This is a genomic window from Alkalihalobacterium alkalinitrilicum (genome assembly GCF_002019605.1).
GTDB classification, from domain to species: Bacteria; Bacillota; Bacilli; order Bacillales; family Bacillaceae_F; genus Alkalihalobacterium; species Alkalihalobacterium alkalinitrilicum.
On sequence record NZ_KV917368.1, the window covers coordinates 1,909,843 to 2,025,185 of the forward strand.

Genomic DNA, 115,343 nt, shown 5'->3' on the forward strand with positions numbered 1-115,343 from the left:
TATACGAGCTTCTTTGTGTACTTATCAAGTTGATACTTTTCAACTTGTTCATCAACAAGTTTTATATTTATGGGCGCAACCCATTTACCAAATGAAGATAATCGTGTATTCTTGTCCATAGCTGATATCCTTTACTTTTGGATTTGGACAGGAACCACCTGTACTTCCATTGTAAAGGATTTTTTTGTATCCAAATCAATCAATAATTGAAGATTTATAGTATTTTAAATATTTCGTTCCTTTTAATGCAACACTAGTGTACAAAAGAGAATAAATTAAAAGTAATCGACCACGTATGGTCCCGTACACGAAATGACCCACAGCCTATGAGACTATTTCAACAATTAAAACATTTAGGTCTTCTTAAGGTGTTTTCAAGACAAGTAAAAAAAATTGATACTAAAACTTATAAAAAGTGGAAAACAACTATTCAATCCTTATAGTAGTATTGAATACTTTATCAATAACAACTTAATTGTTATGGTGAACGAATCTTCTCACCTTTTATTTCTATTTATTATAGATTTAACTAGGGTTTATATTAGCTTCTCAAGTATAAAAAGTGAAAAACAGTTAAAGAAGAAAGAAGATTGAACTGTATGTAAATCCAAATTCAAGACCAAAATATATTTATCTAAGAGACGTTACCATTTAATATTAACATCTTTTTTGTCTTGGAGGATTACCATGTGGAAAGAATTAAAAATTGAAAGCTGGCATGAGTTTAATGATGTGATTTCTCATCTGCATTACAATGAATGGATATTTAGGGGCCAAAGAAATTCCGTTTGGGACTTGCAATCCTCTCTTTATCGTGAAGTTCAAAAAGTTATCGATCAGCCAACAAATACAGATTGCGTTATGATTGAAAATAAGATGGTTAACGAATTTTATTCATCATCACACCTTTATTCATCTTTAGAATTTCAAGTGCCCAGTAAAGAAAATGAAAAAGATTGGATTAATTTTCGTTTAGAGCCCTTGTCTGTTATGCAAGATTACGGAACACCCACTCGATTATTAGATTGGACTCGCTCCCCATACATTGCTGCATTTTTCGCTTTGGATGGTGCAGAAGATGATTTTAGTATTTACGCATTAAACGTAAAGGAACTAGAACAATTTGATAATAATAGGTATGGAGATCACTTTTTTAACTATAAACGAGCGATTTTTTCACCTGAAACAATAACTGAAATATTCATTTTTCGTTATGATCCTTATCAAAAAAATGAACGTCTTCGTATTCAACAAGGCGTATTTCTCGTCCCCAGCTTAATCAATAAGACAATGGATGACATTCTAAAGGTTTACAACATTAAGAATAGTAAGCTACACGGCAAGGAAGTAACATATAAGCTTGTTTTCAACAAAGAAAACCTCCAAGATTATTGGTACAAACTTATGCAAATGAATATAACACACGAGACAATTTATCCTGGCCTTGAAGGTTTTTGCCGATCCCTAAAACTTCATATTCTTCTTTAAAATGGTGCCGCCGCGCCTTTAACACTGCATTTTATTAAGGTGCTTGGCACCGCTCACAAAGCGGTTTCCTTTTACGAAGAATCGCCACGGATAATGCTTAGCTTCACCACTATTATCTATTCCGACCCGTGGTCCAACAACAATTTCCTCAGGAGCTACTACTTTCCCTTCAGCAATAAATAATGGACGTTCAAAAAACGGTCGACCGTAATCTTCTTTAACGATCCCGAGCGCTTTCGTTAGTTTCCCAGGTCCACTTGTTAAGTCGCGATCTTTTTTTGCTTTTTCACGTCTTTCGTACATCAACTCAATCCCTGTATACGGTTCAAGCGCCCGAATTAACACCGCTTCAGGGTGATTTTCTGCACCACTCACAACATTGACGAGACAATGGGTATGCATTACATACGTATATACATATCCAGGTGGACCAAACATCACTTCCGTTCGTTTCGTCCGGCGATTATTGAAACTATGCGCTGCTTGATCAACTGGTCCAATGTACGCTTCCGTTTCAACAATCCATCCTGAAGCTGTACCCTTATCAGTTTCTTTCACTAATAATTTTCCAATCAAAAACTTTGCCAACTCTAAAGTAGATCTTTCATAAAAAGATGCTTGTACAGGTTCAAACGTCATAACTTCTGCACCTCCTATTTTAGAATAAACATAGTCTATCGCCAAAAGTCGTAAAAATCGTTTTCTTATACTTTTACACCTGAAAAAGTTGAATATACAGTGCAATAATACTTTATGATTTTTGGTATCCACATGACTACACCTACTCCAAAAATCGACCAATCTTTATTTTTCCCCCTATACGTCCTCACTATAATTTGACCCCGTACTCCCTATTTCTCTAAATACATCCGTCACATTTTTTCATTATTTTGATCGTTTCATTCTATTAGAAGACAAAGCTGCAAAATTAGACGATAACAGACAATCCTAGTCAAAGGGAAAATAGAACAATTGTTGAAATCTAAATAAGACAGGAGAAATGAAAGAAAGGAAGTAGAGAATATGAGAACAAAACGTCGCGACGAGTGGAAAACACATTGGAAAAAGTACAAGCATCTCTATAAAGGAAATCGAATGGAAAGGAGAAATAAATGGAGGACCAAATGGGAAAACAAATATAAAGAAGTTAGTTGATTTTAGAATAAATAAAACGATTTGACTTATCTTGTCTTGTACATAGGGATAGATCAGCCATAATTTATTTTGAAAAACTGAGAAAGATAAGATGTAATTGGTCCCCTCGAAACTATGAATAGGTCGCCTAGTACATCTTATTTTTTATTGGATAGAGAAAATAAAATCATAGGATTATCATGTATTATAATAGAAAAACCTTACATCCTTGCCGACCAAGGAGTAAGGATCTAGGAACCAATTATTAACTAATTAAAGATATAACGATAATCAAAAACATTCTTCTCTTTAATAATTTTTTCGTTTTTAATAAATTCATTCCACGCAGTTAAAATGACAACATAATCTACTCTTAATAGGAGTTCTTCTAAACTTGGCGAATATTCAATAGGAAGCTCATATGCCTTTTTAAATTCTTCCATGGCCATAGGGTCAAAAGCTATAAGATTTTTGTATCCTTTCTGTAGTAAACCTTCAATAATTCCTTTTGTTGGTGTATCCCTAACGTCATTTGAATTGGGCTTGAATGCTAAACCTAAAATCCCTATATTCTGTTTTTCTTCTACTTTTTTCACTATATCATTAACAACAAAATTTTTAACCACTTCATTAACTTTTAAAGTACTATTTAATAGTTCAGGAGAGTAGGAATTTTTTAGTGCTAGGCTTACTAATGCCATTGTATCTTTTGGAAGACAATATCCACCAAATCCACATCCTGGGAATACATAGGAAGTCATCGGAGCTGGTGTACCAAACCATCTTTTATCGAGATGTAAAACTCGGAAAGCTTTTTTTATGTCAATTTCTCCGATGGATCTTGCAATCAAAGATTGTTCATTAGCAAAACTAATGAGGGTTGCCAGTAGAGTATTTGATAAATACTTAATAAATTCAGCCGTATTTAATGTCACTCGAAAAATCGGTACATTAAATGATTGATAGATTCTCTCCAAGATCTCTCCGCTTTTATCATCTTCCTGACCAATGACTATTCGATCTGGTTTTATAAAATCATCCCAAGCATATCCCTCTCGTAAAAATTCAGGATTATTCGTTAAGCCTATATCTACACCAACATCAAATCCTTGCTTTTTAATATGTGGTTTTATATGTTCACTTGTTGTCGAAGGAGGAATAGTTGACTTTATTACTAAAACTTTATAATTTGGTTTTTTTATACAGTTTAATATACTATTAATCCCTTCTAAAATATAATCTATATTGGCGCTACCATCGCTATTACTCGGGGTACCTACACATATAAATATAGCTTTACTTTGGTTTACTGCTTGTTGTAAATCATCAACAAGCGTAAAATTTTTATTCATGTGCTTTTTTAACTTCTCCTCAAGAAAAGCTTCATAAAAAGGAATTTTTCCTTGTCTAAAAAGCTGCTTCTTCTTGTGATCAATTTCATATCCATAAACTTTAAATTCTTTCTCACAAAACCCTAAAGCGGTTGTCAATCCAACAAATCCAAGACCCATTACTGTAATCAATGAATGTCTCCTCCTTCATTTAAAAAAGATAGAAACCGAGAGACACCCTCTACAACAGAAATACTCGGGGCATAATTAAGCACCTTTTGAGCCTTAGATATATTAGGGCATCTTCTTAATGGATTGTCAGTTAAATAGCTTTTTTCTTCAGAAGTCATAAATTGTATTGCCTGGCTATAATTAAAAATATCCTTACCTGCTTTTTTATAAATTTTAGCCATTTCTTTAATTGTAATTTCTGGTTTATCAATTCCAATATTAAAGTAATCAAAAGGTTCGTGCAATAATGCTTTTAGATACCCTGTGATTGCATCTGTAACATAACAAAATGTTCGAGTTGGCTTTCCGTCAGAATACAAGATAAGAGGGTTATTTTCAACTATTGCTTTAGCAAAGTCAGCTGGTACCCTCTTGTCATTTAGCCTCATTCCAGGGCCATAATTGTTAAATGGTCTAACGATAGAAATTGGCATATCATATTTCTCAGCATATACGTAACATAAAGTTTCTCCAAATCTTTTTGCTTCATCATAACAAGCCCGTGGACCGATCATAGAGACATTTCCTCTGTATTCTTCAGACGTTGGGATATGAGTAGGAAGGGGATCACCGTAAACCTCGCTGCTGGAAAAAAACAAAAATCCTTTTATATCTTTATCTTGATAAAAATCTAATAGTGCTCTTAACCCTAATACATTTGCATCGATAGTTTCAAGAGGATACTTCCTGTAATATGTTGGAGAAGCAATAGAAGCCATGTGAATAATATAGTTAACGTCTTTTATTTTTTCAATATCAAATGATGAGAAATAAGTAATATCCAAATTGTATAGTTCAATCTTAGGGTTATGTTTACTTAAGTTAGATATCCATATCGGTTTCCCGAGTTTAAAGTTGTCTATACCGATTATCCTTCGAATATTTAGATGCTCAGAATATTCAGATAAAAAAGACATGATATAAAAGCCTAAAAATCCAGCACATCCTGTTATTAAGATGGAGGAATTGTTAAATTTCGCCTTTTCTATCTGCTCAAGTTGACTGTGTATATACTGAAGGTCTTCATTATAAATTGAATTTTTTTTATTTTTTTTCATTTAAAATCCACCTTTTTAAAGGGTTCATACAATAAATCTGTTTTTCTCAGCTTGTAAAACTAATTCGATCCCTTGTTCTAGGTTTATTTTACTTTTCCAACCTAACTTTTTAAGTTCTTCAATGTTAGCTTTTGATTCCATAATTTCATTTTGTCGCAGTGGAATGGCACCAAATTTTAATAATGTTTTAGATTGGGATTTTTCGTGAATAAGTTCTATAAATTCACGAATAGTTTTACATTCTCCCAACCCTAATTCATATTCTTGAAACCCTGGAAGACCCTTCATATTTTTATTTAAAATTATTGAATAGGCTGTAAGGACATCATTGACATGGATAAAATCTCTCTTTTGAAAACCTTCTGTTAGATGTAATTCTGGAATATTTTTTAAACAGCTCTTAATAATATATGTCGTAAATTTATCTTCGTTATCAAATGGTCCGTATATGTGTTCTAACTTTATATTTATAAAACAAATTTTTCCTGCTAGGCTAAATTCCCTTCCCCATTCCAAAAACTGTTTTTTAGTTAATGCATAACTTACTAAATACTGGTACCCCTCATTTTTTTTATTTATAAAAGAGTCCGTATTAATAAACAATTTAGTATGGTATGAAATGGATTTTTCTAATAGTTGTAATGGAAAAGAGACATTTGAATGAAGAAGTTGTGATGAACTTTCTCCGTTTCTGTCATACTTAGTTGCTGTATGAATTACGACATCAATAGGTCCATGTTCTTCAAAGGGTTTCTCCAGTGAACATTGATCCATATTATAAACAACCACTTTTGATAAAATGTCTACGATTCTCCAAGTATTTGAAAAGCTTCTCTTTATAATAATGACTTCATGACCTTCCTTTACCAAGGCTCTCGTTAAATGACTCCCTAAAAAGCCTGTAGATCCAGTCATTAATATCTTCATAGTCCCCGCCCCAATCTAGGAAACTTTGGCACTAATTAATCTAATATTTTCCACGGTGCATTACCTGTATTCCAAATCTCTTCTAAATATTTCTTATCACGTAAAGTATCCATCGGATGCCAAAATCCAGAATGCTTATAAGCCATTAACTGGCCATCTTTTGTTAAATTCTCTAATGGGTCTTTTTCAAAAACCGTTTGATCTCCTTTTTCTAGATAGTTAAATACTTCTGGTTGTAATACAAAAAAACCAGCATTAATCCAGCCGCCATCGCCTTGTATTTTCTCCTGAAATTTTTCTACTTTTTGATCAGGTGATATGGACAATACTCCAAATCTGCCTTGAGGTTGTGTTGTGGTTACTGTAGCAAGCTTGCCATGTGAACGGTGAAACTTAACTAATTGATTAATATTAATATCGCTCACACCATCACCATAAGTTAACATAAAAGACTCATTCCCGACGTACTTTTCAATTCTTTTTAAGCGGCCTCCCGTCATTGTACCTATACCAGTATCAACTAAAGTAACTTTCCATGGCTTCGTAACCTTCTGATGTATGGTACAATGATTCCCTTTTTGAAAATCAAAGGTTACGTCAGAGTTGTATAGAAGATAGTTTGAAAAATACTCTTTGATTATATGACTCTTATACCCCAAGCAGATAATAAATTCGTTATAACCATAACTTGAGTACAGTTGCATAATATGCCATAATATTGGCTTTTCACCAATCTCTACCATTGGTTTTGGCTTTAAATGTGTTTCTTCACTTATTCTTGTGCCAAACCCCCCTGCTAAAATAACAACCTTCATTAATGAACCCCCTTAATGCTGTATATCTCCTTTACTAAATATATTCTAGTTTTCTAAAACTGTTTGGACTCAATTTTCTTTCATTAAATTTCAATTGGCAGTTTCACTCTTTAACAAAAAGCGAAGTGCTCGAAACAAAAGTAGCCATTTTGATAAATATATTTTATAACTCATGCTAAAACATGAACCAAGCATATACCTGGTTCATCATAAAATTACATAAAACACTAACTTTTAGGATATGAGTGTTTTATGTAGTCCTTTAGTTCTGTTATCTGGGCTTTAATTTTTGTGAAAGAAGATATTAAAATAATGGGAGACAGAGATATTGAAGTTTTTGACAGTTGAAGGACAGATAGGTACAACCTTTTAATAATCCAACTTTCTAACGCTTCTTTTTAGGAAGTGTACGATTAATTTTAAAATTGAATGGTTCCTTGACCCCATACTCTTTACAAATACAATGAAGTTCTATTTTACTATCACTTAAAGTATAATGAATGTCATCATATAATGTACCTTTTCTAAGAGGTCTTGTATGTTTTACAGAAACTTCGTCGATAATTGCAATTTTATTTCTTGGATTACCAAGTAGTTTAGGCCATACCGAGTCTAAACCCCATCCTGACTTACTCTTTTTAAATGTATCCCAACAAAGTTGAAGAGCTTCTCTTGAAAATAGAGGAACCATTACTTCAACGAAATTGGTATACCTCAAAATACTTCTAGGCACTTGCCTCGTTATGTCATGGGAATAATAGGAATCCTTAGATAATGAGGGTTGCGCTAAACTTAATTTATACTTTGTGAAAAGATCAAATAATTGATGAATAGTTGAACAATCCGTACTAATATCATCATCAGGCATCCAGACTGCATCATATTTAAAGATATGGTCTCCAAAATCTTCTATAATCTTATGAAACCTAGGCCATTTTGAATTTTTTGCTTCCGAATAAAAATCACAATCTTCTTTATAGTTATTACTTCCGTCACCGAAATACTCTAGGAATAAATCAAATTTCCGATCTGGATGTAACCACTCTTTATGAAGAGAAGTATCTCCTACTCTTGCCATTACTAAAAATCGTTTTTTTCCTGAGTAGTTAAAGGGTTTTATTATTCGTCCCTCATTATTTTCTAGCATACTATTTGACTCGCTAGCATTTTTTTTCATTTAAAATACACCTCAAAACAATATTTTACAACAATTCATTTCACTCTAACCATCTCCATATTAAGTTATGTAGAGGGCATTAAAGTGACACTAAAAATCTTTAATCAAGGTTGGATAGGCTACACTTAGTTGGACAATAAAAATAAGGGCTAGTAGAATAACATATAACGAGTGAGGAGCGAATCTACTATGTCCAAAAAAAGAAGAACGTTTACCACAGAATTCAAGAAGCAAGTGGTTGCTTTATATGAAGGTGGAAAAAGTCGTCAAGATATTGTCCGTGAATATGAATTAACTCCGTCTGCTTTAGACAGGTGGATTACTCAGTTTCAACAGTCTGGTTCCTTCAAAGAGAAAGACAATCGAAGTCCAGAGGAACAAGAATTGATTGAGTTAAGAAAAAGAAATAAACAGCTAGAAATGGAAGTCGATATTTTAAAGCAAGCCGCGCTGATCATGGGGCGAAAATAGAAGTCATTGAGAAAAATCGGCACCTCTATTCGGTATCAGCAATGTGCAAAGTCCTACAAATAGCTCGAAGCACCTTTTATTATGAAACAGAAGTAGCTGCTCAAAAAGAAAAGGAAAAGGCTACAGAAGAACAAGACTTAAAAGAAAAAATACTAAAAATCTTTAATGAAAACCGTACAGTATATGGAACTCGTAAAATAAAACGAGAGCTTTTAAAAGCGGGTCACAAGGTTTCCAGACGTCGCATAGGAAGGTTGATGAAAGAGCTCGGAATCCAATCGAAGTATGCACAACCTTCCTACAAACCAATGAGCTCTCAGCCAAATGAAGAATCCGTTCGAAACGTATTAGATCAGGAATTCCAAGTGAATGAAGAAATGTCCGTACTGGTTAGTGATTTAACGTACGTCAAAGTAGGACATTATTGGAGCTACGTCTGTTTTTTAATTGATTTATATAATAGAGAAATAGTTGGTTATAGCGTTGGAAAACGCAAAGACGCAGCTTTGGTTCAACGCGCCTTCGCAACGGTTAATCGGCCATTAGAGAATGTAAAACTCTTTCATACAGATCGCGGATCTGAGTTTAAAAACGTAGCTATTGATGAATTATTAAGTGAAAATGAGATTGAACGTTCATTGAGCGATAAAGGAAACCCTTATGATAATGCAGTGGCAGAAGCGACACTTAAGATTTTAAAAACAGAACTAATTCATGGGGAGCAGTTCCATTCCCTTAACCACCTAGAACTTGAACTGTTTGATTATATCAATTGGTACAATAACATCCGTTCGCACAGTGCCCTGGGGTATCAAAGTCCAGCAAGTTATCGAAACTTAGCCCCTAAAAAAATTGTTTGATTTAGTGTTGACATACCAAGGTACCTTAAGTTAAATTTTAAATAAATAATCATAAACACGGATAAGTTGACTCGTCTATATATAAACTTATTGGAATCTGTTTTTATAAGAAGTTCATTTACTGATATTGATTTAACCAAACCTCTTTATTCAACTTTTAGCCAGTACCTCTTCTAAATTCACCTTTCATACTCTGTTTCCCCACCCGTTGCCATACATAGACTAAAACTACACCACAAACACCAATAAGACCACCAAAATAAAAACCAGCCACAAGATCATAGATTGAATTTAAAATTCCAGCTACAAAAGGTCCTACAAACATCCCTACCGCGTAAACAGCTTGGTAGAATCCCATAGCCGTTGCTCGTTTCTGATCATCGACAGATTCAATAGACATACCTAATAGCAACGGAATAACAAGCCCTAATGCAAAACCGTTTATTGCTTGAGTAATCAATAATATACTAAAGGAGTTTATCAATGGAATTGTACCTGTAAATATAGCACTTACTAAAAATCCAATAAGCAATGTTGGCCAATTACCGATTCGTGGTGCAAGCCATTTTCCTACAATAATAGCTGCAAAAGCATGAGGAACGATAAAAAGAATAACTAAGTAACTTATACCTACCGTCGAAGCTCCAAGTTCAAGTGCATAATTTGGTGTGAAGCCAAAAATTGTAATAAAAATGATAGCATAAGCTAAGATCGAGAGTATCGTTACTTTAATTAAAAGTGATTCCTTAATAATTCCTAATAGTTCCTTAATCTTTATAGGTTCACGAACTGGTTCCTCTTTCTCCTCTTTTAGCCAAAAACATAAAATCAACCCGAGAACTCCAGCAATTCCCCCGATCCAGAAAGGAACCATCCAGCCATACCATTCAACGATTACCCCACTAAATATCATACTCAATAATTGACCGAGAACCATTGTGACACTAATCCACCCCATGGCCTTAGTAATATCATCTTTTGAAAAGTAACTGGCATACAAAACGGTAAAAGCGACCCATGTTGCAGCACTCACACCAGCTAAAGCTCTAAAAAATAAGATCCAGCCTAATTGATCGGTCAAGATAAACCCAAAACTACTCATACTCCCAATGGCTATTCCCAAAATAATGAATGGACGACGACGCTTAACCACATCCGAATAAATCCCCAATGGTAGACGAATAAGCATTTGCAAAAGACCATAACTTCCTACGACAACACCTATGAACATATATGTAGCCCCTAAAAAGTCTAAGTATGCTGTTAATATAGGAACATAACTATAAATCGTAAACCAGTACATTACTGTAACCAATACAAAAATAACATGATCCATTTTTGTCACAGTTGAACGATTTTTACCACTCACTTAATTCCCCCCGTTCTAACTTATTTAAAGAAATAGAATAGTAGATTTAATAAAAGTGAGATTTATTTGGTAAAAAAACTTAGAATATTTGTAAAATAATAAATTGAAAGTATAACTTCTACTACCCAGTTTATTTTTTCTGATTTTTGGTAAAAATGGTTTCTATCCTATAACCTTATGCTACCTAATTAAGAAGTATTTATAAACACCCTCCTGTCTAAAAATTTTTAATTTCTAAATAAGACCCCTTTTAACTATCTACAACTAGTAAAAGAGGTTCATATAATAAAAGTATCATCTGCTTTTCATTTACAGCTTAAATTTATAACCAACACCCCATACAGTTTGCAACACATCACACCCGAGTTTCTTTAACTTTAGTCGAATCTTTTTGATATGGGCGTCAACCGTTCGAATATCACCAATAAAGTCATATCCCCATACCTGTTCAAGTAGTACCTCTCGAGTGTGAACGTTACCAGGATTTTTAGCAAGATGAACTAACAAATCAAACTCTTTAGGTCTAAGTGTAATATTATTTCCCTTAATTATTACTTCCCTGCGGTCAACATCAATCTGCACGTCACCGTAGTCATATGTAAAATATTTTTCCTTTTCTGTAGAAACACTAATCTTTTCAACCCTTCTAAAGATAGCTTTGATTCTAGCAATAAGTTCTCTAGGACTAAATGGTTTTACCATATAATCATCAGCTCCTAATTCTAAGCCGAGAACTCGGTCGAACTCTTCACCTTTTGCTGTTAATATAATGATAGGAACATCAGAAAACTTTCGAATTTCACGGCAAACATCATAGCCATCCTTTTCAGGCATCATAAGATCTAAAATCACTAAATCTGGTTTCTTTTCAAACGTAAGTTGAATAGCTAATTGTCCATCTTCCGCTTCAAGTGGATTAATATTTTGTTTTCTCAGATAATGGAGAATTATTTTTCGAATATTATCATCATCATCTGCTACCAAAACTTTTTGCATAAATAACCACTCCTCGAATCCCTAATATTTTTTGTCGGAATTTAATACAGAAGCTTACTTATAAAAAATTACATTACTAATAAAGAGCTCACAAGGGACATAAGTTTTGAACATTATAAAAAACTATGGATATCATTTGCAGACTTAGTCCGACTTACACGAAAAATTTCAATTATTTACCAATGGTAGAGTAGAAAACCATACTTGAGGCTTTCCCTCATACCGCTTTCCGACGTTCTTCTTTCTTTTACTTTACAGTGATCAACTAGCTAATTTCACCAAAATATGTTCAATTTCTTTTCTTACGTCCTTTAAGTTTCCATGTTTCTTACGATTATTATGCTTCTTGTTCTAAAACAAGGTGAGACGTTCGAGTACAAACGAATCATTCGATTTGGCTATTTCTTTCCTTGTGGAGTCAGTAGGTAATAGTTCTTAAAACCTTGTAATTTCCTTTTGAGTTCTCCATGTTGTTCAAATCTCTTCTGCCATAGCTTATCCATTGTATTTGGTAGATATTTGCTAGGAGCGGAGATATGACACCTCCCCGAGGAGTTCCGTATTAGGGTACCTTACGTTTCCTTCTTCCATAATTCCCGACTCAAGTCATTTACGAATAAGCTTTAAGACTCTTCTGTCACTAATACTTTGCTCCAATAAATTTCATCAACTACGCTGGTCACTTGATGTTAGTTACAACCTGTTAGTTTGCTCACACCCTACAAGTAAGTTAATTTGTCACTGGACTTCAACCTTAGAATTTTTTCACCAGTTGCCTGTCAGCTACTGAGCTACTTGATACTTACTCAGGTTAGACTTTCACTAACTAGCAATTAACGGCTTGCTAGTCACACCAAAAACAAAAAGAGAAATCCAACTAGCGGACTCCTCTTTTTGTCTACATTTATTTTAAGAAAGAGATAAAGTTTACATAGGCTGACCTTACTTTTTCATAATAACCAACAATTTTATCAAACGTTCCTTCATGTTTTACAGTAGGATCTGTGTACGTTTCAGATGTATGTTCTTTATCGGTATCTACCGTTTCGTTTTCACTTGTGTTTTCCGTTTCAACGCTTGTATTCGCTTCTGTTTCAATATCAACTTCTACACCTGCTTCAATTTCTGTAGCTTCTTGACTTTGATTTTCTAGGAGGTTGTCTTCTTGAGAAAGTGAAATAGAAACACGGTCTTCATAAATTTCTTGAGGTTGCTCACTTAGATGTTCCACTTTAAAATCAACCTCTTCTTCTTCTCCTTTCGCTATATATTCTGTATCCCTAACTTGATTTTCTGGTTTAATCTGTGTTTCATCATCAAATAGGTCTTCTTCTATAGTCACTAGCTCATCGACTGCATCTAACTCTTCTGTTGCTTTTTCATTAGTAGTTAACTCCTCTTCTTCAATTGGGTCTTGTTCCTCTGTTACTTCATTAGAAAAATCAAGATTTTCAAAGTAATTTTGAATGAATAAATCTTTATACTCTATTAACTGCTCATATTTATTGAAAATAGATTGATAGCGCTGATTAATCTCATCAAGTACATCAACGCCATTATCAAGATCTTGTGCTTCATCTTGATCTAATTGATATCCACCTCTATCCATATCACCATCGTTGCCTTCTTCTATTGTTACATCTTCATTTACTGCTTCTTCTTCGTTGCCTTCCTCGTCTGTTGCTTCTTCATTAACTTCTTCGTCTGTTGTCGATTCCTCTTTTACTGTATCTTCAACATCTTCACCCTTTAGCAATTCTTCTAAAATTTCGTAATTCCCTTCGGCAACTTCTCGCATAATTTTTCCTTTTTCAGGTGACCCAGAAATGTTCTTTGCTACCTCTGATACGATTTGACCATGATTCTTATCCTTTACTTCTTCTTCTGTTACTTCCTCGTCATTGACTGCTTCTTCTTCGCTTCCTTCTTCTGTCACTTCCTCGTCATTGACTGCTTCTTCTTCTCTGCCTTCTTCTGTCGCTTCCTCGTCATTGACTGCTTCTTCTTCGCTTCCTTCTTCTTCTGTCGCTTCCTCGTCATTGACTGCTTCTTCTTCGCTTCCTTCTTCTTCTGTCGCTTCCTCGTCATTGACTGTTTCTTCTTCTCTGCCTTCTTCTGTCGCTTCCTCGTCATTGACTGCTTCTTCTTCGCTTCCTTCTTCTGTCGCTTCCTCGTCATTGACTGCTTCTTCTTCGCTTCCTTCTTCTGTCGCTTCCTCGTCATTGACTGCTTCTTCTTCGCTTCCTTCTTCTGTCGCTTCCTCTTCGTTTTCTACTTGTTCATCTTCTTCATTTGATAGCTCATCTAAAAATTCATAATTCCCTTGAGCTACTTCGCGCATGATTTTTTCTTTTTCAGATGATCCTGGATGGTCTTTAGCTACCGCTGATACAATGTGACCATGATTATTATTTTTTGCTTGCGCTTCTAATTCTGCTGCTGAAGTTGGTGCACCTGCTGCGACAAAAGTGCTTGCTAACATTGTTGTAGATACTACTGCAGGTATTATTTTTTTTAAAGTATTTCCATTTTGAGTAGATTTATTTTTTCTTTCAAACATATTAATAACCTCCTAAACATTCTATAAAGTTAACAAATTCGACAATCTAGTATGAATGAGTTACAAATTTTAATTCAATAACTAGTTAGATGAATCTCTTAAAGAAAATAGTAATCTTCACTCCTTTGTATTATTTTTTGCAGTTCTCTTAACTGCTTGTCCTACACTCTACAGAAGAAATTTAACGAAACTATGATCAAAAATAGAACAGTTTTAGGTCTTTTTTAGACATAATTAAAATTAGTGTCTGAATGTTCATTTTAGATATCTCTCTATTTGCCAACGAACATCGTTGATTTTAAACAAACGGTCTTTAAAATAGAAGCAATACCGTATTCAGTCTAGCTTCATGCAATATTACTATGGAACGTTATCTGGAATGATGACGATTGAAAAACGAAAGGTGATTGCAACAAGTACACACTGGGGAAGGTGGTTGGAAGAAGCATAAATAAAAGGTAGCTGTCATAAGCATTGATTTGCATACAATTTTTAACACTGCCTATTCAACAACTGTTGATTTTTACAAATAATTTTAAATTTATTAATAAACCCCTTATATAATACGACAAATTCATTTCTTATGTAACAATTATATTACATTCTAGCAAAATTCGTTGTTATTAGACATGAAACATATTAAAATTTGATAGACTATTAAAAAGTAGATTCTTCCATTAGATAAAGGTAATGGTACATATAAAAGGAGAGTAATATAATGAAAAGGAAGTTAACGAAAGTAGTTATTGCTACGGCTCTAGCTGCTACCCTTCTTCATGCGGTTCCGACAACATCCTACGCTAATCCTACAGTGAATTTTTCCGCGCAAATTGAAGAATTTGAAACGAATATACTTACATATGACAACAAGATTATCGAATCAATTGCCAAAATTGAAGAGTTAACAAAAGAGATTGAACGCGGCCAAAAGCAAATCGAAAATAACCAAGAGGAAATCGATGAAGCACAAGAAAGATTTGATAGTTTAAAAGAGATCTATTTCGAACGTTTACGGGCCATGCAACAAAATGGTCAAAGTCCAATGTTAACGTATATTGATGTGATCTTATCCTCTAAAGGGTTTTCAGATCTCATTGAACGAGTAACACTCATCTCTCAAGTCATCGACCAAGATCAGAAATTACTAGATAACCTTCAGACCGCTGAAATTGAACTCACTAAACTACAAGAAAATCTTGTAAAAGAAGTAGCTCAATTAGAAATTAATAAACAAACGGTAGAAGACGAACGAGCTTCAATGGAAAGAAACAAATCTACCGTAATGCAAGAATTAGAACGAGTAAAAGAATTACAACGCCAAGAAGAAGTTCGCTTAGCTGAAGAAGCACGTATAGCCGAGGAAGCAGCAAGAGCTGAAGAAGAACGACAAGCTGCGACACTCGCGCAACAAACACAACAAAATGTTCAAAATAATAACCAGACAACACAAAGTCAACCGACTGTAACCAACACGACTTCAGAACCAACCACAACACCTACAAATACTTCAGTAAACACGAACACTAATCAAAACACTGTTACAAAAACGGTTAATTCTGGAAACTCAGATAAAGTATCTCAGTTAATTAATTACAGTAAACAATTCTTAGGAACACCTTATGTATGGGGCGGCACAACTCCAAGTGGGTTTGATTGCTCAGGATTTACATCGTACGTCTTCCGCTCAGTTGGTGTAAACTTACCAAGAACATCTAGACAACAAGCTACAGTTGGAGTAGCTGTTCCTACTAACCAAGTACAACCAGGTGACTTGATCTTTAGAGGAAGCCCTATTCACCACGTTGGTATATACATAGGAAATGGTCAATACATCCACTCTCCACAAACTGGTGATGTTGTGAAGATCTCTAGTTACAATCCTTCTAAACATACACAAGCACGTCGTGTATTAAATTAATAGTTTAAGTAGTTGAATAGCTAACAAAGAAGGTGGACCTATCATTAGGTACCACCTTCTTTAATTATCCTTTTTTAATTTTGTTGTTCGAAATCGTTTAACTATAACTGTTAATGATGTAAAGTTAACTAACTTTTACTAGAGTTTTCTTCTAAATACTAGGTAATAATTAAACAAAAAAAGACCAACAATTGTTGATCTAATCTTATTGTTAATTATTAGTTATTAGTTATGTATTGGTGCGGGTGAAGGGACTCGAACCCCCACGTCAAAGACACTAGATCCTAAGTCTAGCGCGTCTGCCAATTCCGCCACACCCGCAAAAATAAAAATGGTGAGCCATGAAGGACTCGAACCTTCGACCCTCTGATTAAAAGTCAGATGCTCTACCAACTGAGCTAATGGCTCCCGAATTAATGTATATTATTCACTTTGAATGTTTAATCCTCTACTAGCTACTCAATGAAACATATACATTGAAACAACTCGTAGGTTTTCCTAACAACAAATGCTCGTAGCTCTACCTCATTAGAGATTCGCAATAAATCGTAATGGTGCCGGCGAGAGGACTTGAACCCCCAACCTACTGATTACAAGTCAGTTGCTCTACCAATTGAGCTACACCGGCATAATGGTGGAGGATGACGGGCTCGAACCGCCGACCCCCTGCTTGTAAGGCAGGTGCTCTCCCAGCTGAGCTAATCCTCCATTAAGATTTTGATAAGCTGCGAATTTCTTCGTCAGTTTCGGCCTTCCGGTACTCACGTATTTAGATACGATCTGTTCCTCAGGACTTCACTTCCTCGAACTTCTTGCTTCTAAAAATCTTTTAGAAATTGGTGACCCGTACGGGATTCGAACCCGTGTTACCGCCGTGAAAGGGCGGTGTCTTAACCGCTTGACCAACGGGCCAGTAAGTGGCTCCACAGGCAGGACTCGAACCTGCGACCGATCGGTTAACAGCCGATTGCTCTACCAACTGAGCTACTGTGGAATAAGTTATGGTGGGCCTAAGTGGACTCGAACCACCGACCTCACGCTTATCAGGCGTGCGCTCTAACCAGCTGAGCTATAGGCCCATAAAAAATGGAGCGGGTGATGAGAATCGAACTCACGACATCAGCTTGGAAGGCTGAGGTTTTACCATTAAACTACACCCGCAACTTATTCACTTAATATTCATTCCAAAATATAAATAAATTGGCGCGCCCTGAGAGATTCGAACTCCCGACCTTTTGATTCGTAGTCAAACACTCTATCCAGCTGAGCTAAGGGCGCATATGGTGCCGAGGGCCGGACTTGAACCGGCACGGTAGTCACCTACCGCAGGATTTTAAGTCCTGTGTGTCTGCCAATTCCACCACCCCGGCAAAGCAGACATTAGTTATACATCAGTTTCTCTTGGAGGCGGCACCCGGATTCGAACCGGGGGATAAGGGTTTTGCAGACCCGTGCCTTACCACTTGGCTATGCCGCCAAATACCTTAGATATCACTAACTGTCCGTTTAAATTGACAGTAATAATAAAACTTGTATCTGATGGCGGAGGAAGAGGGATTCGAACCCCCGCGCGGTTTAACCCGCCTGTCGGTTTTCAAGACCGATCCCTTCAGCCGGACTTGGGTATTCCTCCATACCTATGTTTCTGGTGGACCCTGTAGGACTCGAACCTACGACCAATCGGTTATGAGCCGACCGCTCTGACCAACTGAGCTAAGGGTCCTTATAATGGTAGCGGCGGAGGGAGTCGAACCCACGACCTCACGGGTATGAACCGTACGCTCTAGCCAGCTGAGCTACACCGCCATTATTAAGATAGATTAAATTGTATAAATGGTGGAGCCTAGCGGGATCGAACCGCTGACCTCCTGCGTGCAAGGCAGGCGCTCTCCCAGCTGAGCTAAGGCCCCATCTATATGAATACAAGAGAGAGTCATTCTCTCAAAACTGGATAATGTGCTAGAAGAATATCAACGCTTTATGTTTTGGATAAGCCCTCGACCGATTAGTATCTCTCAGCTCCACGTGTCGCCACGCTTCCACCCGAGACCTATCAACCTCATCATCTCTAAGGGGTCTTACTTACTTAACGTAATGGGAAATCTCATCTTGAGGGGGGCTTCACGCTTAGATGCTTTCAGCGCTTATCCCGTCCACACGTAGCTACCCAGCTATGCTCCTGGCGGAACAACTGGTACACCAGCGGTGTGTCCATCCCGGTCCTCTCGTACTAAGGACAGCTCCTCTCAAATTTCCTACGCCCACGACGGATAGGGACCGAACTGTCTCACGACGTTCTGAACCCAGCTCGCGTACCGCTTTAATGGGCGAACAGCCCAACCCTTGGGACCTACTTCAGCCCCAGGATGCGATGAGCCGACATCGAGGTGCCAAACCTCCCCGTCGATGTGGACTCTTGGGGGAGATAAGCCTGTTATCCCCAGGGTAGCTTTTATCCGTTGAGCGATGGCCCTTCCATGCGGAACCACCGGATCACTAAGCCCGACTTTCGTCCCTGCTCGACTTGTAGGTCTCGCAGTCAAGCTCCCTTATGCCTTTGCACTCTACGAATGATTTCCAACCATTCTGAGGGAACCTTTGGGCGCCTCCGTTACTGTTTAGGAGGCGACCGCCCCAGTCAAACTGCCCACCTGACACTGTCCCTGAACCGGATCACGGTTCGAGGTTAGAACTTCAATACAGCCAGGGTAGTATCCCACCGACGCCTCCACGTAAGCTGGCGCTCACGCTTCCAAGGCTCCTACCTATCCTGTACAAGCTGTACCAAAATCCAATATCAAGCTACAGTAAAGCTCCATGGGGTCTTTCCGTCCTGTCGCGGGTAACCTGCATCTTCACAGGTAATATAATTTCACCGGGTCTCTCGTTGAGACAGTGTCCAAGTCGTTACACCATTCGTGCGGGTCGGAACTTACCCGACAAGGAATTTCGCTACCTTAGGACCGTTATAGTTACGGCCGCCGTTTACTGGGGCTTCGGTTCACAGCTTCGGCTTGCGCCTAACCACTCCCCTTAACCTTCCAGCACCGGGCAGGTGTCAGCCCCTATACTTCGCCTTGCGGCTTCGCAGAGACCTGTGTTTTTGCTAAACAGTCGCTTGGACCTATTCACTGCGGCTCTCTCGGGCATACACCCTAACAGAGCACCCCTTCTCCCGAAGTTACGGGGTCATTTTGCCGAGTTCCTTAACGAGAGTTCTCCCGAGCGTCTTAGAATTCTCTTCCCGCCTACCTGTGTCGGTTTGCGGTACGGGCACCTCTCACCTCGCTAGAGGCTTTTCTTGGCAGTGTAGGATCAGGAACTTCGGTACTTAATTTCCCTCGCTATCACAGCTCAGCCTTTATGGTAAGCGGATTTGCCTACTTACCAGCCTAACTGCTTAGACGCGCATCCATCAGCGCGCTTACCCTACCTTACTGCGTCCCCCCATTGCTCAAACGGTGAGGAGGTGGTACAGGAATTTCAACCTGTTGTCCATCGCCTACGCCTTTCGGCCTCGGCTTAGGTCCCGACTTACCCTGAGCGGACGAGCCTTCCTCAGGAAACCTTAGGCTTTCGACGGAGGGGATTCTCACCCCTCTTTTCGCTACTCATACCGGCATTCTCACTTCTAAGCGCTCCACCAGTCCTTCCGGTCTGACTTCGCTGCACTTAGAACGCTCCCCTACCCCTGTCCGTAAGGACAAGCCGTAGCTTCGGTGATACGTTTAGCCCCGGTACATTTTCGGCGCAGAGTCACTCGACCAGTGAGCTATTACGCACTCTTTAAATGGTGGCTGCTTCTAAGCCAACATCCTGGTTGTCTGGGCAACTCCACATCCTTTACCACTTAACGTATACTTGGGGACCTTAGCTGACGGTCTGGGCTGTTTCCCTCTTGACTACGGATCTTAGCACTCGCAGTCTGACTCCCGAGGATAAGTATTTGGCATTCGGAGTTTGACTGAGTTCGGTAATCCTGTGGGGACCCCTAGCCCAATCAGTGCTCTACCTCCAATACTCTTCCCTCGAGGCTAGCCCTAAAGCTATTTCGGGGAGAACCAGCTATTTCCGAGTTCGATTGGCATTTCACCCCTACCCACACCTCATCCCCGCATTTTTCAACATGCGTGGGTTCGGGCCTCCATTCAGTGTTACCTGAACTTCACCCTGGACATGGGTAGATCACACGGTTTCGGGTCTACGACCACGTACTTATTCGCCCTATTCAGACTCGCTTTCGCTGCGGCTCCGCCTTATCAGCTTAACCTTGCACGGGATCGTAACTCGCCGGTTCATTCTACAAAAGGCACGCCATCACCCGTAAATGGGCTCTGACTACTTGTAGGCACACGGTTTCAGGATCTCTTTCACTCCCCTTCCGGGGTGCTTTTCACCTTTCCCTCACGGTACTGGTTCACTATCGGTCACTAGGGAGTATTTAGCCTTGGGAGATGGTCCTCCCTGCTTCCGACGGGGTTTCACGTGTCCCGCCGTACTCAGGATCCGTCTCGGAGAGACGATCATTTTGGCTACAGGGTTGTTACCTTCTCTGACGGGTCTTTCCAGACCGCTTCGCCTATGATCGTCTTTTCTTACTCCATGTGAGACGTCCTACAACCCCAAGAGGCAAGCCTCTTGGTTTGGGCTAATTCCGTTTCGCTCGCCGCTACTCAGGAAATCGCATTTGCTTTCTCTTCCTCTGGGTACTTAGATGTTTCAGTTCCCCAGGTCTGCCTCCTCATACCCTATGTATTCAGGTATGGGTACCATCCCATTACGGATGGTGGGTTCCCCCATTCGGATATCCCCGGATCAAAGCTTACTTACAGCTCCCCGAGGCATTTCGCTGTTCGTCGCGTCCTTCTTCGGCTCCTAGTGCCAAGGCATTCACCGTGCGCCCTTTCTAACTTAACCATTCGACAAATGATAAGCGGCGGATTACTTCGTTGACTGCGCTCTCTGCGTTGCTCATGTACACTTTAAACGTACATTCTGCTACTTGAGAACTTGCCACCTCGTACTCCTTGCTTCTAATTTGTCTCTTAAATCTATAAAGGTTGTTGAATTCTTGACGACTCAAGTTACTCTTGGTTACACAATGTGCAACCCAGTGAAATCTTGATGTCATTTCTAGTCATTATCCAGTTTTCAAAGAACCACTGACGAATGATAAGCGGCGGATTACTTCGTTGGCTGCGCTCTCTGCGTTGCTCATGTACACTTTAAACGTACATTCCGCTACTCGTGAGCTTGCCGCCTCGTACTCCTTGCTTCTAATTCGTCACTTAATTTAGAAATATATCAATTGAAAGAAGTAAATTCTTTCAAAACTGAACAAGGCAACTGACTTCAATTACAACTTGAACAGTCATCTAAGTTATACTTCTTGCAGCCTTGCATCGAGGAAGCTTACTTCGAAGCGTTGCTCGTAGACACAGATGCAAAAAGTAAATCAGAGAGTTTTGAGTTCTCTCAAAACTGAACAAAAAAGACCAAAGCGTACATACTCGAAGTATGCATCGACTAGAGTAAATACTCCATAGAAAGGAGGTGATCCAGCCGCACCTTCCGATACGGCTACCTTGTTACGACTTCACCCCAATCATCTGTCCCACCTTAGGCGGCTGGCTCCAAAAGGTTACCCCACCGACTTCGGGTGTTACAAACTCTCGTGGTGTGACGGGCGGTGTGTACAAGGCCCGGGAACGTATTCACCGCGGCATGCTGATCCGCGATTACTAGCGATTCCGGCTTCATGTAGGCGAGTTGCAGCCTACAATCCGAACTGAGAATGGTTTTATGGGATTGGCTCGACCTCGCGGTTTCGCTGCCCTTTGTACCATCCATTGTAGCACGTGTGTAGCCCAGGTCATAAGGGGCATGATGATTTGACGTCATCCCCACCTTCCTCCGGTTTGTCACCGGCAGTCACCTTAGAGTGCCCAACTAAATGCTGGCAACTAAGATCAAGGGTTGCGCTCGTTGCGGGACTTAACCCAACATCTCACGACACGAGCTGACGACAACCATGCACCACCTGTCACCTTGTCCCCCGAAGGGGAACGCTCTGTCTCCAGAGGTGTCAAGGGATGTCAAGACCTGGTAAGGTTCTTCGCGTTGCTTCGAATTAAACCACATGCTCCACCGCTTGTGCGGGCCCCCGTCAATTCCTTTGAGTTTCAGCCTTGCGGCCGTACTCCCCAGGCGGAGTGCTTAATGTGTTAACTTCGGCACTAAGGGCATCGAAACCCCTAACACCTAGCACTCATCGTTTACGGCGTGGACTACCAGGGTATCTAATCCTGTTTGCTCCCCACGCTTTCGCGCCTCAGCGTCAGTTACAGACCAGAGAGTCGCCTTCGCCACTGGTGTTCCTCCACATCTCTACGCATTTCACCGCTACACGTGGAATTCCACTCTCCTCTTCTGTACTCAAGTCTTCCAGTTTCCAATGACCCTCCACGGTTGAGCCGTGGGCTTTCACATCAGACTTAAAAGACCGCCTGCGCGCGCTTTACGCCCAATAATTCCGGACAACGCTTGCCACCTACGTATTACCGCGGCTGCTGGCACGTAGTTAGCCGTGGCTTTCTGGTTAGGTACCGTCAAGGTACCGCCCTATTCGAACGGTACTTGTTCTTCCCTAACAACAGAGCTTTACGACCCGAAGGCCTTCATCACTCACGCGGCGTTGCTCCGTCAGACTTTCGTCCATTGCGGAAGATTCCCTACTGCTGCCTCCCGTAGGAGTCTGGGCCGTGTCTCAGTCCCAGTGTGGCCGATCACCCTCTCAGGTCGGCTACGCATCGTCGCCTTGGTGAGCCGTTACCTCACCAACTAGCTAATGCGCCGCGGGCCCATCCCGTAGTGTTAGAATTCCCAACTTTTACAATCACGCCATGTGGTGTGATTGATTATCCGGTATTAGCTCCGGTTTCCCGAAGTTGTCCCAGTCTACAGGGCAGGTTGCCCACGTGTTACTCACCCGTCCGCCGCTAACCTTTCAAAAGCAAGCTCTTGAAAGGTCCGCTCGACTTGCATGTATTAGGCACGCCGCCAGCGTTCGTCCTGAGCCAGGATCAAACTCTCCAATAAAGTGTTTGATTAAGCTCATTGTCACAAACATGACGTTTTTAAAACATTGACGAGATATCATGTATCTCTTTATTTCGCTTGGCTTTTTGTTCAGTTTTCAAAGAACTTTTTTGTTGTTGTTAGCGACAGGAATTATATCTTACCATGCCAACAACTTCATTTCAACATCTTTTTTTGTAAATTAATTAGTCACTGTTATCAAAATCTTCAAATCAAGGCGACAATTAATAATTTAACATATAATATTTTTTCTTACAACACTTTTTTTAAAGAAATAAAAAAGTGAAATCATATGTTGTTTCAGTCGCGGTAATCAGAAGCGACAAGAAATAATATATCAAAACAAATAATAATAAGCAATAGTTTTTTAACTTTTTTCTTTATATTTTATATCAGTAAAACTACCTGTATGTATGACAGGTAGCTTTTACCCTCATTATCCTTTTACTAATTCCTCCTATAGTTATAACTTTCGTTCATACTATTCGAAATGAATTATCCTTACCCAAAAATACAATACTGATTTTTCCCCTTCGATGTTAAAGTCATACAAAGCTGTATCCGCCCGTCTCCTTTATTACTCCCCCACTCCAGTTCTTCTTTTTAGTGCATTTTAACTAAAACTTTTGGCTCGCACCATCTTTTGTTTACATTTTTCATCAATCCTTCACTATTTTTCTGAACCATTGACAACACTCATTAAGCCTCTTAGTCTTTTAAAACAAAAAAAAAACGATTCTTCTTATTAGAATCGTTTGGCCTAGAAATATAATACCCTTGTTTTAGAAGAGTAAGATCTCTACTCTTACCTTAGCCTAAAAAAACTTAACAAAATCAATCTATGGTTCGTTACTCTTGAAATCCTTCAAAACATCTAGCAATCTCATTCGTCACCTTTACACTTTTTCTCGTCACTGTATCAAACATCACGGATGTGACCGTAGCCTCTGAAACGTGTTCATCTCTTTGATTGAAGATGTTTTGTTTCATAACATAGCTTTTATTCCCTAATCGAATCGGGATTGTGATTACTTTAAGAGAGTCTCCCAACCTCACTTCTTTCAAATACAAAATATCGAGCCTGATTATAACTGTACCTATCGTCTGATTTTCATTAAATGTAAAACCAGCTTTTTCATACCAATCAGTACGACCTTTTTCTAAATAAGAGACATAAACACTATTATTCACATGACCTAATACATCTATATCACTTGGTTTTACTTCAATATTGGTTATTGTCTCCATGAAAGTTCACCTGCCTTAGTCCTCCAAAGATTTAGCTAGTTTTGACATTATCTTTTTGTAACTCTCCTCATTTGATGTCACCACATCAATGACTGTTGTTTTTCCTGATTCGAAAGCTTTTTCAATTGCTGGAGCCAAGTCTTCAGCTTTATCAATCTTTACACCATTACACCCAAAAGACCTAGCAATTTCACTAAAATTGTAATCAGGATAAGTCGAAGCGATTACACGATCTTCTTGAGCATTTTTCACCCAGCCTAGAGCTGAATTATTCAGTATTACAACGACGATAGGAAGGTCGTATTCAAGTGATGTCATCAAACCATTCATCGTCATTGGAAACCCACCATCACCGCAAATTGATAATACTTTCCGCGCAGGATAAACTAACTTTGTTGCTAGTGCAGCTGGAATTGAGTAACCCATACCTCCTGCAGATGCAGGTGAGATTAAACTTCCAGGGGCTTTTGTTTTTAAATAATGGATATTATAAACTCTATTTTCACCAGCATCTAACGTCACGATGGTATTCTCATCGATTACCGATTCAATTTCTTTTACAACTCTCTGTGGTAAGATTGGGGTTGCATTTGAGTACTGTTCTTCACATTCCATATACCCAATCTCTTTTTTTGAAATTTCAATTTTAGCAATTCTTTCTTGTACAACCTGTTGTTTTTCTAAGAAGTTACTTTTCACATAAGTGATCATTTGACTTAAAATATTTTTTGCATCACCGATTAATGGTTGGTCAACAGGAAATGTCCAACTCGCATTTTTAGGCTCAATATCGATTTGAATTATCGTTTGCCTACTTGGGTTAATCAGTTCAGGTGTAGCATTACAAGTATCAGTAGGAGCGAGTTTTGAACCAACTACTAAAAGAACATCAGCCTTAGATAAATGTTCATTTGCTACATCTTGTCCCCAGTTCCCCATTACACCAACAGCATTCGGATGCGTTTCGGCAATCGTACTTTTTCCTTGTGCTGTCGTCGTTACAGGAGCCCCTGTTAACTCTGCTAGTAATTGAAGTTCATAATACGCTTTGGCGTTATGGACTCCATTTCCAGCTATAATTATCGGTTTTTCAGCGTTCATGATTCTCTCACAGGCAATTGCAATATTTTTTTCTGTTTCGAAATGGTTCGGTTTTACTAGATACTTGCTTGTATGATAAATTTTGGGAGAACCTTCAGGTGTTACTTTCCCATTGATTGCATTACTATGGAAAATCAGTGCTGTCGGACCTTGATTTCCTGATAATGATTGTTTCGCAACGAGCTGTAGACTTTGGACAGCCTGTTCAGGTCCATAGGCAACTGTAACGTATTTCGTAATTCCATCCATTACTTTTTTTACGTCATATCCACCGTATTCTCCCGTCCCAACTTGATAAGATCCCTGGTGTGAATATGGATAGTTATCTGTCATATCAGTAAGAATGATCATCGGAGAACATCCTTGTAATGCTTCAAGAGCCCCCATTGCTCCATTTGTAATTGACCAGGCCCCCTGTGCAGTGAAAACCCCTGGTTTCCCTGTTAATCGTCCATAAATTTCTGCCATAATACTTGCGACTTGCTCATGTCGAATTAAAATTGGTTTTACCGACTTGCTATCATACAAGCCATCATATAACGTCCCCATATAACCACCAGGCATTCCAAAAACATAATCAATTTCCATTTCTTCAAGAACTTGTGTAATTGCCTGCATCGTACTATATTCTTTATCTAATGTTGTCATTGTTTTCTCTTCAAGCACCTTGTCCTTTTGTATCATGAGAACACCATCCTTTTTGTATTTTTTAGACGAACAGTTTAATAAATATAGTTACACTATGAGGTCCTTATGTAAAAAGCCACCTATGTCCGAGTGACTTTTTATAAAATTACAAAAAAATCTTTGAGAGAACCTCATCTAATCTGTTTGCGCAATTCTCTTTTTAAGATTTTTCCTGATGGATTTCGCGGGAGTGCCGACACAAATTCCACATCTTTAATACGCTGGAATTTTGCTAGCTTTTCATTACAGAATGAGAGTAAACTTTCAACTTCAATATTTTCTCCTTCTTTTAACACGACATATGCTTTTACTTGCTCCCCCCATTTTTCATGAGGAACCCCGATCACTGCAGCTTCTAACACTACTGGATGTGTGTAAATGACTTCTTCAATGTCTTTCGGGTATACATTCACACCACCACTAATGATCATGTCTTTTTTACGGTCAAGTAAAAAGTAGAAGCCTTCGTTATCCATTTTTCCCATATCACCAATGCGAAACCAACCTCCTGGTAGAAGGTTTTCTTCCATTGCTTCTGAACGTTTGTAGTAACCTTGGAATACGCCAGGACCACGAACAGCAAATTCTCCTTCTTCATCCACATCAACATCATGACCTTGTTCATCAACGAGACGTACATCAATGAAAGGATATTGTTGGCCTACACTCGCTGTTTTTCGAATAACATCTTCAGGAAGTAAACTTGTGCTAATTCCACTTTCTGTTGAACCAAAAAATTCGGTCAAATTACATTTGAACTTTTCAATAATTTCCGTTTTTGTCGTCGCAGATAGAGGTGCAGCTGCAGATACGAGCGTTTTCAAAGAGGAGAAATCGTATGTTTCAAAAGAAGGGGTGTTTAACATTAATCGATATTGTGTTGGTACGAAAAAAGCATGTGTGATTTGATGGTTCTGTATGGTTTTTAATGTCTCGTCTGAGCGAAAGTCTCTCGTAATCACTGCTTTACACCCGGCCATATTCGCCATAAACGTATAAAGATGTCCAACACTGTGGTACATCGGAACCGAAATAAGGATTGTATCATTCCTCGTCAATCCCCAGTCGAGTACACAAGCAAATGCACGATACATTAAATTACCATGTGTCAAAATAATCCCTTTCGGTAACGATGTCGTTCCTGATGAATACAACATCGCATTTATATCATCTGAAACCACTTCAACGAGCGGCGGTTGTGTAGACCCTAAGTTCATCAGTTGATCATATAATAGATAGGTCCGATTTTGATTAGAACCTACTAGAAAAGTTGAACGATGATCTATCATGGAAAGCATTGAGAGTACGTTTTCGTATGCTGGTAATTGCTGTTCTTCTACAAAAATAAATTTTGAATCAGAGGTATTAATTAATTGCGCCAAGTCTTTTCCTTCAACCATATAATTAATTGGAACTGCAACCGCTCCAATTGTAGAAAGCGCATACAAAATCTCCACCATTTCACTTCGATTTCTCATATATAAACTAACGTGATCACCTTTCGAGATTCCGCATTCTATTAACGAGTTTGCTAACGCATTCACCCGTTCGAACACTTCTTTAAACGTATAAGACTGATCGTAATAAACGATTGCAATATCATTCGGCTTATTTTTAGCATGAGTCGCTAAAGCAGTATGTAAACTACCAAAGTTCATATTACCCCTCCTCGTAAATTCCTTTTTCTTAATTAAGAATTCGATTTTGTTTGTAAAAAACCTTTTAATATATTTATTATTCTAAATATTCTATCTTAAAAACATATGAGTTTTTAAGTGTGAACACTTTATTTTAATATGAAAATATTCTACCTACAAACCATGCAAAGCCTTATTACTCTTTGTTAATGATTATAGGGCTGGTCATTCGTTTGCCAAGATACTATTTAGAATTCACTGTTTAGCTTTTTGCATTTCTTTCATCATATAAGCGCGTTTATGCCAACATCGGATGACTATAGAAACTTATGGTCATGAAATAGTATTACTTTTACGAAGCCGCTTAAACCATTTTAATAATTTGGTTGAACAAACAAATAGAACAAGGATGAACCTGTTCTAGTTAATTTTGTTTGAGATAATTTGATTAATTTTGCTAACATCCTGCTACCGATTTATCTTTAGTACTCTAAATCTAAATTCCAGTTATCTACGAAAGTAGCCTATATAAATATCTCTGTATGTGCTTTTTTGGTGATTCGCAATTGGATATTATGAAGGTCTTTAAAATTATCAAGGGGATTATTATTCTTTCAATGCTTTTTTAAAAACTTTCCTTGACCTTGTTTTCGGTAATTCCTCGATAAAAATAAATCTGTTCTGGAACTTTGTAATGCACTAGGTTTCTTTTACAAAAATAAATATACTCGTCTTCATTATAATTAGTATGTGAAACGACATATACAATTACTTTTTCTCCAAACACAGCATCTAGTTTGCCAATAACGGCACATTCAATTGTATCAGGGTGTGTATATAACAGCTCCTCAATTTCTCGAGGATATACATTATACCCACCTTTAATGATCATATCTTTTTTACGGTCTCCGATGTAAAGAGAGCCACCTTCATCCTTATATCCTAAATCACCCGGTAATGTCCAACCATCTATTATGGTATTATTTGTTTCTTCTTCCTTATTAAAATATCTTTTCATGACATTAGATCTCTAATGACTATTTCTCCGACTTCATTTTTCTTCAATTCCATAGTAGCCCCTTGAACGATAAGAGATAAAAGAGCTTGAACTTTTGCGAAAGCATGAAACAACGGAAGCCACACAATACTTTATCCACAAAGAAAATATAATTTATGCTTGCACAAGTTATAGCCATTCACTAAAATTAGCATGAGTAATCATAGCCCCTTTTGGTTGACTGACCCGTAGGCCAGATGTAGATAAAAGCTCATCATTTTACCTCAATTCCTAAATTTCCATAACTAATTGACCTACGACTATCTTTAACAGCTATTCGTTCAGGAAATTGCGTAATGGCTTTATCAAATAACTTTCCAATTGTGTTTTCTAACATAAGTAAACCTCTCAATCGTATAAATGTAATTAACATCAACACTCTATTAGTTAATTAGCACAAACTATAATTGAAGCGCTCTCAAATATAAATTTAGTTTGTAATCATTAATCAATCTCCTCTCTACTCACTCTATTCAAATAAGTAATTTAAAATAGCATTTATCTTTATGTTTATTTACATTGAAAAATAAATGAACCTTTTATTTATTTTTCTTTTGTAACTACTAATTTTTAAGTTAGATAATTATTCAATAATAGTTTCAACTATCGATAGGAATTACAAAGAGGCTAACTCAAACGGTCTTTCTCCTTGCATTTATATAAAACGCAATTTGAGTTCTTAGACACTTGTTTAGAGTTAACCTCTTCCACCATTATTCAATTTTGACTAAATGCTCTGATACCACCGTGCTGCCGCTTCTACTTCTTCTCGAGTTAATTGGTGTCCTCGATTGTCCCAATATAGCTCTACCTTTGCTTTGGCCTTTTCAAGTAAGGATTTTAATTCTTCTGATTCCGCTGGTGCACAGATCGGATCGTTTGTGCCTGCTGCAATAAATACAAGTTTTCCTGTTAAGTCAGGAAGGTCAATCCCTCTTCTCGGTACCATCGGATGATGAAGGATTGCCGCTTTTAATGCATTCTTGTAGTGGAATAACAAACTTGCTGCGATGTTTGCTCCGTTAGAGTACCCGATTGCAATTATATTTTCACGATCAAAATCGTATTTTTCTGCTGCTTCATCTAGAAACTCGTTTAATTCCTTAGTACGAAACACGAGATCCTCTTCATCAAAAATTCCTTCTGCTAAGCGTCGGAAAAATCGAGGCATTCCATTTTCTAGTACATTCCCACGTACACTCAAAATAGAAGCTTGCTCATCTATAATAGTTGCAAGAGGTAATAAGTCCTGTTCATTTCCTCCTGTTCCATGTAGCAATAATAACGTTGGTTTCAAACGATCTTTTCCTTGTTGAAAGATATGTTTCATATTTATAGCCCCTCTCTATTAGTTGTAACTAAAATCTCGAATTCAAGATACATTGCAATAATAATCTCTAACACATTTTTTACCTTATATATGCGAGAAACAGCCTACCAAATCATCTTCAGTTCCCTTTAATGTTACTATTGAGACCGAGAGTGTAACTTTTTTACACTGAAAAAAATATCTCGAATTAAAGACAATATTATCTCAACTTTTCTTTACTGTCAATCCATTACTATAGTTAGACTTCTTTTTATTGGTAATGATAAAATTTCTTTTTACATATATTTTTATAGTAGAAAATGAAATCAGCCTTACTAAACAATGCTATATTTTACAATTTATCAACACATTTAAAGTCAACAATCTTGACGGCATTCGTTCATCCGCTTTATTAAACCGTTTTTGCCGTTTCTTCTCATTTTTACGGGAATTCTGCTTTCCTTTCACGACGCTCCTTCTCTTGACAACGACGTCATGTAACATTAATATTCCCTATAGTATATAAATTCCTACTAGGTTCAAATGAAATGTATTTTTGAAGAAATACTCTTTTATTCTCATTTGGAGTATGATCACTTCAGATTATCTAGTATAGGGGAAGAGGGAAAAAATGCAAGGGGAAGAAAACCTAAACACTCCAAAACAAAGCCTTTCTGAAATTTTGGCTTTAACTGTAAAAACAGGAATTATAAAATCCAATCTCATAACGATGTTTGCAGGTTTGACACTGGCTTTATACACATATCAATATAGTCTACTTGATAAAGTTCCAGAAATCATATTTGCTTTAATTGGCTCGATTTTAATTATGGGAGCTGCAGGAGCCTTTAATAACTTATATGATCGTGATATCGATTCGATTATGGAGAGAACGAAAAACAGACCGACTGTAACAGGAGACATAAAGCCCAAAACTGTGTTATGGCTCGCTATTTTTATGTCAATTGCAGGAATTGTCACACTGGCACTAGCAACACCTCTAGCTGCATTCCTAGGATTTCTAGGACTGTTTTTTTATGTTGTTCCATATACAATGTGGAGTAAACGAAGAACCATATATAATACAGAGATTGGTAGTATTTCAGGAGCAATGCCACCTCTTATTGGATGGGCAGCCATTTATCCAGACATTACACATCCTGCTATTCTTGGACTTTTTGTTATAGCAGTAATATGGCAAATGCCTCATTTTTATGCAATCGCTATCCGTAAACACGCTGATTATAAAGCAGCGAATGTTCCGATGCTTCCTGTGGTTAAAGGGGTTAGAAGAACTTATATCCAAACGAATATTTATTTAGTCCTATTAATTGCCACAAGTTTTCTTTTAGGATCATTAAGCCTCGGACTGATGCTAGTTTCGCTTTTGTTAGGTATTCTATGGCTAGCGCTCAGTGTATATGGATACAAAAAAATGGACTCAGAAAAATGGGCAAAAGCATTATTCATCTTTTCGCTGTTTCATATGACGATCCTCTTTTCAACTGTCATTATCTATTCGCTTATTGGAATTATTTTCAAATTATAATAGCACAGCTGGTAACATCAGGAAAGTTAAACAAATAGCCCCGTTTCTTCGCTTTTGACGTAGAATTGGGGCTATTTAGCTTTCCCACTAATAACTGAATGTAATAAAATAGAAGAAAACTCTAAAGGTAACGAAACTACAAGTCAAGGCATTACCAAGATGGGTGGTGTTGATTTACATGTAATTGGATTGTCTGATCCATGCAGTAATGCAGCTTTTGCAGTTCCGCTACCATCGAAAAATCAAAAATGTTTTCTTAGTGTTCAAAGTTCCTATTAATTTTGTAAGTTCCTATACCATTTAGTAAGGTAGCCAATTGCGATACCGATTAGAGAAACTATTATCGCAAGGATTCCAGCTACTTCAGAAAGTGTACCAAGCTCAGCTATATTTTGAGGGACGAAAGCGACGATAAAACAGAGAAAAATAACTATTGCAGATAAAAAGATGATGTTTGAATTATTAAAGAATTGTTCTTGAATAATCCATATACATAAAAATTGATGTGAAATAACTGTTGTAAATAGTGCCATAACCCAAATCGTTAACATCAAGGAATCTAATCTTTCAAAAAAACCACCTGGGATTTCAATTTCTTTAGCTAATTCCATTGTAGGAAATGTTATTACATCAATTAAATCAAAACTTAAAACAGTATAAGCACTTATCGTTATCATAAAAAAAAATATAGAAGTAAAAATTGGAGCTATAGCTAAAGGTAACACTTTAAGGTTATCTTTTTTCATAAAGGACATAAATACAAAGAATAATGGGACCCCCCCATAAAATGGGAATGCACTAGGTAAGAGCCCATTAAAGATAGGTGAGATTCCTTCAGGTAATATGGGCATAATACTATAAAGATCCATGTTTCCTATATTTAAAAAAACTACCAGTACTAATACAGTTGCTATTATGGGCAAATATAATAAATGTAAGTGGATTATCCCTTCTACACCCTTTGTAACGGCATAGGTAGTCGTTAAAAGCATTACAGCAACTGTCAGCTCCGTAGGTGTATGCGGCAATAAATACATTTTAACTGAAAGGGCCAAAATCCGTAAAACAACTGCTAAAGCTAAAATAAAGTAACAAACTAAAATAATACTAAATATTTTCACTACCCATTTACTTATTCTTCCTTCTTTTAAATACTCTGTTAGAGTTTTTCCTTCAAAATGCCTTTGTAATGGAATATAGAGACTAACTAGAAGAAACAAAAATAAGCCATTCAAAGCTATTGAAAAAATACCGTCTGGTGTTCCAACTTCAATTGCTAAAGTCCTTGGCATAGTAAGAATAGCACTTCCAAAAACATAGGAAATATAAGATACATTTATTTCAATTGAATTCACTTGATATTTTTTATCTGTAAACATTTATATTCCACCACTGATATTTTTGGTTATTATATGTTTCCCACATTCAAAATATCCAAATACCACATAGGCACTGAGGAAAACAGCAAATTATTGTTAAAGTTCCACTTCATTTCCTTATGTTGTTATATTATTCTGCCTACTTATAAGACTCTTCTATTTTCTTCAATAATAGTTTCGGCTATATTTCATTCACCAAACCTGTAAGATTTAATAGCATTTTTATCATTCTTAACGCTTTCAATTGGATAGTTGAAAAAAACGACACCGATTTGTTCTTCTTTTATAAATCCACAATACGTATGAAACCTCATCGTTGTACCTCCATGATGAAAGAATGGAAATTTAGACCATTTCTTTTGGTTCAATGAACCACCCTACCCCACCTGAGAATTTTTTATGACCAAAACGATTTATCCGTTCACCCAAGCTTGCGACCTGTTCCAAAGGTCTCCCTTACACAATATTCTTTTTCACTTTTCCCATTTCGTGCTTTCATACTAGCTCTTACGGTAAATCCACTAATTAATTGAATAGAGATGAACATTTCGTTTAAAAATATAATAAAAATGGAAGGTGATACTAGGTGAAGGACGTTTCTCTACAAGTGGAAAAAATGAGTTGTGGAAATTGTTTATCAACAATTGAAAAAGCTTTAAAAAGCATTGATGGGGTTCACCAAGCTACAGGAAGTCTTGAAAATAAAACCATCAATGTTCAATACGACGAAACAAAAGCAAAAGTTTCTGATCTAACCCATGCCATAGAAAATGCTGGTTATATCGTAATCTAATTACTTCCCTTTCACTAAGACAAAGCAGTATTATGAACTTTTGTACTTTTGGTACTGTTAGAAAAAAACTACTCGATTGTTTTTAAGTAAAAAAAAGAATTTTTATTTAGCAAATAATCGCATTGGCCTTCGTTTCCCGATGCGATTTTAAATGATCGAACAATTGCATTTTGTAGTTTTTCTGCTAAGAAACTGCTTGCCACAAGTCACTCTAGGCATTTACCATAATTTGTATTTATTAAGTATACGAATATGAAATGGAAAAATTTCACTCACGTTTAAACTCCTTTCCACTCAACCTCTACTTCAATGCATCGCTCCCCAAAAAAGAGACAAAAATCTCAGTGATTTTCATCTCTTTTCGCATAAATAATAAATTTATTCTCTTTATTTAAAGTTGTAACATTAACCTAATATTATTAGGGTTTAATTACGCATGAAAGTTTGTGCCGTCTGTTGTTTCTTTAATGACGCCTGCACGAATGACAAAGTCACCGAAGTGCTCGCCTTCCTCGCGTTCTTTTGCATAACGAGGAAGTAATACACCAAGTTCCTTTAATATTTCTTGTTCGCCGATATTTTCACGGTACATTTTACTCAACCTACTACCGTCAAAAGCCGCCCCAAGATACATATTATATTTGCCTGGAGCTTTACCAATGAAGCCAATTTCACCAAGTGCATGTCGTGCACAACCATTCGGACATCCCGTCATCCGGATTGTAATTTCTTCATTTCGCAATCCATTTTCCTCAACAATTGCTTCAATTTTATCAATAAGTACAGGCAAATAGCGTTCAGCTTCAGCCATGGCTAAACCGCACGTTGGTAAACTAACACATGCTAATGAACTACGACGAAGTGCAGAATAGTGTTTACCATCAGTTAAACCGTATTGTTCAATGAGTTCAGTCACTTTTTTCTTTTTCTGACTCGTAACATTGGCAATGACGAGGTTTTGATTGGCTGTTAGACGAAAATCTCCTGAGTGAATTTTAGCAATTTCACGTAAGCCCGTCATTAATTTGTACTCTTCTAAATCTGTAATACGGCCACCTTCAACAAATAATGTAAAGTGCCATCTTCCTTTTACACCTTTCACCCAACCATAACGGTCCCCATTATGGTCGAAATGATAAGGCTTCTCTTCTTCTAAGCTCCAACCGAGACGATTCTCAAGTTCATCCTTAACCGTTCCTAGTCCTAGTCGATCAACCGTGTATTTAAACCTGGCATTTTTACGTTCCGAACGGTTCCCATAGTCACGTTGAATCGTAATGATTTTTTCAGCAACATCATATATTTGCTCTGGTTTACAGAAACCGATCACTTTAGCGAGCTGCGGATACGTTTCTTTATCTCCATGACTCATCCCCATTCCACCGCCGATCGCTACGTTAAAACCGATGAGCTTACCATCTTCAACAATTGCAATGTAGCCAAGATCTTGTGAGAAAACATCAATATCATTCGATGGTGGAACAGCGATACCAATCTTAAACTTTCGTGGTAAATAAAGCGGTCCGTACATCGGTTCAATCTCTTCATCCACATCTGGAGTACTTGCTATTTTTTCTTCATCTAACCAAAGTTCATGATACGCTCGTGTACGTGGTAGTAAATCATCGCTAAGCTGCTTCGACCATTTAAATACTTCTGCATGAATCTCAGATTGATCTGGGTTCGGGTTGCACATAACGTTTCGATTTACATCCCCACAGGCCGCAATGGTATCTAGAAGGGACGCATGAATGTCTTGAATTGTTTTTTTCATATTCCATTTTAAAATTCCGTGCATTTGAAACGCCTGACGTGTTGTCAATTTTAGTGTCCCGTTCCCGTACTTTTGTGCAAGTTCATCCATCACAAGCCATTGTTCTGGTGTAGAAACACCTCCTGGAGTACGTACACGTAACATAAACTGATAGGCAGGCTCAAGCTTTTGCTTCTGACGCTCATTCCGTAGATCACGATCGTCTTGTAAGTAACTGCCGTGGAATTTCATCAGGCGGTTATCATCATCAGAAATTCCCGAAGTGATTCGATCCAACATTGTTTCTCTCAGCGTGCCGCGCAAATAATCACTTTCTTCTTTAATACGCTCGACATCACTAGGCGGGCCTTCTGGTGCTTTTAATAAGGTCTTGTTCACCATGTTATAAAACTCCTTTCAAACGATACTCAATATACATCGCGTTGATAGCGTTTTTGTTGTTGCAAGTCTGCTAAGTAGGCTTCCGATTGTTCGCGGTTCATGCCGCCTTCTTTTTCAACAATTTCAAGAAGGGTATTATGGACATCATGTGCCATATATTTCTCATCTCCACAAATGTAGACGACTGCACCTTCTTGAAGCCAATTGAATAATTCCGTACTATTCTCAAGCATTCGATGCTGCACATACACTTTTTCCGCTGTATCACGTGAAAATGCAACGTCCATCTTCGTAAGAACACCATCTTTTAACCATTTTTGCCATTCTGTTTGATAAAGGAAATCAGTGACGAAATGTTGATCTCCGAAGAACATCCACGACTTTCCTTCTGCACCCAATTCTTCCCGTTCTTGCATAAAAGCACGGAACGGAGCAACGCCAGTACCTGGTCCAACCATAATAATTGGTGTTTCGGGATTTTCAGGCAACTTAAAGTTTTGGTTGTTTTGAACAAAAACAGGTATAGTGTCCCCTGGTTCAAGACGTTCTGCACATAAAATTGAACAAACACCATTTCGTTCGCGGCCGTGCGCTTCATATCGGACCGCACCGATTGTTAAATGGACTTCATCAGGATTTGCTGATAAACTACTTGCAATCGAATAAAGACGAGGTGGCATTTTTCTAAGGACAGAAACAAACTCTTGTGCTGAATTACCCCACTGACCAAAGTCGCGGACTAAATCTAATAAATCACGACCCTTTATATACTCTTTAAGTTTTTCTGTATTACCTGACAAGAAAAGTTCTTGTAGTTCCACGCTCGTTGAAAGTTTCGCCACTTGCTCAAGAACTGGTTTAGTGACCACCGTAATTTCAAAGTGGGATAATAAGGCTTCTTTAAGCGAAAGAACATCACCTTGCTTATTAATCGTTACCTTTTCATTTGGATCGAATTGTATTTCTTCAAGAAGTAAACCGACTAACTCAGGATCATTTTCTGGATATATACCTAAACTATCCCCTGGTTCATATGAAAGACCTGACCCTTCTAGTGAAATCTCAAGATGACGTGTTTCTTTGTTGGAGCCTCGCCCGTTTAAATTTAGATTTTCAAGTACTTCAGCTTTAAACGGATTCGTTCGAGAAAATTCAGAAGGGCTAGTTTGTGGTGTATCAACTGGAGTAGGAGTCGCAGCACCGCCCCCTTGAACTGCACTTAAACCTCCAATGACACCTTCAAGCCATTCTGCTGCTGGCTCATCAAAGTCCAGATCACAGTCCACACGTGGATAAACCCTAGTACCACCTAACGCTTCTAGCTTCTGGTCAAACTCCTTACCTGTTTGACAGAAAAATTCATAGGAGCTATCCCCAAGTGATAATACCGAAAAGCGAAGATCATCGAGCTTAGGTGCGCGTCTTCCGTGAAGAAACTCATGAAATGACAACGCATTATCAGGTGGCTCCCCTTCGCCATGTGTGCTTACCACAATCAGAAGATTTTCTATCTTTTTCAATTGGTTTGGTTTAAATTCACTCATCGACGAAACGGTAATTTGAAATCCTTTTTCCTTTAAGGTCTTGCCAGCATCTTCTGCAAGACTTTGTGCATTTCCAGTCTGTGACCCATAAAGAATGGTCACCTCTTTTGAAATGGCTATTTGAATGGGAGTATTACTAAGTGGCGATACTTCAGTTGGCTGCGTTTCTATTGTAGTAGAAGCAGTTCCAACCGTTTGAGATGCCGCTAAATAACCACATAACCATACTTTTTGCGTTTCAGTTAAAGTTGGTAGTAGACGATTGAGGAGCTCTACTTGCTCCTGATTAAACGGACTGTTCATTACTTGAAATTGCAACAAAATCCACCTCACAAAGAATAAAACTAAATAAATGATTAACTTTATCGTACTATATTATCCCTATAAGTCAAATTGGTTTTTATTATTTTAATCATTTAAAATACTTATGATAGATTTATAATTCGCTTTTTTTAGACAAAATATGTTATTGAATAAGCGAGTTTTACACTAGCAAAATAAGGAGAATTGACGCGATTAGACTACAATTTCATTATTAGTTGATGGCATCCCCCTTTAATTTTTAATTCAAAAAAACTAAAATAAAGAAGTACATTTGAAACATTTTTATTGTCGTCTTTGGTTTACAATGTTACATTCAATTGGAGAATGCAAAGTTAAATAAAGCAGAATGTGAAGGTGAGTTACATGATTGAAGTAAAAAATTCGAATATTAGTGATGGAGAATTCAATAGAGGGGTTTTCGCAACCCAAGATATTAAAAAAGGACAACTTTTCCATGAAGCACCCGTCGTTCCTGTCCCGAATGAACAGCATGAATTTTTGGATAAGACAATACTTGGTGATTACGTGTATGAATATGGGATCAACCACACAGCCATCGTCTTAGGTTACGGAATGTTATTTAACCATTCGTATGAACCGAATGCAACCTATGATATTAATTTTGACAACCATACATTCGACTATTACGCTTATAAAGATATTAAAAAAGGAGAAGAGATTTTTATTAACTACAATGGTGAAGTTGATAACGACGATCCACTTTGGTTTAATAAAGAATAAGGTAAATTCTTTTTAATTCAAAATATGAAACAGGTGCCTTCTCTTCCTTTATAGAAAGGCGCCTGTTTGTTTCTGTTTTACACTACCACTAGTTAAGCATTTAATCCAAATTTTGTATAATACATATATACTACAAAAAAGGGGTGTAGATTCACTATGCGTACTAGTGGAAAGTCCCGCTTGTTAAATCATCTCAAACAAAACGTTGGAAAAGGCGTAACCCGTGATGAATTAAGTGAAATTGCTAGAGTTCATGACTGGCAACGTACGATTCGCACACTTAGAAAAGATGATGGCTGGGATATTGAAACGTTAAAGGATGGGTATCGATTAAATTCTCTCACACCACAAGAAACTGAAACAAAAAGACAACCAATAAATGACAAGTTAAGATATGCTGTCCTCCAACGAGACAATTCGACATGCCAACGATGCGGAAGGGGCGTAAAAGATGGTATAAAGTTGCATATCGATCATAAAACTCCTGTGGATATGGGTGGAAAATCGAGCCTCGAAAATCTTTGGACACTATGTGAACAATGTAACTTAGGGAAGAAAAATTTGTTTTCCGATGAGGATGATGAGAAAATGAAAATTGTCCTTTCTCAACCTAGTGGTTATCAGAAGTTAAAAGTATACATTGAACTTAATCCTAATAAAGTTCTCGAACCTGAAAAATTACAAATCATTAGTAATATTAGAGACTGGCCCCGAACATTACGTGACATTCGAGTGAAACATTCAATGAATATCGAATGGCTTCAACCAAACCGTGACTTTCCGAATGGTGCCTATGTTTATCGTCTAGAAGGGGAGTAGACGATTTATCTACTCTCTACAACTTCATGTGACGGATTAATGGAAAAGTTTATCTTTTTTTCCATCCTCCATTAATTCCTCGAAGTCTCGAAGTGGCGGGATAACTGCCAGGTGTTTCGTATAAGGTGGATAATTCCATCTCGTTCAACAGGTTACCCATCGTTATTGTAGTTTTCCTTATTTTTTCTCACTCTTATTGCTTTTTTTACTTTCTTTACTTGGTGTAAATTCTATTCCAAATTCTGCATCAATTGCATTATTTGTTACTTCAAGATGCGGTTGTTTTCGATTATTCTTACGATTATTCATCCCATTTCCTCCATTTTCACTAGAAATTTTTTATATTACTTTTGTATAAAATCTATTCTCTCCCAGATTAAGACTTCTATGACCTCGGTTTAAATGTTTACCAACATAACCAAATCCAAAACAAAAAGCAGCCACTCGATAAATGGCTACTTTTATAAAAATTTAATCCGACCAGCATTCTATACCCATTGCTTCGGATATTAGCGATTTTTAAAAAGATTATTATATGCGACAGAAATAGCAATTAAAATTATTGCACTAATAAGTATCGTTAACAGGAACCCCCAACCTGCCTCTGTATTTATCGCAACAATCGCACTTGCCGCTGCAGGAGGGTGAAGCATCTTGGAAACTACCATTAAAAATAAAACGACTGCAAGTGTAATTTCAATTTTTAAATGAGTTCTTCCAAAGATATCCCATATCGATAAAGCGACGATTGTTGAAATAAAATGGCCACCTAAAATATGACGCGGTTGAGAAAACGGCCCTGCATGAGCGGCAAAAACAAGCAAGCAACTTGCCCCCATTGGTCCAAGTACCATCGGAAATCCGATTGTAACAGCCATAACACTAATAACCAGCATTGCTATGAGTCCACCCGTTGCGGAAATAAGATTTTCTTTTATTTGTACAGACGGCTCGCTTTTCCTTTCACCTTTCATTTTAGTAAAATATGAACTTAGTAATGTATTGAATTGATGATTATTTTCTTTGTTAAGTTCCTTTTGAATATCCATTACATTTCCCCTTATATTTTTAAATGCAAGAAGGTTGGAAGATATTCTTCCATAAAAAATATTGTAAAGGAAATCAAGTGAAAATTGAAGTATTTTCTGACAATTTAGTTAACAAATTTGACACAACTTTGAAAAATAGCCTCTCCACCCCTCGTATGAATGATGGAAACTATTAGTAGACGTCGTATTCAGTAATAGTATAGTCACTATTCAGTTCTCTTCATGTCAAATTTTTAAGTAATGAATATTCGTTTGGGCGCCTAATTTTTATTAGGATAAGCTCTTTTACAAACTCACCTCAATAAAATAGAAATATCTTGAGGAGGTGAAAAGATGTATACAACTTCATATCAAGGTATATACCCATTTATTTCAGCGGATCAAAGGTCCAATTTTTATTATAACCAAACCTACTACTGGCCGGACTTTTCTGCTTATCCCCCCTCCAACGGATTTTATCAAGGTTTTAATTTTAAACAAGGTAATTTTGGTTCATTCCAACCAAGCCTAAATCATGGACCTTCTAGTTATTACCAACCAGAGTTACAAGGTTGGTATGAGGGATATCAAGGGCAACATATTCAACAACAGAAAGCCAATCATGTGACAAAGAAACACCAAAAAAGCAACTCTCCAATCAAGCACCATGATTATCATTGGAATCATGGATACCCATTTGGACAAGGATCTGGATTGTTCCCTGATTATTATAATTCAACTTACTAAATATACCTTCTCATCCTACTTTAGAATTTTATGTAACCAAAAAGCCAGACAGTATTAATTACTTGTCTGGCCTTTTGATCCTATTTATTTTTTTGTGATAAAGTGAAACTTCATTCAGTGGGTGTTTTCTTTCTTCCCCCACTGAATGTTAGTTGAACCAATCGCGTTGTTACTAGCACTGATCTCCCCCATAGTCTTTCTTGTTCCCTCTGAGTCTTGAAGTGGGAGTCTTAGCGACAATTAAACGGGATAAAATTTCTTACTCAGTAGCAAATGTCTCACTATGTAATATCTGAAGTTCGAGCATTTTGATTATCATGAGAAACACCCATACAAAAAAATTATGGTTGAAAATAAAAAGCTCAAATATAACCCAACGTGCACATTTACTTCCTTACAATATATATTTAAGATATAAACATAGTGATTATTCTTCCTCGTTAAAAAGGTAGTGTCAATAAGTTTGTGTAAAAATCAATAGGGTACTTCCTCAGGTCTTAGGGGAGGGAGTTTCTGGTATGGCCCCCTCGGGGGCCATACCAGAAAAAATTTCCACATCCCTATTCGCGCTCGGTTCCGTATCGCTGTTTGAACATCTCCTGCAAAGTAGAGTAGGCATTACTAAAGCCTCTTAACTTTCTTTCTGCCCAGCGTTGATTATAGTCCATCGATTGAAGATAAACGATTTTTTCAGCCGCTTTTTCAGTGGGGAGACTGTTCATGGTTTTGGTGCGTTTCTTGATCTCCTTGATCGTTCGCTCGATGATATTTGTCGTGTAAATCATCGGTTGAATGGAGGAGGGCTAGGTTAAAAAGGTCAGCAGAACATCAAGGTCTTGTTCCCAGCTTTTAACGACTTTTGGATATTTTTTTTGCCATGTGTCCTTGAAAGCACGGAACTTTCCCTTGGCTTCCTCTTGAGTATTGGCTTTATAAATAGGTTTAAGATCTTCAGCTACAGCGGACTGATCCTTCTTTCTGACGGCATTGAGAGCATTACGAACCTTATGAACAACACAGCGCTGGACATCCGCTTTTGGATAAACGGCTTTCATAGCTTCCTCAAGACCTGGAAGCCCGTCGAATACACCTAGAAGAACTTCTTCAAGGCCACGGTGATAAAGGTCGTTAAGAATCGTCTTCCAACCTAGCGCACTTTCTTGGCCATCAACATAGAAACCCAGAATTTCTCTGAAGCCATCTTCCGTGACGCCGACAACGAGATAGACGACTTCATTAGCAACATCATCACGACGCAGTTTGAGATAAGTACCATCTAAATAAAGGACAGAGTAGCGCTTTTTCAGTGGACGTTGTTGCCAAGACTCAATATCCTCTGCCACGACGTTGGTGATTTGACTAATCGTTGCAGCCGAGTAAGAATGACCTAAAATACGCTCAATAAACTGACCAATTTCACGAGTGCTTACACCTTTTTGATACATTGTGATAATGGTTTCACCAAGCCACTGCTCACGTCGTTGATAAGGAGAAAAGATCTCTGTTTGAAAGGCATTTTCACGATCGCGAGGCACTTGTAGATCTTCTAACCTTCCATACTTGGTATCTAGTTGCCTTTGATAGAAGCCGTTCTTCTGGTTTTTTAACTCTGGATGTTCATGTTCAAAAAAACTATTCATTTCTTCTTTCATCATAGTCTCAAGTTTTTCTTTCACAAACTCACGAACCATAGAATCTAATTGATTTTCAAGTGTGTTTTGTCCTATACTAGTACTCATAGGTAGGGCATCTCCTCTCAGTTGGTTTAGCGGTTAACTAGAGGGTACCCTACCTCTTTTTTTGTTTCAAATCATTTACACAAACTATTGTACGCCATCGTTAAAAATAACTTTATAGGCAATCGGTTGTAAATTCACTTTTTTTAAAAAATCTTCGCCCCTTAGTTTGTAGATTTCACCTGTCCCTGTTTCAACATCAAAATCATAAACTCTAACGATTTCAACTTCTTCTTTATATTCTTCGAAAAATACTTTTTCATTTTCTGTCAAATAAAACGGCGTTTCTTTCGGCCCCGTCGTTGTTTTTACTTCTAAGAATTTCGGTTTCCCCGAACTGTCATACGATAAAATATCATAGCCCGCACCATCGCCTTCTTCTATGGAAACATGGATAATTTTTTCAGCGAGATCTGAGCTAAGCTGTTCTTTTTCTAATTTCAGAACAAACTTTTCTCCTTTATACCCAATCTCCTTATTTCTCATATTTAGCTCATCAAAATTGATTTTTCGTGCTTGATACCTTCGCTTCTTTTCTTTCCGCGTTTGGATTTCTTGCCTTTCTTTTTCATACTGTTCAAATTTAGGTAACGACCTTGATCTTAAAATTCCTTTTTTTTCTTCTCGTCGATACTCACAATATTTTAGCAATTCGTTGTTTTCTCGATGGGAAATCATATTTCTTACTTTTTGCTCAAATTTCGTATCATTACGACTTTTATTGATTTTATCATCGTTGCCATCAGGTTTCATCTCTACTATTAGGGCTTCTTTTAGCTCGGTTGTTGTCATTTCCCCTGCTTCTTCTAAGATTTTGATCGCTACAGCAAGAATTTCACTTTCGGTATAGTTACTCATTCATACTCCTCCCTTTATTTCACACTTTTTTGATGTAAAAAAAGTAGAGACAAAACGGCTCTACTTTTTAATAGTTGGTTATCAATATATGTTCTACTTTTCGATCATTACGGTCCATAAAACTAACACTATATTCTTTATTAAAGCCAATAATATTGATTCCTGGTTGATTGTACAGATTATAAATGAAGTCGGTATTTTTAATGATCAACATGAAGCGACATTGGCATTCATTTAATAAATAATTCGCAAGGCGTTCTTGATCGCTACTTGCAAACGAATGATTCGCATACGTTGAAAAATCACTATCATATGGAGGATCTAAAAAGATAAAATCCTCTTCATGAATCGGTATTTCTTGTAAAAACTCTGCAAAGTCGGCATTATAGAAACTCGTATTTCTTAAAATTTCTTGAAGTTCCTCATTCCATAAATAATCTATTTTATGATTAAAAGCTTTACTGTTATACGACGTTCCACCATAAGGAACATTAAATCCACCGCTTTGATTATATCGAAACATCGAAGAATAACAAAATTCTCGCAAGTAGAAAAATAACGCAATATGCAGTTCTTGATTAAGTTTATACTTTACTCTTTCATTATAAAGATATCGATAATACGTATAGACACTCGCTCTAATACTCGCTTCAAAGTTTTTCCGATAATCTTCTTCAGGTAAATCGCCTTTTTTTAACTCATTATTCTTCGTGTTCCCGAACTTGGATATGATCGATTTCTTTAACTCTTTCATCAATCTTTCAAAGTTGATATTCATACTGTTTTGTAGGCCTAGCGTTATTTCAGTTCGTTTATCTTCAATAAATTTGTCAATGATCTGTTTCAATTCATCTTTGTCGATTTCGTCACTCTTATACTGCTGATAGTAACGACGTAGCGATTCATAATAATCATTGGACAGCATGCCAAAGAAACTCCAAACATTCCATATGTCCTGTAAATATTTTTGAAACTCTTCATTTTTGTCTCTTATGAGCGTGTACAATGAAATCAATTCAGTTGAAAAGTCATTGACGTACGCTTGATTGTACTTTTCTCGATTGATGGAGAGAAAACATGCTCCCCCCCCTAAAAAAGGTTCTATATAATTATTCATTGCCTGAGGCATATATTGATGGATGATTTCCAGTTCGGCTGACTTGCCCCCTGGCCACTTCACAAACGGCTTTACCAAATTAAACTTCCTCCTGCTAGTAATCTAGATTATAGTATATCATTTTTAAAATTAATGAGCCTCGTCGATTACTTCCACCTAATCAAAGCGCTGATAAGGTTATGAACAACATCTGCTTGAACACTGGCTGCAACCCATCCTGCTTAATATGAAAAACAAGTAGCACCATAACTGATGCTACTTGTTAATCAGGAAATAAACTACCATCCTGCTTGACTTCCGAATAGATATATTATCTATATAATTAAGCTCCTAAAATGTTCTGAATAAACATACGGATCACATCGGCCCCGCCAATAAACGTCCCTAATGCACTTCCGAGGTTCGTCAAAACAACAACCAATAGAATACGAGTTACCATATTACTCCAAAACCCTTTAACCGTGAAAACATCTTCGGACAGGTTTTCAAAGTCCTCCACTTTCGGTTTACGAATGTAGGCTTCCACAAAGCCCGCAAACCATCCAGCAGCAAGTAGTGGATTTAAAGAACTTAACGGTGCTACAACAAAAGCCGTCAGTATACTCAGCGGATGTCCAAAAGCAATTGCAGCTCCAAGCGCTGCAAAAGCTCCATTCCAGAGGATCCAGCTCGTCGTTAAATCCATACCAACTGAAGGGTTCATATAAAATGTATATCCGATAATACTTAGAATGAGGATCGGGATTATCCAAGCAATGACTTTGGGTGCTTTTGATTTCGGTGGAAGCTTTGAAATTGCACCTAAGTCCTGCTCTTTATAAAGTTCTTTTTTTATTCCTGGAACGTGCGCTGCACCTAGAACAGCTACCACCTTGTCTCCTGGAGCATCTTTAATTTTTTTGGCTAAAAATTGATCACGCTCATCGATTAACGGGACCTTTAATTTCGGAAATGCAACCGTAAACTCATGAAGCATCGAGTCGAGCATGTCCTGCGATTTCATTTTTTCCAAATCCGCTTCCGAAATGTCTTCTTTATTGAAGATACTACCAAAAATCTCCATAAGAAGCTTCGCTTTTCCCATAAAGCCGATATTATGCCAAATTCGAGCAAATGTGATTTGGATATTCCGATCTGCTAATACCAGGTCCGCATCGACTTCTTTTGCAGACTCAATTCCTTGAATCATTTCTTGTCCAGGCTTAATACCAAACTGCTTGGCCATCCTTTTTTGAAAAGAAGAAATGACCAAATTCATTAAAAGAAGGGTAGCTTTTTTTTCCTTAATGACTTTGAAAATATTCATATCTTTCCATTTATTACTATCCATAATGGACTGATAGCGTTGCTCATCGAGTTCAACACATACAGAATTTGGTCGCTCAGCTTCGATTACTTCTTTCACTTGCTCTGCACTTTGTTTTGAAACATGAGCGGTCCCGATAAGGATGAGTTCCTTTCCATCTAAGTTTATCCTCGTAATGTTTTGCTCCGACATAAAGTACCTACCTTCTAGAGTTCTTTTTCACGAAATAAGCTAAAATCAACTAATTATACAATATCCATTATGGCAAATAAACAAAATAACTACAATAAATACTTCTTATATATGGTAAGAAATCCGTCTTTTTTGGTAAGCAGGACTTGAGCAAAATTTCTTCTTCACGTGCTTTATTCCAATACTATAACATCACTATAGCCAACTACTGGAAATAATGAAATTCCTCCGCTCATTAATGTTCGTTTTCCCTATTTCTGTTATTTTAATGTTCTTTCTCTTTAGATTTCATTTCTTCCTCATACTGGTAATGTAGTGTTCTATCTTTCGCTTTAACGCTCATTTCTTCCTCATACTGGTAATGTAGTGTTCTATCTTTCGCTTTAGCGCTTATTTCTTCCTCATACTGGTAATATAGTGTTCTATCTTTCGCTTTAGCGCTCATTTCTTCCTCATACTGGTAATATAGTGTTCTATCTTTCACTTTAGCGCTCATTTCTCCCTCATACTGGTAATATAGTGTTCTATCTTTCGCTTTAGCGCTCACTTCTTCCTAATTATGGTAATACCTAGCTATATCTTTAACTGTAGCGATCAACTTTCTCGGTCTCTAAACTTCCTACACTTTAACGAAGAAAAAAATCGCACTCACCCTCTTTTATTGAGCTCATGCGATTTTTTTCAAGCCGATTTTGATTTTTTATTTTACAATAACTCGGCGTTTTCTAAAATGCTTTTTAACTCTTGTTTTTTCTGTTCGCTTAACGGTCTTGCAGGTGGTAAGACATACGTTGAGATATCGTGTCCTCTCATTTTCATCGCTTCTTTGATCACATTTACAAAAGGAGAATCAAGCTTGTACATTAATGGTATGTACGCTAATCGCTGGTGAAGTTTCACGGCTAGTTTTATATCGTTGCTTTGAAAAGCATGGTATATCCCAACGGTTAACTCAGGGGCAAAGTTTCCACTCGCTGATATGACACCATCACCACCTAAGGATAGTGTATTGAATAAATGATCGTCAAACCCACATAAAACACTAAAATGCGGATGTTTTCCTTTAACTTTAATGATCAATTCTCGAATATGCCCTGCTGTATCAACTGTATCTTTAATTCCAACGACATGTGGGTAGTGATCAACTAATTTCAGGACAAAATCTGGTGATAAGTCTTGCCCTGTTAATCCAGGGAAATTATATAATAGGATAGGTAGATCCACATTTTCAGCAATTTCCGCATAATGCTGATATAGGTGTTCTTCGGATAAGGGCCAATAATACGGATTAATGACAACAACACCATCTGCTCCAACCTTCTTACTATGAAGGCTCAACTCAATTACTTCTTTTGTGCTCGTACTTCCAGTCCCTATTAGAACTGGAACGCGTCCTTTTACATAATCCACTGCAAATTGTGCAACCTCTTTGCGCTCTACAACTGACATCTGGCTAAATTCTCCACCCGTACCTAGAAAAAACAGTCCATCAACTTGTGATTCAATTAAAAAATCAATGAGCTTCCCCGTACTTTTTTGATCCAGCTTTCCTTCATTTGTAAAAACAGTTGATACTGGCGGAATGACTCCTTTAATACGAACAGCATTATTCATTTTTTCTCTCCCTTCACTTTTAATTATAATTAACTACAAACAATATGAACTGGGTTCATGATACCCAATTTCAACTTTTATATCCATCCATTACTCGCCTTCTTTAACGACAAATAACGCACCTACTTCATGTAGTGTGCGTTTTGTTGAAGTGGATTATTAAACCATTTTCGATCATTTTTGTACAGATCACGACGTAAACATACCGTTACCTTACATTTGCTTTTTTACTCAATTGATCTACTACTTCCATACCAATCCGAATGGATGCAGTTGCCGCTGGAGAAGGAGCGTTACAAACATGCACGCATTTTTTCCCTATAATAATATGAAAGTCATCCACTAAGCTACCATCTGGTTTCAAAGCTTGAGCTCTCACACCAGATGGTGCTACAACAAGATCTCTTTCTTGAATTTCGGGTATTAACTGTTGTAAAGTTTTTACAAATTTTGCTTTATTTAAAGAACGAATGACTTCTTCAAAACCTTCCTTCATATGCTTATTAGCTAATTTCCAAAATCCACGGTACGCTAAGACCTCAATCATATCTTTTACATTTATATCCTTTTTAAAGTAGCCTTCCCGTTTTAAACTTAGAACAGCATTTGGGCCAGCTTCTACAGATCCATCTATCATTCTCGTAAAATGTACACCCAAAAAAGGAAACTTCGGATTTGGTACAGGATAAATCAAATTTTTAACAAGATGTCGCTTTTCAGACTTTAATTGATAATATTCTCCTCTAAACGGGACAATCTTCATATCTGTAATATATCCTGCCAACTTCGCGATCCGATCGCTATGTAAACCAGCACAATTGATTAATAACTTTGAATGAAATGTACCTTTCGTTGTTTCAATCACAACGTCATCATCTGATTCCACAATATTTTCAACGAAAGTATTTAAACGTAACTCCCCACCCGATGCTACCATCAGTTCAGCGAATTTTTCACTGATTTGTTTATAATTTACAATGCCCGCCATCGGAACGTGTATAGCAGCTACCCCATTAACATGTGGTTCAATTTCCTTTAATTGACCAGCACTAATTTTATTGATATTTAATTCATTTTGTAGTCCTCGTTGATACAGTTGTTCTAAAAGTGGTAATTCCTCTTTTTTGGTAGCCACGATGACTTTTCCACATATTTCATGGTCAATTTGATATTCGTTACAAAATTGATTCATTAAATGACTACCTTCACGTGCAAACCTTGCTTTGTAACTACGTGGTTTATAATAAATACCTGAGTGAATAACCCCACTGTTGTGACCTGTTTGATGCTTTGCAAAACAATCTTCCTTTTCTAAAAGTAAAACTTTTGCGTTTGGATACTTCTTGAATAAAGCAACCCCAACAGAAAGTCCGACGATACCACCACCAACTATTGTAAAATCATACATGTCTTCTCCTCCTTTTCAGCCTCTTCCCCTCTAATCTCTTAATTGTCTTTTTTAGATCTTTATTGAGTCCTATATGCACTTTAATTTCTGAAACTAAAAAGTGAAACTTCCATCAGTGAGCGTTTTCCTCTTCCTCCACTGATGGTTAGTTGAGTCCCAAAGCCTATTTCTTATTACGATACAAATATATCGTCAGCGGTGCAAATATAACGACGATGACTAAAGAGGATAGAAGAACAACGCCAATTTGTTCAAATGTCACAGTTCCTTGCATTAATCCTCGCACAGCTGTGACTAATAATGTTATTGGATTTACTTCAACAAAAGCTTGAAGCCATGATGGCATCGTTTCAGGATCAACAAATACGTTACTACCAAATGTTAATGGAAAGAGGACGACCATACTCACACCCATTACAGCGTTTGGCGTCCGCATTACTAACCCTAATGAAGTAAAAATCCATGATAAGCTAAAAGCAAAAACAAGTAGGAGTAAGACTCCTAAAAGAACACCAATCACACCTCCAGATGGACGGAAACCTAAAATTAAACCGAGAACGATAACGATTGATGAGGCAATCGTGTAACGAATCGTATCTGCTAGTAATGCTCCCACGAGGGGTGAGGGACTCCAAATCGGTAAAGAACGAAAACGATCAAAAATACCTTTGGATATATCGGTATTTAAAGCAGTTCCTGTATAAATCGACGTAAATACGACCGTTTGTACTAAGATGCCTGGTAAAAGGAATTGTAAATATTCACTCGGCGAGCCCGCCAGCGCACCACCAAATAAATAAGTAAACATGAGTGTAAACATAATAGGAAACATCGTCACATCAAAAAGTTGCTCAGGTACATACTTGATTTTTAAAATTGCCCGCCAAGCAAAGACAAATGAAGACGTAATTCCATTGGCTTTCGGAGGTCGATCACGTGTTGAAAGTGCCGTTCTTAACGCTTCATCTACCCCGTCTTTTGTTGTGTTGCTCGTTGTATTCAAGTTGATTCCTCCTTCGTATCTTCCTCAGCTGGTCGACCTGTTAACGTGAGAAAGACTTCATCGAGACTCGGCTGGCCAAGTGAAAAATCTGCAATTCCAATTCGAGCTCGAGCGAGTTCTCCTAGTGCATAAGCAATCCGCTCCGTATCGGAAACTCGAGCGGAAAGTGCTGCAGGATCTGATGAAAGGTGAATCGATGTTTCTAATATTTCAGTCAGCAATTGTTCTGCTTGTGATCTCACTTCTGGATCAAGCAGGCGAATATGAAGTGTCCCTGAACCTACCGAAGCTTTCAACTCACCACTCGTTCCTTCTGCAATAACTTTTCCTCGGTCGATTACGGCAATTCGGTCTGCCAATTGGTCCGCCTCATCTAAGTATTGAGTTGTTAATAAGACTGTCGTTCCTGTACTAACTAGCACCCGTACTATATCCCACACTTGATTACGGCTACGTGGATCTAATCCTGTTGTTGGTTCATCAAGAAAAAGCAAATCTGGTGTAACAACAATACTTGCAGCTATATCAATTCGACGTCGCATCCCTCCAGAATATTTTTTTACTTGTTGCTTTGCAGCGTCCTTCAAATCAAAGGCCCATAATAATTCATTGGCCCGCTGTTTTGCTTGCTTCCGTGAATAACCCATGAGTCTGGCAATCATCAACAAATTTTCGAAACCAGATAAATCTTCATCAATCGAAGCGAACTGACCTGTCAAACTAACTCGCTGCCTCACTTCATCTGCCTCCTGAACTAAATCATGACCGAGTATTCGAGCGGTCCCCCCATCTGGTTGCAATAAAGTGGCTAACATCCGAATAGTTGTCGTTTTTCCCGCACCATTTGGTCCTAAAATACCGTAAACGGTTCCAGCAGGTACTTTTAAGTTAACCCCATCCACTGCGCGGTTTTTACCAAATGTTTTTACAAGACCTGTCGCATCTATTGCCAATGGGGTATTTTTTTGTAAATGATTCGTATCGCTCACTCTCCTCACCCTTTCTAAATCTTATTCTATTTCGACCCCTCACTAGATAAAACATATTTTACGCGACTTGGAAAAAAGAACATCAGGCTTGAGACTGAAATTCCCGCTTTATTTAGAGGTAAAATGAGAACAATTTTCTATCAATTCAAATCAAAAACCTCCCTGTGTCCCCAAGAAGGTCTAGTCATTCGTCTTTCCTCAATTTCCCTTTTAATACATTAAACTGTGTGATAATACCAAACTCCATCTAACATTTGCTTTTCAATCTGACCATCTACTTCAAGAGCATCCAAATGCCCAACAACTTCCGACATAACTAAGGAAAACTGGTTTTTATACTGCCGTTGATAGAGATGTTGAGCAAGTTCGCTTCCAGTAGTGATTCCATCGTAAATTAAATCTTTGATTTTTTTAGATTTCTTTTCTATTCTATCTAATCTCATTTCGATAAGCTGACTTGGATTATCAATCCATTCACCATGTCCAGTAAATACGAAGTCTACATCTAAATCCAAACAGTTTGTTAATGATTTTTTATATTCCCATAATGAGTAAATTCGGTTCCCTAATAAATCTGGTTCAACTAATGCATTACTCGATATATGCTTAATAAGATGGTCGCCAGCAAAACACCACTTTCTTCTTTCATCAACAAAAGCAATTTGATCGGGCGCATGTCCAGGTACTTCCTTTACTGTAAAATCAAAAATTTTCATTCCTTCTTGGAGTGGTATGATATCTGAGATTATCTTTTGATGTGCATTTTTTTCAATCGATGCTTTTAAGTGTTGAACTTGCTGTTCTCCAGCTTCACCGCAGTTCATTTCTTGATAGAACTTTTCAAAAAACTCTATTCTCGTTCTTAAAAACTCTTTGTCTCTTTTTACTCTTGGAATCGCTAATGGATGAGCATAAACTGGAATTGGATGTTTCTCAGTAATCCGATTAACTAGGCCAACATGATCTATATGATGGTGCGTTAATAAAATTTCAGTTAAATCATCCAGACGAAATCCATTTTCGTTTAACGTAGCAACTAACCCTTGCCAACACAAATCATTTGTCATTCCTGCATCAATGAGGGTTAGTGATTGGTTGTGCTTTACAATAAAAAAATTATAAGTTGCTAATCCATAGCTTGCAGGTACAACAACGGGATAAACCGTATACCCATCTCTTTCAAACGTTTTAATCTTCAACACACCTTTCACCTATTTTCCTTTTAATAACTCCGATTAACTAATCAGAAATTTTAGATAATTAAAGCGTAACATAAGTTGATTAGATTGGAAATCAATAAGAATTGACACCTTTAGTGTACTAAAGTTACCATATACTAAAAATAACTATATAAAGCCCATATTTCCCCAGTCTTCTTGTCTTTCAATCATTGCTTTTAATAGAATAAAGCCTTGCTCAAAGTCATTTAAATTAGCCACTTCAACTGGAGAATGTGAATATCGGCGAGCGAATGTTATCGCCCCTCCTAGAATTCCTTCCCTTTCTAAATGGACAGCAGCCAAATCTGTTGTTGCACCTGTCATGACCGCTAATTGATAAGGAATTTCGAGTTGTTCAGCAAATTGGATGATACATTTTTTCATTTGCCTCGACATGATATTTCCCCTTACCCCACCACCTGCTAGAGCTGGAATGACGGGTCCTTGTCCAATTCCAATCGGGTAGCCACTACCGAGACTATCTGGTGTATCTGCACATGGAATTGTATCAAGAACAATTGCAAAATCAGGATTGACTTTATACGTCGCCACTTTCGCACCTCTTAATCCTACTTCTTCTTGGACGGCAATCACCCCAACGAGCGTTCCATTAAAATCGCCCTTTGCTAACGCTTTAAAGAGTTCTACTAACAACACACAACAACTTCTGTTATCAATTGCTTTTCCACAAATTAAATCTTGATTTGAGAACCGATCTAAGTCACTAATATAAGTAATTGGATCACCAATTTGAATGCCCATTTCTTTCACTTCTTGCTTTGACTTTGCCCCGATATCTACATACAACTCATAAATAGACGGGACTTTATTTCGTTCTTCTGGTGATTGCAGGTGACCAGCTTTAACACCAATAACACCAAAATGATCGTTCACCTGAACTTTTCGGCCAACCATTAACGCTTCGAGCATTCCTCCTGTTCGCTCGACTCGTATAAACCCACATTCGTCAATATCACGAACAACACAACCAATCTCATCAGAATGAGCAGATACCATAATCGTAGGGCCTGGTTGCTTCCCGTGTTTATAGGCATAAATGTTTCCCATTTGATCAACTTCCACTTCATCACTATGAAGTTTCAACTGCTCTACTAAGTTTTGAACAACACGGTGTTCATTCCCTGGACCTCCTGAAATCGCTGCTAATTCCTTCAATTGCGTAAAAAACGTCTCTTTAAACATATGGATACCTCCAATATATTTTTGTTTATTTTCTCACAAAAACATTTACTTCGCAAAGCGAAATATCTTATTATAATATGAGTTTAAATGAAATTGCATGGTACAATTTAAGAAGAATAATTACTTACTTATGGAGGAACAAATGAAAAAACAAATCCATCTAGAAATTGAAAAAATTCGTGAACAACTTTATAAAATAAGTCAATACATTGGCGAAAACCCTGAGTTAGGTCATGATGAATTTAAAGCTTCTAAAATATTTTCTGATGAACTAAAAAATCACGACTTCCAAGTTAAACTAGGAACTGCAGGTCTTTCCACTGCTTTTGAAGCCATCTATGACAGTAATATGCCAGGTCCTAGTATTGCTTTTATGGCAGAATACGATGCATTGCCTGATTTAGGACACGCTTGCGGTCATAACCTGATTGGAACAATGGCTGTAGCAGCTGGAATTGGTTTAAGTAAAGTCGTCAACCATTATGGTGGAAAAGTATATGTGTATGGAACACCAGCTGAAGAAACTCGCGGTGGTAAAGTAACGATGGCAGAGCAAGGCATTTTTGACCATTTGAATGTTGCTATGATGGTGCACCCATTTCACCGATTTGAAGAAAGTGGTTCCTCACTTGCGATGGATGCAATACAATTTGAGTTTTTCGGAAAAGCTGCACATGCTGCAGCCTCTCCACATGAAGGAATTAATGCGTTAGACGCTGTCATTCAAACGTTTAATTCTATAAACGCTCTAAGACAACATGTGACTTCAGATGTTCGCATTCACGGTATTATTCCAGAAGGTGGAAAAGCAGCAAACATCGTGCCTGATCATGCAATTGCTCAATTTTATGTTCGTGCTGCTAATCGTACTTACCTAAATGAGTTAATCGAAAAAGTCAAAAGATGTGCAGAAGGAGCTGCTTTAGCTACTGGTGCTAAACTTAAGACCTCTTTTTATGAATTTTCGTATGACGATATGATCACAAATGAAACATTATCCAATGTGTTTACAGATAATCTGGTGCAATTAGGAGTCAATCGAACTAAAATTCAAAGCAAAGGGTCTGGCGGCTCATTAGATATGGGAAATGTTAGCCAGGTCGTGCCATCCATCCATCCTTATATTCAAATTTGCAACGAACCGTATGCATGTCATACTCATGAATTTCGTGAAGCCGCTATGAGTGATCAAGGATTTGAAGGTTTGATGTTAGGCGCAACTTGTATGGCGAACACGGCTTTCGATATCCTTACATCGCCAGAATTACTAAATAAAATTAAAGAAGATTTCAAATCCCAATAAAATAGCAACTAGCTTGGTTATAATTATAAATATTCAAAGTCCCTGTCTATAGCTCTATTCGACAGGGACCTTTGGGTCTTTATTTTTAGTCAAGATATAGAAATGGTTAACATCTTTCTTTGACTGTTTGAAATCATTGATTTGAAACCCTTTAGCAAATAAACGCTGGATTACTTCCCTAAATTGATTACGCCACTTTTTAGCTAGATCTGGATTAGAATACTTTATTTTTTGAATATTTTTAGGAATCGGTAATTTAAGTGCTATATCACCTGAAGTTTCTTCGATATTACCTACCTCCCAATATAAATTATCCTCTGTTCCTATGACTTTACCAACTTCATAATACTCCTTAACTCCTCTCCTACTTGATATCAATGATTTTTTTTGTGCAAGAGTATGGTTAACATCCCAATCTACTACTAATCGATCAGTTGGTATTCCCTTATTTAAGTTATCATTAATAAATCCGTAACAATTTTCACTATATTTAAAACCTATAGCCCCTAATTTGTGAAAGTTTAAGTTTGCATTGATTGCTTCTAGTGGATCAAATGTCCATTGAATATTTGAAAAGCCTATTTTACGAGCTTGATCATATTGTTCCCATTTAAGCTCTTCACCAATACCTAAATTTCGGTAGTCTTTTAATATCCCTAATATATGTGAACAAAGATAGATTCTTGGATTGCCTGAGTTCAAATCACTTACTCCTGGGAACCCGTAAGAAAAACCAACCATTTTTTCCTTATTATTAAAAGCACCTAATACAATTCCACCATTTCTCGCTACTGTTATGAGATTGTGAAGCGGAACTTTATTAAAACTTCCCCAAATTTCTCCATATAGTTTTTCTATTTCAGAAAAATGTTCGATACTTTTTATCATTTTTATTTTAACAACTGACATATCTTCCCCCTTATACTTTTATTTTATTGCAGAGTATCCTTTTAAATAAGACAACTATTAAAATAGAGTATAAAATTTAATGACCTAGCTAAAAGGATACTCTACTTTCCCACTACAATTATTGACTGTTCAAGTCATTAACAACCTCATCAGCACTATCAGGTCTTTTCGTAAATTTACTAACGATAACAATTACAAGAGTTGCTATAATGAAACCTGGCACGGCTTCATACGTAATTCCAAAGAGCAGCTTAGATACTAAAGCTTTTACATCAGGAAGGAACGCATATGTCCATTGTGGTTGCTGTTTTACGAGAATAACGGTAATTAACCCTGAAATCATTCCCCAGAAAATCCCTTGTTTTGTTGTTCCTTTCCAGTAAAAACTTAATAATAAAGCTGGACCAAAACATGCGCCTAAACCACCAAATGCAAACAATACCATCCAGAAAACAAATTCAGTCATTGTAAATGCTAAAATTAGTGAAAGACCCATTACAAATAAGATTGATAAGCGGCTAAATAGCATTAATTTAGCTTGAGAAATTTCTTTACCTTTTCCTATCAATTTGTCATAAATATCACGTACAATTGCACTTGATGCTACTAGCAATTGACTATCAGCACTAGACATGATCGCGGCTAATATAGCTACAACTAGAATTCCAAAGAAGAATGGGTTAAATAATTCGTTTCCAAGAGATGTAAAAATGGCCTCATGGTTTTCATTTGGTAATAATGAGATATCAGGGAAATATGCTCGACCAGTTAACCCAATCATAATCGCCCCGTATGCCATCAATAAGTTCCAAATTGAACCGATAAGAGCAGCTTTACGCATTTCTCTTGGATCTTTAAGCGCCATATATCGTACTAAAATATGCGGGTTTCCTGGGCTACCTAGTGCAATCCCGACAAGCCCCATTATAGCTCCAAATGAAAATGAGAACGGATCGATAAAGTTTGTACCTTGGACGTGCATGGCATCAATAACTGGACCAAACCCTCCTAATCCGATGATGGCAACAATTGGGAGAATTGTTAATGAAACAAACATAAACATTGTTTGAAGCAAATCCGTTTTTGCTACAGCGTGAAATCCACCTAGGATTGTATATAATAGAATAATTCCTGCTGTCATCCACATTCCACTTGTTGATGATAGTCCCAAGCTGTTAGAAAATGCGGTACCCCCTGCTACAATTTGACTACCTACGTAAGCGATCATAAAGAAAATGATAATTAATGCACTCGTTACCCTTAAGAGATTTGTTTTATCCTCATACCTTGACTCGAGTATATCTGGGATTGTAATACTTCCAGTCTTTTCACTAAATCTACGAAAGCGTTTTGCAACATAGAAAAACATGAAGATCTCTACGAAGATATAACCAAATGCGACCCATACAGCTTGCAATCCACCTACATAAGCCATACCTGTGACCCCAAGAACTAGCCATGCACTCCGACCAGAACTTACCGCACTAAATGCTACTGTCCATTTCCCTAAGTTACGACCAGCTAAGAAAAAGTCCGTTAAACCTCCAGAGGATTTCTTTGAATTTACATACCCAATAACAACTAATAAAATAAGATAGAGGATAAAAACAGAGATCGTAAGTGGATGTGCATTCATAATTATAGTTCTCCCTTCACATCATCAGAGTTTGACGATACTGATATTTCTTTATGCCGAGCTTGATCTTTCTTTGTTTCACTTAAATAAACTAAAATAGTTACTAACACAACTGAAACTGGAAACAACACAAGACTAAGAAATATTCCAAATGTCATAAAGTACACCCCTCTTTTTTATTTTTTTAAAATATTCTGAAATTTAACCTAGAAGAAAACCCTTCTCTAATGAAAGGCATTCTTCTAATTATTTGACCTTATGTTATTTATTCCAGTTTGCTGGGTATAGAGAAAAGAAGAACGCACCGCTGGATGTTGTTTCATAAACGATTGGGGTATCTTTTTCCACAAAGAAAACATCCCCGCTTTTCCCTATCATTCTTTCAGTCTTCATTTCGTCGTGAATTATAATTTCTCCTTCAAGAACATAGATGATTTCATCATATTTCACTGTCCATGGAAACTTACAATTTTCCATTTTTACGATTCCACCTCCGAGAGAATCAGAGATTTCATCATTAACTACTCTCGTTATAAAAGCCTCACCTGTACCTATTGTGCCTTCCAAAACTTCAAATTTTACATTAGAATGATCTATAAAAAGTACTGTCATACGTTCCCTCCTTTACCAACCACCGTATGCTAACCAACCGCCGTCTACAGTATATGTCGTACCTGTAACATAACTCGCTTCATCTGAAGCTAAAAATAGAATGACATCTGCCACTTCTTTTGTCGTTCCAAAACGTTTCAACGGTGTCCTTCTCATGATGTCTTCGTCACCATATCCACCTGAATCTTGATCTTGATCATCTAAAGGAGTCTTAATAAAGGCAGGAGCTACCCCGTTAACTCTAATACCTTTTTCGGCCCACTCTACAGCTAACACTTTTGTCAGTCCGTTCATCCCGTGCTTTGTTGAACTATACGCTGCTCGCATTGGAACGACAACAGATCCCCAAATAGAAGTAATATTTACTATTGATCCACCACCGTTTTTCTCCATAAACTTAGCAGCTTCTTGTGCCCCAAAAAATACACCCGTTAAATTTGTATCAATAACCGCTCTCCAGTCTTCTTCCGATAATTCCATTGAGGGTGCAATTCGATTAACCCCAGCATTATTAACTAAAACATCAATTTTACCAAACACTTCTACGGTCTTAGTCATTAGCCTTTCTACGTCTTTTTTATTTGCCATATCGCAAGCTATCGCAATGACATCATAGCCTTTCTCTTTGAGTTTTGCCGCTACTATATCTGCCCGCTCTTGACTTCTAGAATTAACGACTACTTTAGCACCTTCTTCTGCAAACCTTTCAGCAACGGTTTCACCAATCCCCATGCTTGAACCAGTAATAATACATACCTTATCTTTTAATCTCAATTATCCCATCTCCTTTTAAAGCTTTTGTTTTTATATCCTTCCTTTTTAGAAAAAAAGAAGTTTTTCACATCTAACTGATATGTGATATATCAGTTAGATGATAAAAAATCACTGCATATTATTAATAATGTCTTTTTGCAGGTGCTTCGCCCTACCAACAGACTCTATTCTTCTTTCAGCATATAAATCAGCTGCCTTATATGTTGGTATAGTCTCTTCTTTTGAAATCTTTATTATGTCAGTCATCGTTTCATAAATTCTCTCAACGTGATTAATCGCCCTTACTTCATTGAACCCACCTGGCTTTAAACGATCTGTATCATAAATCGTACCGCCTGCGTTGGCAATATAATCTGGAGCATACAAAATGCCTAATTCGCTTAAAAAATCACCGTGCTTCTCATCAGCAAGTTGATTATTTGCACTGCCTGCAACTACTTTACATTTAAGCTCTGAAATCGTTTGATCGTTTATGATTTTACCTAGTGCACACGGTGAAAAAACTTCAACATCGAGTGAGTGAATCGTCTCTGTACTTTCAACGCGCACTCCAAATTCTTCGGTTAATTCTTTTGTTCGCTTGGTATCAATATCAGCAATCGTTACATTAGCGCCTGCTTCTGTTAAGTATTTAACGAGATAATAACCGACACTTCCTACTCCCTGAACAGCCACTCTAATATCTTTTAATTGATCTGTTCCATATTTTTCTTTTACACAAGCCTTTATCGATTGGAACACTCCTAAAGCGGTTGACGGTGAAATCGGACCTGCACCACCCAATTCCCTTGGAAGAGTTACTACATAAGGCGTTTCTGATCGGATTGTTTCCATATCTCTTAATGTTGTACCGACATCTTGACCAGTAATATACAAACCATTTAAGCGGTTTAGAAATCTACCAAATGAACGAAATAATGCTTCACTTTTATCTTTCTTAGGATCAGCGATAATAACCGCTTTTCCACCACCAAGGTCTACTCCTGCAGCCGCATATTTATATGTCATCCCTTTTCCTAATCGAAGTGCGTCCTCAATCGCATCCCATTCAGTTGCATATGTCCACATTCTACATCCACCAGTAGCAGGTCCTAACGTTGTATCATGAATACAAATAACACCTTTAATTCCCGTTTGATTGTCATTAAAAAAATAAAGATTTTCATAATCATATTTCTGCATATATTCAAAGATCTTTCCTTCCAATTCGAACACCTCAATTTAACTATTATTTTAGTTTTGATAAAATATTCCTAGATTATTTTAGAACGGAGATACCTTGCTAGATTTTTCTCTTCCCCCTTCTCAAGCTGGTTTGAGGGTATAGTAGAAGGAGAAGACTTTTGCCAAAGTACACCTGCCGGCATTTTTGATTGGCTAAGTATACCTACAAACTCTTCTGGGGTAGTGCTTACTTTATCATAGTATTCTATATTTTCTTTATAGAAGTCGTAGCCATGGGACTTATTGAAAACCACACAAGGGCTGAATACATTAATCAAAGAAAATCCATTATGTTGTATACCTTTAACTACCAAGTCTTCTAAGTGTTTAAAATTACCTGCAAATCCTTGTGCTATAAAAGAAGCGCCTGATGACCAAGCAAGAAGCAATGGGTTGATAGGGGTGTCTTTGTTACCTATTGGTGTAGTCGATGATTGGTAACCAATAGGACTAGTTGGTGAAGTTTGCCCTTTTGTATTACCATAAACACCATTGTCCATAACAACATACGTAATATTTAAATTCCGTCTAGCTGCATGTACTAAATGACCAACACCTATTCCATATCCATCACCATCGCCACCTGCAGCAATTACAGTTAGTTCTGGTCGCGCTGCCTTTATACCTTGAGCAATAGTTAAAGCTCGACCATGGGTAGAGTGAATGGAATAACCACCGAAATAGTGTGCTATTTTCCCACTACAACCAATTCCAGATACTAATGTTGCGTCCTCTGGTTGAACTTGTAAATTGAGTAATGAACGCTGAATTGCTCTAAGGACTGCATAATCTCCACATCCAGGGCACCATGTAGGCGCATTTCCATTTGAATAGTCTTTCGTCGTTAATGTTTGTGTCATGTACTCACCCCCAACCTTTGAACTAACTCTTTTTCAAATTCTTCTTCTGTATAATGTTCACCATCAAAGCGCAGAATGGAATTAACCTCTTTGTGCTGAATCGCTTCTTTAATAAACGTTCGTATTTGGCCAGTAGCATTATATTCAGCTACAATGACTTTCTTTGTTTCCTTAATCGCATCTATAAGCTCCTGTAATGGCACTGGCGATAATTGTCTTAGTAAAATGCCTTGATAAGTTTCTGGATCTTTGTTTACGAGGTGCTCTATTAATTCTCCCATCGCTCCCGTTCCAATAATCGTTATTGGCGCCTTTTCACTACCAACTTTCGAAAACGCTCGATGATATATGATGTCATCTGTTTTATGCAATCTCCTTAGATGTAGCGACTGTCTAACCTCTTTAAAGTCAGGCTCCATATAACCTCTTTCATCATGTTCGTCACCGCTAGCAACATAAGCCCCACCTTTTACACCTGGAATGGTTCTGTTCGGTGGTAATCCATCAAGTGACTCGTATCGTATATACTTACCGTCTTCTACGTTTTCAGTGATCAATCGACCACGATCAATAACTATACCATTGATGGCCTCCTCTATTTCCGTCCAAGGAAGAGAGACACGCCTTAATGCTAAGTCTAGATCTAGTGCTATTATGACTGGGCATTGATAATAGTCTGCTAGGTTTAAAGCTTCCTGAATGACTGTAATACAATCAATGACACTAGTTGGAGTAAGTAATACTCTAGAAAACTCTCCATGACCACCATATTTGAGGTGATTTAGATCACTCTGCTCCGTTTTGGTTGGCATTCCTGTTGAAGGTCCACCCCGTTGATTATCAATGATTACTAACGGTATCTCTGTTGCTGAACAGTAGCCAATGCCTTCAGTCATCAATGATATACCTGGTCCGCTTGTCGCAACTATTGTTCTTTTTCCTGAAAAACTACATCCTATTGCTGCATGGATTGCAGCTATTTCATCTTCTACTTGATAAGTCGCACCGCCGAGTGGTGGTAACCATTCTGATAGATTTTCTAAAATCTCTGAAGCAGGTGTTATCGGATATCCGAAATAATGTCGGACACCGCCAGCTATAGCCCCGAGGGATAACGCGTCATTTCCAGATATACTTGCATATTCTGTATCTCTTTTTAACAGCGGTCGACCAACACATCTCGTCTTTGTCAATTGAAACCCTTCATAGAATAAATCTTGGTTCTTTTGATCTTTAAAACGTTGTTGAATTTGCTGTTGAACTTCTTTAAAAGAAATACCAAGTGCTCCCGTTATTACTCCGACTGCCCAAACATTAAAACCTATTTTAGGAATATCTAAAATATTTTTTTCTTCAACTGTATTAGTTACTTGTTTAGAACCATAGATAGAATATTCGTTCTTTACTCGGTCCTTATAACGTTTTACACCTTCATCATCCCAAACGATTGCCAAATCTACCTTTTCCAAACGAGGTGGTAGTTCGATTTCATCATCTTCTGAGATGTAGATTTCATATGCTGTGTGTCCTCCACGGATAATTGTTGAAAAATCTCTCCATACCCGATGTTTATATCCTAATGTTTTCAACACATTTGATAATATCTCGCCACCTGTTTCTATCCCCTGGCCAGTTAATCCAAGTATTGCAAAACTTTTCATCTTTACTTCCCTCCTTGTATTCATGTATAATCTGATATATTAGATATTATATAATATTCAGAAAAATAAAACAATAAGATTAAGAAAAATTTTTAAAAAACTCAATTACATTTTAAAAATACTCTTATACCACGAAAAAACACCTCAAGGCCTACTTGAAGTATTTTCGAAAGAATATTAAATTATATGTATTCTAATTAAAGAAACAACTAATACCATAGGACGGTGATTACAATATGATCGAAAAAAGAAACTTAAGTGAACAAGTTTATTTTTATTTACGAAAAAAAATTATCAGCAATGAACTTACACCTGGTTCAAGAGTAAATTATGATGACATTATTTCTGAGTTAGGGATTAGTAAGACCCCCGTTCGTGATGCGCTATATTTGTTGCAACAAGATGGACTTGTTGAAATAAAAGAACGGTCAGGTACGTTTGTAAATACACCTAAAGTCCAAGATGTAAAAGAAGTATATGATATTAGAAATGCTTTAGAGCGTCAGGCAGTAAACTTAGCCATGGAAAACATGACAAAAGCGGATATTGAAAAAATGCTTAATAAAGCAATAAAAGTAGAAGAAACTTTAAATGATAGTAGTGTTGAGACTTTCGTGGAATCCGATCGGGAATTTCACAGAACATTAATATTATGGTCAAAAAACCAACGTTTGATTAAATTAATGGAGTCATTAGATGCACAACTTCAGTGGATAAGTGTAATAACTGCTACTAGCTCCGAACGACCTAAAGAAACGAATGCCATGCATAAACGAATTATAGCTGCAATGTTACACTCAAATAAAAAAATTGCACAAGATTTGATGGAAGAACACATTGAAGAAGCAAAACAAATTACATTAAAAGAATTCATCTAAATAGAGGTTGACTCATAAGTGTAAACGCTACCATCATTTAAGATTAAGCGCCGACACTTTCTCTTGAGTCAACCTTTTTAATTAAATCCAGTACAATACATTACCAAGTTCTATTTCACGTTTCTCTTCACTATCTCTTTGACATGAGAATAAAAATATTCGCTCACCATAATGATGTAATACTTCAGAAACCCTACCTTTATTGACAGGTTCACAGAACATTAGGTCTCCACCATTAAGAAATAACTTCTGACATCTCGCATTTAGCGATGATGAATTAAAAGTTTCACTTGCTTCAAGATTAAATACATTTTGCCATCGTTCAACCGTCTTTTCTAAGTCATTAACAGCAAATCCGATAAATGAACAATATAAATCATCCCCTAATTTGTGTGGTGCAATTAAGTTTCGGTTTCTTAATGCGACCCTTCGTTCATTGTCACTTTCTTCCCACTCAATAAAAAAAGGAAGTGGTAGAGTTTGGAAGTCGTTATCAATAAATAGCATCTTCCATTTAATTTGACTACCATCACTTAGAATTCTCTCCCCTATAAACGGTCCTCGAACTTTTAATCCCTTTTTCGTTAATTGTAAAGATAGCTTTTCAATATTGGAGGTTCTCATTGCAAAGGATATTAAATGGTCTCCCTGATTACGTTCTAAATATACTTGCTTAATAATTCCAATATCATCAACCTTTCCTGCTTTACTTATATCATTAATTCCCATCCATTCAATGTACGTCAAATCAAAATAACATAATGTATTATAAGTCCCCCATTTTATATGATTCCCACCATGAACAACATGCAACCCATACTTTTTCATACAATTCATTGCTAATTTTGGATCAGTAAAATGGACAATATGATCTAGAGCTAAGTCCATTAGCTACACCTCCTCCTTTTTTCAAATTATTATAACAATCTATCAATTCATCTCTATATTTATTCGTATAACTTTTAATAATTTCCTTAGTAAACAACTCCTTAGATATTTATAATGTTAATAACACTAGTGTTGCATTAATTTAGTTTGTCAAGGCGATTAAATGGCTTGAATTCAGATATCTTTCAACGACTTTTTTCATGATTTAGTGTCAATTCATGTGAAAACGCACGCTACCAAACTTGTGATGGCCTCAAAAACCATTCATTCAAGTACATTACCACTTAAAATGACGAATTACCTGCGGGCAAAATTCCGCAAAACAAAGGCTGGTGTAACAGTAAATCCGCGCCTTGAATTTATGGAAAAAGGGATTCGGGTATTAACTTTTGACTATAATAAGAAAATAATTTTAATCTAAAAATTCAGTCATAATTTATGAAGATGACGTACAATAGTTTGTGTAAATGATTTGAAACAAAAAAAGAGGTAGGGTACCCTCTAGTTAACCGCTAAACCAACTGAGAGGGATGCCCTACCTATGAGTACTAGTATAGGACAAAACACACTTGAAAATCAATTAGATTCTATGGTTCGTGAGTTTGTGAAAGAAAAACTTGAGACCATGATGAAAGAAGAAACGAATAGTTTTTTTGAACATGAACACCCAGAGTTAAAAAACCAGAAGAACGGCTTCTATCAAAGGCAACTAGATACCAAGTATGGAAGATTGGAAGATCTACAAGTGCCTCGTGATCGTGAAAATGCCTTTCAAACAGAGATCTTTTCTCCTTATCAACGACGTGAGCAGTGGCTTGGTGAAACCATTATCACAATGTATCAAAAAGGTGTAAGCACTCGTGAAATTGGTCAGTTTATTGAGCGTATTTTAGGTCATTCTTACTCGGCTGCAACGATTAGTCAAATCACCGACGTCGTGGCAGAGGATATTGAGTCTTGGCAACAACGACCACTGAAAAAGCGCTACTCTGTCCTTTATTTAGATGGTACTTATCTCAAGCTGCGTCGTGATGATGTTGCTAATGAAGTTGTCTATCTCGTTGTCGGCGTCACGGAAGATGGCTTCAGAGAAATTCTGGGTTTCTATGTTGGTGGCCAAGAAAGTGCGCTAGGTTGGAAGACGATTCTTAACGACCTTTATCACCGTGGCCTTGAAGAAGTTCTTCTAGGTGTATTCGACGGGCTTCCAGGTCTTGAGGAAGCTATGAAAGCCGTTTATCCAAAAGCGGATGTCCAGCGCTGTGTTGTTCATAAGGTTCATAATGCTCTCAATGCCGTCAGAAAGAAGGATCAGTCCGCTGTAGCTGAAGCTTAAACCTATTTATAAAGCCAATACTCAAGAGGAAGCCAAGGGAAAGTTTCGTGCTTTCAAGGACACATGGCAAAAAAAATATCCAAAAGTCGTTAAAAGCTGGGAACAAGACCTTGATGTTCTGCTGACCTTTTTAACCTATCCCTCCTCCATTCAACCGATGATTTACACGACAAATATCATCGAGCGAACGATCAAGGAGATCAAGAAACGAACCAAAACCATGAACAGTCTCCCCACTGAAAAAGCGGCTGAAAAAATCGTTTATCTTCAATCGATGGACTATAATCAACGCTGGGCAGAAAGAAAGTTAAGAGGCTTTAGTAATGCCTACTCTACTTTGCAGGAGATGTTCAAACAGCGATACGGAACCGAACGCGAATAGGGATGTGGAAATTTTTTCTGGTATGGCCCCCGAGGGGGCCATACCAGAAACTCCCTCCCTAAGATCTGAGGAAGTACCCTATTGATGATTTACACAAACTTATTGACACTACCTTTATGAAACACTAGTGAGTTAATACAATAATACAATTGCTAGTTTAAAGAATTTTAAGGTGGCAATAATAAATATACAGTTTCCAATAAAAGGTAAATTCTAGTTACTACTACTTCACGTTAGACAAATAATTTAATTCAGGAGAGGAGAGATGGTTTTGAGTTCAATGGGAGAACGTTTTACTACGAGTTATAAGGCATTCGCTTGTATTAGAGGGCTTAATGCTGTCATTGAAAATGATATTATACAATTTATTAAAAAATATGACCTTTCTTTTCCGAGTTTCCGAACTCTTTGGATATTATATTTTGATACAAAATTAACGATGAGCGATCTTACCTATTTGGTACAAACTAATATTTCAAATGCCTTTCGTCAATTAACAAAATTAAACGAGGCTGGTTTAGTAAAAATTGAGGCTGGAAAAACGACCCGAGCGAAAGAATTGACAATTACGGAAGAAGGACGGGTCATTGTAAAAGAATTTATTGAAGAACATGTTACAAATTCTAATCTACAGATTGTAAAAATATTAGAAAAGATTCCCGAAGAAGACCTTAGTAAATTTATGGAAGTCGTTACTTTATTAACAACCGAATTATTAGGACAAACCTACACAGATTGGTTTGACTATTCAGCCGATTCCATTTTAAAGGACTTTAATTAAACGCCAACATTGATAAATTTAATGTTCGGTGTTTTTTATTTGCTTTCGCAAATAATTCTTTTTCATTCGTGTCATAATAGGACTAAGAAAAAAGATAACGATTCTCACTTAATCTTTATCAAGTGAAACTTCCATCAGTGAGGATTTTCCTCTTTCTCCACTAATGGTTAGTTGAAGCCCACACGATGTAGGTCAAACAGACGTTGCCACAGGACGTGGCGCATTTATCTGCTTTCATTTAGTTGTTACTGAAGTTTATCCCCCAATATCCTTCATTAATTCCTCGATTTCTTAAAGTGGGGGATTACTGCCAGCTGTTGCGGGATAAAGTTGAATCTATACAAGGGAGGAGGGTAACAATTGGCCAAGCACAGATTAGAAAAAAATATTATCATATCTTCTACTGTCATTACAATTTTATTATTACTTGTTTATGTTCCCAGAACGAAAGTGCGTCAAGCATTAGTCTCTCTTCTTTTTCATCAAGTAATCACGTGGTATTTCGGATTACTCGTTGTTGAAAAAGGATTGGTTCAATACCCTTACCGCTATTATTTTAAAAAATCAAACAAATCTAGTTTTATTTTTGAATATCTCATTTTTCCAGCGTTAGCTGTACTATTTAACCTTTATTATCCTGAGCAACAAACTTTTCTTAAGAAATCTTTATATTATTTTAAATATACAGCTGTCGTCACATTTTTTGAAATAATTGCAGTAAAATTTACCGATTTAATTCGTTACAAAAATTGGGCTTGGTATTGGAGCTTTATGACAATTGGTGTATCGTATTATATTTCTCATGCTTTTTACCGATGGTTTATGAAAGAGCCTCTGTTCCGTTCAAATGTTATTGAAAAAAATTAAAAAGTTTCTTTTTTTAACGTCAGTATTTCATCTTTTTGAAAGTTGGCGTATCTAATGACACACTTTACTTCCGTTTCTTGGCCTAAGTAGTGACAACCACCGCAAGATATCGTTTGACTTTGAAATTCATGAGCTCGTTTTAAGTTAAAACAGCCACCGTATGATCCGCCTTTATTACTTATAATCTCATAATACAAGGGAGAAGAATTTAACATTTCTTTATGCTTTCCTTTGTATGTTATCTTAGTGCTGTATTCGATTTCCGTTCCATTCAGATTCATTTCATGTTCCACATACCAATCTTGTGACGCTCCTTTAAATGTTACAGAATTACCTCCAAGTCTTTTGCCTTCATCTGCATGAACAAGTTCAATGCTGAAAAGTAAGATAAAAATTAATAGGAATGGCAAGGCAAAACTAATTCTTCTTTTCATTATATCTCCCTCACTTTTTCTCTTAATATCATCATGAAGACATTAATTTATACACCTCTTTATACCCTGAAAAACCCTACCTAAAAAAGGTAGAGCCTGTCAGCATTGCTTATTTTTTATTTACTTTCCTCCCACCAAGGGTAGAAAGATGGCATATCTTTACTAACTTTCAATGAAAATTCAGGTTTTCTTTTCTCAAAGAAAGAAGCAACCCCTTCTTTTGCATCCGCTTCAGCACTTGACCAATGAATCATTTTGGATTCAATTGCATGAGATGTCCTAGGATGATCGGCTCCTAACATACGCCAGAGTAATTGTCTAGATAGAGCGACAGATGTTGCTGAAGTATTTTCTGCAATGTCCTTAGCGATCGCTCTTGCAGTCGGTAATAACTCTTCAGGTGAAACAACTTGGCTTACTAATCGGCTATCTAAAGCTTCTTGTGCTGGGAAAACTCTCCCAGTTAACACCCATTCTGTCGCTTTACTGATGCCAACTACACGAGGTAAAAACCAACCGCTACACGCTTCGGGCGCAATTCCTCGTCGACAAAATACAAAGCCCATTTTTGCATTGGTAGAGGCGATTCTTATATCCATTGGGAGCGTCATCGTAATTCCGACGCCTACAGCTGGACCATTTATCGCGGCAATGATAGGTTTTTTCAAATCGTAAATTCTCAGACTAAGGATGCCACCTGTATCACGAAATTCCTCCGTTTCTTCCACTTCCCCCGTGAATGATTGACTACCGTTATCCAAATCTGCCCCTGCACAAAAGGCTCTTCCTTCTCCTGTTACAATGATCGCTCGAACATTATCATCGGAATCTGCTTGATCTAATGCTGCTAGCATTTCTTCAAGCATTTGTGTATTAAATGCATTCATACGATCCGAGCGATGGAGCGTAATCGTCATAATATGATCTTGTACCTCGTATTTAATTGCTTTCGTCATCGTTTTCCTCCTCATTCGAAGTATTTATTATTTTTCGTAATTTGCAACTTTCGATCATGTTCTGTTTTTCCTTCAACTTGATAACGCTTACACTATTTCGGGTTAAGTGATGACCACTTTCATAGAACTCCCTTATATACTTTGAACAAAGCAATTAAATATCGGGTTGTTATTGTTGCAAATCTCCCACTTATTCTTTCTTATTTCAACAAATACTTAAAGTGGGAGTCTTAGTACCAATTAGACAAGATAAAAAATTGAAAGGCTCATAAACAAGCCCTATTTCAAAAATTCCTTTTTTTGTGCAAGCGACGCATTCGCAAATAAATTTCGGACTCCGATAATTAGCGATTCAAATCTTTCATCATCTGCCTTACCAATCTTCCAACGGTAATAAATTTGCTGTAGGATAACGGCAATTTTATAAAATGCAAACGTTAAATAATAGTCAAAATTAGAGATGTCTCGTCCACTCTTTTGAGCGTATTCCTCTAAAAGCTCTTTACGGGAATAAAATCCTGGTTGCCCCGTCACTGAAGGAAGACCCGAGAATGATTCCCCAGCTTGTGTCCAATACGCAACTGCAGATCCTAAGTCTGTCAAAGGATCGCCGATCGTACACATTTCCCAATCGAATACACCGACTACTTTTCCTGGGTCATTGCTACAATACATCATATTATTTAATTTAAAATCGTTATGGACAATAGTTGGTTCAGGAGAAGTTGGGATATTTTCGATTAACCATTTTTCAACCTCATCAACATCAGGAATTTCATCCGTTTTCGAGTTTTGGTATCGTTTTATCCACCCATGAACTTGACGTTCTAAATAGCCATCTGGCTTGCCAATCGATTCTAAACCAGCTTCTTTTATATCAATAGAATGCATCTTAACGAGCGTATCGACAAAAGCTTCGGAAACCAACCTTCCTGTTTTGTCCGTTTTTTCATAGACGTCTGGTAAGTCATCATCTAATACGACACCATTCTTCTTTTCCATAATATAAAAATGTCTTTCCATAATGTCAGGATCTTCACTAAAAAGTAATGGTTTTGGAGCTAAAGGAAATACAGGGTACACTTTTTCTAATATTTGATATTCTCGTTCCATATCATGTGCACGCGGTGGAATCGGACCAAATGGAGGTCGCCTTAACACCCCTTGCCAATCTCCAATTTCAATAAAATATGTGAGATTAGAATAGCCATTTGAAAATGCTTTCGTTCGCATCTTTTCTTCGCTTAAGTTTGGTATATTCCTTCGAATATAGTTTTCTACTTTGTCCCAATTGATTTCATTCACTTGTTCAACTGGTGTGTTTTGTTTTTCAGTCATCCTCTTCACCTTCTTTTCTTTAATATAAATCTAGTTTTATTTTAGTGGACATTGCGTTTTTGATTTGTCCAATACTTCTCCCTTACTTGTCTTCGTAGTACTTTCCCTACTGCACTTGTTGGTAATTCCTCTACAAAGTTAATTGTTTTTGGCACTTTGTAAGAAGCTATTTTAGCTTTACAGTATTGTAAAAGTTCACTATCCATGACTGAACTACTCTTTTTCAAGATAACTTCGGCATGGACTGCTTCTCCCCATTCTTCATGAGGAATACCAATGACAACGGATTGCTGTACACCTGGATGTGCGTTTAGAACATGTTCTACTTCACTCGCATATACATTAAAACCACCGCTAATGATCATATCCTTTTTTCGATCGACAATGTAAATGTATCCGTTGTCATCCATATACCCAACGTCACCAGACTTCCAAAAACCGTCTACTGAAAAGTTCAAAGCTGTATTCTCAGGATCATTATAATATCCTTTAATAACTGCATCGCACCTTATCCAAATTTCTCCATTCTCTCCAACGGAAACTTCACGACCTAATTCATCGACAATTTTCACTTCAACACCAGGTAAAGCTCTTCCAGCCGAAGCTATAATGTTACGGTCTTTCCCAGGAGTTAATTGATGATCTTCTAAGCCTAAAAGAACGACAAGAGGATAAGCTTCTGATGAACCGTATAACTGACAGAACACATTACCAAACTTTTCTTGCAGTTGTTCTAGCTTAGAAGGACTCATAGGAGATGCCCCGTAAACGACCATTTTTAAACTACTAAGATCAAATCGGTTTTCCGCCTCTAAGTCAATAAGTCGATATAGTAGTGTCGGTACAGCGAATGTAGCTGTAATGCTTTCCGTTTCAATTACCTTACAAAAATTCTCTAGTTCGGCTGAATTGATGGTGTAATTCGTTCCACCTTTAATAAAAACAGGAAAACAATACACACTTGTTGCATGGGACATTGGAGTAAGATGTAAAAACTTCGTCTCTTGATCTAGTAAAGTTTCAGAATGGGCAAATTGATAGTTTGCAGCTGAAAGAAATGTTCTTACTGTATACATGACACATTTCCCTCGACCAGTTGTACCACCTGTAAATTTCACAGCAGCCAAATGTTCGTCCATATCATATTCTACATTTGTTTCCTTCTCACTAGCTTCAGCGATTAAGTCCCAAAAGTAATGGACGTCTCGGAAATTATGAGGGGGTCTATCCATACAAATGATTTCGATGTTCCGTTTTTTTAATTCCTCATAATAAGAGTCTAGCTTCTCTTTTTCTATAAAAATAAGCTTTGGTTTTACATAGTCAATTTGATATAAGTGTTCATCGAGTGAATCTCGATAATTTAGCCAAGTGCTTGTTGGCAAGCCTTTGGATGTCCAAATATTAAATAGACTCAAGTTATCATTCTCAAGATTTAGAACAAAAAAGTCTCCTTCATCCAGTAGAAAACGATCATGCATCATATTACAAATTTGGTTTGTTAACAGATGAAATTCCATGTAGGTATAAGTCCGATTTCTTTCGATGTTCTTTAAAGCAATTTTGTCTCTATTCTTTTTCGCAATTTGTAGCATCAATCTACCGAAATTCACGTTCATAAACTCCCCCCCTGCCAAAAAGTCTTATAATACCTTGATAAATGAAATAGAATAAATATTATTCTAGAACTCTATCTATACTTGTTGAGTACCCATAACGATCAATTGCAGTTCGATTTTCGGAAAATATTTCCAGCCTCGTTCATCACTTGTTTTACAACTTGTTCGGCACTTATAACATCCTCGATTAAACCCGATACTTGGCCTCCACCCATAAAACCATTTTCAATATCACCTTCAATAGCAGCTCGCTTATTATGTCCACCTTTTAGAAGAGGAAGGATCTCTTCGACAGAAGGAGTCTCTCGTTCAATAGCTTGTGTTCTTAAGGCAAAGTCATTTTTTAATACACGACGAGGGCCACCTATATAACGAGACATGATAATCGTATCATCATCTTTCGCTTGGACTATTAGGTTTTTATAATTTTCATGGGCTTCACATTCGGTAGTCGCAACAAACCGAGTTCCCATTTGTACCCCTTCTGCACCTAAAATCATGACAGCGACCATTGCTTTCCCATTTGAAATTCCTCCTGCAGCAACGACTGGGATAGAAACTGAGGCCGCCACTTGTTGAACGAGCACAAGCGTCGTTAATTCTGCTGCTCCATTGTTTCCTCCTGCCTCATATCCTTCACAAATAACAATATCGGCGCCGATTTGTTCAACTTTTTGGGCTTGTTTTACTGTTGAAGTCATAACTAACGATTTTAACCCCATCGCTTTCAGTTGTGGAATAAGTGGTTGAGGATTTCCTCCCCCAAGGCTTACCCCTTGAATGAGTCGCTTATGTTTATTGACGATTTCTAAGTATTTGTCCGTATCCTCATATCCGCGAATAGGGATATTTACTCCTAGTGGTTTTTTCGTCAGTTGACGAGCGATAAGTATCTCTTCTTCAAACCCTTCAGGAGTACGACCTGCAGAACCAATTTGGCCAAAGCCCCCTCCTTCTGATACAGCTGCCGCTAGTCGCCCGTTACCTACATATGCTAAACCACCTTGAATAATTGGGTGTTCTATTCCAAGAATTTCACATATACGATTATTAACTAATATTGACGATAAATTCATGAAGTTCCCTCCGCAGTACATGTATATTATTGCGCTAACCATCCACCGTCAACAAATAGTGTTTGACCTGTCATATAACTACTTGCATCTGATGCTAGTAAAATAACTGCTCCAGAAAGTTCTTGAGGTTGACCTAATCTCTTCATCGGAGTTTTTCCGACAATTTTACTTAATACTTTCTCGTTTTCTAGTGCTTCGCTATTCATGTCGGTTTTAATATATGCTGGACCGATTGCATTTACTTGAATTCCATATTTCGCCCACTCAAGAGCCAGTGTTCTCGTTAAGTTGATTACGGCTGCTTTACTCGCTGTGTACGGGCTAATTCCAACATCACCAACTGCACCCGCTACAGATGCAAGATTAATAACTTTACCTGATCCTTGTTCTTTCATTACTTTTCCTGCTGCTTGACAACAGAAGAACAGTGACTTTACATTTAAGTCCATTACTTGATCCCATTCTTGCTCAGTTACTTCGAGTGCCATATGAGTATTTGAAACCCCTGCATTATTTACTAAAATATCAACACTTCCAAACTGATCTTTAACTGTTGTTACCATATTATTAATTGCGTCTACATTTCGTAAATCTACTGATAATCCTAGCCCCTTAGAGCCTAGCGCTTCAATTTCTTTAACTACTTGACTATTCAATTGCTCATCTCTTCCTACAATAACGACATTTGCCCCAGCTTCTGCAAGCGCTAACGCCATAGAGCGACCTAAACCTCGATTTCCTCCAGTAACAATTGCAACTTTATTAGACAAATCGAATAATTTCATAAATAGTATCTTCCTTTCTTAATTAAATATGATTTGGTGTTAAAAAAAATATATTTTTCTGAATATATTAATAATAGTATTTTTTGAATAATAAGTCAAAATATAAATTAGTAGTTTCTACGCGATTTCATTTGTAAGAAAGTTTTAGATCGTTAAAGAATATCCACCGTCCATTCTTAACACTTGACCCGTAACCATTCCCATATTTGGTTGACAATAGTTTAAAAGCATATCCGCAACTTCTTCTAGATTGACTGTTTTTTGAGCGGGTGTTTTTTTCGCGATGCCGCGAAGTCTTTCCGCAGCATCAGGAAAGATTGAACGAAAAGCTTCAGTATCCATCGCCCCTGGTGAAATAATATTCGCTGTAATTCCATCACTTGCCCATTCTCCAGCAAAATATCTAATGAGTGCTTCCATCGTCGCCTTTGATACCCCCACACTCGTATAGTCAGGAATTGCACGGCTTGCACCAATACTAGATACAGTAAAAATACGACCAAATTTTTGTTCTCGCATATGGGGATAGACTTTCTGAGCTAAATATAATAAGGCTGAAGCATTGACGGCCATTGTTCTTTCCCAATGTTCTTTTGTAGTTGATTGTATTGAACTTGTCTTCGCGTAAACAGCATTATGTACTAAAACATCAATGCCTGGAAGATCTCTTACCATGCGTTCAATCTCCTCGTATTGACCGACATCCCCTTGAAGAATTGTCGCGTTTCCACCGATTTCTTTTATTTTCTCTGCAGTATATTGTGCTGCGTCTCGATCTTGAAAATAGTTTATAAAAACATTATAGTTTGCTTTAGCAAACTTATAGGCAATTTCACGACCTAAGCCTTTTCCCCCACCCGTAATAAGGACATTTTTGTTAACCATCATGTATCACTCCTTAACGCTATTTTCAATACTTTTCCTGCTGCATTTCTTGGTAATGCGCTTAGGAACTCTACACTCTTAGGTTTTTTATAAGAAGCTAAATAATTCCAACAATACTCAATCACTTCTTGTTCTGTTAACGTTTCATTTGGTTTTGTAACGACTACAGCTTGAACGTTTTCTCCCCAATTTTTATCAGGGACTCCAATAACAGCTGCTTCTAAAATTTTCGGGTGGGAGTATAACACATCTTCAATTTCCGCAGGGTAAATGTTTTCACCACCACTTATAATCATATCTTTCTTACGGTCAACAACGTAAATAAACCCTTCTTCATCCATTCGTACTAAATCGCCACTATGGAACCATCCACCCGAAAAAGATTCTGCTGTTGCTTCAGGATTTTTATAATATTCTTTCATTAATGTGGGGCCCCGATAAACGATTTCACCAATTTCTCCAACTAGCACATCATTCATTTCGTCATCGACGACTCTAACTTCCACATTGATGACAGGTTTACCGACCGATGTTGTTTTTCTTAACGAATCTTCAGGATGAAGACACGTCGTACAAGGACTCATTTCCGTTTGACCAAATACATCGTAAATACTAGCGTGAGGAAAGTGTTTCATCATCTCTTTTTTTAATTCCAAAGGACAGATAGCAGCAGCTGTCATACATTTTTTTAAAGAAGTGAGGTTCATGTCTTCTATTCCAGGAACTTGCAAAAGGAAGTTCCACATCGCAGGGACGAGGAATAAACTATTGATCTTTTCCTTTTCTATTACTTGCAAAATTCGTTCTGGTTCAAACTCACGATGAATAATGGTCGTTCCATTCACTAGACAGTTATGAATTAAAAAAGACATCGAACCAACATGGAACAAAGGAGGAACCATTAAAAATTTAAACGAATGGTCTAACTGAAACTCCCAGATCATATTCATACCATTTTGATATAAGTTTTTATGAGTAAGTACAGCACCTTTTGGACGACCAGTTGTACCTGACGTATAAACAATCATACAACCATCATTTTCATTAATTTCAACAGGGGGGAGCGATTGCGTTGTTCTTGTCAGAAGAGTCTTATACTCAATCAAATCAACTATATCTTCGCCTCCATCAATGACGATAACCCCGTGTAAATTTGTTAAATTCCCTCGAATAGCTTGAACTGCTTCAATATATTCCTTTTCTATGAATAAAAATTTACACTCCGAGTTTTGTAAAATATATTCTATTTCTTTTTCCTTCAATCTGAAATTAACAGGAACTCCGAGGGCACCACTTAATGTTGTAGCAAAGAATATTTCAACAAACGGCAGTCCATTTTTTAAAATAAAGCCAACCTTATCGTCTTTTTCTAGTCCTTCACTTCTTAACCAGTGACTGATCATTAATGATCGTTCGTATAATTTCTCATATGTTATTCTTGTATCATCATATATAAAAGCCTCTTTAGATGGCGTTTGATAAGCTGCACTTTTTAGTAATCCCCCAACTAATTGCTGTCTTGAAGAAAGTAGTTCAACTGAGCTCATACGTTATACACTCCTTTAATCATTTTGATATCTCTAGCAAAGCGGTTTACTTATGTAGAGTTTTTTCTCATTATTAGAAAAATGGAGTGGAGTATAAATACCCCACTCTCTCTCTTATATAGGTCCATATGGATAGCACCGTTTATTTCACTTTGACTACCAATTTCCCCCATGTCTTACGATCAGCGAGTAAGTTCAATGCTTCAGGTACTTCTTCAAACTCGAATTCTCGATAGATGAGTGGGTCAATTTTTCCTTCTTCATATAAGCTCATGATTTTATCATGCTCTTCTTGTACTGCATTTGGCTTTAACTTGGAGAAAAGCCCCCAATGAACTCCGACTACTGAGTAATTTTTCACTAAAATATGGTTAATTGGTGCACTCGGAATATTACCACCCGCAAAACCTATGACTAATATTCTTCCGTCAAAAGCAATACATTTTCTTGACCGTTCAAAAATTTCACCACCGACAGGATCATAAATGACATCTGCACCTTTACCATCTGTTTTTTCTTTGACAACTTGAACAAAGTCTTCCGTTAAGTAATCGACAACGATATCGGCCCCTAAACTTCTACACACTTTCGTTTTTTCCACACCACCTGCTGTTGCAATAACGAAAGCACCTGCCGCTTTCCCTAATTGGATAGCAGCTGAACCAACTCCGCCTGCACCCGCATGCACTAATAATACTTCCCCTGGTTGAATATTCGCGCGCTCGTGTAGAGCGTAATATGACGTATGATACGTAATAAACATTGATGCCGCATCATTAGAAGTCATTGAGTCTGGAATCGGATAAATCGCTTTCTCATCAACTGCAACATATTCTGCCGTTCCACCAGCTGGTAATTTTGGTAATGCAATAACTCGTTGACCTACTTTAAATTTACTTCCTTCATTAACTGCAGCTAATGTTCCAGAAACTTCGGCACCTACTGTAAATGGAAAAGGTGGCTTTTCTTGATACTTACCTTGACATAATAAAATGTCAAAAAAGTTTAATGCTGTAGCCTCTACTTCTACTAGTGCTTGGTTTTTATCAATACTCGGCTTTGCTACTTCTTCAAGTTTTAGTACATCACTTGGTTCACCATGTTCTTTTATTAGCCAACTTCTCAAATTATACACATCCTTCTAAATATTCTGTCTTTTATAGTTTTAACGAATTAGGAGCCAGAAAAACTTGGCTTTCTCTTCTCAAAAAATGATTTTACTCCTTCTTTATGATCATCCGTCGAAAATGCAATGGCCTGTACCATCGCTTCTTCTCGAAGGACTTGCTCTAAAGATAATTCATAACTTCGACTTAAAATGTGCTTCGTTAAGCCCAAAGCTTGAGTAGCACTATTTGCTAATCTTTCTGCTAATTCTCTCGCTTTCACTAACAATTGTTCTTTCGGAAGTACATCGAGGACTAGACCGCACTCTTTTGCTTCTGCGCCTGTAATTGATCGGCCAGTCATTGCTAATTCTTTCGCTCTAGCCATACCTACTAAACGAGGTAAATGGTAAAGGCCTCCTAAATCAGGCACTAACCCGATTTTATTAAAAGACATCGCAAATGTACTATTCTCAGAAGCTAAAACAAAATCAGCAGCGATAGCAATACTAAATCCTGCTCCTACCGCATATCCATCGACAGCTGCGACAACTGGTTTTTCCAATTGGGCTAAATCCGCCATGAAAGGCAACCCAAATTTCATATAATCTCTGGAAATCGCAGCATTATTTCCATCACCAGGAAATTCTTTTATATCTCCACCCGCACAAAAGGCTCTCCCACTTCCAGTTAAAACGACAGCGCGAATTTCTGGGTCCTCTTTTATTCGAGCAAGAGAACTTTTTAAACCTTCGATAATCGCTTTAGAAAGAGCATTCATTTGTTCAGGTTGGTTTAAAGTAATCGTTGCCACACCGTTTTCAACTTCAAAAAGTACTGCAGGTTCACTCATGTTTTTCAGCCCCTCGATATTTTTTTACTATACATGATTAAAAGTTTGCTGGATCCCAACTTTCGCCTAGTTTATACTGTTTTAAAATACGGCGAGCAATGGACGCTGTATGAACTTCGTCTGGACCATCATAAATACGAGCATACCTTGCGTCACGATACATTTTTTCAAGAGGTGTATCGGAAGTAACGCCTAGAGCGCCATGGACTTGGATTGCTCGGTCAATAACATCATGGAGAACTTTTGCACCATACACTTTAATCATAGCAATATCTACACGAGCATCTTCGCCTCGGTCAATCTTTTGTGCCGCTTCAAACGTGAGTAAACGAGCAGACTGAATTTCAGTCGCTGAATCCGCAATAAATTTCTGAATCATCTGTTTATCAGAAAGGACTGAACCATGGGCAAATCGACTTAATGAACGTTCACACATAAGATCGAATGCACGTTGAGCTTGACCAAGCCATCTCATACTATGATATATTCTACCTGGCCCTAAACGCTTTTGAGCAATGACAAAACCATGTCCTCTTTCTCCAAGTAAATTCTCTTTAGGTACTCGTACGTTTGTTAAGCGAATTTCACAATGGTTACCTGAACTATGTCCCATCGTTGGCACTACGCGAACAAGTTCATATCCTGGTGTATCTGTTGGAACGATAATCATTGAAGCTCTTTTGTGACGATCGCCATCAGGTTCTGTTACACAAAACATCGTTGTAAACGCAGCTTTATTCGCTCCAGTTGTAAACCATTTATGAGCATTAATTACCCACTCATCACCATCTAAATACGCCGTTGATTGAATAAGTGTCGGATCTGAACCTGCTACTTCTGGTTCTGTTAAACCAACAGAAGGGTAGATTTCACCTTCGACCATCGGGTATAGCCACTTTTCTTTTTGCTCCTCGGTACCAAACATATTGAGCATCGTCGAATCTTGAGCGGTATGCGTACCAAGTGCAAACATTGCAGCTTCAGAGCGACCAACGATTTCATTAATGTAGACGTAGTCCATAAATTTTAAACCGCCACCACCAATGTCCTTTGGTAAACCTAATGCCCAAATCCCTTCTTGTTTCGCCTGGTCTTGTAATTCTTTTAATACACGCTCTCCTTCTGGGCCACCTTCTTCTACAATCGTCTCTACTGGAATAACCTTTTCATCAATAAACGTTCTTACTTTTTGACGTAACTGGATCACTTCTTCACTCATACCAAAATTTCCATTGCTTTCGAACTGACTCATATACTTTCCCCCCTCACAGAAAATTCACGTTCCTGGAGCTCTCTCCACAATACTTTTCCTGATGCAGATATTGGTAGTTTATTTACAAACTCAACTACTCTAGGATATTTATAATCAGACATCTGAGATTTACTCCAGTCAATAATTTCTTTTTCAGTAGTTTTCTCAAAACCATCATTTAAAACGACTAATGCCTTAACAGTCTCTCCCCTTCTAGCATCTGGTGATGCAATCACGCACACTGAGTGAATTGCTGGATGCTTATACATCATTGTTTCTACTTCAACTGGCCATACTTTAAATCCAGAAGCATTAATCATTCTTTTTTTACGATCGACCAAGAAGAAATATCCTTCTTCATCAAAATAACCAACGTCGCCAGTCAAGAAAAATGTCTTTCCATCGATTTCAATAAAAGAAGCTTTTGTTTCCTCTGGTTTTTTCCAATATCCTACTAATAGTTGTGGGCTATCAACGATGATTTCCCCTTTTTCATTTTCTCCTAACTGTTCGTACGTCTCACTATCTATCACCCTTGCATCGACATCAAAAAATGGAATTCCTAAACATTGTAATTTAGGACGATCGAGTGGGTTAAAGTGCGTTTGAGACATCGTTTCAGTTGAACCATACCCTTCTGCATATAAGATCCCAGTTAGTTCATGTAATTTTTCTCCTATTGCTTTAGGTAAAGGAGCACCACCACCACCTACTACTTGTAAAGAAGAAATCTCATAGTTTGAAAGACTTGGATTTGAAAGGAAATCGATCATCATAGTACTAATATTAACCCAATGAGTACAACCCAATTTATCAATTAATTCTCCTGCCAGATCTCTGTCCCATCTCATCATAAGGACGATTGTTCCTCCAGCTTGTAGCGTCGTATTCATGGAATGCTGCATACCTGTTACATGAAATAATGGAAGCGTTGTTAAGGCAACAGTTTGTGGTGTATAATTCCCCCAAATGGACGTCCCTGAAATGTTTGCTTGTACGTTTTTATGTGTATGGATACAACCTTTAGGATGACCAGTCGTTCCAGATGTGTAAATAATTAGAGCCGTCAATTGATATTCAAATGATCTGTTACTTAACTCTTCACCTGAAACGGCTTCACACCATTCGGTCACAAATGGCTGGTTAATATCTACTGTAGTTACATAGTTTTGAGATGATAAGGAAATATCTTGATTTGCATAATATGAATAATCCGAGATGATAATATGCTTTAACGTAGAGGAATTAATAATTGGTTGAACTCTGTCAAATAATGACTGGTCTAAAAAGGCAACACTAGCTTCACTGTCATTGATAAAATAAGCAAGTTCTTCTGTTTTATTCATTGGGTTAATAGGTACAACAATTGCATTAATACTTAGGATTGCATAATAAGCTATGATAAATTGAGGACAATTTTGCATATAGAGTAATACACGGTCGCCAGTATTAACGTTTAATTTACTTTGTAAAAATTGAGCTTTCCCCTTGACCTCTTCCAATAACTGGCGATACGTCAATTCTTGACCGTAAAAGTAAATTGCTGTCTTGTTAGGAAATCGCTTTGCGGATACTTCAAGATTATCTACTATATTAGTTTCTGGAATTGTTAGTGATTTAGAAATTCTTTTCGGCCAAAACTCGTAATGATTCTTAACCATTCCCATCAGTTGTCACCCCGATACGTGATATTGAAGTTATCTTTCACTTATAAGTACCCCTCTACTCATTATCGACTAACAAGTAGAGGGGGCGGGGAAGTATGGATGTTTCCCCATACTTTAAGTAAAGTTCTTTACATTACGATCATTTCAACTTAGAGATCGTAACTCTTTAATTCTAAACGACCGATATCGCGACGATGAACTTCGTCTGGTCCATCAACTAGGCGAAGGGTACGTGCGTTAGCCCAATGTGCAGCAAGAGGAAAATCATCAGATACCCCGCCACCACCATGTGCTTGAATTGCACGGTCAATTACGTTTAAGCAGGCTTTAGGTGCAGCCACTTTAATCATTGCAATTTCTTTTCTTGCTTCTTTATTTCCGTATTTATCCATTTTATAAGCTGCATTTAACGTTAATAAACGAGCTTGATCAATTTCAATTCGAGACTCAGCAATCCACTCTTTAATTACACCTTGTTCAGCTAATGGTTTGCCAAACGTTACTCTTTCACGAGTTCTACGACATAACAGTTCTAAAGCTCGTTCAGCAGCACCAATTGCTCTCATACAATGGTGAATACGTCCAGGTCCTAGGCGACCTTGAGCAATTGCAAAACCTTTACCTTCCCCTAATAGAATATTTTCAACAGGGACTCGTACATCTTTAAACTCAACTTCGCAGTGACCATGCGGTGCATGATCATAGCCAAATACATTTAATGGGCGAACAACCGTTACCCCTGGTGTGTCCATCGGTACTAGAACCATGGATTGTTGCTCATGTCTCGGTCCATCTGGGTCTGTTTTTCCCATAAAAATAGCAATTTTACAACGAGGATCTCCAGCACCAGAAGTCCACCATTTTCTAGCATTAATTACGTAGTGATCTCCATCTCTTACGATACTACCTTGAATATTCGTTGCGTCTGATGAAGCAACTGCAGGTTCTGTCATCGCAAAGCATGATCTAATTTCACCTGCAAGAAGCGGCTCAAGCCACTGTTTCTTTTGCTCATCTGTGCCGTAACGAATTAATACTTCCATATTTCCAGTATCAGGTGCGTTACAGTTAAAAATTTCAGGTCCAATTAATGAACGGCCCATAATTTCAGCAAGTGGTGCGTATTCTACATTCGTTAGCCCACCTTCAACCTCATGTACTGGTAAAAATAAATTCCATAATCCAGCACTTTTTGCTTTTTGTTTTAACTCTTCAACAATCGGTGGAATTTCCCAACGTGATGCGGCTTGATTTAATTGCTCTTCGTAAAGAGCTTCGTTTGGATACACATACTCTTCCATAAAATTCGTTAATTTCTGTTGTAACGCTAAACTTTCTTGTGAATATTCAAATTGCATCTTAACCCCTCCTAATAATTTTAACCTCAAAGATATTTATCAATGATTTATATAGTAAGTGCAAAAAGGAGGACGAAACTGGCACTTAGTCGTTATTGTTGCTATGCTTCGTCGACTTTTTGAACTACATATCAAATATTTAACTCTTTAATTTCCTCGCTTGAATAGCCTAATTCAGCAAAGACTTCACTATTATGCTCTCCTAATTTTGGAGCTTGGAAGCGAATTTCTCCTGGTGTTTCTGAAAGCTTAATAGGAACTCCAATTTGTTGAATTTTTCCTAGTTTCGGATCATAAATTTCCTGAATGAGTTGACGATGGACCACTTGAGGATTTTCAGCTACTTCATCAAAATTTAATAGAGGTGCTACACAAGCATCGACTCCTTCAAAAATAGCTGTCCATTCTTCTAATGTTTTTTGCTTTAAAATTGATTGAATATCTTTTTTCATTTGATTTTGTTGCTCTAATGGAGCCTCTAACAGTGGAATAAGGTCTTCTCTTTCAATCACTTTACAAAATTCAACCCAAAATTTAGGTTCTAACGCTCCTACTGATAAAAAGCGGTCGTCTTTCGTTTCATAGATCTCATAACAAGCAAGTCCACCATTAAGTACTGATTCACCTCGTTCAGGTAAATTTTTCGTTGCTAGATAGTCTGGTAACAACGTTTGTAACCAGGAAACTGAGCCATCTAACATCGAAATATCAACAAACTGCCCCTTACCTGAATTATGTCTTTCTAGAAGCGCTAACAAGATCCCATTGGTCGCCATTTGTGCGCCACCACCGATATCAGCGATTTGAGTCGATGAAGATACTGGTTTACGATTTTGTTCTCCTTGTTGGCCTAATAAACCAGCGTAACTTAAATAATTGATATCGTGACCTGGGTATTGAGAATACGGTCCTGTTTGTCCAAAACCTGTAATTGCACAATAAATTAATTTAGGATTGATCTCCTTTAACGTTTCATATCCTAATCCTAGTCGGTCCATTACACCTGGTCGAAATGATTCTACTAAAATATCACTTGTTTCAACTAACTGTTTAAATAGCTGCTTGCCTTTTTCAGACTTGAGATCAAGTGTTACACTCCGTTTATTACGGTTTAATGAAAGGAACATATGATTTTGTCCTTCCACTTGAGGTTCATTCCAACGAGCATAGTCTCCGACTTTTGGATCCTCGACTTTAATGACATCAGCCCCAAAGTCTGCTAGAGTTAATGTACAAAAAGGTCCAGGAAGTAAGCGACTCAAGTCTAAAACGCGAATATTTTCTAATGGTAATGTCAAAACCAACACCTCATTTCCTTTATAATATTTTGTCTGAGCGTATCTAGAGGTGTTTTTCTCTTAGTAATACGCGCTGTACGCCAAGAATGGGAATTTTAGTACCCATTCTTCTGCGTTAATAAAAAGATTAGTCTAATCGTTCAATAATCGTTGCATTCGCCATTCCATGGCCTTCACACATCGTTTGTAAACCGTAACGTCCACCTGTACGTTCTAACTCATACATCATTGTTGTCATGAGTCGGGCACCACTTCCACCTAATGGATGGCCTAATGCAATTGCTCCACCGTTAGGGTTAAGCTTATTTGGATCTGCTCCTGTTTCCTTTAACCATACTAGTGGTACCGATGCGAACGCTTCATTTACTTCAAAGATATCGATATCATCAATAGACAATCCAGCTTTCTTTAGTACCTTTTCAGTAGCTGGGATTGGTCCAGTTAACATTAACGTTGGATCCGAACCTATAACAGATCGTGCTACAATACGAAAGCGTGGCTTTAAACCTAACTCTTCGGCTTTTTCTCTAGACATTAATAGAATTGCTGCCGCTCCATCACTAATTTGACTTGCATTTCCTGGTGTCACTGTTCCATTCTCAACAAATGAAGGCTTTAAACTAGCGAGTTTTTCCAAATTTGTTTCTCTTCTAGGACCTTCATCAGCTGTGATTGTCGCCTTTGTTCCATCAGGTAACGTAACTTCTAATGGCATAATTTCACGTTCAAAACGCCCTTCATCTTGAGCAGCAATCGCTTTATGATGACTTTGTAAAGCAAATTCATCTAACTCTTGTTTGCTAATGCCCCACTTTTCAGCAATTCGTTCAGCAGAAAAACCTTGATTAATCATTTCGTATTTAGAAGTTAACCTTTCACTTAATTCGGCTCCTTGCAAGTTAGAGAACATTGGAACTCTAGACATGCTTTCAACACCTGCTGCAATTACGACATCCATATCTCCACTCATTATCGCTTGTGCAGCAAAATGAACCGCTTGTTGGCTCGACCCACATTGACGGTCAATCGTTGTGCCAGGTACTTCAATCGGAAACCCTGCAATTAAAGCTGCCACTCTACCAATGTCAGCCGCTTGTTCCCCAACTTGAGAAACACACCCCATAATGACATCTTCAATAATCTTTGGTGAAATATTAGCCCGTTTAACAACTTCTTTTAACACTTCTGCAGCTAAATCATCTGGGCGGTAATTACTTAACGCTCCATTTCTTCTTCCGACTGGACTTCTAACGACTTCAACAACGACAGCTTCTTTCATTCTTCCACCTTACCTTTCTATTAAAATATAAATTAGAATTTAGTGTTTCTTAAAATTCATAAAAAAATTTAGTGTAAGTGCTTCCATACTATTTTTCTTAATAATATCAATAGTCAGTAATTATTACAAGTGTTTACTTTTTGAATTTATGTTTAATTTTAATTTTTCTTTTCATAACTTATTTTACTAACAATTTATCGTTTAAATGCAGCTGCCCCATCGTCAACGAATGTAACATGAGCATTTACAAACGAAGCATCATCACTTGCTAGAAATGTAACCACTTTAGCTACTTCTTCTGGTTTTCCTGCTTTTCTTCTCATTTGCGCTTTTTCAATCTGACTCCAAATTTCAGGGTTTTCTTTCCATTCTGAAACGATATTCGTATCGATTAGCCCAGGAGCAATCGCTGTTACTCTTATGTTATAACGTGCTAAATCAAACGCCGCTGCTTTTGTCATCATAACAACTGCCCCTTTACTCGCATGGTAAGGAAATTGCTTACGATCAGCGATAAATCCATAAACAGAAGCCGTATTAATTATGACACCACCTGTATCTTTCATTGCATTACCAGCAGCCTTAATGCCATAAAAAACACCATGTTGATTAATAGCGACTGTTCGTTCGTATTCTTCTATCGACATCTCTAGGACATTAAGTGGTTGATTTTCAACGCCCGCATTATTAAACATAATGTCGACTTTCCCAAACTGCTCGATTGTTTTTTGAATAAGAGCTTCGACACTATCATATGAGGCACAATCGACTTGAACAGCAATGGCCACTCCACCCTGTTCTGTAATTTCTGCAACTGTTTTTTGTGCTCCTTCTAGATTAATGTCTGCGACGACAACACTTGCTCCTTCAAGGACAAACTCTTTTGCTGTTGCTCGACCTATTCCTGATGCTCCTCCTGTAATTACCGCTACTTTATCTTTTAATCTCACTAACCATCACTCCATTTCTTAAAATTACTAGCCGAACTATCGTTATTGCGACTGAACATTTTGTTGCTCTTTTAATACTCGTTTTAACACCTTACCTGATGTATTTCTCGGGAGTTCATTAATAAACTCTACGAATCTTGGTTTTTTATAAGATGCTAAATATTTATTACAATGCCTAATAATATCCTCTTTCGTTAACTGCTGACCTGGTTTAAGTACGATGTAAGCCTTTACACTTTCACCCCAATCTATATCAGGAACGCCAACAACAGCTGTTTCTAAAATAGCCTCGTGCTTATAGAGAACAGCCTCTACTTCTGCTGGATAAATATTTTCGCCTCCACTTATGAGCATATCTTTTTTACGATCTACGACATAAATGAAACCTTCTTCATCCATTCGAACTAAGTCGCCACTATGAAACCAACCGCCATAAAACGACTCTTCGGTCGCCTCACGTTTTTTATAATACTCCTTCATTAAAGTTGGTCCTCGATAAATAATTTCACCAATTTCTCCAACTGGTACATCGTTCATATTCTCATCAACAACACGAACCTCTACATTAATAATCGGTTTACCGACCGACGTTGTTTTACGAATTGAGTCTTTCGGATGTAAACAAGTCGTACTAGGACTCATCTCCGTTTGTCCGAAAATATCGTACATGCCAGCATTGGAAAAATAATGCATGATTTTCTTTTTAATTTCGGCTGGACAAATAGCAGCCCCTGTCATACACTTTTTCATCGAGGAAAGATTATACTTTTCAATATTAGGTACGTTTATAACCATATTCCACATTGCTGGAACTAAGAAGATGCAGTTGATTTCTTCTTTTTCTATCGTATCTAAAATGTTTACAGCATCGAAATCACGTCGGATTACCGTAGTTCCATTAACACTACAGCCCATTAACAAACACGCAAGTGCTGCTACGTGAAACAACGGGGAGATAATGATTTGTTTAAACCCAAGATCTAATTCAAATTCCCAAATTAAATTTTGTGCATTTACAACTAGGTTTTTATGAGTAAGTACAGCACCTTTCGGCTTCCCTGTCGTTCCCGATGTATAAACAATCATACAATCATCATTATCCGTAACTTGTCCTGAAATAGACTCGTACGTTGATGGTATGTCATATATATCGTTGTATGCTATATATGATCCATGGTTATCACCAACGACAACTACCTTTTCAACGTTCGGCAGTTTATGCTGGATCGATTGTATGACGTTGACATACTCTTCTTCAATTATTAAAATTTTCGTATCAGAATCGTTAATAATGTAGATAAACTCTTCTGCAACTAGTCTGAAGTTCATCGGCACCCCGACCCCGCCAGAAAGAGCGACACCGAAAAAGACTTCAACAAATGCTATGTGATTTTTAAAAATAAACCCTACCTTATCACCCATTCCAATTCCTGAATCTTGTAACCAACCTGCTAAATGCATAGTTTTTTTCTCTAATTGTTCATAAGTTAATGTCTCATCTTCATAGCTGAATGCAAGTTTTCTAGGTGTTTTATGAGCGGCTCTTCTAATTAATTCACCTACTAATAATTCCCTTGACATTTCTAAACTACTTGTCGTCACTCTTCTACCTCCTATACTAAATAAATGATCTAACCTAGAATTTTCATTTTATAATGAAATACTACTATTATTTAACCATTGCGCACCATCGATCGTAATACATTCTCCATTAATATATTGAGCCTCAGGTGATAATAAATAATACGCAAGATTTGCGATCTCTTCTGTTGTTCCAAGTCGTTGTGCTGGAATACTGTTTAAGACCTTCTCTGCTTGTTCTTCCGTTGGCCATAATTTATCAACAGCTCCCGTATCTGCAATTGGACCAGGTGCAATTGCATTTAACCTAATTCCATATTTCTTTCCCCATTCAACCGCTAAAGTTCGTGTCATCGCTAATACCCCAGCTTTTGCAGCAGCTGAATGAACAGTTCCTGGATTAGCCATCCAAGCATACGTCGTGGAAATGTTTAACATTGACCCTTTGTGTCCCGTTGAGATCCATTCTTTAGCAACCGCTTGTGTACAATACCATGTCCCATTTAAGACAATATCAACAACAGCATGCCAACCATTTAAAGACAAATCTTCGGAAGGACAAATAAAGTTCCCTGCAGCATTATTAACAAGGTGATCAATCCTTCCAAACGCTTGTTTCGTATCCTCAACTATTTTGTTTACATCTTCTGGATTTCTTACATCCATTTGTAAACAAAGCACTTGGTTTTCAAATGTTTCTATTTCTTTTTTAGCTTCCTCTAACTTTTCTAACGTTCGACCCGTAATGACAACGTTTGCCCCTTCTTGTGCAAACTTTTTAGCCATTCCTTTTCCAATCCCACTGCCACCTCCAGTAACGATAACAACGTTTCCTCTCATCAACCATCTTCCTTTCACCTAGTAATTTTTTGATATTCTAATACAACTCACCTTTCTAAAAATCAAGAATTCTCCATAATGCTATCCCAACCAAGTAACTACATATAATCAGCAGCAACCTTTTCTAAGTCCGTTATCTACCATTCCCTTTCGAAATAAGGTACCAACCCCTTTATAAAAACTCCCTCAAAAATCGTCGAAAAATTTCGTGTTCTTTTGAATATACTAGATTTGTCATGAAATTCCTTCAAAATATAGTTAAATATTAAACAAAAGTTTAATATTTTTTAGAAACTGGCCTTTTTTCCATCTTCAGGCGAAAATGTGGGCCATTTTGACATTTATTCTAATAAAGCAAAACTTCCATCATTGTGGGGGGTTCTTCTTCCACCACTTCAAGACTTCTCTGTTTCTGTTTCCTCAAAGTTTTGAAGTGGGGGATTGCTGTTAGGTGATGCGGGATAAAAGAATTGAAATTCATCTGTAAAAATAGGAGACTAGAACACAATATCGAATTTTTGCTAGCTATTGGTTCGGAATGACTTCTTCTTCTACATCCCCGGTAACTGTTAAAGAGGGACCATCACTAAGTAAATTTTTTATGATGAGAAAAATTATCTCGATGATTAACATCGCAAAACCAATTGGTACTAAAAAGATAAATGGATATAGTGGATACATTTTTCCTCCTGCAGGAAATGCCAAACCTTCTTCGATCCCATGTAGTCCATATTGTAGTCCGAAATAGGCAATTAAAGAGAATAATATTAATTCAACGATTAACAATACAATAACAATGAATTTTTGAATTTTTTTACTCAGCTTTGAAACTATCATTGTAATCCGCGGGAAAATTCCCGTTCCATAGGCATAAGCAACACCAGGAAATAAAGCCAATGGCATAAAGTAGTACCTAACAATTTCATAGTTTCCTGGAATGGATCTTGACAAGAAGTTTCGACTAAGAACATCTAACACAATAAACACCATCATTCCGAACAAAAAGATCCCGCTAATTATTAAGCCAATAAATTTAATCCGACTGTAGATATTATAAGATTTCATTAATAAAGCTGGCATGGAAACACCTCCTTAGTTATCCATTAAAACTCTACATCGTACTTGGCAGCCAAGTTGCTAGACCTGGGAAGATAATTAATAAACCGCAAACAACGATAGCTACAATAATCGCAAATATGGTAGTGTACTTAAATACACTCTCGACTGGAATTTTACTTACACTTGAAACTGCATAAACACTCAATCCAACTGGTGGAGTAATTAATCCTAAAGTACAAATAACAGAAACAAAAACCCCAAACCACAAGACATCCACATTCATCATTTGAATAATCGGAAGCAATACTGGAAGTGTCATTAAGATAACGGCTGCACCTTCAATAAACATGAATAGTACGAAAAAGATAACGGTTAATATCACTAATACTAAGGCAGGATATTCAATTAATGGACCCATCATTTCGACTACTTTCCTAGGCAATAATGACAAGGAAACAAATCTACTAAAGATTTTTGCGCCGATTAATATTAGAATTACCATCCCAGTTACTTTAATTGTTTCAGTAAAAGAACTAACAAGAAATGTTTTATTGACTTTACCTAAAACTAAAGCGGCAATAAATGCTGCGAATGCACCTACAGCTCCTGCTTCTGTTGGTGTAACAAAACCAGCATAAATACCACCAAAAATAATCGTAGCAATGAATAAACCAACTAAAGATACGATAATCACTCGAGATGTAGCAATATGTTTATACTTAATTACATCAGTAGCAGCCACATCAAGATCCTTCGTTTTATTTAACCAATAAAACATACAACCGATAAAAACAAACATAATCATAATCCCTGGGATAAGCGCCCCGATAAAAAGATCTCCAATTGGTGTTTCTGTAATGACCCCATATAAGATTAAGATAATACTTGGAGGTATAATTCCAGACAATGAACCACCTGCTGCTGCGACCGCCCCTGCTAAACTATCCTTAAATCCATGTTTCTTTAATTCAGGGACTGCAACTTGCCCAAGAGATGCCGAGGTAGCGGTTCCTGAACCAGAAACAGCACCTAAAAGCCCACCAACGATAATTGTTAGAGCACCTAACATTCCCGTTTTTCCTCGAGAAATGTTATAAACGATCGTAAACATATCTCTAACAATGCCAGCTTGTAATATAAACTGTGCCATTAAGACGAATAAGGGAATTGTGGTCAACGTATAACTAGCGGATTGAATAAATGGATCATTTCGTAAAAACCCAGGTAATATTGCCGTACCTTCTACTAATATTAGTCCAACAATCCCTACAGCTAATAGTACTGAATGAATATATAAACCTGAAAGCAGCAATAAGAAAAATACAGTTCCGACAATAACAATGAGTAGGATATCTGGCATATTCTCACCCCTTACTAATTTAATTAAGTTGAAATCGAAAATAATATCTTTGAAAAAAATTTTGTTCCTCTATGTACCAAAGTATAGAAACGTCTACCGCCTCCATAAAGAAGCGGTAGACTTGATGTATAAAACTCTATGACTTAAATATTCGATTACTCAATATCCATAATGGCAGCAGGAACTTCTCCACCTTCTTCAATGAGTAGGTCTCTCCACAACTTTACGAGCTCTGTTCCGTTAGCGCCTCTTTCATTTACAAGGTCGATATATTGGAACCAAGTGTCTTCAATCCCTTGAACAAAGTGTTCTTGCACTTCTGTATCTAACTCAGAAAAATCAACAAACTTTCCACCATTATCTAGTGAATATGCTTTAATTTCATCCGCTCGTCTAATCCACTCTTCTGCCCCAGGCTCGAATTGATCTTCTGCTGCTTTTAACATAACCTCTTGAATATCACTAGGAATGCTATTCCATTTTTCTTCTGTCATCGCAAACACTGAATTAAAATGTCCGAAGTTAACTCCTTGCACCGTGTATTTAAATAAATCTTGGAAACCGTAACCTGTCCAATCTGCAAGACTATAAAAACTTCCTTCAAACGCACCACGACTCATAGCATCAAACATTTCAATGGCTGCCATTGTTACTGTTCCTACTCCAATACTATCAGCATACATTTCATGAATTCGCGAAGGAGTTCGTAACGTTGTACCTACAACATCACTTACTGCATTAAATTCATGTCCAGTTGTAGAGATGGAATATTCTTGAGTTGTTGGGAGGGCTAATACAAACAAATCTTTATCTGCAAATTCAGCTTCATGGAATGTCTTTCCATCTTGAATAGCAACATCACTTTCTACTAATCTCTTAAATGCTCTTGATGCAATTAATGTATCAGAATGTGTCAATGGTAACATTGTTACTTCTGCCATCGGGAATCGTTGAGGGTCATAGATTGGAAATAACGGTGCAGCAATATCGGCTATACCTTGGCGAATTCCATCTAGTTCATGAGTAGCTTCTACTAATTCACCTGAAGTAAACGATTCAAACTGAACTCTTCCATCTGTTTCTGCTTCTACTTGCTCCATCCAAGGAACGAAGAAGCCTTCCCACCAACCGTGAGTAGTACTTAAACCTGAAGTAACACGTAACGTAATTGTTTCTTCAGTATTATTATTTGCATTATCAGACCCACTATCATTTCCTTGTGTTTCTGAAGATCCTGAACATGCAGCTGTGAACATGACAGCAAGTGTAACGATACCTGCAACTAGCAATGTTTTCATTTTTTTCACTATAATTCCCCCTATGTAATACTTTCATTTTGTAAGCACTTACATCAACTTGTAGCAAATACAAAAACTAAAATTTAGACTGAGCGGTTGTTATACATAACTGTTGATTAAACTGACTAGTAGAGGCCACCTCCTTCATAATAAGATTTGTTCAAAAATTGAATTACAACTACTATTATGAAAAACCTTGTTGTAAGTATGAATATAACTTAATTTAATAATATCAATTTTCAGATTTTTTGACAACTGTTTATTTTTTGAATTTTATTTCAATAAATGGTGCTTTTGTTCACAAATAATTGTATAATTGTATAATGGTAATTAATAGTTATGATAGAATAAATAAGGTTAAAGACGACGAAGTGTTACCCTAAGGAGGTTTATCTATGTCACTAAGAAAGAAAAAAATTGAAAAAAAGAAAGAAGAAATTTTAAGATCTGCAGCAGAGGTCTTAAGTGAAAAGGGCTATCATGGTGCAACGATGGAAGATATCGCCACCAAATTATTAATGACTAAAGGTTCAATGTATTATTATTTTAAAAATAAAGAAGATCTTTATTTTCAATGTCATAGAATGATGATCGATAAAAGTAATGAGAAGATAGAAGAAATTACAAATAGCAATATGACCGCACTAGAAAAATTAAAAACTGCAATTGTTTCCCACATTCAATTGGCAACGTCTGAAAAAGCGATGTTTAGCTTAATGGATAAACCCGAACAAAAATTTTCTGGTGAATATTTAGCCGATATATTAGAACAACGGTCTGAATATGAGAAATATTTTGACAAAATTATTAAACAAGGAATTGAATCTGGCGAGTTTGATCATGTTGATCCTAAACTGTTACGATTACTTATTTTAGGATCATTGAACTGGATATTAGAATGGTACTCACCAGAAGGTGGAAAAACACAAGAAGAAATTTCTGAAGCCTTCTCCGATTACTTATTACGTATTGTAAGTAAATAATATCATTTCTTAGGCTTATTTAATGAACCTGGTTAGTCATTGACAGTTCTTTAACAAGCCTTTTTTTCACTAATTCATATTAAGAGGCTGACTCATAGTAGGTCGTCAGCCTCTTTTTCATTTTTACAACGATTACAGATGGTCCACAGTCAATGTTTCTAATGCATTTTTTAAATTATTAGTAAACTGAGCCGCAGTTACACCGTCAATAAAGCGATGATCATACGTAACGGATAATTTCATAATTGGTGCTATCACAATCTGATCATTTTCATTAACAACTGGCACCTTCGTGATGGCTCCAGCAAAAACGAGTGTTGATTGTGGCATATTAATGATTGGTGTTCCAGTTTCAATTCCTAAGCTTCCTAAATTAGAAACAGTAATAGTACCATAGGAAAAATCATTAATTGAAAGTGTATTGGTTTGTGCTTTTTCACCCAAAGCTTTAATTTCTTTGGAAACTTCCTGAACTGATTTCTTTTCTACATTCTTTACAACAGGAACAACTAACCCTTGCTCACTATTAATCGCTACACAAACATTTACATCTTCATAAACAATTACTTCGTTTCCTTCTAGCTTGCTGTTAACAATCGAATATTCACTTACTGCATTCCCAACGGTTTTCACTAATAGGTCATTAACGGTAACACCATCTAACTCTTTTTTAACCTTTAAAACGTTTTCCATGTTCACACTAACGACTTGTGTAAATTGAGGTATCGTTCTCCAGCTATTGGCCATGTTTTCGGCCATCTTTTTCTTCACATTATTAAGAGAAATCTTTTCTTTTACTTGCAGACCGTCTGATCCATTTACTGTTGTAGACGTTGCATTCTGAATATCTTTTTCAGTAATCAATCCATCTTTACCTGTTCCTACGACGGTTTCAATCGCAATACCAAGCTCTTTTGCCAGCTTTCTAGCTCTTGGAATAATTTTTATTTGGCCATCATTTGATTTAGGAGTCTCCGCCACTTGAGTTGCTGCCGCAACTTCCTTTTCGGCCTCTTTATTATCTTCAGAGTCATTGTTTTGGTTTTCGTACTTCGATAAATCAATTTCTTCATCTCCTTCACCAATAATAGCAATAACTGTATTGATTGAAACTTCTTCGTCTTCTGGAACTAATATCTTCTTCAATACTCCACTTTCTTGAGCTTCAATTTCAATCGTAGATTTTTCAGTTTCTAACTCAAATAAGTACTCACCTTTTTCAACAGATTCCCCTTCTTCTATTAACCAACTAGAAATCGTTCCTGCCTGCATCGTTACACCTAATCGTGGCATGATTACTTCTTTCATATTTCCACTCCTCGTATTCGACTATTTTTTCACTGTATAGTTAGTAATAAAATAAGTATTTATATTCAGAAAATTAAAATCCTAGTATTCCATCAGTTCATTAACCGTAGTGACAATTTGCTCTTCACTAGGACGATAAAATTGTTCTAAATAAATACTTTGGGCAATCGGAACGTCAGGGCTACCAATTCTTTTAATTGGAGCTTGCAAATCAAACATCGCTTCTTCAGAAATTTGTGCTGCAATTTCTGCTCCAGATCCACCTGTTTTTGGTTCTTCGTGAACGATTACAACACGCCCTGTTTTTCTAACAGAGGTTAAAATCGTTTCTTTATCAAGTGGTGCAAGTGACCTTAAATCGACGACTTCTGCTTCAACACCATTTTCAGCTAGTGTTTTCGCTGCTTTTAATGCAGTATGGACTTGTAACGCAGTTGCTAAAATCGTAACATCCGATCCCTCACGTTTTACATCTGCTTTTCCTAATGGAATTAAATATTCTTCTTCTGGTACTTCACCTTTCATGTCATAAAGCACTTTATGTTCGAAAAATAGCACAGCATCATTATTACGAATCGCAGTTTTTAATAACCCTTTAGCATCATAAGGGGTGGACGGAACTACGATATGCAACCCTGGTCCATGCATAAATAACGCTTGTGGACTTTGCGAATGTTCTGGTCCTGATCCCCCAGCAATTCCGATAGGTAATCGTAATGTAACAGGCATATCCATCGTTCCACCGTGCATCCAACGCCATTTTCCTAATTTATTATAAACTTCGTCAAATGCGATCCCGACAAAGTCACCAAATTGAAGTTCAGGTATCGGTCTTAATCCTGTTAACGCCATTCCTACTGCAGCCCCGACAATCGTAGTCTCAGCAATTGGTGTATCGAAAACGCGCTCCCCAAATTTGTCATGCAAGCCTTTTGTTGCACCAAACACGCCTCCAAATTTACCTACATCTTCACCAAACAAAACTGTCTTTGGATCACGTTCCATTTCTTCTGATAACGCTTCAATAATCGCTTGTCTCATATTAATTTTTCTCATCATTTAACCCCCTTATGAAAATAACCCTTCATAGATTCGTTTTGGATCTGGTAACGGTGCCTTTTCTGCTACTTCAATTGCTTCAAGAATTTCAGCTTCCACGGCATGATCAATATCTGCAAATTCACCTTCTGAACAAATACCATTCTCCATTAATTGTTTCTTAAAGTTCTTAACTGGGTCCCTATTTTCTTTCCAGTCTTGTAATACCTCAGCTGGAACATAATCATAAGGGTCACCTTCATAATGACCACGATGACGGAACGTCTGTGCTTCAATAAAGGTAGGCCCTTCCCCTTTTTTCGCTCTTTCCACGGCTTCTTTGACAACTTCATTGACTAGTAAAGTATCGTTACCATCAACGACGTAGTTTGCAATTCCATATCCTCCCGCCCAGTCAGCAATATGCTCTTTTACAGAATGTGTTTCAGTGTGGTGGCAAGAAATGGCATACTCGTTATTTTCACATATATAAATAACTGGAAGCTTGTATACACCAGCCCAGTTTAATGAACCATGTAAAGGTTCCCGAGACGCAGCACCATCGCCGAAGTAGCATAGAGTTACTCGATCGGTCCCTTGGATTTTAGCTGAATATGCTGTTCCTACTGCAAGGTTGAACTGCGAACCGATTGTTCCCGCTTGACCTAATACCCCTCTTGAAACATCGGCACTATGAACAATTCCTGCTCCTAACCCTCTTGTCGTTCCTTCAGTCGTTCCTAAAAAATCACCATATAATTTTGATAAGGGTACACCTTTTGCAATTTTCTGATTGCACCCTCTATGGTTATAAAAGATATAATCTTCGTCTCGCAAAACATTACGAATTGAACCAGCCGACAAACCTTCAGACCCTATCCCTGAATGATAAAAACCAGATACTTTCCCTTCTTGCATTAATCGAATTAAATGTTGATCGAACTTCCTAATTTTAATCATTGTTCGATAAAAGTCATGTAACGTCTCTTTCGTGTAACTTGATACATCAACATCTTTTTTGTAAATTTGCGCCATTTGTAATCACTCCTTTATTAATGATCATTTCATTGAGAAATGATGGTACCGTTATTTGGTTTGATAAATTTGAAATGAATGTCGTCTTTCCTCGTTCAATAAGTTATTGAGCACTCCAACCGCCATCAACTGGCATAATGAGACCTGTAATATAACTCGATTCGTCTGATCCTAGGAATAGTGCAGCATAAGCGATTTCCTCGGGTTGCCCCACTCTACGAAGAGGACCTGAAGCATAATTGTTTGCAATATCCTTATTTTGTAATACTTCTGCTATCATTGGCGTATCAATTGCCCCAGGACAAATACAATTAACTCTCACATTGTGCTTACCATAGTCGACCGCCATCACTCGTGTTAAGGCGACAACGCCCCCTTTTGCAGCTGAGTATGCATCTGCACCCTTAACACCAAGAATTCCATTCAAAGATGAATTGTTAATAATGCTACCTCGATTTTGATCGATCATCACTGGTAAAACATATTTGGACATTAAATAAACGCTATTTAGATTAATATTTAAAACTTTATTCCAATCATCAAACGGTGTTTTTAGCAAAGACGCCATTGTATACTTTGATTTAGAAGAAAAACCAATCCCTGCATTATTAAATAAAATATCGATTTGACCATAACGATCCATCACTTGATCTACTAAAGATTTGACTTTTACTTCATCCGAAACGTCGGTTTGAATAAAAATCGCCTCGAGTCCCTCTTCCTTAATTTCTTCTTCTACTTGTTTCCCCTGTTCTTCATTCCACTCGGCAATAACAACTTTTGCTCCTTCTTTCGCAAACAATTTCGCTGCAGCTTTTCCTTGTCCACTTCCAGCTCCTGTTATAATCGCGACTTTATCCTTTAATCTCACTAATCTTTTCCTCCTTTTTCAAAGTATATATAAATCTATTAACATTAGATTAAGTTGTTCTATAATCTATCATGACTTTTACTGCGTCTTTCGCATTCATTTGCGTATCAAATGCTTCCTTTGCATGTTCAATCGGAAACGTATGTGTAACTAATGACTTCGTCTGTACCTTCTTTTCCTTTAGTAGTTGAATAGCTTTCTTAATATCCCCCCCTAAACAACCAATGATTTTTGGAGCTTTATGCACAATCTTAGTCGTATCGATTGATGCTTTCTTTTCTGGCAATCCTACAAAAGCAATGACACCACCACTACGTACGATTTCAAAAGACTGTTCAACAGCTGACGGAGCACCTGCTGCATCCACGACAATATCCGCCATTGCCCCTTCATTAAAATGATAAGGACCGACTCCAACAACCTCTTTCATTCTTTCTAGTACATCTTCTTCAAGAGCATTAATAACGACATCTGCTCCCGCTTTTTTAGCGTATTCTAACCTTAGTGCTGAAACTTCAGTCACTACTACTTGATGTACGGGGATTGATTTCATCACCTGCATAACTGCATTTCCAATTAAACCTGCACCTAATATAACAACTTGATCTTCTTTTTTCGGCTTACATTGGTCAGCAGTATATACAGCAACAGATACTGGTTCAATTGTTGCTGATGTAATATCATCGATTTCATCAGGTACTTGAAAATAATTCATACCCACTTTAGCATTGGAGATTTTTACATACTCAGCGAAAGCGCCAGGTAGTCCGTAACCTGTTGATGCTTTAAATAAATCTGGACAAAGTGTATATTGTTTGCTTTTACACCAAAAACACGTTCCACAAACACCACTATAAAATCCTGTACCTCTTTCACCAACTTCAATGTTTTGGACCTTGTTTCCTACTTTCACGACTTCACCTGAAAATTCATGCCCCATAATCTGGCCTTTTTTTATATACAATCCCGTCCCGTAACTATGTACATCTGAACCACAGATTCCACACGCACTAACTTTAAGCAAAATATCACGGTCCCCAATTTCTGGGATATCTATTATATCTACTTGAATATCTCTAGGACCATAGTAAACGGCTGCTTTCATTTTACTAGCCATCTAAAACCATCTCCTTCATAAGATTTCTAACGAACATCTTCACAATTTAGGAATGGAAGATTTTTAAATTCGGTAATAAGTTATACTTTTTCTCATTTCCTATTGTCGTAGATTTGCCGTGACCTGGATAAACTTCTATTGATTCATCTAATTGAAATAATGTTTCTTTAATTGATTTTTTTATTAAATCGCGATTACCATAGGGAATTTCAGTAGGACCAATAAATCCATTTAACAAGGTATCTCCTGAAAATAAATAGTTTTCTAATAGGTAAGACACACTCCCTGGCGAATGTCCAGGAGTATGAATGACTTTCATCATAGAAAAGCCACATTTAAGCATTTCTTCTCCAGATAATAATATATCTGGCCAATCGCTAATAATTGGATTTTCATGATTATCAGATAAATTGAGTGAGGGTTGTAATAACCATTCAGCTTCTAAATGATGGGTGACGACAGGTGCGTTTGTGTACTTTTTGACTGTGTTCAAGCCAGCGATGTGATCATGGTGACAGTGAGTTAAAAAAATAAAGTCTACTTTTTTATTCCCAATATATTCAATAACATCGTTAGGCTCCTCTCCTGGATCAATAACAATGCAAAACGTCCCTTCCACATCTGTTACTACATAACAGTTCGTTTGCAGTTCTCCTAAAGGAAAAGCTCTAATAATGAGCTGATTCATGTATGATCCTCCTTCTAAAATGCAGCGGAAATTTTTTCTAAGACTAGTAAGTAAGTAAAATCACTTAGACTGAGCACTAACTCGACAATAGGTACGTTATTAGCTAGTAATATGAAATGCTTTCAAAATGATAGGAATTAACATATTTCCATTTCCTCTATAAGAATTATAACCCCTACTTACAGAATATTCAATAATTAACTCATATATTAGAAATTGAATTATTGTTCAATTAAATTTATTCGTTTTCTCTTAATTTTCCAACTCTTTGAAATAAAGAACGTTAGGGGGAATAACTTACCTATTCTTTCACTCTACTAAGATATTAAACGAATAAATTACAAAAAGAGCTTTTAAAGACAAGTATTTTGTCTTAGAAGCTCTTTTCCTAGTATAGTTAGAATTTAACCAATAAAGTGAAACTACCATCAGTGAGGGTTTTCCTCTTCCCCTACTGATGGTTAGTTTAGGCCAACACGATGTGGGTGACACAGACGTTGCCACAGTACGTGGTAACGTCTGTGTTCATTTAGCTGCTACTGGCAGTTTATCCGCCATTTATTCTTCTTTGATCCCTCGAAGTCTTGAAGTGGGGTGTTACTGGCAGTTGATGCGGGATAAAACTAATATTTTTAAATTTCGTGATTACACTTTCTTTGTTTATGTGAGTCCATATATTTGACCTGATTTCTGCCTGAGTTTTTAGCTTCGTATAATGCTTTGTCTGCACAATCAATTAAACTATCAATAGAAGTAATCTGTTCATTACCTTGAAACATGGTTGCTACTCCAAGACTAATGGTGACCACATCACTTACGTTTGAACTTGTATGAGGGATTTGACTTATTTCAACATTGCGTCGCATCATCTCTGCAATTTTCACAACTCCTTCAAAGCTTGTCTCAGGTAACACAACAGCAAATTCTTCGCCGCCGTAACGGGCAACTAAGTCTGTTGCTCGATTAACTGTATTTTGTAATATTTTTTCCACTTTCTTTAAACATTCGTCACTTTCTAAATGCCCGTATGTGTCATTATATGGTTTGAATTTATCGATATCTAACATGATAAGCGACAAATTGGTTTGATTTCTCAGTGCACGTTTCCATTCGGTTTCAATATGATTATCAAATCTCCTACGGTTCGGAATACCTGTTAACCCATCAAGAGAAGATAATTGTTCCAAGACATCATTCAACTCCTGTAACTTTTCATTAGCCACAACTAATTCCGTTTCTCGTTGTTTTCTTTTATCCATTTCATCCTTTAGTCGAAGGACTGAGCCAATACGGGCGTGTAATTCAACGGTGTTAAACGGCTTTGTTACATAATCGCTCGCTCCAGCTTTAAACGTTTGTTCAAGGACCTTGACATTACTCAATCCTGTCACCATAATGACTGGAATGTCTTTTACGTCTTCAATTTCTTTTATTTGACCACAAACTTCAATTCCATCCATCCCAGGCATGATCACATCTAGTAAAATTAAATCAACTTCTTTCCCTTCGATATGAAGGATTTCAAACGTACGTTCAGCAGAGTCTGCCATGATAATATTTGCGAAACCCGCTTTTTTTAATAACCTTTCTAAAAGCATCCGGCTATCAATACAATCATCGACAATTAATATTTTTCTCCCCATTTTTACCCCTCATTTCATGCCTTGTGTTTCAATAAAATGATGAATTATATCTAGTAATACCCTTTTTTTGACTAGTTTGGTTAAATGTCGCAACCAGCTACGAAGCTCTTCTCTGTTTCTTCTAGCATTGCTTATGCTGTTATCTCGACTATATTCATTGGTTTTCTATTGTTTTTTTGTTCCCATTCTCTTATTTTCCGAGTAGCTAAATGACCATCCATCATCTCGATATCCAAAAAAATAATGTCATAGTTTGTATTCTTAACTTGATCTAAAATTCTGTTTTTAACGATGTCTGACGTATGGGGAGTTTTTTAAGTAAGCTTCGAATAACAATTAATTTTCAACGGAATCTTCCACAAGTAAAAGACGGAACATGGATGGAGAATGTACTGTTCTAAAAATTCCGCTCCTGTTTGGCGATCTGTAATTAATCTATAGGGATTAATATCTTCATAAAACTACCAACTATTCATAACGAAATTCAATTTGATTTAGGGATTCTATAGAAAATTCGAATGAAATCATTTCTATATTCGTGTCTTTTTTACTACATTTTTAGAAATCGAAAGTGTAGTATAATTCACTGAAAAATTGGGGGGAACATACAAAAAAGTCAAGCGGAGCTTGTCAACTCTACCCGACTTTTTTACTATTATTTTTAGTTTTCATTTTAACTTAAACTATTATACTAACAATAATCTTCTTTTTTATCTTTAGAAAAGTAACTGAACCATTTTGTAACTTTTCCTTTTAACGATTGATCTTGTTTAGTTGCTGCGGTTTCTCTAAAATGTTGAACAAATTCTTGAAAATGCACTTCTCTTTCTTCTAACTTTTGGTGAATAAATAGCTTTTCTTCATTTTCTCGTTCTATTTCTTGTCTTAACTTAAGAATTTCATCTATAGTTTGATCAGATGTGTCTAATAGCATCTGTGAATAAGATTGAACAAGTGAAGTAGTTTTATTATGACCAAGATGAATTTCTTTTTTAACTTCATTTTTAATCTCTTCTTTTGTTTCCTGAATCATCTCATCTCTAAAAGAGAAAATTGAGTTTGTCAATTTTTCAACACTCTCTACCGTTTCTTGTTGTAACGATAAGATTGTTTCATAACGATGTTCACCCTCTACATCTTCAATCTCCTCTTTTTCCTCATTGACTTCGACTAAGATATTAGTTTCTAAAATGTACTTTACATCGTCATCCTTAATATTCTTATCTTTTAATAATTTTATCTTTTTTAAAGTCTCAATCTCATAATCTGTATACAACCTTGCCCCTGTTCTCGTTCTTTGGACATAAAGCATCCCCTCAAACGTTCTTTCCCATTTTCTTAAATTCCCAATCGGGATTTTCAACAACTTCGATACTTCTTTTGTAGAATATTTATTAATTTCATTTGCCACCTGAATCTCTCCTTTCTATTTTTGGTAGGCTATTAAGGCTATTAAGGCTATTAAGGCTATTAAGGCTATTAAGGCTATTACATCACTATTAGATAGACCTTGACCTTACTCCTTCAAGGTGACAAAACTTCTAATAACTACCTATATTTCTGCATTCCTTTCATATTTTAAAAAGAAGCACGATTCGGCTCGGTTCTTGCTCTACTAAGTAGTCAAATACAAAAACTTAGTTTTTTTCTATCAAAATAAGTAAATAAAAAGTAGTTTTTGACGTTACTGTTAATTATATTGCTAATTCAAAATAGCTAAATAATTATTTTTCGTATATAATAAATATAATTCGCATCCCGAAATAAAATAATGTTTACTTTAAATGTTTACTTTAATAGGAGCTGTCTATTTGTCTAAAATCATGAATTTCATGCCTTGAACTACATGAATTAAAAACTAAAATTTCCTTAACATCGTTTAGCTATGAGGACTGACAGTTTAAAATGTACCCTAAACAGTAGCACAAAGAGCGTTCCTAGAAATAGGTACGCTCCTTGTAATACAAAAATGCTATCACTATTTTTTATAGTTACATCCATCCTTATTAGGAATTCTTAATGATTATTATCCATTGGCCCTGTTTTCTCAATTTTCGTTGACTTTTCGTTAAATAATACTTTTATTTAACTCCTCTTCAAATGATGGCCTTATGCCATTTAAAGGATTTGTTTTCTCTAAGGCATAGGCGAAGTTAAGAATTTCAGTCTCTTTAAAGGCTGGCCCGATAATTTGCATCCCTACTGGTAATCCTTCGCTTATACCACAAGGAACTGAAATAGATGGAAGTCCTGTAAGGTTAGCAGGGCAAGACAAACGTACACCTTGACTAGTTGTATCAATTCCAATAGTAGGAGGAGCAACAGGTAATGATGGACCAATGATCACATCGACTTTTTCAAATGCTCTTACAAACTCTAGATCGATCATTCTTCTTATTTGTTGTGCTTGTAAGTAATCAACACCACTAGGAACCATTCCTAGCTTAAGATTTAATCTGACATCCTCACCGAAGTCATTTGGACGTATTTTAATGTTACGAGCATGTATCGTTGTTGATTCAGCCAAAATTGTAATATACTCTGCGAACATCGCATATTTAAGCGATGGGACTTTGATGACTTCGACGGTAGCTCCCATACTTTCGAGTTGCTTAATCCCGTCTCTAACTGTCTTTTCAATACCATTGTCAATTTCTTGGAAGAAATAATCCTCAATAATACCGATAACTTTTCCTTTAATATCACCTGTTAGATAGTTAGAATAGTTCTCAATCGGTTTCTCAATGGTAGTAGGATCTTTTTCATCATAGCCAGCAATATACTCTAGAAGGATGGCGGCATCTTCAACTGTTTTCGTCATTGGTCCAATATGGTCTAAACTCCAAGATAGAGGAAAACATCCATATTTACTAACACGACCGTGTGTAGGCTTTAAACCCACAATTCCACATGCTGCTGCTGGCATTCGAATCGATCCACCCGTATCAGTTCCTAGCGAAGCAATCGTCATATCTGCTGCAACAGCTGCACCAGACCCCCCACTTGAACCCATTGGATTTCGTTGTAAATCCCAAGGGTTACGGCAAGCTCCAAAATGGGGGTTGTCCGTTGTCGCTCCCCATGCATATTCATGCATATTTAGTTTACCTGTAAAAACAGATCCAGCTTCTTTTAGTTTGGTTACAACCGTTGCATCAAAATCTGGTACAAAGTCTTTATGAATTTTTGACCCGTACGTAACCGTTTCCCCTTTAAAATTAAGGATATCTTTTAACGCTAAAGGAATTCCATGTAAAACCCCCTTATAATTTCCATTACTAATTTCAACCTCTGCTGCTTTTGCTGCCTCAAGAGCCGTTTCCTCATTGATGTCAATATAAGCATTTATCGTAGGATTATATTCTTTCGTTCTTTTTAAAACTGCTTCAGTTATTTCAACAGGTGATAGTTCCTTAGATTCGACTAAGGGCGCTAAGTCGGCAATCGTCTTTTTTGCTAATTCACTCATATTACTTTCCCTCCTTTGGAGCATGGCATAGGGCAATATCTAATTCATTTTGTAGTACATCACCCAAATCCTGTTTTAATGCTTGAATTCCTTCCCATTGAGCTTGAAGTGCTACACTTTCCTCTTCTGTAACTTCAATTCCTTTTGCAGTTAATAGATCATACATTGTCATATGAAAACACTCCTCATTTTTTAATTTTTTTTACTTACTTGTATTTAATTCGTTAATAATTCTATTAAATTAGGTTTCTTTGAAAATTGTGGATTATTCTTTTCAAAAGCATATGCAAAATTTAGTACATCTTTTTCGTTGAATGCTGCTCCCATAATTTGTAGCCCTACTGGAAGACCATTACTAAATCCGCACGGTACCGAGATCGCAGGTATTCCTACTAAGTTTGCTGGACTTGTTAAACGAATTAAGCTATCTAATGCAGGATACTCTTTTCCATTAATAACAACCATCTCGTCGCCAATTGTTGGAGGTAGAGCAGGCAATGTAGGTGATATTAATACATCTACTTGATTAAAGACGTTAGCAAATTCTTTGATCATCATTGTTCGAACTTGCTGCCCTTGGAGATAATCTACAGCTGATGGGATATTGCTGAATTTCAATAAATGTTGAACATCTGGACCAAATTGATCTATTCGACTGATCAAGTTATTGCGGTGAATGGTTGCTGACTCCGCCATAAACGTAATGTATTCAGCATATTCCGAATATTTCAGTGATGGAATATTGACTAGTTCCACTTTAGCTCCTAAAGATTCAAGCTGTTTTATAGCAGTTTCAACTAACTGTTTTACATTACGATCAACCCTATTAAAAAAGTAATCTTCCTCAATTCCAATTACTTTTCCTTTGATATCACCCGTTAAGACAGATGCATAGTTTTCAACAGGTTTATCAATTGTTGTTGGATCTTTTTCATCATAACCAGCAATATACTCTAGCAGTATCGCCGTGTCTTCCACTGTTTTTGTCATTGGACCAATATGATCTAACGACCAAGATAACGGAAAGCATCCATATTTGCTTACTCTGCCATGAGTTGGCTTTAATCCAACAATTCCGCAAGCTGAAGCTGGAATTCGAACAGAGCCAGCCGTATCAGTACCTAAAGACGCAATCGTTAAATCAGCAGCAACTGCAGCGGCAGAACCACCACTAGATCCTCCTGGAATTTTTTCCATATTCCATGGATTACGACAAGGGCCATAATGAGGATTGTTATTTGTTGGCCCATATGCATATTCATGCATGTTGAGTTTTCCAGTGAATGTTGTTCCTACTTCTTTTAATTTTGAAACAACAGTAGCATTCTCACTCGCAATAAAATCTTGATGAATTTTCGAGCCAAATGTAACACGTTCATTTTCAAAGTGTAAAATATCTTTTAGTGCCATTGGAATTCCGTGCAAGGGACCTTTATAAATTCCTTGATTGATTTCTGCTTCTGCTTGCTTAGCATCCTCCAGTGCTTTTGCCTCATCTATACTAATAAAGGCATTAATTAAAACATTATAGTCCTTTGCTTGTTTTAATACTGATTGCGTTACTTCGATCGGTGATATTTCTTTAGATTTGATTAAAGGGGCTAATTCAGTAATGGTTTTCTGGTAAAGGGGTTGTTCCATTCCATCATTCCTCTCACTTTTTTCAAAAATAGAAAAGTTATGATTACAAATCTATTTCTAGATTAATAGATAAGGATAGAACTCGTAGATTATATTAAAACTTTATTAAGGTTGGGTTTTCTCCCTTGTAGAGGGTTGGTTTTTTCAAACGCATAGGCGATATTTAAAATCATTGCTTCGCTAAATCCTGGCCCCATTATTTGCATACCAACTGGTAATCCTTCACTAAATCCACAAGGAACCGAAATAGCAGGTAACCCTGTCAAATTAGCAGGTGCCATCAATCGGGTTGATGCCCCAACGATATTATCATCACCAATTTTTGGCGCAGTAAATGGGAGCTGTGGAGAGACGAGTACATCAACTTTTTCAAATACACTCGAAAATTCTCGTTTCATGATGGTTCTAATTTGTTGTGCTTGTAAGTAATCGACTGCAGAAGGAACTTCACCTAATTTTAAAAGGGAAAGGACATCCGCACCAAAGTCTTCTGGACGAGCCCTTAAACTGTTTTGGTGAATGGTTGTTGCTTCTGTCAAAATCGTTGTCATTTCTGCAAATACGGTATATTTAAGGGAAGGTATTTTTACAATTTCGATTTTAGCACCTAGTTGTTCTAACTTTTTAATTCCTTCTCTTACAACATTCTCTACACCGCTATCGATATCGTTAAAAAAGTAACCTTCGTCAATTCCAATGACTTTACCTTTGATATCTCCAGTTAGCATATTGGAATATTCAATCGAATTTGTATGTTGAGTGGTAATATCCATTTCGTCTTGGCCAGCAATATATTCCAGCATAATGGCACTATCTTCCACGGTTTTAGTCATTGGTCCAATATGATCTAATGACCACGCGAGAGGAAAACAACCATATTTACTGACTAGACCATGGGTTGGTTTTAACCCAACGATTCCACATAAAGCAGCTGGCCCGCGAATTGAACCGCCCGTATCCGTTCCTAACGAACCAATCGTCATATCCGCAATGACAGCAGCTCCTGATCCGCCACTAGATCCTCCAGGAATTCTTTCAAGGTCCCACGGATTTCTGCACGGACCATAGTGCGGATTATTCGTTGTCCCTCCCCAAGCATATTCATGCATATTCAACTTTCCAGTAAAAACTGCTCCTGCGTCTTTTAGTTTAGAAACAACTGTGGCATCATCAGGTGAACGAAAGTCTTGATGGATTTTCGAACCGATAGATGTTTTTTCACCCTTAAAGTAGAGAATGTCTTTGAGGGCTAGAGGAATACCGTGTAATTTCCCACGGTATTCTCCTTGACTAATTTCATCTTCAGCGATCCGCGCTGTCGCTAATGCATTTTCTTCGGTGATATCAACGTAGGCATTAATTTGTGGATTATACTTTTTCACTTGACTTAAAACGGATTTCGTTAACTCAACAGGTGATATCGATTTGTTTTTCACTAAGGGAGCTAATTCGGATATACTCATACGAAATAATTCTTCCATATCATACTCTCCTTATTATTAGATTTTTTGTTCGATTTGATAGATTTCTTCTCTTCGATCACCCATAATAGAATTTAATTTCGTTTTCTGTTTCCCACTTCTAGCTTTTGATAAATCACAAGATGCTAATAACAACTCTTCTTCATCAAGACTTGCTGGACCAGTAACACACCAACCATCAGAATCGACGATGACGCTGTTACCTATGAACGGTTGACCACGCTCTACGCCAATTCGATCTGCACAAGCTACAAAAACACTGTTCATATGAGCATTTGCTTGAGCGATATGAACGGCCATTCTTTTCTCTTCCTTCGGTTGATTAGCCATTGGTACCCAATTTGTTGCAACACAGACTAAATCAACATCTTGTTTCGCATAGACACGAAATGCTTCAGGAAACCAAATGTCATAGCATACTAAAATTCCAACCTTCCCATATTTTGTTTCAAATACAGGAAACCCTAAGTTGCCTTCCTCAAAATAATATTTTTCTTCATTCCAGAGATGGTTTTTCCTATAGGTCCCGATATATCCTTCAGGACCTATAAGAACGGCTGAATTATAAAGCTTCTCACCTTCTTTCTCATTAATACCAGCAATAATATAAACATTGTTTTGTTTGGCAGCCTGAAGCCATGATTGAATAGTAGGTCCATTCGGAATCTCTTCTGCTAGAGATAGAGCTTCCAGCCTACTCTTAAACACATAACCAGAATTACATAACTCAGGCAGGACAATGATATTTGCCCCTTTATTACTTGCTTGATTGATAAGTTCAATTGATTTTCTCGTATTTCCTGAGATATCCCCAAATACTGGCTCCATCTGTATGCAAGCAATATTAACTAAGTTTTCTTTGTGGTTCATCTTGGAATTCAACTCCCTCTTCTATAGGTGGGTTATAACATGCATACTGATGACCACCTTCAAGGTGTACAACTTCTGGATGTGCCTCATAACAAACGTCTGTTGCATATCCACATTTTTCTGAGAAGACACATCCCCCTCCTTTCCCAGTCGTTTCATTCACATTATCTAATAATGTTTTTTTGTCTAGCGATAGTACTGAATCTAATAACATTCTTGAAACGGGATGGTAAGGAGTGTCATATAATGTGTCACTAGCCGCTAACTCAACCAATTGCCCTTTATACAAGACAGCTACACGGTCACAGAAAAACTTGATAATACTTAAATTGTGTCCGATAAATAAATAAGTCAAATTAAACTCTTCTTGGAGATCAAGTAATAGATTTAGAATTTGAGCTTGAATCGATACATCTAGTGCTGAAGTTGGTTCATCTAAAACTAGAAATTCAGGTTTTAATGCTAATGCTCTCGCAATACCGATCCTTTGCCGTTGACCACCCGAAAATTCATGTGGATACCTGACAAAATGCTCTTCTTTTAAACCAACTTTTATTAGTAATCTTAATACTTCCTCCTCAGCCTCCTTTTTAGTATTAGCAACTCCCAAGCGTAACATTGGATTTACGATTTGCTCGCCAATCGTTTTTCTAGGATTAAATGATGAAGCACTATCTTGAAAGATAATTTGCATCTTTCGGTAGTATTCTTTCATTTCTTTATGTGAGAGCTTCGTAATTTCTTTCCCATCATAGATAATACTGCCTGCAGAAGGTTCTATTAATCTTAATACCATTCTTCCAATCGTTGATTTACCAGAACCAGACTCACCAATTAAACCAATGATCTCACCTTTTTTGATCGTCAAGTTGATTCCATTTACCGCCTTGAATGTCTTAGAGTTTCTTTTAAAGAAACCATTTCCTAATGAGAATTCCTTTTCTAAACCTTTAACTTCTAAAAAGTTCTGCATAAGCTTCCTCCTCATTAAAGCAACGCACTAAATGACCATTCTCTTTAATGCTTACTTTAGGAAATTTATTTTGACACTCACTTGTTGCCTCATTACATCGACTGTAAAAACTGCAACCAATCGGAAGGTTCAGTAAATCAGGTGGCGACCCAACAATCTGTTGTAGACGTTTTTTCTTCCATTTTGAACTTTTTTCAAATATAGCTAGAGACGTCTCAGGCATTGCATTCATTAATCCTTTTGTGTAAGGATGTTTTGGTTTCGTGAGTATTTCTTGTGTAGCCCCATATTCAACAATGCGTCCAGCATACATAACCGCTACATAATCACAAAGGTTAGCAACTACACCAAAGTCATGAGTGATAAACAGAATACTAGTGTTCAACTCCTTGTTTATCTTTTTTAACAAGGCTAGAATTTGCATTTGAATGGTGGCATCTAGTGCAGTTGTTGGTTCATCTGCAATTAATAATTTAGGCTTACAACTTAATGCCATTGCAATCATTGCCCTTTGTCTCATTCCTCCACTTAAAGCATGTGGATAGGAGTTTAACACACGATCGGGATCGTGAATCCCGACCAAATCAAGTAAATTCTTAGCCTCTTCAATAGCTGCCTTTTTAGATAGACTTTGTCTATATTGAATAATTTCCAACATTTGATTTCCTACTGTAAATGAAGGATCCATCGCTGTTAAAGGGTTTTGGAAAATCATTGCAATATCATTACCTCGAATTTTGCGATACTCTTTTTCTGTTTTCTCCACTAAATTAATACCTTCAAAATTAATAAAACCATTTACGATTTTTCCATTTGGTTTTGGAATAAGCCCTAGTATCGAAAGGCCTGTAATACTTTTCCCTGAACCTGACTCTCCAACAAGAGCCATAATTTCACCAGCTTTAATTGTTATATCTACACCATTCACTGCCCTAACTAAGCCATTTGGAGTAGAGAATTGGACTTCTAAGTTATTGATTTCAAGTAAAGTCATAATCATCTCTTCCTCTCTTTATTGTGTACGTTTAAATGGATCTAAAGCATCACGCAGACCATCACCTAACCAGTTAAAGGCTGTTGCTATAATTAATATGACAAGTCCAGGAATTGTTGCGACATGAGGAGCCCCTTGCGTAAGTACCGATAATCCACCTGCTGTCATTCTGCCCCAATCTGCATGAGGTGGTTGTATCCCTAACCCAAGAAAACTTAATCCTGCGGCAAAAACAATCATTACGCCTGTTAATGTCGTAGCGTATACAATTAAATCAGATACCACATTAGGCAATATTTCTTTAAATAAAATTTCAAACTTATTAGCTCCTAAAGCTTTGGCGGCCTCAACATACTCTTTTGTTTTTTCGTTTACTGTGGAGGTGTATACAACCCTTGTCATGTAAGGGAGTAACACAAGACAGATTGAAAGCATAATTGCAGTCATTCCCGAGCCAACAATTGCTGCGATTGCTACAGCTAATAAAACCATTGGGAAGGCAAACAAAATATCTAATAACCTCATAATGACCTCACCGAGTCGCTCGAAATATCCCGCAACTAACCCTAAAGTTAAACTCACTGCAAACATAATCAGAATAGGAACTATAGCTGAGACTAGCGACAATCTACCTCCCCATATGAGCCTACTCAGTATGTCTCTGCCTTGGTCATCTAACCCTAGAATATGGCCAGGAGTTCCCATTCCTAAAAGTCGTTTTGAACCATCCGTAACATTGGGATCATAAGGTGCAATTACAGGGGCAAGGATTGCAACAAGGATTGTAATAGCGATGATAATAGCTCCTGTCATTGCAAGCTTATCTTTTTTGAACACTCGAATTGATTGTTTTAATGCATTACTACCTATGGAAATTTGCTTATTAGTTAAAGGTTCCTTATCAATAGCTAAATTTTTATCCATCTTTTTCCCCCCTAGCTCTTCAATCTTGGATTTAACGACGTCACGATAAGGTCATTTATTAAATTCAATACAACGAAGCTAATGGCAATAAATAAAACACCAGCTTGAATCATTGGAATATCTTGAGCATTGATAGAAGTGTATAACTGACTTCCAATTCCAGGCCAAGAGAAAACAACTTCTACGAATAATGCTCCTCCAAGTAAGTATCCAATTTGTAATCCAGACATGTTTAATAATGGTGAAAGGATATTTCTAAACACATGTTTACTAATAATCTTAGATTCTGGGATTCCATTAGCACGGAATGTTTTAATATAATCCATGTTTAACACCTCAATAATGCTACTACGTGTTAACCTAGCAATTACTGCTAGAGATACCGTCGCTGTTGCAAATGCTGGTAAAATAAGGTGTTGTAATAAACCACTAAAACTTGGACCAGTTCGCATATTATACATTCCTGATGAAGGTAACCATCCTAATTTAATTGAAAAGAACCACATGATCACAATTGCTAACCAAAAAACTGGAGTATTAGCACCAAACTGAGCGATAAACATGATAAATCGATCAAAGAAAGTATACTTTTTTAACGCTGCTAATAAACCAATTAGGACACCTCCAACTAGACATATTACTAGTGCTCCTGCTGTTAAAATTAATGTGTTAAGTAACTTAGGAAGTAAAAAATCTGCAACAGGAATTCTCATCGCGATTGAGGTTCCTAAATCTCCTTGCAGGACACTGAGTAGCCATATCCCGTATTGGACGAAGAATGGTTGATCTAATCCAAGTTCAGCTCTTAATTCAAGGATAGCTTTTTCTGTCGCCGCTTGACCAAGAATAATTCTAGCAGGGTCCCCTGGAATTAAATAAACCATTAAAAACACTAAGAATGAAACACCTAGCAGGATGGGAATAATGGATAAGATTCTTTTCAATAAATAGACAAACATACAAAGCCTCCTATCTTGTTAGAGTTTAGGTTGCTAGCACTACATCTAGCAACCTACCTATTTTTAGTTGATGGTTACATCGATTAGGTCGTACCACTCTTCATTAGGAGCGATAAAGCCTTCCACATAATCAGCCATTATATAAGGTGCAGTATCATTAACAATTGGAGCAAATGCAGCATCTTCTGCTAAAATTTGATTCGCTTGTTTCCAGTATTCGTCCGCCACATCTGGATCAAGTTCTGTAATTGCCTTATGAACAAGTTCTTCAAATTCTGCACTGTAGTAATTACCTGCATTCCCTATACCGTTTTCACTCCCGATGATTGAAATGAAATATGGTGTAGACATACCCCATGACATTTGGTTAAATCCTACATCTGGATCCATTGTTGTCCAAAACCCTAAATACGTAATCCATTCATAAGTGTCCAAAATAACATTGATGCCCACTTTAGCTAAATCTGCTTGAATCCATTCAGCCATTGGCACTGGAATCAGCTGCCCTGAACCATCGATAGACGTCTGGAACTTAACCTCAAAACCATCACCATACCCAGCTTCTTCTAGTAATTCTTTTGCCCTTTCAGGATTATACTCATAATCAACAAAGTCTGGGTCAAATGCTGAATTTGCAGGTGTTTGTGCACTTGTTGAAGGAGTTGCAGTTCCTCTTAATAAATCATTCGCCATCCCTTCTCTATCGATTGCCATGATAATTGCCTGTCTAACTCTTAGATCTGACATTGCAGGATGGTCAAAGTTAAAGTTCAAGTACCATGAATGTGGTGGTGCCGATTGTTCAAGTTTAAACCCACTATCCACTAAACGTTCAACACTATCTGGTGTTGGAACTGCGATAATATCAACCTCTCCAGACTCTAACGCTAATACACGAGCTGAAGCATCTGGTATTGGTCTAAAAATAACTCCATCAATATGAGGCTTTTCACTCCAATAATCTTCATTACGAACAAGTTCAATTCTTTGCCCTCTTTCACGGGCTGCGAACATAAATGGGCCTGTTCCAACTGGATTTTCAGCATACTGGTCATTACCTGCTTCCATAAGAGCAGTTGGACTTAATATCCCTGTTGAACCCTGTCCACCTTGTGTTAACAAGCTAAGGAATGCTGAAAATGGTTCTTCAAATTCAAATACAAATGTATATTCATCTTCAACACGAATATCTTTTATTCTTTCATAAACTAGACTTAAGCTTCCCGCACTATTTGCATCATAGTATTCAAAGTTTGGATCCCACGCTCGACGAACATTGAATTCAACTGCTTCTGCATTAAAATCAGTTCCATCATGGAATTTAACACCTTCTCTTAAATGGAATGTGTATGTTAATCCATCCTCTGAAATATCCCACGATTCAGCTAAGCCAGGCTTTATTGGGGGATACATTTGGTTAGGGTCTGATAAATCACCGGTTACGAGTGACTCATGAATTTGTCTATTGATACGGAATGTTACCCATCCACCTGCTCGGTGTGGATCTAATACATCAGCTTCTGATTCAATACCAATAATTAATATTCCGCCACCTCCACTGCCTTCAACCCCTTCAGAGGAACATGCAGTAGTTAGAGTTAATGCCAAAAGTAATAACATAAACAACAGCGCTTTTTTCAATTAAATCCACCCCTCTTTTTTAAAATTACGTTTTGTGTTTTTTGATTTGGTATGTATTACCTCCTTTTCTGCCTTTATAATAATTTGAATATTTTGAGTTGTCTCAAAATGTGTAATATTTTATTACATGTTATTTGAAAATAGAATTTCTAATCGTTTTTTTTCATATTAATGAAAACGCATTCAAAAATTCAGTCTTTTTATCAATCTTCATTTCACTTTTGTGTTGTTATATCAAAGTTTCAGATGAACTCTTATAGAAATTCCGATTTTGAAACTATGAAACTCTGATCCTAGATTTACTATTTTGATATAACAAAAACAACTAATAAAATGATAAAACTTTAGAGAACCAAATAATAAATTTAATCATTTTTAAACGAAATGAAACAAATTGCAGGAAATTGCAAAGCCTTTTAAAAACAGGTGACGTGTTAGTAGAATAACTAGTACTGTCAATGATTATATAAAACTAATACAGGTACTATCCATTTTTTTGGATAGTACCTGTATTAGTGAATTAATCAATAAATCCCTCTAGAATAAGCATTTAAAATAAATGTTTAATATCCATCCTCGCGATGAACTTGATATAAATAATTAAATAAGTAGAAATACAATTCAGCATATTTCATTTCACTACAACAATGTCCTTTTTCAAAACAGTGCTCACCAATGTACAAAATCACTAGGTCAAGAACTTTTTCTGTGTATTAATTTTTTTTCTCTTCAGAAAGTTCTACTTTTTTCCCGCCAACCGATAAGAAATGATAAATTTCCGCACCTTCTTTTAACTTGGTTATTCCGTTAATGTATGGCTTAACTAAGTCTTTGAAATCTTCATAGACCCCTTCATTTT

93 protein-coding genes, 15 tRNA genes, 2 rRNA genes and 4 pseudogenes (1 of these 114 running past the window's edge) are annotated in these 115,343 nt (G+C 37.1%); 15 read left to right on the forward strand and 99 right to left on the reverse strand.

Going from position 1 to position 115,343, the window contains the following annotated elements; genetic code table 11:
- Window positions 1–119: pseudogene (locus BK574_RS28385) on the reverse strand (IS4 family transposase); the annotation flags it as partial.
- A gap of 568 nt (window positions 120–687) precedes the next feature.
- Here BK574_RS28385 and BK574_RS08845 point away from each other — a divergent pair.
- Window positions 688–1,488 (forward strand): FRG domain-containing protein, encoded by an 801-nt coding sequence (locus BK574_RS08845; protein ID WP_078428355.1) that lies wholly within the window; start codon window positions 688–690, stop codon window positions 1,486–1,488.
- 18 nt (window positions 1,489–1,506) lie between these two features.
- Here BK574_RS08845 and BK574_RS08850 read toward each other — a convergent pair whose 3' ends face one another.
- The 6 genes from BK574_RS08850 to BK574_RS08875 form a co-directional block, all read right to left on the reverse strand.
- Window positions 1,507–2,127, reverse strand: coding sequence for a DNA-3-methyladenine glycosylase (locus BK574_RS08850; RefSeq protein ID WP_078428356.1), 621 nt, complete (start codon window positions 2,125–2,127; stop codon window positions 1,507–1,509).
- Window positions 2,128–2,891: 764 nt separating this feature from the next.
- Window positions 2,892–4,145: a UDP-glucose dehydrogenase family protein gene (locus BK574_RS08855; RefSeq protein WP_180320586.1), complete on the reverse strand. Its 1,254-nt coding sequence runs from the start codon at window positions 4,143–4,145 to the stop codon at window positions 2,892–2,894.
- Complete coding sequence (locus tag BK574_RS08860) at window positions 4,142–5,242, reverse strand: NAD-dependent epimerase/dehydratase family protein (protein ID WP_078428357.1); 1,101 nt, start codon at window positions 5,240–5,242, stop codon at window positions 4,142–4,144. The genes BK574_RS08855 and BK574_RS08860 overlap by 4 nt, the downstream gene beginning before the upstream one ends.
- Window positions 5,243–5,266: 24 nt before the next feature.
- Entirely contained in the window at window positions 5,267–6,169 is a 903-nt protein-coding gene (locus BK574_RS08865; RefSeq protein ID WP_078428358.1) for an SDR family oxidoreductase, read from the reverse strand.
- Between the two features lie 35 nt (window positions 6,170–6,204).
- Window positions 6,205–6,984: a glucose-1-phosphate cytidylyltransferase gene (rfbF, locus tag BK574_RS08870; protein WP_078428359.1), complete on the reverse strand. Its 780-nt coding sequence runs from the start codon at window positions 6,982–6,984 to the stop codon at window positions 6,205–6,207.
- Window positions 6,985–7,369: 385 nt separating this feature from the next.
- The gene (locus BK574_RS08875) at window positions 7,370–8,161 is read right to left on the reverse strand and encodes a DUF707 domain-containing protein (protein WP_078428360.1); all 792 of its coding nucleotides are present in this window, start codon (window positions 8,159–8,161) and stop codon (window positions 7,370–7,372) included.
- 189 nt (window positions 8,162–8,350) lie between these two features.
- On the opposite strand from BK574_RS08875, the gene BK574_RS08880 reads away from it, so the two are divergent.
- Window positions 8,351–9,492, forward strand: a protein-coding gene (locus BK574_RS08880; protein WP_142247931.1) for an IS3 family transposase whose coding sequence is annotated in 2 segments (ribosomal slippage) — window positions 8,351–8,597 and window positions 8,597–9,492 — 1,143 coding nt in all. Because the reading frame shifts where the segments join, the coding sequence is not laid out codon by codon here.
- Between the two features lie 157 nt (window positions 9,493–9,649).
- On the opposite strand, the gene BK574_RS08885 is transcribed toward BK574_RS08880, so the two are convergent.
- The 3 genes from BK574_RS08885 to BK574_RS26965 form a co-directional block, all read right to left on the reverse strand.
- Window positions 9,650–10,861 (reverse strand): MFS transporter, encoded by a 1,212-nt coding sequence (locus BK574_RS08885; protein WP_238457989.1) that lies wholly within the window; start codon window positions 10,859–10,861, stop codon window positions 9,650–9,652.
- A gap of 309 nt (window positions 10,862–11,170) precedes the next feature.
- The gene (locus BK574_RS08890; protein ID WP_078428361.1) at window positions 11,171–11,857 is read right to left on the reverse strand and encodes a response regulator transcription factor; all 687 of its coding nucleotides are present in this window, start codon (window positions 11,855–11,857) and stop codon (window positions 11,171–11,173) included.
- Between the two features lie 904 nt (window positions 11,858–12,761).
- Window positions 12,762–14,417 carry a hypothetical protein gene (locus tag BK574_RS26965; RefSeq protein ID WP_142247932.1) on the reverse strand — a complete coding sequence of 552 codons (1,656 nt, stop codon included), beginning with the start codon at window positions 14,415–14,417 and terminating at the stop codon, window positions 12,762–12,764.
- A 718-nt stretch (window positions 14,418–15,135) separates the two neighbouring features.
- On the opposite strand from BK574_RS26965, the gene BK574_RS08900 reads away from it, so the two are divergent.
- Window positions 15,136–16,335: a C40 family peptidase gene (locus tag BK574_RS08900; protein WP_078428362.1), complete on the forward strand. Its 1,200-nt coding sequence runs from the start codon at window positions 15,136–15,138 to the stop codon at window positions 16,333–16,335.
- A 237-nt stretch (window positions 16,336–16,572) separates the two neighbouring features.
- On the opposite strand, the gene BK574_RS08905 is transcribed toward BK574_RS08900, so the two are convergent.
- The 23 genes from BK574_RS08905 to BK574_RS09010 all read right to left on the reverse strand — a co-directional run bounded on the left by BK574_RS08905 (window position 16,573) and on the right by BK574_RS09010 (window position 30,493).
- Window positions 16,573–16,656: transfer RNA gene (locus tag BK574_RS08905), tRNA-Leu, on the reverse strand.
- Between the two features lie 11 nt (window positions 16,657–16,667).
- Window positions 16,668–16,743: transfer RNA gene (locus BK574_RS08910), tRNA-Lys, on the reverse strand.
- A 144-nt stretch (window positions 16,744–16,887) separates the two neighbouring features.
- Window positions 16,888–16,963, reverse strand: a tRNA-Thr gene (locus BK574_RS08915).
- A gap of 4 nt (window positions 16,964–16,967) precedes the next feature.
- A tRNA-Val gene (locus BK574_RS08920) sits at window positions 16,968–17,043 on the reverse strand.
- A gap of 129 nt (window positions 17,044–17,172) precedes the next feature.
- Window positions 17,173–17,247 (reverse strand) — tRNA-Glu (locus BK574_RS08925).
- Between the two features lie 6 nt (window positions 17,248–17,253).
- Window positions 17,254–17,329, reverse strand: a tRNA-Asn gene (locus BK574_RS08930).
- A gap of 8 nt (window positions 17,330–17,337) precedes the next feature.
- Window positions 17,338–17,414: transfer RNA gene (locus BK574_RS08935), tRNA-Ile, on the reverse strand.
- Between the two features lie 8 nt (window positions 17,415–17,422).
- Window positions 17,423–17,496, reverse strand: a tRNA-Gly gene (locus tag BK574_RS08940).
- A 40-nt stretch (window positions 17,497–17,536) separates the two neighbouring features.
- Window positions 17,537–17,613: transfer RNA gene (locus BK574_RS08945), tRNA-Arg, on the reverse strand.
- A gap of 3 nt (window positions 17,614–17,616) precedes the next feature.
- Window positions 17,617–17,705, reverse strand: a tRNA-Leu gene (locus BK574_RS08950).
- 32 nt (window positions 17,706–17,737) lie between these two features.
- A tRNA-Cys gene (locus tag BK574_RS08955) sits at window positions 17,738–17,812 on the reverse strand.
- A 63-nt stretch (window positions 17,813–17,875) separates the two neighbouring features.
- Window positions 17,876–17,968 (reverse strand) — tRNA-Ser (locus tag BK574_RS08960).
- Between the two features lie 13 nt (window positions 17,969–17,981).
- Window positions 17,982–18,058 (reverse strand) — tRNA-Ile (locus BK574_RS08965).
- Between the two features lie 6 nt (window positions 18,059–18,064).
- Window positions 18,065–18,141: transfer RNA gene (locus BK574_RS08970), tRNA-Met, on the reverse strand.
- A 28-nt stretch (window positions 18,142–18,169) separates the two neighbouring features.
- Window positions 18,170–18,245, reverse strand: a tRNA-Ala gene (locus tag BK574_RS08975).
- 75 nt (window positions 18,246–18,320) lie between these two features.
- A 23S ribosomal RNA gene (locus tag BK574_RS08980) occupies window positions 18,321–21,252 on the reverse strand.
- A gap of 629 nt (window positions 21,253–21,881) precedes the next feature.
- Window positions 21,882–23,433 (reverse strand): 16S ribosomal RNA (locus BK574_RS08985).
- The 16S and 23S rRNA genes sit together here with 15 tRNA genes alongside, the layout of an rRNA operon.
- An 849-nt stretch (window positions 23,434–24,282) precedes the next feature.
- The gene (locus BK574_RS08990; RefSeq protein WP_078428363.1) at window positions 24,283–24,681 is read right to left on the reverse strand and encodes an acyl-CoA thioesterase; all 399 of its coding nucleotides are present in this window, start codon (window positions 24,679–24,681) and stop codon (window positions 24,283–24,285) included.
- Between the two features lie 15 nt (window positions 24,682–24,696).
- Window positions 24,697–26,466, reverse strand: coding sequence for a thiamine pyrophosphate-binding protein (locus BK574_RS08995; protein WP_078428364.1), 1,770 nt, complete (start codon window positions 26,464–26,466; stop codon window positions 24,697–24,699).
- Between the two features lie 134 nt (window positions 26,467–26,600).
- Window positions 26,601–28,127, reverse strand: coding sequence for a class I adenylate-forming enzyme family protein (locus BK574_RS09000; RefSeq protein ID WP_078428365.1), 1,527 nt, complete (start codon window positions 28,125–28,127; stop codon window positions 26,601–26,603).
- A 604-nt stretch (window positions 28,128–28,731) separates the two neighbouring features.
- Window positions 28,732–29,124 carry an AMP-binding enzyme gene (locus tag BK574_RS09005; RefSeq protein ID WP_078428366.1) on the reverse strand — a complete coding sequence of 131 codons (393 nt, stop codon included), beginning with the start codon at window positions 29,122–29,124 and terminating at the stop codon, window positions 28,732–28,734.
- Between the two features lie 253 nt (window positions 29,125–29,377).
- Window positions 29,378–29,500: a hypothetical protein gene (locus BK574_RS28785; RefSeq protein ID WP_274379417.1), complete on the reverse strand. Its 123-nt coding sequence runs from the start codon at window positions 29,498–29,500 to the stop codon at window positions 29,378–29,380.
- Window positions 29,501–29,890: 390 nt separating this feature from the next.
- A complete protein-coding gene (locus BK574_RS09010) occupies window positions 29,891–30,493 on the reverse strand; it encodes an alpha/beta hydrolase (protein WP_078428367.1) in 603 nt (200 codons plus the stop codon).
- A gap of 610 nt (window positions 30,494–31,103) precedes the next feature.
- On the opposite strand from BK574_RS09010, the gene cyoE reads away from it, so the two are divergent.
- Complete coding sequence (gene cyoE / locus BK574_RS09015; RefSeq protein ID WP_078428368.1) at window positions 31,104–32,021, forward strand: heme o synthase; 918 nt, start codon at window positions 31,104–31,106, stop codon at window positions 32,019–32,021.
- 275 nt (window positions 32,022–32,296) lie between these two features.
- On the opposite strand, the gene BK574_RS09020 is transcribed toward cyoE, so the two are convergent.
- Together BK574_RS09020 and BK574_RS28095 are read right to left on the reverse strand one after the other, a co-directional pair.
- A complete protein-coding gene (locus BK574_RS09020; RefSeq protein ID WP_078428369.1) occupies window positions 32,297–33,400 on the reverse strand; it encodes a GerAB/ArcD/ProY family transporter in 1,104 nt (367 codons plus the stop codon).
- Window positions 33,401–33,588: 188 nt separating this feature from the next.
- Entirely contained in the window at window positions 33,589–33,768 is a 180-nt protein-coding gene (locus BK574_RS28095; protein WP_218970562.1) for a hypothetical protein, read from the reverse strand.
- Between the two features lie 218 nt (window positions 33,769–33,986).
- Between BK574_RS28095 and BK574_RS09025 the strand changes: the two genes are divergently transcribed.
- Window positions 33,987–34,193: a heavy-metal-associated domain-containing protein gene (locus BK574_RS09025; protein ID WP_238457565.1), complete on the forward strand. Its 207-nt coding sequence runs from the start codon at window positions 33,987–33,989 to the stop codon at window positions 34,191–34,193.
- Between the two features lie 430 nt (window positions 34,194–34,623).
- Here BK574_RS09025 and cysI read toward each other — a convergent pair whose 3' ends face one another.
- A complete protein-coding gene (gene cysI, locus BK574_RS09030; RefSeq protein WP_078428370.1) occupies window positions 34,624–36,348 on the reverse strand; it encodes an assimilatory sulfite reductase (NADPH) hemoprotein subunit in 1,725 nt (574 codons plus the stop codon).
- A gap of 26 nt (window positions 36,349–36,374) precedes the next feature.
- Window positions 36,375–38,210, reverse strand: a complete 1,836-nt coding sequence (locus tag BK574_RS09035; RefSeq protein WP_078428371.1) for an assimilatory sulfite reductase (NADPH) flavoprotein subunit — start codon at window positions 38,208–38,210, stop codon at window positions 36,375–36,377.
- A 369-nt stretch (window positions 38,211–38,579) separates the two neighbouring features.
- Between BK574_RS09035 and BK574_RS09040 the strand changes: the two genes are divergently transcribed.
- Together BK574_RS09040 and BK574_RS09045 are read left to right on the forward strand one after the other, a co-directional pair.
- Window positions 38,580–38,957 (forward strand): SET domain-containing protein, encoded by a 378-nt coding sequence (locus BK574_RS09040; RefSeq protein ID WP_075387461.1) that lies wholly within the window; start codon window positions 38,580–38,582, stop codon window positions 38,955–38,957.
- A gap of 156 nt (window positions 38,958–39,113) precedes the next feature.
- A complete protein-coding gene (locus BK574_RS09045) occupies window positions 39,114–39,776 on the forward strand; it encodes an HNH endonuclease (protein WP_078428372.1) in 663 nt (220 codons plus the stop codon).
- A 177-nt stretch (window positions 39,777–39,953) separates the two neighbouring features.
- On the opposite strand, the gene BK574_RS28790 is transcribed toward BK574_RS09045, so the two are convergent.
- Both BK574_RS28790 and BK574_RS09050 read right to left on the reverse strand, forming a co-directional pair.
- Window positions 39,954–40,085, reverse strand: coding sequence for a hypothetical protein (locus BK574_RS28790; protein ID WP_274379418.1), 132 nt, complete (start codon window positions 40,083–40,085; stop codon window positions 39,954–39,956).
- A 200-nt stretch (window positions 40,086–40,285) separates the two neighbouring features.
- Window positions 40,286–40,825: an HPP family protein gene (locus tag BK574_RS09050; RefSeq protein WP_142247933.1), complete on the reverse strand. Its 540-nt coding sequence runs from the start codon at window positions 40,823–40,825 to the stop codon at window positions 40,286–40,288.
- Between the two features lie 333 nt (window positions 40,826–41,158).
- On the opposite strand from BK574_RS09050, the gene BK574_RS09055 reads away from it, so the two are divergent.
- Window positions 41,159–41,551 carry a hypothetical protein gene (locus tag BK574_RS09055; RefSeq protein WP_078428373.1) on the forward strand — a complete coding sequence of 131 codons (393 nt, stop codon included), beginning with the start codon at window positions 41,159–41,161 and terminating at the stop codon, window positions 41,549–41,551.
- A 560-nt stretch (window positions 41,552–42,111) separates the two neighbouring features.
- On the opposite strand, the pseudogene BK574_RS09060 reads toward BK574_RS09055, so the two are convergent.
- From BK574_RS09060 to BK574_RS09110, 11 genes and pseudogenes are all read right to left on the reverse strand, one after another.
- Window positions 42,112–43,290 (reverse strand): annotated as a pseudogene (locus BK574_RS09060) (IS256 family transposase).
- 84 nt (window positions 43,291–43,374) lie between these two features.
- Window positions 43,375–44,145, reverse strand: coding sequence for a protein NO VEIN domain-containing protein (locus BK574_RS09065; RefSeq protein ID WP_078428374.1), 771 nt, complete (start codon window positions 44,143–44,145; stop codon window positions 43,375–43,377).
- Between the two features lie 67 nt (window positions 44,146–44,212).
- Window positions 44,213–45,340, reverse strand: coding sequence for a DNA adenine methylase (locus BK574_RS09070; RefSeq protein ID WP_075387457.1), 1,128 nt, complete (start codon window positions 45,338–45,340; stop codon window positions 44,213–44,215).
- A gap of 244 nt (window positions 45,341–45,584) precedes the next feature.
- Window positions 45,585–46,760, reverse strand: a complete 1,176-nt coding sequence (locus BK574_RS09075; RefSeq protein WP_078428375.1) for a TraB/GumN family protein — start codon at window positions 46,758–46,760, stop codon at window positions 45,585–45,587.
- A 265-nt stretch (window positions 46,761–47,025) separates the two neighbouring features.
- Window positions 47,026–47,256: a hypothetical protein gene (locus tag BK574_RS09080; protein ID WP_142247934.1), complete on the reverse strand. Its 231-nt coding sequence runs from the start codon at window positions 47,254–47,256 to the stop codon at window positions 47,026–47,028.
- A gap of 209 nt (window positions 47,257–47,465) precedes the next feature.
- Window positions 47,466–48,374, reverse strand: a complete 909-nt coding sequence (locus BK574_RS09085; RefSeq protein ID WP_078428377.1) for a dihydrodipicolinate synthase family protein — start codon at window positions 48,372–48,374, stop codon at window positions 47,466–47,468.
- A 208-nt stretch (window positions 48,375–48,582) separates the two neighbouring features.
- The gene (gene lhgO, locus BK574_RS09090) at window positions 48,583–49,782 is read right to left on the reverse strand and encodes an L-2-hydroxyglutarate oxidase (RefSeq protein WP_078428378.1); all 1,200 of its coding nucleotides are present in this window, start codon (window positions 49,780–49,782) and stop codon (window positions 48,583–48,585) included.
- Window positions 49,783–49,945: 163 nt separating this feature from the next.
- The gene (locus BK574_RS09095; protein WP_078428379.1) at window positions 49,946–50,785 is read right to left on the reverse strand and encodes an ABC transporter permease; all 840 of its coding nucleotides are present in this window, start codon (window positions 50,783–50,785) and stop codon (window positions 49,946–49,948) included.
- On the reverse strand, window positions 50,782–51,774 hold the full coding sequence (locus BK574_RS09100) for an ATP-binding cassette domain-containing protein (RefSeq protein WP_078428380.1): 993 nt from the start codon (window positions 51,772–51,774) through the stop codon (window positions 50,782–50,784). Before BK574_RS09100 ends, BK574_RS09095 begins: the two co-directional genes overlap by 4 nt.
- A gap of 218 nt (window positions 51,775–51,992) precedes the next feature.
- Window positions 51,993–52,976 carry an MBL fold metallo-hydrolase gene (locus BK574_RS09105; RefSeq protein ID WP_420796932.1) on the reverse strand — a complete coding sequence of 328 codons (984 nt, stop codon included), beginning with the start codon at window positions 52,974–52,976 and terminating at the stop codon, window positions 51,993–51,995.
- A gap of 144 nt (window positions 52,977–53,120) precedes the next feature.
- Window positions 53,121–54,197 (reverse strand): M42 family metallopeptidase, encoded by a 1,077-nt coding sequence (locus BK574_RS09110; protein ID WP_078428382.1) that lies wholly within the window; start codon window positions 54,195–54,197, stop codon window positions 53,121–53,123.
- Window positions 54,198–54,339: 142 nt separating this feature from the next.
- Here BK574_RS09110 and BK574_RS09115 point away from each other — a divergent pair, with 142 nt between their 5' ends.
- The gene (locus BK574_RS09115; RefSeq protein ID WP_078428383.1) at window positions 54,340–55,500 is read left to right on the forward strand and encodes a M20 family metallopeptidase; all 1,161 of its coding nucleotides are present in this window, start codon (window positions 54,340–54,342) and stop codon (window positions 55,498–55,500) included.
- A gap of 54 nt (window positions 55,501–55,554) precedes the next feature.
- On the opposite strand, the gene BK574_RS09120 is transcribed toward BK574_RS09115, so the two are convergent.
- The 8 genes from BK574_RS09120 to BK574_RS09150 all read right to left on the reverse strand — a co-directional run bounded on the left by BK574_RS09120 (window position 55,555) and on the right by BK574_RS09150 (window position 63,176).
- Window positions 55,555–56,409: a hypothetical protein gene (locus BK574_RS09120; protein ID WP_078428384.1), complete on the reverse strand. Its 855-nt coding sequence runs from the start codon at window positions 56,407–56,409 to the stop codon at window positions 55,555–55,557.
- A gap of 118 nt (window positions 56,410–56,527) precedes the next feature.
- Window positions 56,528–58,045, reverse strand: coding sequence for a sodium/proline symporter (locus BK574_RS09125; protein WP_078428385.1), 1,518 nt, complete (start codon window positions 58,043–58,045; stop codon window positions 56,528–56,530).
- 2 nt (window positions 58,046–58,047) lie between these two features.
- Complete coding sequence (locus BK574_RS27435) at window positions 58,048–58,203, reverse strand: hypothetical protein (RefSeq protein WP_158211602.1); 156 nt, start codon at window positions 58,201–58,203, stop codon at window positions 58,048–58,050.
- Window positions 58,204–58,306: 103 nt separating this feature from the next.
- The gene (locus BK574_RS09130; RefSeq protein ID WP_078428386.1) at window positions 58,307–58,657 is read right to left on the reverse strand and encodes a cupin domain-containing protein; all 351 of its coding nucleotides are present in this window, start codon (window positions 58,655–58,657) and stop codon (window positions 58,307–58,309) included.
- Window positions 58,658–58,669: 12 nt separating this feature from the next.
- Window positions 58,670–59,431, reverse strand: coding sequence for an SDR family NAD(P)-dependent oxidoreductase (locus BK574_RS09135; RefSeq protein ID WP_218970563.1), 762 nt, complete (start codon window positions 59,429–59,431; stop codon window positions 58,670–58,672).
- Window positions 59,432–59,539: 108 nt separating this feature from the next.
- Window positions 59,540–60,613, reverse strand: coding sequence for a Leu/Phe/Val dehydrogenase (locus BK574_RS09140; RefSeq protein WP_078430816.1), 1,074 nt, complete (start codon window positions 60,611–60,613; stop codon window positions 59,540–59,542).
- Window positions 60,614–60,684: 71 nt separating this feature from the next.
- Entirely contained in the window at window positions 60,685–61,515 is an 831-nt protein-coding gene (locus BK574_RS09145; RefSeq protein ID WP_078428387.1) for a thiamine pyrophosphate-dependent enzyme, read from the reverse strand.
- A complete protein-coding gene (locus BK574_RS09150; RefSeq protein ID WP_158211603.1) occupies window positions 61,512–63,176 on the reverse strand; it encodes a 2-oxoacid:acceptor oxidoreductase family protein in 1,665 nt (554 codons plus the stop codon). The genes BK574_RS09145 and BK574_RS09150 overlap by 4 nt, the downstream gene beginning before the upstream one ends.
- A 236-nt stretch (window positions 63,177–63,412) precedes the next feature.
- Between BK574_RS09150 and BK574_RS09155 the strand changes: the two genes are divergently transcribed.
- On the forward strand, window positions 63,413–64,054 hold the full coding sequence (locus tag BK574_RS09155; protein ID WP_078428389.1) for a GntR family transcriptional regulator: 642 nt from the start codon (window positions 63,413–63,415) through the stop codon (window positions 64,052–64,054).
- A gap of 81 nt (window positions 64,055–64,135) precedes the next feature.
- On the opposite strand, the gene BK574_RS09160 is transcribed toward BK574_RS09155, so the two are convergent.
- Window positions 64,136–64,942, reverse strand: coding sequence for a VOC family protein (locus tag BK574_RS09160; RefSeq protein ID WP_078428390.1), 807 nt, complete (start codon window positions 64,940–64,942; stop codon window positions 64,136–64,138).
- Window positions 64,943–65,089: 147 nt separating this feature from the next.
- On the opposite strand from BK574_RS09160, the pseudogene BK574_RS28390 reads away from it, so the two are divergent.
- The 4 genes and pseudogenes from BK574_RS28390 to BK574_RS09175 all read left to right on the forward strand — a co-directional run.
- Window positions 65,090–65,318: pseudogene (locus BK574_RS28390) on the forward strand (IS4 family transposase); the annotation flags it as partial.
- 165 nt (window positions 65,319–65,483) lie between these two features.
- Window positions 65,484–66,660: pseudogene (locus BK574_RS09165) on the forward strand (IS256 family transposase).
- Between the two features lie 271 nt (window positions 66,661–66,931).
- Window positions 66,932–67,441: a MarR family winged helix-turn-helix transcriptional regulator gene (locus BK574_RS09170; protein WP_142247935.1), complete on the forward strand. Its 510-nt coding sequence runs from the start codon at window positions 66,932–66,934 to the stop codon at window positions 67,439–67,441.
- Between the two features lie 360 nt (window positions 67,442–67,801).
- A complete protein-coding gene (locus BK574_RS09175; protein ID WP_078428392.1) occupies window positions 67,802–68,308 on the forward strand; it encodes a CBO0543 family protein in 507 nt (168 codons plus the stop codon).
- Here the strand turns inward: BK574_RS09175 and BK574_RS09180 are convergent.
- From BK574_RS09180 to BK574_RS09280, 21 genes are all read right to left on the reverse strand, one after another.
- Entirely contained in the window at window positions 68,305–68,742 is a 438-nt protein-coding gene (locus BK574_RS09180) for a hypothetical protein (RefSeq protein ID WP_075387446.1), read from the reverse strand. The genes BK574_RS09175 and BK574_RS09180 overlap by 4 nt on opposite strands.
- Window positions 68,743–68,858: 116 nt before the next feature.
- Window positions 68,859–69,698 carry a crotonase/enoyl-CoA hydratase family protein gene (locus tag BK574_RS09185; RefSeq protein ID WP_078428393.1) on the reverse strand — a complete coding sequence of 280 codons (840 nt, stop codon included), beginning with the start codon at window positions 69,696–69,698 and terminating at the stop codon, window positions 68,859–68,861.
- Window positions 69,699–69,977: 279 nt separating this feature from the next.
- Complete coding sequence (locus tag BK574_RS09190) at window positions 69,978–71,036, reverse strand: phosphotransferase family protein (protein ID WP_078428394.1); 1,059 nt, start codon at window positions 71,034–71,036, stop codon at window positions 69,978–69,980.
- A 41-nt stretch (window positions 71,037–71,077) separates the two neighbouring features.
- Window positions 71,078–72,655 (reverse strand): class I adenylate-forming enzyme family protein, encoded by a 1,578-nt coding sequence (locus BK574_RS09195; RefSeq protein WP_078428395.1) that lies wholly within the window; start codon window positions 72,653–72,655, stop codon window positions 71,078–71,080.
- A 101-nt stretch (window positions 72,656–72,756) separates the two neighbouring features.
- The gene (locus BK574_RS09200) at window positions 72,757–73,731 is read right to left on the reverse strand and encodes an NAD(P)H-dependent flavin oxidoreductase (RefSeq protein WP_078428396.1); all 975 of its coding nucleotides are present in this window, start codon (window positions 73,729–73,731) and stop codon (window positions 72,757–72,759) included.
- A gap of 26 nt (window positions 73,732–73,757) precedes the next feature.
- Window positions 73,758–74,516 (reverse strand): SDR family NAD(P)-dependent oxidoreductase, encoded by a 759-nt coding sequence (locus BK574_RS09205; RefSeq protein ID WP_078428397.1) that lies wholly within the window; start codon window positions 74,514–74,516, stop codon window positions 73,758–73,760.
- Window positions 74,517–74,660: 144 nt separating this feature from the next.
- The gene (locus BK574_RS09210; protein ID WP_218970564.1) at window positions 74,661–75,401 is read right to left on the reverse strand and encodes an SDR family oxidoreductase; all 741 of its coding nucleotides are present in this window, start codon (window positions 75,399–75,401) and stop codon (window positions 74,661–74,663) included.
- On the reverse strand, window positions 75,401–76,948 hold the full coding sequence (locus BK574_RS09215; protein WP_078428399.1) for an acyl-CoA synthetase: 1,548 nt from the start codon (window positions 76,946–76,948) through the stop codon (window positions 75,401–75,403). The genes BK574_RS09210 and BK574_RS09215 overlap by 1 nt, the downstream gene beginning before the upstream one ends.
- 142 nt (window positions 76,949–77,090) lie before the next feature.
- A complete protein-coding gene (locus tag BK574_RS09220) occupies window positions 77,091–78,074 on the reverse strand; it encodes an NADPH:quinone oxidoreductase family protein (protein ID WP_078428400.1) in 984 nt (327 codons plus the stop codon).
- A 47-nt stretch (window positions 78,075–78,121) separates the two neighbouring features.
- Window positions 78,122–78,907: an enoyl-CoA hydratase/isomerase family protein gene (locus BK574_RS09225; RefSeq protein WP_078428401.1), complete on the reverse strand. Its 786-nt coding sequence runs from the start codon at window positions 78,905–78,907 to the stop codon at window positions 78,122–78,124.
- Window positions 78,908–78,944: 37 nt separating this feature from the next.
- Entirely contained in the window at window positions 78,945–80,159 is a 1,215-nt protein-coding gene (locus BK574_RS09230; RefSeq protein ID WP_238457991.1) for an acyl-CoA dehydrogenase family protein, read from the reverse strand.
- Window positions 80,156–81,820, reverse strand: coding sequence for a long-chain-fatty-acid--CoA ligase (locus BK574_RS09235; RefSeq protein ID WP_078430818.1), 1,665 nt, complete (start codon window positions 81,818–81,820; stop codon window positions 80,156–80,158). Before BK574_RS09235 ends, BK574_RS09230 begins: the two co-directional genes overlap by 4 nt.
- A gap of 155 nt (window positions 81,821–81,975) precedes the next feature.
- Window positions 81,976–83,184, reverse strand: coding sequence for an acyl-CoA dehydrogenase (locus BK574_RS09240; protein ID WP_078428402.1), 1,209 nt, complete (start codon window positions 83,182–83,184; stop codon window positions 81,976–81,978).
- Window positions 83,185–83,315: 131 nt separating this feature from the next.
- A complete protein-coding gene (locus BK574_RS09245; RefSeq protein WP_075387434.1) occupies window positions 83,316–84,482 on the reverse strand; it encodes a CaiB/BaiF CoA transferase family protein in 1,167 nt (388 codons plus the stop codon).
- A 127-nt stretch (window positions 84,483–84,609) separates the two neighbouring features.
- On the reverse strand, window positions 84,610–85,761 hold the full coding sequence (locus BK574_RS09250; protein ID WP_078428403.1) for a thiolase family protein: 1,152 nt from the start codon (window positions 85,759–85,761) through the stop codon (window positions 84,610–84,612).
- 194 nt (window positions 85,762–85,955) lie between these two features.
- Window positions 85,956–86,711, reverse strand: coding sequence for an SDR family NAD(P)-dependent oxidoreductase (locus BK574_RS09255; RefSeq protein ID WP_078428404.1), 756 nt, complete (start codon window positions 86,709–86,711; stop codon window positions 85,956–85,958).
- Window positions 86,712–86,753: 42 nt separating this feature from the next.
- Entirely contained in the window at window positions 86,754–88,313 is a 1,560-nt protein-coding gene (locus tag BK574_RS09260; protein ID WP_238457992.1) for an acyl-CoA synthetase, read from the reverse strand.
- A 48-nt stretch (window positions 88,314–88,361) separates the two neighbouring features.
- The gene (gene fadH / locus BK574_RS09265; RefSeq protein ID WP_078428405.1) at window positions 88,362–89,132 is read right to left on the reverse strand and encodes a 2,4-dienoyl-CoA reductase; all 771 of its coding nucleotides are present in this window, start codon (window positions 89,130–89,132) and stop codon (window positions 88,362–88,364) included.
- Between the two features lie 525 nt (window positions 89,133–89,657).
- A complete protein-coding gene (locus BK574_RS09270) occupies window positions 89,658–90,212 on the reverse strand; it encodes a TRAP transporter small permease (RefSeq protein WP_078428406.1) in 555 nt (184 codons plus the stop codon).
- A gap of 31 nt (window positions 90,213–90,243) precedes the next feature.
- Window positions 90,244–91,551 (reverse strand): TRAP transporter large permease, encoded by a 1,308-nt coding sequence (locus BK574_RS09275; protein ID WP_078428407.1) that lies wholly within the window; start codon window positions 91,549–91,551, stop codon window positions 90,244–90,246.
- Between the two features lie 155 nt (window positions 91,552–91,706).
- The gene (locus BK574_RS09280; RefSeq protein WP_078430820.1) at window positions 91,707–92,849 is read right to left on the reverse strand and encodes a type 2 periplasmic-binding domain-containing protein; all 1,143 of its coding nucleotides are present in this window, start codon (window positions 92,847–92,849) and stop codon (window positions 91,707–91,709) included.
- A 395-nt stretch (window positions 92,850–93,244) separates the two neighbouring features.
- Between BK574_RS09280 and BK574_RS09285 the strand changes: the two genes are divergently transcribed.
- Entirely contained in the window at window positions 93,245–93,832 is a 588-nt protein-coding gene (locus BK574_RS09285; protein WP_078428408.1) for a TetR/AcrR family transcriptional regulator, read from the forward strand.
- A 132-nt stretch (window positions 93,833–93,964) separates the two neighbouring features.
- Here the strand turns inward: BK574_RS09285 and BK574_RS09290 are convergent, their stop codons facing one another.
- The 19 genes from BK574_RS09290 to BK574_RS09375 form a co-directional block, all read right to left on the reverse strand.
- Window positions 93,965–95,140, reverse strand: coding sequence for a dihydrolipoamide acetyltransferase family protein (locus BK574_RS09290; RefSeq protein ID WP_078428409.1), 1,176 nt, complete (start codon window positions 95,138–95,140; stop codon window positions 93,965–93,967).
- An 81-nt stretch (window positions 95,141–95,221) separates the two neighbouring features.
- On the reverse strand, window positions 95,222–96,196 hold the full coding sequence (locus BK574_RS09295) for an alpha-ketoacid dehydrogenase subunit beta (RefSeq protein ID WP_078428410.1): 975 nt from the start codon (window positions 96,194–96,196) through the stop codon (window positions 95,222–95,224).
- Window positions 96,197–96,208: 12 nt separating this feature from the next.
- Window positions 96,209–97,213, reverse strand: coding sequence for a thiamine pyrophosphate-dependent dehydrogenase E1 component subunit alpha (locus tag BK574_RS09300; protein ID WP_078428411.1), 1,005 nt, complete (start codon window positions 97,211–97,213; stop codon window positions 96,209–96,211).
- 103 nt (window positions 97,214–97,316) lie between these two features.
- Complete coding sequence (locus tag BK574_RS09305; RefSeq protein WP_075387423.1) at window positions 97,317–98,084, reverse strand: SDR family NAD(P)-dependent oxidoreductase; 768 nt, start codon at window positions 98,082–98,084, stop codon at window positions 97,317–97,319.
- A gap of 49 nt (window positions 98,085–98,133) precedes the next feature.
- A complete protein-coding gene (locus BK574_RS09310) occupies window positions 98,134–99,201 on the reverse strand; it encodes a zinc-dependent alcohol dehydrogenase (RefSeq protein WP_078428412.1) in 1,068 nt (355 codons plus the stop codon).
- A gap of 46 nt (window positions 99,202–99,247) precedes the next feature.
- Window positions 99,248–99,889, reverse strand: coding sequence for an MBL fold metallo-hydrolase (locus BK574_RS09315; protein WP_078428413.1), 642 nt, complete (start codon window positions 99,887–99,889; stop codon window positions 99,248–99,250).
- 632 nt (window positions 99,890–100,521) lie between these two features.
- Window positions 100,522–101,532: a diguanylate cyclase gene (locus tag BK574_RS09320; protein ID WP_078428414.1), complete on the reverse strand. Its 1,011-nt coding sequence runs from the start codon at window positions 101,530–101,532 to the stop codon at window positions 100,522–100,524.
- A 691-nt stretch (window positions 101,533–102,223) separates the two neighbouring features.
- Window positions 102,224–102,943 (reverse strand): MerR family transcriptional regulator, encoded by a 720-nt coding sequence (locus BK574_RS09325; protein ID WP_158211604.1) that lies wholly within the window; start codon window positions 102,941–102,943, stop codon window positions 102,224–102,226.
- 657 nt (window positions 102,944–103,600) lie between these two features.
- Window positions 103,601–105,001, reverse strand: a complete 1,401-nt coding sequence (locus BK574_RS09330) for an amidase (protein ID WP_078428416.1) — start codon at window positions 104,999–105,001, stop codon at window positions 103,601–103,603.
- Between the two features lies 1 nt (window position 105,002).
- The gene (locus BK574_RS27440; RefSeq protein ID WP_158211605.1) at window positions 105,003–105,173 is read right to left on the reverse strand and encodes a hypothetical protein; all 171 of its coding nucleotides are present in this window, start codon (window positions 105,171–105,173) and stop codon (window positions 105,003–105,005) included.
- A gap of 44 nt (window positions 105,174–105,217) precedes the next feature.
- Complete coding sequence (locus BK574_RS09335) at window positions 105,218–106,642, reverse strand: amidase (protein WP_078428417.1); 1,425 nt, start codon at window positions 106,640–106,642, stop codon at window positions 105,218–105,220.
- Between the two features lie 89 nt (window positions 106,643–106,731).
- Window positions 106,732–108,123 (reverse strand): amidase, encoded by a 1,392-nt coding sequence (locus BK574_RS09340; protein ID WP_078428418.1) that lies wholly within the window; start codon window positions 108,121–108,123, stop codon window positions 106,732–106,734.
- 18 nt (window positions 108,124–108,141) lie between these two features.
- A complete protein-coding gene (locus BK574_RS09345; RefSeq protein WP_078428419.1) occupies window positions 108,142–108,993 on the reverse strand; it encodes a nitrilase family protein in 852 nt (283 codons plus the stop codon).
- Window positions 108,968–109,966: an ABC transporter ATP-binding protein gene (locus BK574_RS09350; RefSeq protein WP_158211606.1), complete on the reverse strand. Its 999-nt coding sequence runs from the start codon at window positions 109,964–109,966 to the stop codon at window positions 108,968–108,970. Before BK574_RS09350 ends, BK574_RS09345 begins: the two co-directional genes overlap by 26 nt.
- Window positions 109,944–110,960, reverse strand: coding sequence for an ABC transporter ATP-binding protein (locus tag BK574_RS09355; protein WP_238457993.1), 1,017 nt, complete (start codon window positions 110,958–110,960; stop codon window positions 109,944–109,946). The genes BK574_RS09350 and BK574_RS09355 overlap by 23 nt, the downstream gene beginning before the upstream one ends.
- Before the next feature lie 18 nt (window positions 110,961–110,978).
- Entirely contained in the window at window positions 110,979–111,884 is a 906-nt protein-coding gene (locus tag BK574_RS09360; RefSeq protein WP_075384666.1) for an ABC transporter permease, read from the reverse strand.
- Window positions 111,885–111,895: 11 nt separating this feature from the next.
- Window positions 111,896–112,843 (reverse strand): ABC transporter permease, encoded by a 948-nt coding sequence (locus BK574_RS09365; protein ID WP_078428422.1) that lies wholly within the window; start codon window positions 112,841–112,843, stop codon window positions 111,896–111,898.
- A 63-nt stretch (window positions 112,844–112,906) separates the two neighbouring features.
- On the reverse strand, window positions 112,907–114,484 hold the full coding sequence (locus BK574_RS09370) for an ABC transporter substrate-binding protein (protein ID WP_078428423.1): 1,578 nt from the start codon (window positions 114,482–114,484) through the stop codon (window positions 112,907–112,909).
- 713 nt (window positions 114,485–115,197) lie between these two features.
- Window positions 115,198–115,343: the 3' portion of a hypothetical protein gene (locus BK574_RS09375; RefSeq protein ID WP_078428424.1), read on the reverse strand. It continues 136 nt past the right edge of the window; the window shows 146 of its 282 coding nt (coding positions 137–282); the start codon falls outside the window, past its right edge — the gene reads right to left on this strand; the stop codon is at window positions 115,198–115,200.

What these genes read in the sequence shown, in the direction of transcription:
- BK574_RS09335 (WP_078428417.1), bottom strand. Translation starts at nt 106,642, where the DNA reads ATGGAACAACCCCTTTACCAGAAAACCATTACTGAATTAGCCCCTTTA.
- BK574_RS27440 (WP_158211605.1), bottom strand. Translation starts at nt 105,173, where the DNA reads ATGACAATGTATGATCTATTAACTGCAAAAGGAATTGAAGTTACAGAA.
- BK574_RS09185 (WP_078428393.1), bottom strand. Translation starts at nt 69,698, where the DNA reads ATGACGAAAGCAATTAAATACGAGGTACAAGATCATATTATGACGATT.
- BK574_RS09290 (WP_078428409.1), bottom strand. Translation starts at nt 95,140, where the DNA reads ATGAAAGAAGTAATCATGCCACGATTAGGTGTAACGATGCAGGCAGGA.
- BK574_RS09065 (WP_078428374.1), bottom strand. Translation starts at nt 44,145, where the DNA reads ATGAGTAACTATACCGAAAGTGAAATTCTTGCTGTAGCGATCAAAATC.
- BK574_RS09365 (WP_078428422.1), bottom strand. Translation starts at nt 112,843, where the DNA reads ATGTTTGTCTATTTATTGAAAAGAATCTTATCCATTATTCCCATCCTG.
- BK574_RS09140 (WP_078430816.1), bottom strand. Translation starts at nt 60,613, where the DNA reads ATGCAGAAATATGATTATGAAAATCTTTATTTTTTTAATGACAATCAA.
- BK574_RS28790 (WP_274379418.1), bottom strand. Translation starts at nt 40,085, where the DNA reads ATGAATAATCGTAAGAATAATCGAAAACAACCGCATCTTGAAGTAACA.
- BK574_RS09160 (WP_078428390.1), bottom strand. Translation starts at nt 64,942, where the DNA reads ATGGACTTAGCTCTAGATCATATTGTCCATTTTACTGATCCAAAATTA.
- BK574_RS09115 (WP_078428383.1), top strand. Translation starts at nt 54,340, where the DNA reads ATGAAAAAACAAATCCATCTAGAAATTGAAAAAATTCGTGAACAACTT.
- BK574_RS09230 (WP_238457991.1), bottom strand. Translation starts at nt 80,159, where the DNA reads ATGAGTCAGTTCGAAAGCAATGGAAATTTTGGTATGAGTGAAGAAGTG.
- BK574_RS09000 (WP_078428365.1), bottom strand. Translation starts at nt 28,127, where the DNA reads ATGAACTTTGGTAGTTTACATACTGCTTTAGCGACTCATGCTAAAAAT.
- BK574_RS09330 (WP_078428416.1), bottom strand. Translation starts at nt 105,001, where the DNA reads ATGAGTGAATTAGCAAAAAAGACGATTGCCGACTTAGCGCCCTTAGTC.
- BK574_RS09315 (WP_078428413.1), bottom strand. Translation starts at nt 99,889, where the DNA reads ATGAATCAGCTCATTATTAGAGCTTTTCCTTTAGGAGAACTGCAAACG.
- BK574_RS26965 (WP_142247932.1), bottom strand. Translation starts at nt 14,417, where the DNA reads ATGTTTGAAAGAAAAAATAAATCTACTCAAAATGGAAATACTTTAAAA.
- BK574_RS09190 (WP_078428394.1), bottom strand. Translation starts at nt 71,036, where the DNA reads ATGACTGAAAAACAAAACACACCAGTTGAACAAGTGAATGAAATCAAT.
- BK574_RS09040 (WP_075387461.1), top strand. Translation starts at nt 38,580, where the DNA reads ATGATTGAAGTAAAAAATTCGAATATTAGTGATGGAGAATTCAATAGA.
- BK574_RS27435 (WP_158211602.1), bottom strand. Translation starts at nt 58,203, where the DNA reads ATGACATTTGGAATATTTCTTAGTCTTGTGTTGTTTCCAGTTTCAGTT.
- BK574_RS09050 (WP_142247933.1), bottom strand. Translation starts at nt 40,825, where the DNA reads ATGGATATTCAAAAGGAACTTAACAAAGAAAATAATCATCAATTCAAT.
- BK574_RS09310 (WP_078428412.1), bottom strand. Translation starts at nt 99,201, where the DNA reads ATGGCTAGTAAAATGAAAGCAGCCGTTTACTATGGTCCTAGAGATATT.
- BK574_RS09205 (WP_078428397.1), bottom strand. Translation starts at nt 74,516, where the DNA reads ATGAAATTATTCGATTTGTCTAATAAAGTTGCAATTGTTACTGGAGGA.
- BK574_RS09235 (WP_078430818.1), bottom strand. Translation starts at nt 81,820, where the DNA reads ATGGTTAAGAATCATTACGAGTTTTGGCCGAAAAGAATTTCTAAATCA.
- BK574_RS08890 (WP_078428361.1), bottom strand. Translation starts at nt 11,857, where the DNA reads ATGCAAAAAGTTTTGGTAGCAGATGATGATGATAATATTCGAAAAATA.
- BK574_RS09155 (WP_078428389.1), top strand. Translation starts at nt 63,413, where the DNA reads ATGATCGAAAAAAGAAACTTAAGTGAACAAGTTTATTTTTATTTACGA.
- BK574_RS09195 (WP_078428395.1), bottom strand. Translation starts at nt 72,655, where the DNA reads ATGAACGTGAATTTCGGTAGATTGATGCTACAAATTGCGAAAAAGAAT.
- fadH (WP_078428405.1), bottom strand. Translation starts at nt 89,132, where the DNA reads ATGAGAGGAAACGTTGTTATCGTTACTGGAGGTGGCAGTGGGATTGGA.
- BK574_RS08850 (WP_078428356.1), bottom strand. Translation starts at nt 2,127, where the DNA reads ATGACGTTTGAACCTGTACAAGCATCTTTTTATGAAAGATCTACTTTA.
- BK574_RS09110 (WP_078428382.1), bottom strand. Translation starts at nt 54,197, where the DNA reads ATGTTTAAAGAGACGTTTTTTACGCAATTGAAGGAATTAGCAGCGATT.
- BK574_RS09045 (WP_078428372.1), top strand. Translation starts at nt 39,114, where the DNA reads ATGCGTACTAGTGGAAAGTCCCGCTTGTTAAATCATCTCAAACAAAAC.
- BK574_RS09340 (WP_078428418.1), bottom strand. Translation starts at nt 108,123, where the DNA reads ATGGAAGAATTATTTCGTATGAGTATATCCGAATTAGCTCCCTTAGTG.
- BK574_RS09250 (WP_078428403.1), bottom strand. Translation starts at nt 85,761, where the DNA reads ATGAAAGAAGCTGTCGTTGTTGAAGTCGTTAGAAGTCCAGTCGGAAGA.
- BK574_RS09145 (WP_078428387.1), bottom strand. Translation starts at nt 61,515, where the DNA reads ATGACACAAACATTAACGACGAAAGACTATTCAAATGGAAATGCGCCT.
- BK574_RS09275 (WP_078428407.1), bottom strand. Translation starts at nt 91,551, where the DNA reads ATGCCAGATATCCTACTCATTGTTATTGTCGGAACTGTATTTTTCTTA.
- BK574_RS09215 (WP_078428399.1), bottom strand. Translation starts at nt 76,948, where the DNA reads ATGAGCTCAGTTGAACTACTTTCTTCAAGACAGCAATTAGTTGGGGGA.
- lhgO (WP_078428378.1), bottom strand. Translation starts at nt 49,782, where the DNA reads ATGTATGATTTTACAATAGTTGGTGGTGGTATCGTCGGACTTTCTGTT.
- BK574_RS28785 (WP_274379417.1), bottom strand. Translation starts at nt 29,500, where the DNA reads ATGTTAGAAAACACAATTGGAAAGTTATTTGATAAAGCCATTACGCAA.
- BK574_RS09355 (WP_238457993.1), bottom strand. Translation starts at nt 110,960, where the DNA reads ATGACTTTACTTGAAATCAATAACTTAGAAGTCCAATTCTCTACTCCA.
- BK574_RS09345 (WP_078428419.1), bottom strand. Translation starts at nt 108,993, where the DNA reads ATGAACCACAAAGAAAACTTAGTTAATATTGCTTGCATACAGATGGAG.
- BK574_RS09225 (WP_078428401.1), bottom strand. Translation starts at nt 78,907, where the DNA reads ATGAGTGAACCTGCAGTACTTTTTGAAGTTGAAAACGGTGTGGCAACG.
- cyoE (WP_078428368.1), top strand. Translation starts at nt 31,104, where the DNA reads ATGCAAGGGGAAGAAAACCTAAACACTCCAAAACAAAGCCTTTCTGAA.
- BK574_RS09300 (WP_078428411.1), bottom strand. Translation starts at nt 97,213, where the DNA reads ATGGCGCAAATTTACAAAAAAGATGTTGATGTATCAAGTTACACGAAA.
- BK574_RS08995 (WP_078428364.1), bottom strand. Translation starts at nt 26,466, where the DNA reads ATGATACAAAAGGACAAGGTGCTTGAAGAGAAAACAATGACAACATTA.
- BK574_RS09285 (WP_078428408.1), top strand. Translation starts at nt 93,245, where the DNA reads ATGTCACTAAGAAAGAAAAAAATTGAAAAAAAGAAAGAAGAAATTTTA.
- BK574_RS09005 (WP_078428366.1), bottom strand. Translation starts at nt 29,124, where the DNA reads ATGAAAAGATATTTTAATAAGGAAGAAGAAACAAATAATACCATAATA.
- BK574_RS09360 (WP_075384666.1), bottom strand. Translation starts at nt 111,884, where the DNA reads ATGGATAAAAATTTAGCTATTGATAAGGAACCTTTAACTAATAAGCAA.
- BK574_RS09350 (WP_158211606.1), bottom strand. Translation starts at nt 109,966, where the DNA reads ATGCAGAACTTTTTAGAAGTTAAAGGTTTAGAAAAGGAATTCTCATTA.
- BK574_RS08845 (WP_078428355.1), top strand. Translation starts at nt 688, where the DNA reads ATGTGGAAAGAATTAAAAATTGAAAGCTGGCATGAGTTTAATGATGTG.
- BK574_RS09295 (WP_078428410.1), bottom strand. Translation starts at nt 96,196, where the DNA reads ATGAGAAAAATTAATATGAGACAAGCGATTATTGAAGCGTTATCAGAA.
- BK574_RS09210 (WP_218970564.1), bottom strand. Translation starts at nt 75,401, where the DNA reads ATGGTTAACAAAAATGTCCTTATTACGGGTGGGGGAAAAGGCTTAGGT.
- BK574_RS09200 (WP_078428396.1), bottom strand. Translation starts at nt 73,731, where the DNA reads ATGAATTTATCGTCAATATTAGTTAATAATCGTATATGTGAAATTCTT.
- BK574_RS08990 (WP_078428363.1), bottom strand. Translation starts at nt 24,681, where the DNA reads ATGGAGACAATAACCAATATTGAAGTAAAACCAAGTGATATAGATGTA.
- BK574_RS09240 (WP_078428402.1), bottom strand. Translation starts at nt 83,184, where the DNA reads ATGCAATTTGAATATTCACAAGAAAGTTTAGCGTTACAACAGAAATTA.
- BK574_RS09150 (WP_158211603.1), bottom strand. Translation starts at nt 63,176, where the DNA reads ATGAAAAGTTTTGCAATACTTGGATTAACTGGCCAGGGGATAGAAACA.
- BK574_RS09020 (WP_078428369.1), bottom strand. Translation starts at nt 33,400, where the DNA reads ATGTTTACAGATAAAAAATATCAAGTGAATTCAATTGAAATAAATGTA.
- cysI (WP_078428370.1), bottom strand. Translation starts at nt 36,348, where the DNA reads ATGGTGAACAAGACCTTATTAAAAGCACCAGAAGGCCCGCCTAGTGAT.
- BK574_RS09085 (WP_078428377.1), bottom strand. Translation starts at nt 48,374, where the DNA reads ATGAATAATGCTGTTCGTATTAAAGGAGTCATTCCGCCAGTATCAACT.
- BK574_RS09075 (WP_078428375.1), bottom strand. Translation starts at nt 46,760, where the DNA reads ATGTCGGAGCAAAACATTACGAGGATAAACTTAGATGGAAAGGAACTC.
- BK574_RS08900 (WP_078428362.1), top strand. Translation starts at nt 15,136, where the DNA reads ATGAAAAGGAAGTTAACGAAAGTAGTTATTGCTACGGCTCTAGCTGCT.
- BK574_RS09320 (WP_078428414.1), bottom strand. Translation starts at nt 101,532, where the DNA reads ATGGGGAGAAAAATATTAATTGTCGATGATTGTATTGATAGCCGGATG.
- BK574_RS09080 (WP_142247934.1), bottom strand. Translation starts at nt 47,256, where the DNA reads ATGAGCGCTAAAGTGAAAGATAGAACACTATATTACCAGTATGAGGAA.
- rfbF (WP_078428359.1), bottom strand. Translation starts at nt 6,984, where the DNA reads ATGAAGGTTGTTATTTTAGCAGGGGGGTTTGGCACAAGAATAAGTGAA.
- BK574_RS09125 (WP_078428385.1), bottom strand. Translation starts at nt 58,045, where the DNA reads ATGAATGCACATCCACTTACGATCTCTGTTTTTATCCTCTATCTTATT.
- BK574_RS09280 (WP_078430820.1), bottom strand. Translation starts at nt 92,849, where the DNA reads ATGAAAACATTGCTAGTTGCAGGTATCGTTACACTTGCTGTCATGTTC.
- BK574_RS09270 (WP_078428406.1), bottom strand. Translation starts at nt 90,212, where the DNA reads ATGCCAGCTTTATTAATGAAATCTTATAATATCTACAGTCGGATTAAA.
- BK574_RS09055 (WP_078428373.1), top strand. Translation starts at nt 41,159, where the DNA reads ATGTATACAACTTCATATCAAGGTATATACCCATTTATTTCAGCGGAT.
- BK574_RS08865 (WP_078428358.1), bottom strand. Translation starts at nt 6,169, where the DNA reads ATGAAGATATTAATGACTGGATCTACAGGCTTTTTAGGGAGTCATTTA.
- BK574_RS09120 (WP_078428384.1), bottom strand. Translation starts at nt 56,409, where the DNA reads ATGTCAGTTGTTAAAATAAAAATGATAAAAAGTATCGAACATTTTTCT.
- BK574_RS09010 (WP_078428367.1), bottom strand. Translation starts at nt 30,493, where the DNA reads ATGAAACATATCTTTCAACAAGGAAAAGATCGTTTGAAACCAACGTTA.
- BK574_RS08875 (WP_078428360.1), bottom strand. Translation starts at nt 8,161, where the DNA reads ATGAAAAAAAATGCTAGCGAGTCAAATAGTATGCTAGAAAATAATGAG.
- BK574_RS08860 (WP_078428357.1), bottom strand. Translation starts at nt 5,242, where the DNA reads ATGAAAAAAAATAAAAAAAATTCAATTTATAATGAAGACCTTCAGTAT.
- BK574_RS09180 (WP_075387446.1), bottom strand. Translation starts at nt 68,742, where the DNA reads ATGAAAAGAAGAATTAGTTTTGCCTTGCCATTCCTATTAATTTTTATC.
- BK574_RS09130 (WP_078428386.1), bottom strand. Translation starts at nt 58,657, where the DNA reads ATGACAGTACTTTTTATAGATCATTCTAATGTAAAATTTGAAGTTTTG.